The 114,707-nt window shown below is 69.0% G+C and carries 102 protein-coding genes, 1 tRNA gene and 1 pseudogene (2 of these 104 cut by a window edge); 54 read left to right on the top strand and 50 right to left on the bottom strand.

Going from position 1 to position 114,707, the window contains the following annotated elements; translation table 11 throughout:
- Positions 1–402, top strand: the 3' end of a protein-coding gene (locus AC3WSN_RS15965) for an enoyl-CoA hydratase/isomerase family protein (RefSeq protein WP_492539223.1). The gene continues 411 nt to the left of window position 1, outside the view; the window shows 402 of its 813 coding nt (coding positions 412–813); its start codon lies beyond the left edge, outside the window; the stop codon is at positions 400–402.
- Between the two features lie 9 nt (positions 403–411).
- Here AC3WSN_RS15965 and AC3WSN_RS15960 read toward each other — a convergent pair whose 3' ends face one another.
- From AC3WSN_RS15960 to dctP, 4 genes are all read right to left on the bottom strand, one after another.
- Positions 412–879 carry a YbaK/EbsC family protein gene (locus AC3WSN_RS15960; protein WP_192707580.1) on the bottom strand — a complete coding sequence of 156 codons (468 nt, stop codon included), beginning with the start codon at positions 877–879 and terminating at the stop codon, positions 412–414.
- Positions 880–1,112: 233 nt separating this feature from the next.
- Entirely contained in the window at positions 1,113–2,465 is a 1,353-nt protein-coding gene (locus AC3WSN_RS15955; protein WP_192707581.1) for a TRAP transporter large permease, read from the bottom strand.
- Complete coding sequence (locus AC3WSN_RS15950) at positions 2,462–3,154, bottom strand: TRAP transporter small permease (protein WP_492539221.1); 693 nt, start codon at positions 3,152–3,154, stop codon at positions 2,462–2,464. Before AC3WSN_RS15950 ends, AC3WSN_RS15955 begins: the two co-directional genes overlap by 4 nt.
- Entirely contained in the window at positions 3,151–4,173 is a 1,023-nt protein-coding gene (gene dctP, locus AC3WSN_RS15945; RefSeq protein WP_492539219.1) for a TRAP transporter substrate-binding protein DctP, read from the bottom strand. The genes AC3WSN_RS15950 and dctP overlap by 4 nt, the downstream gene beginning before the upstream one ends.
- A gap of 172 nt (positions 4,174–4,345) precedes the next feature.
- Here dctP and AC3WSN_RS15940 point away from each other — a divergent pair, with 172 nt between their 5' ends.
- On the top strand, positions 4,346–4,999 hold the full coding sequence (locus AC3WSN_RS15940; protein WP_492539217.1) for a GntR family transcriptional regulator: 654 nt from the start codon (positions 4,346–4,348) through the stop codon (positions 4,997–4,999).
- A gap of 16 nt (positions 5,000–5,015) precedes the next feature.
- Here AC3WSN_RS15940 and AC3WSN_RS15935 read toward each other — a convergent pair whose 3' ends face one another.
- From AC3WSN_RS15935 to AC3WSN_RS15915, 5 genes are all read right to left on the bottom strand, one after another.
- Positions 5,016–5,696 (bottom strand): GntR family transcriptional regulator, encoded by a 681-nt coding sequence (locus AC3WSN_RS15935; RefSeq protein WP_192707585.1) that lies wholly within the window; start codon positions 5,694–5,696, stop codon positions 5,016–5,018.
- A gap of 59 nt (positions 5,697–5,755) precedes the next feature.
- A complete protein-coding gene (locus AC3WSN_RS15930) occupies positions 5,756–8,707 on the bottom strand; it encodes an FAD-binding and (Fe-S)-binding domain-containing protein (protein WP_492539215.1) in 2,952 nt (983 codons plus the stop codon).
- 115 nt (positions 8,708–8,822) lie between these two features.
- The gene (locus AC3WSN_RS15925; RefSeq protein ID WP_492539213.1) at positions 8,823–10,628 is read right to left on the bottom strand and encodes an IlvD/Edd family dehydratase; all 1,806 of its coding nucleotides are present in this window, start codon (positions 10,626–10,628) and stop codon (positions 8,823–8,825) included.
- Between the two features lie 140 nt (positions 10,629–10,768).
- Positions 10,769–11,536, bottom strand: a complete 768-nt coding sequence (locus AC3WSN_RS15920; protein WP_492539211.1) for an SDR family oxidoreductase — start codon at positions 11,534–11,536, stop codon at positions 10,769–10,771.
- Positions 11,537–11,538: 2 nt separating this feature from the next.
- Positions 11,539–12,252 carry a GntR family transcriptional regulator gene (locus AC3WSN_RS15915; RefSeq protein WP_492539210.1) on the bottom strand — a complete coding sequence of 238 codons (714 nt, stop codon included), beginning with the start codon at positions 12,250–12,252 and terminating at the stop codon, positions 11,539–11,541.
- A 119-nt stretch (positions 12,253–12,371) separates the two neighbouring features.
- Between AC3WSN_RS15915 and AC3WSN_RS15910 the strand changes: the two genes are divergently transcribed.
- The 5 genes from AC3WSN_RS15910 (at position 12,372) to kce (ending at position 19,037) form a co-directional block, all read left to right on the top strand.
- Complete coding sequence (locus AC3WSN_RS15910) at positions 12,372–13,631, top strand: ABC transporter substrate-binding protein (protein ID WP_492539208.1); 1,260 nt, start codon at positions 12,372–12,374, stop codon at positions 13,629–13,631.
- A 7-nt stretch (positions 13,632–13,638) separates the two neighbouring features.
- The gene (locus AC3WSN_RS15905; protein ID WP_192707591.1) at positions 13,639–14,514 is read left to right on the top strand and encodes a branched-chain amino acid ABC transporter permease; all 876 of its coding nucleotides are present in this window, start codon (positions 13,639–13,641) and stop codon (positions 14,512–14,514) included.
- Positions 14,515–14,528: 14 nt separating this feature from the next.
- Entirely contained in the window at positions 14,529–17,087 is a 2,559-nt protein-coding gene (locus tag AC3WSN_RS15900) for a branched-chain amino acid ABC transporter ATP-binding protein/permease (protein ID WP_492539206.1), read from the top strand.
- A 94-nt stretch (positions 17,088–17,181) separates the two neighbouring features.
- Positions 17,182–18,105: a 3-hydroxyacyl-CoA dehydrogenase gene (locus AC3WSN_RS15895; RefSeq protein ID WP_492539204.1), complete on the top strand. Its 924-nt coding sequence runs from the start codon at positions 17,182–17,184 to the stop codon at positions 18,103–18,105.
- Between the two features lie 2 nt (positions 18,106–18,107).
- A complete protein-coding gene (gene kce / locus AC3WSN_RS15890; protein ID WP_492539202.1) occupies positions 18,108–19,037 on the top strand; it encodes a 3,5-dioxohexanoate:acetyl-CoA acetone transferase in 930 nt (309 codons plus the stop codon).
- Between the two features lie 16 nt (positions 19,038–19,053).
- Here kce and AC3WSN_RS15885 read toward each other — a convergent pair whose 3' ends face one another.
- From AC3WSN_RS15885 to AC3WSN_RS15875, 3 genes are read right to left on the bottom strand one after another with little or no spacing between them, the layout of a single operon-like run.
- Positions 19,054–19,335 (bottom strand): DUF167 family protein, encoded by a 282-nt coding sequence (locus tag AC3WSN_RS15885; RefSeq protein ID WP_492539200.1) that lies wholly within the window; start codon positions 19,333–19,335, stop codon positions 19,054–19,056.
- Positions 19,336–19,345: 10 nt separating this feature from the next.
- Positions 19,346–20,755, bottom strand: a complete 1,410-nt coding sequence (locus AC3WSN_RS15880; protein WP_492539198.1) for an FAD-binding oxidoreductase — start codon at positions 20,753–20,755, stop codon at positions 19,346–19,348.
- Between the two features lie 16 nt (positions 20,756–20,771).
- Positions 20,772–21,965, bottom strand: coding sequence for a fumarylacetoacetate hydrolase family protein (locus AC3WSN_RS15875; RefSeq protein ID WP_192707596.1), 1,194 nt, complete (start codon positions 21,963–21,965; stop codon positions 20,772–20,774).
- Positions 21,966–22,282: 317 nt separating this feature from the next.
- Here AC3WSN_RS15875 and AC3WSN_RS15870 point away from each other — a divergent pair, with 317 nt between their 5' ends.
- From AC3WSN_RS15870 to AC3WSN_RS15840, 7 genes are all read left to right on the top strand, one after another.
- Complete coding sequence (locus AC3WSN_RS15870) at positions 22,283–23,344, top strand: ABC transporter ATP-binding protein (RefSeq protein WP_492539196.1); 1,062 nt, start codon at positions 22,283–22,285, stop codon at positions 23,342–23,344.
- Positions 23,345–23,417: 73 nt separating this feature from the next.
- Positions 23,418–24,728, top strand: a complete 1,311-nt coding sequence (locus AC3WSN_RS15865; RefSeq protein WP_192707598.1) for an ABC transporter substrate-binding protein — start codon at positions 23,418–23,420, stop codon at positions 24,726–24,728.
- 21 nt (positions 24,729–24,749) lie between these two features.
- A complete protein-coding gene (locus tag AC3WSN_RS15860; RefSeq protein ID WP_492539194.1) occupies positions 24,750–25,706 on the top strand; it encodes a carbohydrate ABC transporter permease in 957 nt (318 codons plus the stop codon).
- A gap of 47 nt (positions 25,707–25,753) precedes the next feature.
- Positions 25,754–26,641 carry a carbohydrate ABC transporter permease gene (locus AC3WSN_RS15855; RefSeq protein ID WP_192707815.1) on the top strand — a complete coding sequence of 296 codons (888 nt, stop codon included), beginning with the start codon at positions 25,754–25,756 and terminating at the stop codon, positions 26,639–26,641.
- 201 nt (positions 26,642–26,842) lie between these two features.
- Positions 26,843–28,483 carry a dihydroxyacetone kinase subunit DhaK gene (locus AC3WSN_RS15850; protein ID WP_492539192.1) on the top strand — a complete coding sequence of 547 codons (1,641 nt, stop codon included), beginning with the start codon at positions 26,843–26,845 and terminating at the stop codon, positions 28,481–28,483.
- A gap of 25 nt (positions 28,484–28,508) precedes the next feature.
- The gene (locus tag AC3WSN_RS15845) at positions 28,509–29,444 is read left to right on the top strand and encodes an alpha/beta fold hydrolase (RefSeq protein ID WP_492539190.1); all 936 of its coding nucleotides are present in this window, start codon (positions 28,509–28,511) and stop codon (positions 29,442–29,444) included.
- Between the two features lie 81 nt (positions 29,445–29,525).
- Positions 29,526–30,488, top strand: coding sequence for a D-2-hydroxyacid dehydrogenase family protein (locus AC3WSN_RS15840; protein ID WP_492539188.1), 963 nt, complete (start codon positions 29,526–29,528; stop codon positions 30,486–30,488).
- Here AC3WSN_RS15840 and AC3WSN_RS15835 read toward each other — a convergent pair.
- The 6 genes from AC3WSN_RS15835 to AC3WSN_RS15810 form a co-directional block, all read right to left on the bottom strand.
- Positions 30,485–31,588 (bottom strand): ABC transporter permease, encoded by a 1,104-nt coding sequence (locus AC3WSN_RS15835; protein ID WP_492539186.1) that lies wholly within the window; start codon positions 31,586–31,588, stop codon positions 30,485–30,487. The genes AC3WSN_RS15840 and AC3WSN_RS15835 overlap by 4 nt on opposite strands.
- Positions 31,585–32,508: an ABC transporter permease gene (locus AC3WSN_RS15830; protein WP_492539184.1), complete on the bottom strand. Its 924-nt coding sequence runs from the start codon at positions 32,506–32,508 to the stop codon at positions 31,585–31,587. Before AC3WSN_RS15830 ends, AC3WSN_RS15835 begins: the two co-directional genes overlap by 4 nt.
- Positions 32,505–34,091, bottom strand: coding sequence for a peptide ABC transporter substrate-binding protein (locus tag AC3WSN_RS15825; RefSeq protein WP_492539182.1), 1,587 nt, complete (start codon positions 34,089–34,091; stop codon positions 32,505–32,507). Before AC3WSN_RS15825 ends, AC3WSN_RS15830 begins: the two co-directional genes overlap by 4 nt.
- Before the next feature lie 2 nt (positions 34,092–34,093).
- Complete coding sequence (locus tag AC3WSN_RS15820; protein ID WP_492539180.1) at positions 34,094–34,531, bottom strand: GlcG/HbpS family heme-binding protein; 438 nt, start codon at positions 34,529–34,531, stop codon at positions 34,094–34,096.
- A 191-nt stretch (positions 34,532–34,722) separates the two neighbouring features.
- The gene (locus AC3WSN_RS15815; protein WP_492539179.1) at positions 34,723–35,757 is read right to left on the bottom strand and encodes an alpha/beta fold hydrolase; all 1,035 of its coding nucleotides are present in this window, start codon (positions 35,755–35,757) and stop codon (positions 34,723–34,725) included.
- 94 nt (positions 35,758–35,851) lie between these two features.
- Positions 35,852–36,916, bottom strand: coding sequence for a WcbI family polysaccharide biosynthesis putative acetyltransferase (locus AC3WSN_RS15810; protein WP_492539177.1), 1,065 nt, complete (start codon positions 36,914–36,916; stop codon positions 35,852–35,854).
- 161 nt (positions 36,917–37,077) lie between these two features.
- Here AC3WSN_RS15810 and AC3WSN_RS15805 point away from each other — a divergent pair, with 161 nt between their 5' ends.
- Both AC3WSN_RS15805 and AC3WSN_RS15800 read left to right on the top strand, forming a co-directional pair.
- Complete coding sequence (locus tag AC3WSN_RS15805) at positions 37,078–38,409, top strand: MFS transporter (RefSeq protein ID WP_492539175.1); 1,332 nt, start codon at positions 37,078–37,080, stop codon at positions 38,407–38,409.
- 495 nt (positions 38,410–38,904) lie between these two features.
- Complete coding sequence (locus AC3WSN_RS15800) at positions 38,905–39,696, top strand: hypothetical protein (protein ID WP_492539174.1); 792 nt, start codon at positions 38,905–38,907, stop codon at positions 39,694–39,696.
- Positions 39,697–39,805: 109 nt separating this feature from the next.
- Here AC3WSN_RS15800 and AC3WSN_RS15795 read toward each other — a convergent pair whose 3' ends face one another.
- Complete coding sequence (locus AC3WSN_RS15795) at positions 39,806–40,660, bottom strand: LysR family transcriptional regulator (protein WP_492539172.1); 855 nt, start codon at positions 40,658–40,660, stop codon at positions 39,806–39,808.
- Between the two features lie 95 nt (positions 40,661–40,755).
- On the opposite strand from AC3WSN_RS15795, the gene AC3WSN_RS15790 reads away from it, so the two are divergent.
- Complete coding sequence (locus AC3WSN_RS15790) at positions 40,756–42,057, top strand: aspartate aminotransferase family protein (RefSeq protein ID WP_492539170.1); 1,302 nt, start codon at positions 40,756–40,758, stop codon at positions 42,055–42,057.
- A 43-nt stretch (positions 42,058–42,100) separates the two neighbouring features.
- On the opposite strand, the gene AC3WSN_RS15785 is transcribed toward AC3WSN_RS15790, so the two are convergent.
- A complete protein-coding gene (locus AC3WSN_RS15785) occupies positions 42,101–43,966 on the bottom strand; it encodes an ABC-F family ATP-binding cassette domain-containing protein (RefSeq protein WP_492539168.1) in 1,866 nt (621 codons plus the stop codon).
- A gap of 325 nt (positions 43,967–44,291) precedes the next feature.
- On the opposite strand from AC3WSN_RS15785, the gene AC3WSN_RS15780 reads away from it, so the two are divergent.
- Positions 44,292–45,353 carry an HD-GYP domain-containing protein gene (locus AC3WSN_RS15780; protein ID WP_492539166.1) on the top strand — a complete coding sequence of 354 codons (1,062 nt, stop codon included), beginning with the start codon at positions 44,292–44,294 and terminating at the stop codon, positions 45,351–45,353.
- A 24-nt stretch (positions 45,354–45,377) separates the two neighbouring features.
- Here AC3WSN_RS15780 and AC3WSN_RS15775 read toward each other — a convergent pair whose 3' ends face one another.
- Positions 45,378–46,292: a UDP-3-O-acyl-N-acetylglucosamine deacetylase gene (locus AC3WSN_RS15775; protein ID WP_492539164.1), complete on the bottom strand. Its 915-nt coding sequence runs from the start codon at positions 46,290–46,292 to the stop codon at positions 45,378–45,380.
- 244 nt (positions 46,293–46,536) lie between these two features.
- Here AC3WSN_RS15775 and AC3WSN_RS15770 point away from each other — a divergent pair, with 244 nt between their 5' ends.
- From AC3WSN_RS15770 to AC3WSN_RS15755, 4 genes are all read left to right on the top strand, one after another.
- Positions 46,537–47,223 carry a Crp/Fnr family transcriptional regulator gene (locus AC3WSN_RS15770; RefSeq protein WP_192707616.1) on the top strand — a complete coding sequence of 229 codons (687 nt, stop codon included), beginning with the start codon at positions 46,537–46,539 and terminating at the stop codon, positions 47,221–47,223.
- 4 nt (positions 47,224–47,227) lie between these two features.
- Positions 47,228–48,289, top strand: a complete 1,062-nt coding sequence (locus tag AC3WSN_RS15765) for an ABC transporter ATP-binding protein (RefSeq protein ID WP_492539162.1) — start codon at positions 47,228–47,230, stop codon at positions 48,287–48,289.
- A 67-nt stretch (positions 48,290–48,356) separates the two neighbouring features.
- Complete coding sequence (locus AC3WSN_RS15760) at positions 48,357–49,274, top strand: ABC transporter permease (RefSeq protein ID WP_492539160.1); 918 nt, start codon at positions 48,357–48,359, stop codon at positions 49,272–49,274.
- Positions 49,271–50,044, top strand: a complete 774-nt coding sequence (locus AC3WSN_RS15755) for an ABC transporter permease (protein WP_492539158.1) — start codon at positions 49,271–49,273, stop codon at positions 50,042–50,044. Before AC3WSN_RS15760 ends, AC3WSN_RS15755 begins: the two co-directional genes overlap by 4 nt.
- 190 nt (positions 50,045–50,234) lie before the next feature.
- Here AC3WSN_RS15755 and AC3WSN_RS15750 read toward each other — a convergent pair whose 3' ends face one another.
- The gene (locus AC3WSN_RS15750) at positions 50,235–51,698 is read right to left on the bottom strand and encodes a sodium:solute symporter family protein (protein WP_492539156.1); all 1,464 of its coding nucleotides are present in this window, start codon (positions 51,696–51,698) and stop codon (positions 50,235–50,237) included.
- A complete protein-coding gene (locus AC3WSN_RS15745) occupies positions 51,695–51,898 on the bottom strand; it encodes a DUF3311 domain-containing protein (RefSeq protein ID WP_192707621.1) in 204 nt (67 codons plus the stop codon). The genes AC3WSN_RS15750 and AC3WSN_RS15745 overlap by 4 nt, the downstream gene beginning before the upstream one ends.
- 194 nt (positions 51,899–52,092) lie before the next feature.
- On the opposite strand from AC3WSN_RS15745, the gene AC3WSN_RS15740 reads away from it, so the two are divergent.
- Positions 52,093–52,338, top strand: coding sequence for a hypothetical protein (locus AC3WSN_RS15740; RefSeq protein ID WP_492539154.1), 246 nt, complete (start codon positions 52,093–52,095; stop codon positions 52,336–52,338).
- Between the two features lie 28 nt (positions 52,339–52,366).
- On the opposite strand, the gene ureG is transcribed toward AC3WSN_RS15740, so the two are convergent.
- The 6 genes from ureG to AC3WSN_RS15710 form a co-directional block, all read right to left on the bottom strand.
- Complete coding sequence (ureG, locus tag AC3WSN_RS15735; protein ID WP_492539152.1) at positions 52,367–52,984, bottom strand: urease accessory protein UreG; 618 nt, start codon at positions 52,982–52,984, stop codon at positions 52,367–52,369.
- Positions 52,985–52,993: 9 nt separating this feature from the next.
- The gene (locus AC3WSN_RS15730) at positions 52,994–53,704 is read right to left on the bottom strand and encodes an urease accessory protein UreF (protein WP_492539150.1); all 711 of its coding nucleotides are present in this window, start codon (positions 53,702–53,704) and stop codon (positions 52,994–52,996) included.
- On the bottom strand, positions 53,670–54,170 hold the full coding sequence (locus tag AC3WSN_RS15725; RefSeq protein ID WP_492539147.1) for an urease accessory protein UreE: 501 nt from the start codon (positions 54,168–54,170) through the stop codon (positions 53,670–53,672). Before AC3WSN_RS15725 ends, AC3WSN_RS15730 begins: the two co-directional genes overlap by 35 nt.
- A 13-nt stretch (positions 54,171–54,183) precedes the next feature.
- Positions 54,184–55,911: an urease subunit alpha gene (ureC, locus tag AC3WSN_RS15720; RefSeq protein ID WP_492539145.1), complete on the bottom strand. Its 1,728-nt coding sequence runs from the start codon at positions 55,909–55,911 to the stop codon at positions 54,184–54,186.
- Positions 55,912–55,913: 2 nt separating this feature from the next.
- Positions 55,914–56,534: an urease subunit gamma gene (locus AC3WSN_RS15715; protein WP_192707626.1), complete on the bottom strand. Its 621-nt coding sequence runs from the start codon at positions 56,532–56,534 to the stop codon at positions 55,914–55,916.
- A gap of 74 nt (positions 56,535–56,608) precedes the next feature.
- The gene (locus AC3WSN_RS15710) at positions 56,609–57,622 is read right to left on the bottom strand and encodes a LysR family transcriptional regulator (protein ID WP_238194975.1); all 1,014 of its coding nucleotides are present in this window, start codon (positions 57,620–57,622) and stop codon (positions 56,609–56,611) included.
- Positions 57,623–57,717: 95 nt separating this feature from the next.
- On the opposite strand from AC3WSN_RS15710, the gene AC3WSN_RS15705 reads away from it, so the two are divergent.
- From AC3WSN_RS15705 to AC3WSN_RS15695, 3 genes are read left to right on the top strand one after another with little or no spacing between them, the layout of a single operon-like run.
- Entirely contained in the window at positions 57,718–58,962 is a 1,245-nt protein-coding gene (locus AC3WSN_RS15705; RefSeq protein WP_192707628.1) for a GNAT family N-acetyltransferase, read from the top strand.
- Positions 58,959–59,570, top strand: coding sequence for a cysteine hydrolase family protein (locus AC3WSN_RS15700; protein WP_238194974.1), 612 nt, complete (start codon positions 58,959–58,961; stop codon positions 59,568–59,570). Before AC3WSN_RS15705 ends, AC3WSN_RS15700 begins: the two co-directional genes overlap by 4 nt.
- Positions 59,571–59,626: 56 nt before the next feature.
- Positions 59,627–59,782, top strand: a complete 156-nt coding sequence (locus AC3WSN_RS15695; RefSeq protein WP_492539142.1) for a hypothetical protein — start codon at positions 59,627–59,629, stop codon at positions 59,780–59,782.
- On the opposite strand, the gene AC3WSN_RS15690 is transcribed toward AC3WSN_RS15695, so the two are convergent.
- Together AC3WSN_RS15690 and AC3WSN_RS15685 are read right to left on the bottom strand one after the other, a co-directional pair.
- A complete protein-coding gene (locus AC3WSN_RS15690; RefSeq protein WP_492539140.1) occupies positions 59,783–59,962 on the bottom strand; it encodes a hypothetical protein in 180 nt (59 codons plus the stop codon).
- 438 nt (positions 59,963–60,400) lie between these two features.
- Positions 60,401–60,628 carry an HOOK family protein gene (locus tag AC3WSN_RS15685; RefSeq protein ID WP_192707632.1) on the bottom strand — a complete coding sequence of 76 codons (228 nt, stop codon included), beginning with the start codon at positions 60,626–60,628 and terminating at the stop codon, positions 60,401–60,403.
- A gap of 300 nt (positions 60,629–60,928) precedes the next feature.
- On the opposite strand from AC3WSN_RS15685, the gene AC3WSN_RS15680 reads away from it, so the two are divergent.
- The 6 genes and pseudogenes from AC3WSN_RS15680 (at position 60,929) to AC3WSN_RS15655 (ending at position 69,572) form a co-directional block, all read left to right on the top strand.
- A complete protein-coding gene (locus AC3WSN_RS15680; protein ID WP_492539138.1) occupies positions 60,929–62,197 on the top strand; it encodes an efflux RND transporter periplasmic adaptor subunit in 1,269 nt (422 codons plus the stop codon).
- Between the two features lie 49 nt (positions 62,198–62,246).
- Positions 62,247–65,411 (top strand): efflux RND transporter permease subunit, encoded by a 3,165-nt coding sequence (locus AC3WSN_RS15675; RefSeq protein WP_492539136.1) that lies wholly within the window; start codon positions 62,247–62,249, stop codon positions 65,409–65,411.
- 236 nt (positions 65,412–65,647) lie between these two features.
- A complete protein-coding gene (locus tag AC3WSN_RS15670; protein ID WP_492539134.1) occupies positions 65,648–66,784 on the top strand; it encodes a CaiB/BaiF CoA transferase family protein in 1,137 nt (378 codons plus the stop codon).
- A 42-nt stretch (positions 66,785–66,826) separates the two neighbouring features.
- A complete protein-coding gene (locus AC3WSN_RS15665; protein ID WP_492539132.1) occupies positions 66,827–67,576 on the top strand; it encodes an SDR family oxidoreductase in 750 nt (249 codons plus the stop codon).
- A gap of 10 nt (positions 67,577–67,586) precedes the next feature.
- Positions 67,587–68,734: pseudogene (locus AC3WSN_RS15660) on the top strand (acyl-CoA dehydrogenase family protein).
- 1 nt (position 68,735) lies between these two features.
- Positions 68,736–69,572: an HTD2 family dehydratase gene (locus tag AC3WSN_RS15655; RefSeq protein WP_492539130.1), complete on the top strand. Its 837-nt coding sequence runs from the start codon at positions 68,736–68,738 to the stop codon at positions 69,570–69,572.
- Positions 69,573–69,899: 327 nt separating this feature from the next.
- On the opposite strand, the gene AC3WSN_RS15650 is transcribed toward AC3WSN_RS15655, so the two are convergent.
- Entirely contained in the window at positions 69,900–70,325 is a 426-nt protein-coding gene (locus AC3WSN_RS15650) for an organic hydroperoxide resistance protein (protein ID WP_192707639.1), read from the bottom strand.
- Between the two features lie 87 nt (positions 70,326–70,412).
- Complete coding sequence (gene ade / locus AC3WSN_RS15645; RefSeq protein WP_492539128.1) at positions 70,413–72,134, bottom strand: adenine deaminase; 1,722 nt, start codon at positions 72,132–72,134, stop codon at positions 70,413–70,415.
- 127 nt (positions 72,135–72,261) lie between these two features.
- Here ade and ilvD point away from each other — a divergent pair, with 127 nt between their 5' ends.
- Positions 72,262–74,091, top strand: a complete 1,830-nt coding sequence (ilvD, locus tag AC3WSN_RS15640) for a dihydroxy-acid dehydratase (RefSeq protein WP_492539126.1) — start codon at positions 72,262–72,264, stop codon at positions 74,089–74,091.
- Here the strand turns inward: ilvD and AC3WSN_RS15635 are convergent, their stop codons facing one another.
- The 3 genes from AC3WSN_RS15635 to fcl form a co-directional block, all read right to left on the bottom strand.
- Positions 74,092–74,775: a GDSL-type esterase/lipase family protein gene (locus tag AC3WSN_RS15635; protein WP_492539124.1), complete on the bottom strand. Its 684-nt coding sequence runs from the start codon at positions 74,773–74,775 to the stop codon at positions 74,092–74,094. It lies immediately after the preceding gene.
- A 3-nt stretch (positions 74,776–74,778) separates the two neighbouring features.
- Positions 74,779–75,813: an SGNH/GDSL hydrolase family protein gene (locus AC3WSN_RS15630; protein ID WP_492539122.1), complete on the bottom strand. Its 1,035-nt coding sequence runs from the start codon at positions 75,811–75,813 to the stop codon at positions 74,779–74,781.
- A gap of 96 nt (positions 75,814–75,909) precedes the next feature.
- Positions 75,910–76,881 (bottom strand): GDP-L-fucose synthase, encoded by a 972-nt coding sequence (fcl, locus tag AC3WSN_RS15625; RefSeq protein ID WP_492539120.1) that lies wholly within the window; start codon positions 76,879–76,881, stop codon positions 75,910–75,912.
- Between the two features lie 271 nt (positions 76,882–77,152).
- Between fcl and crtI the strand changes: the two genes are divergently transcribed.
- The 3 genes from crtI to AC3WSN_RS15610 are packed head-to-tail and all read left to right on the top strand — an operon-like array spanning position 77,153 to position 79,865.
- Positions 77,153–78,676, top strand: a complete 1,524-nt coding sequence (crtI, locus tag AC3WSN_RS15620) for a phytoene desaturase family protein (RefSeq protein WP_492539118.1) — start codon at positions 77,153–77,155, stop codon at positions 78,674–78,676.
- A complete protein-coding gene (locus AC3WSN_RS15615) occupies positions 78,657–79,727 on the top strand; it encodes a phytoene/squalene synthase family protein (RefSeq protein WP_492539116.1) in 1,071 nt (356 codons plus the stop codon). The genes crtI and AC3WSN_RS15615 overlap by 20 nt, the downstream gene beginning before the upstream one ends.
- Before the next feature lie 9 nt (positions 79,728–79,736).
- On the top strand, positions 79,737–79,865 hold the full coding sequence (locus AC3WSN_RS15610) for a hypothetical protein (protein WP_492539114.1): 129 nt from the start codon (positions 79,737–79,739) through the stop codon (positions 79,863–79,865).
- Between the two features lie 7 nt (positions 79,866–79,872).
- Here AC3WSN_RS15610 and AC3WSN_RS15605 read toward each other — a convergent pair whose 3' ends face one another.
- Together AC3WSN_RS15605 and hemC are read right to left on the bottom strand one after the other, a co-directional pair.
- Positions 79,873–80,742 (bottom strand): PhzF family phenazine biosynthesis protein, encoded by an 870-nt coding sequence (locus tag AC3WSN_RS15605; RefSeq protein WP_492539112.1) that lies wholly within the window; start codon positions 80,740–80,742, stop codon positions 79,873–79,875.
- Positions 80,743–80,752: 10 nt separating this feature from the next.
- Positions 80,753–81,676, bottom strand: a complete 924-nt coding sequence (hemC, locus tag AC3WSN_RS15600) for a hydroxymethylbilane synthase (protein WP_492539110.1) — start codon at positions 81,674–81,676, stop codon at positions 80,753–80,755.
- A gap of 199 nt (positions 81,677–81,875) precedes the next feature.
- Here hemC and AC3WSN_RS15595 point away from each other — a divergent pair, with 199 nt between their 5' ends.
- Together AC3WSN_RS15595 and AC3WSN_RS15590 are read left to right on the top strand one after the other, a co-directional pair.
- Positions 81,876–82,796, top strand: a complete 921-nt coding sequence (locus tag AC3WSN_RS15595; RefSeq protein WP_492539108.1) for a metallophosphoesterase — start codon at positions 81,876–81,878, stop codon at positions 82,794–82,796.
- Between the two features lie 139 nt (positions 82,797–82,935).
- Positions 82,936–83,364, top strand: a complete 429-nt coding sequence (locus AC3WSN_RS15590; RefSeq protein WP_492539106.1) for an ABC transporter ATPase — start codon at positions 82,936–82,938, stop codon at positions 83,362–83,364.
- 36 nt (positions 83,365–83,400) lie between these two features.
- On the opposite strand, the gene AC3WSN_RS15585 is transcribed toward AC3WSN_RS15590, so the two are convergent.
- Both AC3WSN_RS15585 and AC3WSN_RS15580 read right to left on the bottom strand, forming a co-directional pair.
- A complete protein-coding gene (locus tag AC3WSN_RS15585; RefSeq protein WP_192707650.1) occupies positions 83,401–84,933 on the bottom strand; it encodes an acyl-CoA carboxylase subunit beta in 1,533 nt (510 codons plus the stop codon).
- A 146-nt stretch (positions 84,934–85,079) separates the two neighbouring features.
- Positions 85,080–85,154, bottom strand: a tRNA-Val gene (locus tag AC3WSN_RS15580).
- A 296-nt stretch (positions 85,155–85,450) separates the two neighbouring features.
- Between AC3WSN_RS15580 and AC3WSN_RS15575 the strand changes: the two genes are divergently transcribed.
- Entirely contained in the window at positions 85,451–85,741 is a 291-nt protein-coding gene (locus tag AC3WSN_RS15575; protein ID WP_192707819.1) for an Rdx family protein, read from the top strand.
- A gap of 55 nt (positions 85,742–85,796) precedes the next feature.
- Complete coding sequence (locus AC3WSN_RS15570; RefSeq protein ID WP_492539104.1) at positions 85,797–88,013, top strand: sensor histidine kinase; 2,217 nt, start codon at positions 85,797–85,799, stop codon at positions 88,011–88,013.
- A 150-nt stretch (positions 88,014–88,163) separates the two neighbouring features.
- Here AC3WSN_RS15570 and AC3WSN_RS15565 read toward each other — a convergent pair whose 3' ends face one another.
- The 10 genes from AC3WSN_RS15565 to crtD all read right to left on the bottom strand — a co-directional run bounded on the left by AC3WSN_RS15565 (position 88,164) and on the right by crtD (position 102,285).
- Positions 88,164–89,312: an ABC transporter permease gene (locus tag AC3WSN_RS15565; RefSeq protein ID WP_492539102.1), complete on the bottom strand. Its 1,149-nt coding sequence runs from the start codon at positions 89,310–89,312 to the stop codon at positions 88,164–88,166.
- Positions 89,309–90,325, bottom strand: a complete 1,017-nt coding sequence (locus AC3WSN_RS15560; protein ID WP_492539101.1) for an ABC transporter permease — start codon at positions 90,323–90,325, stop codon at positions 89,309–89,311. The genes AC3WSN_RS15565 and AC3WSN_RS15560 overlap by 4 nt, the downstream gene beginning before the upstream one ends.
- Entirely contained in the window at positions 90,322–92,247 is a 1,926-nt protein-coding gene (locus AC3WSN_RS15555) for an ABC transporter substrate-binding protein (protein WP_492539099.1), read from the bottom strand. The genes AC3WSN_RS15560 and AC3WSN_RS15555 overlap by 4 nt, the downstream gene beginning before the upstream one ends.
- Positions 92,244–93,110 (bottom strand): hypothetical protein, encoded by an 867-nt coding sequence (locus tag AC3WSN_RS15550; RefSeq protein ID WP_492539097.1) that lies wholly within the window; start codon positions 93,108–93,110, stop codon positions 92,244–92,246. The genes AC3WSN_RS15555 and AC3WSN_RS15550 overlap by 4 nt, the downstream gene beginning before the upstream one ends.
- On the bottom strand, positions 93,110–94,951 hold the full coding sequence (locus tag AC3WSN_RS15545; RefSeq protein WP_492539095.1) for an ABC transporter ATP-binding protein: 1,842 nt from the start codon (positions 94,949–94,951) through the stop codon (positions 93,110–93,112). The genes AC3WSN_RS15550 and AC3WSN_RS15545 overlap by 1 nt, the downstream gene beginning before the upstream one ends.
- Positions 94,948–96,897 carry a glycosyltransferase gene (locus AC3WSN_RS15540; protein ID WP_492539094.1) on the bottom strand — a complete coding sequence of 650 codons (1,950 nt, stop codon included), beginning with the start codon at positions 96,895–96,897 and terminating at the stop codon, positions 94,948–94,950. Before AC3WSN_RS15540 ends, AC3WSN_RS15545 begins: the two co-directional genes overlap by 4 nt.
- Positions 96,885–98,165, bottom strand: a complete 1,281-nt coding sequence (locus AC3WSN_RS15535; protein ID WP_492539092.1) for a glycosyltransferase family 4 protein — start codon at positions 98,163–98,165, stop codon at positions 96,885–96,887. Before AC3WSN_RS15535 ends, AC3WSN_RS15540 begins: the two co-directional genes overlap by 13 nt.
- On the bottom strand, positions 98,162–99,400 hold the full coding sequence (locus AC3WSN_RS15530) for a glycosyltransferase family protein (protein WP_192707659.1): 1,239 nt from the start codon (positions 99,398–99,400) through the stop codon (positions 98,162–98,164). The genes AC3WSN_RS15535 and AC3WSN_RS15530 overlap by 4 nt, the downstream gene beginning before the upstream one ends.
- 468 nt (positions 99,401–99,868) lie before the next feature.
- Positions 99,869–100,729 (bottom strand): carotenoid 1,2-hydratase, encoded by an 861-nt coding sequence (locus AC3WSN_RS15525; protein ID WP_492539090.1) that lies wholly within the window; start codon positions 100,727–100,729, stop codon positions 99,869–99,871.
- Entirely contained in the window at positions 100,726–102,285 is a 1,560-nt protein-coding gene (crtD, locus tag AC3WSN_RS15520; protein WP_492539088.1) for a 1-hydroxycarotenoid 3,4-desaturase CrtD, read from the bottom strand. The genes AC3WSN_RS15525 and crtD overlap by 4 nt, the downstream gene beginning before the upstream one ends.
- An 83-nt stretch (positions 102,286–102,368) precedes the next feature.
- On the opposite strand from crtD, the gene AC3WSN_RS15515 reads away from it, so the two are divergent.
- From AC3WSN_RS15515 to ppdK, 14 genes are all read left to right on the top strand, one after another.
- Complete coding sequence (locus AC3WSN_RS15515; protein WP_492539086.1) at positions 102,369–103,238, top strand: polyprenyl synthetase family protein; 870 nt, start codon at positions 102,369–102,371, stop codon at positions 103,236–103,238.
- Between the two features lie 29 nt (positions 103,239–103,267).
- Positions 103,268–104,395 carry a methyltransferase gene (locus AC3WSN_RS15510; protein WP_492539084.1) on the top strand — a complete coding sequence of 376 codons (1,128 nt, stop codon included), beginning with the start codon at positions 103,268–103,270 and terminating at the stop codon, positions 104,393–104,395.
- Positions 104,396–104,489: 94 nt separating this feature from the next.
- Positions 104,490–105,428, top strand: a complete 939-nt coding sequence (gene bchC / locus AC3WSN_RS15505; protein ID WP_492539082.1) for a chlorophyll synthesis pathway protein BchC — start codon at positions 104,490–104,492, stop codon at positions 105,426–105,428.
- The gene (locus AC3WSN_RS15500) at positions 105,425–106,429 is read left to right on the top strand and encodes a chlorophyllide a reductase iron protein subunit X (protein WP_492539080.1); all 1,005 of its coding nucleotides are present in this window, start codon (positions 105,425–105,427) and stop codon (positions 106,427–106,429) included. Before bchC ends, AC3WSN_RS15500 begins: the two co-directional genes overlap by 4 nt.
- A gap of 5 nt (positions 106,430–106,434) precedes the next feature.
- A complete protein-coding gene (gene bchY / locus AC3WSN_RS15495) occupies positions 106,435–107,964 on the top strand; it encodes a chlorophyllide a reductase subunit Y (RefSeq protein WP_492539078.1) in 1,530 nt (509 codons plus the stop codon).
- The gene (gene bchZ, locus AC3WSN_RS15490) at positions 107,964–109,430 is read left to right on the top strand and encodes a chlorophyllide a reductase subunit Z (RefSeq protein ID WP_492539076.1); all 1,467 of its coding nucleotides are present in this window, start codon (positions 107,964–107,966) and stop codon (positions 109,428–109,430) included. Before bchY ends, bchZ begins: the two co-directional genes overlap by 1 nt.
- Positions 109,431–109,465: 35 nt before the next feature.
- The gene (locus tag AC3WSN_RS15485) at positions 109,466–109,687 is read left to right on the top strand and encodes a hypothetical protein (protein WP_492539074.1); all 222 of its coding nucleotides are present in this window, start codon (positions 109,466–109,468) and stop codon (positions 109,685–109,687) included.
- Between the two features lie 127 nt (positions 109,688–109,814).
- Positions 109,815–110,051, top strand: a complete 237-nt coding sequence (gene pufB / locus AC3WSN_RS15480; RefSeq protein ID WP_192707668.1) for a light-harvesting antenna LH1, beta subunit — start codon at positions 109,815–109,817, stop codon at positions 110,049–110,051.
- A 10-nt stretch (positions 110,052–110,061) separates the two neighbouring features.
- Complete coding sequence (gene pufA, locus AC3WSN_RS15475) at positions 110,062–110,253, top strand: light-harvesting antenna LH1, alpha subunit (protein ID WP_012319766.1); 192 nt, start codon at positions 110,062–110,064, stop codon at positions 110,251–110,253.
- An 81-nt stretch (positions 110,254–110,334) separates the two neighbouring features.
- Complete coding sequence (gene pufL, locus AC3WSN_RS15470; RefSeq protein ID WP_192707669.1) at positions 110,335–111,159, top strand: photosynthetic reaction center subunit L; 825 nt, start codon at positions 110,335–110,337, stop codon at positions 111,157–111,159.
- 77 nt (positions 111,160–111,236) lie between these two features.
- Complete coding sequence (pufM, locus tag AC3WSN_RS15465) at positions 111,237–112,217, top strand: photosynthetic reaction center subunit M (RefSeq protein WP_192707670.1); 981 nt, start codon at positions 111,237–111,239, stop codon at positions 112,215–112,217.
- 10 nt (positions 112,218–112,227) lie between these two features.
- On the top strand, positions 112,228–113,331 hold the full coding sequence (gene pufC / locus AC3WSN_RS15460) for a photosynthetic reaction center cytochrome PufC (protein ID WP_192707671.1): 1,104 nt from the start codon (positions 112,228–112,230) through the stop codon (positions 113,329–113,331).
- Positions 113,332–113,440: 109 nt separating this feature from the next.
- Complete coding sequence (locus AC3WSN_RS15455) at positions 113,441–113,584, top strand: DUF3096 domain-containing protein (RefSeq protein ID WP_012319762.1); 144 nt, start codon at positions 113,441–113,443, stop codon at positions 113,582–113,584.
- Positions 113,585–113,746: 162 nt separating this feature from the next.
- Positions 113,747–114,707, top strand: partial view of a pyruvate, phosphate dikinase gene (ppdK, locus tag AC3WSN_RS15450; protein ID WP_492539069.1) — the 5' portion only. It continues 1,730 nt past the right edge of the window; only the first 961 of its 2,691 coding nucleotides appear in the window; the start codon lies at positions 113,747–113,749; its stop codon lies off the right edge, out of view.

Genomic DNA, 114,707 nt, shown 5'->3' with positions numbered 1-114,707 from the left:
TTCCCGATCGCCCGGACCCTCGGGAACTGCCTGAGCCAGGGCAATCTGAAGCGCCTCTCCGGCCTGATCGGGCCGGCGCGGGTCAAGGACATCATCTTCACCGCCCGCCTCGTCGGGGCCGAGGAGGCTCTGTCCATCGGTCTCGTCGGCGAGGTCGTGGCGGACCGCGCGGCCCTGACCGAGCGGGTCGACACCCTGGCGCGGCTGCTCGCCGGTCACGCGCCGCTGACCATGCAGGCGACCAAGGAGGGCCTGCGGCGCCTGGCCGAGGACGAGGCGCCGGCCGAGGGCCAGCCGCATCCCGGCGATGATCTGATCCTCATGTGCTACATGAGCCAGGATTTCCGCGAGGGTATGGAAGCGTTCCTGAGCAAGCGGACGCCGGAGTGGAGCGGACGCTGAGCGCTGCGCTTAGGCCGGCACCGCGCAGACATCGATCCAGGCCGCGTCCGTCAGTTCGGCCATGCGGCTCGGCGCGATGCGCACCGAGCTGTGCGTGCTGCCGGCGGCCGGCACCACCTCGTTGAAGGCCTTCAGCGAGAGGTCGCAATAGACGGGCAGGGGTGCCCGCAGGCCGAAGGGGCAGACGCCGCCGACCGGGTGGCCGGTGAGCGCCTCGACCTCAGCGAGATCGAGCATCCGCACCTTGCCGCCGAAGAACGCCTTGGCTTTCTTGTTGTCCAACCGCGCATCGCCACGGGTCACGACGAGGGCGACCTGATCGCCGACGCGGATCGAGAGGGTCTTGGCGATCTGGCCGGGCGCGACCCCGTGTCCGTCCGCCGCCTCTGCCACGGTCGCCGTGCTGGTCGCGAGCTCGATGACCGCGATGTCGGGTGCCTTCTCGGCGAAGAAGGCGCGCACGGATTCGAGGCTCATGGATCCCTACGAAGCTTGGACGATGGCGAGTCCGGAGGCGTGCCGGTGAGGCGAGCCCACCGGCGCCGCGACCGCGACACGCCATAAGCGTCTGCCGCAGAGCCCGCCATTGCGTGGGCGCGGGCCGCCCGCGCGCCGGGCGGGATGCTCGTGTCATCGCCCCACCCGGCATGCGACAGGCCCCGCTCCCAGAGGAGAGGGGCCCGCCTAGGGTTACCGATGAACGGGTGCGCCTACCGCGTCGTCGCCAGCAGCAGATCCGGCAGCCACATCGCGATGCCCGGCACGAGGCACAGGATCAGGATCGCGACTGCCATCAGCAGGACGAAGGGCAGGGTGCCCCAGATGATGTCCGACAGCGGGATGTCGGGGGCGATGTTCTTGATGACGAAGATGTTGAGGCCCACCGGCGGATGGATCAGGCCCATCTCCATGGTGATGGTCATGACCACGCCGAACCACACGAGGTCGAACCCCGCCGCCTTGAGCGGCGGCAGGATGATCGGCGCCGTCATCAGGATGATTGAGACCGGCGGCAGGAAGAACCCGAGCACGATCACCAGGGCGAGGATCGTCACCAGCAGCACCCAGGGCGAGAGCTGCATCGCGACAATTGCGGCCGCCGCCGATTGCGAGATGTGCAGATAGCTCATCACGTAGGCGTAGAGCAGCGACATGCCGATGATCAGCATCAGCATGGTCGATTCCCGCAGCGTCGCGGTCAGGATCGGGGTGACGTCCCGGAAGCGCCAGACGCCGTAAATCGCGGCGATCAGCGCGAGCGCCAGCAGCCCGCCGAGGCCGGCGGTCTCCGACGGCGTCGCGTAGCCGCCGTAGAGCGCCACCATCACGCCGGTAAGCAGCACCACGAAGGGCAGCACCCGCGGCAGCGTCGAGAAGCGCTGCGCCATCGTGTACTGATCATCCGTCAGGATCGGCGAGGCCGGGCCGCCGCGCTCCAGCGCCGCCTTCGCGGTCGCGTATTCCGACCGAAAGCGGATCATCGACCAGGCGGCGAACAGCCCGACGAGCAGCAGCCCCGGGCCGATGCCCGCCAGGAACAGGCGCCCCAGCGACTGCTCGGCGGCGACCGCGTACAGGATCATCGTGATGGACGGCGGCAGAAGGATTCCGAGGGTCCCCCCGGCCGCGATGATCCCCGCCGCGAAACCCGGCGAGTAGCCGCGCTTGCGCATCTCCGGGATGCCGGCCGACCCGATCGCCGAGCAGGTGGCCGGGCTCGAGCCCGCCATGGCGGCGAACAGCGCGCACGCGAAGACGTTGGCGATGCCGAGCCCACCGGGGATCCGGTGCATCCAGGCGTGCATGGCCGAGTAGAGATCCTGGCCCGCCCGGGACCGTCCGATCGCCGCGCCCTTCAGGATGAAGAGCGGGATCGACAGCAGGGTAATGGAGGCCATCTCCTCGTAGACGTTCTGCGCCACCGTATCGAGCGACGCGCCCGGCATGAACGCGACCATGAAGGCCAGGGCGACGAAGCCCAGCGCGAAGGCGATGGGGATGCCGGACAGCATCGCCCCGAGGGTGGCACCCGCGTACAGGAAGCCGATCGCGGCCGTGCTCATCGCTTGCCCTTCGCGGTCATGGTCTGGCCGAGCGGATCCGGACCCCTTGGCGTGATCTCCGGGGCGCCGCGCAGATCCGTGTTCAGGTCGGCGCCGAGGCCGATCTTGGGCTTGGCCCAACCGGCCGCACGCGGGCCGTAGACGAGACCTTCGGCGATCTGCAACGCGAATTGCAGGCAGAGCAGGCTCATGCCGACGGACATCAGCGTGTAGGGGATCCAGAGCGGCGGCCCCCAGGTCGATTGCGAGATCTGGCCGTCGACCCAGGCCTCATGGTCCAGCGACCAGCTCTTCCAGGCGAAGAACAGGCAGAAGGTGAGGCTGATGACGTCCGCCAGCAGCAGCCGCGCCCGGTTGACGGCGGGCGACAACAGGCCGGTGACCGCCTCGATGGCGACATGTCCGCGCTTGGCCTGGACGCCGGCCGCCGAGAGGAACGTGGCCCCGACGATCAGGAACACCGCCATCTCGTCTTGCCACTCCGTCGGCTGCTTCAGGAGGTAGCGAACGACGACGCTGTGCGTCAGGACCAGGCAGGCCGCCACGAGGCAGAGGCCGCCCAGCGCGAGGATCACCCGGTTCAGCAGGCGCATCGCCCGGTCGAGGACGCCGAGAACGCCGGGAAGGCGCGGCTCGTCCGCCGCGCCGGCCTCCGGCCCGGCGGTGGCCGCGTCGAAGCCGTGGCTCACGCGACCTGCTCCGCGAGCTTCAGCAGCTCCGCGCAGTTGGCATTCTTGCCGGCGTAATCCTTCCAGGCGGTGTTCCGGGCCAGCTCGCGCCACTCGCCCAGCGCCTTCTCGTCAAGCTGCGAGACCTTGGCGCCGGCCTTGGAGAAGATCTCCTCGACGCGGGTGTCATCCTCCTTGGCGCCGGCCTGCCCGAAAGATTCGAGCTCCGTCCCGACGGCCATGATCAGGTCCTGCTGATCCTTCGGCAGCCCGGAGAACACGATCTTCGACATCATGATCGGCTCGAGCATGAACCAGTAGGACCGCTCCCGCCCCGAGGTCAGGGCCTTCGACAGCTCCTCAAGGCGGAACGAGATCAGGCTGGTCGAGGAGGTGATCACCGCGTCGCAGGCACCGGTCTGCATCGCCGCGTAGGATTCGTTCGACGGAATCGACAGCGTCGCGGCGCCGGCCTCCTTCATCATCATGTCCATCTCACGGGAGCCGCCGCGGACCTTCTGGCCCTTGGCGTCGGACGGAGAGACCAGCGGCCGCTCGCGGCTGGCGACGCCCCCGGCCTGCCAGACCCACGAGACCAGGATGATCCCCTTCGCGTCGAGGATCTCGGCGAGCTTCTTTCCAACCGGTGCACCCTTCCAGGCCACTGCCTGGGCGTAGGAGGTCACCAGGGCGGGCATGAGCCCGATGTTGAGCTCTGGCACCTCGCCGCCGGCATAGGGGCTCGGGTAGAGCGACATGTCGAGCGCGCCCTTCCGCATCGCGCCGAACTGGGCGTTGGTCTTCATCAGCGAGGAGCCGGGATAGACCTGCACGTCCAGGGCGCCCTTCGAGCGCTCGCCGACCATCTTGGCGAACTTCCGGCACATGCGGTCGCGGAAATCGCCCTCCTCGATGGTGCCGCCCGGAAACTGGTGCGACAGCTTCAGGGTCGTCGCGGCCTGCGCGGCACCGAGACCGAACTTCAAGACGACCGGCGCCGCGAGCGTGGCGGCGACGAGGGATCGACGAGTGGGCGTCATTATGCTCTCCCGCACCGCAAACAAGGCGGCAAACAATTGTGCGACGCAATATTGCGTCGCCTCTTTGTATGCATGAAGGACGGCCTTGTATATTTTGTCAATGCTTGCGCATAATCCTCGCGCACAAGACGTCCGCCGTCGCCAAGCGGATCCGGGAGGAGAGGATCGGAGGATGAGCCACGCTCAGCGGCTGCGGCAGCGGATCGAGGACGAGATCGTCTCCGGCGAACTCGCGCTTGGCTCACGGCTCGACGAGAACCAGCTGGCGGCCCGCTTCGGCGTCTCACGCACGCCGATCCGCGAAGCGCTGCTGCAATTGGCGGTGACCGGCCTGATTCAGACGAAGCCTCGGCGCGGGGCGATCGTCAGCGCGCCCGAGCCGCATCTTCTGCTCGCCATGTTCGAGACCATGGCGGAGATCGAGGCCGCCTGCGGCCGGCTGGCCGCCCGGCGCCTCGTCCCCGAGGATGCCGTCGCGTTGGGCGCGGCCCTGGACGGGTGCCGCGCGGCCCTGGCGACCGATGACACCGAGGCCTACTACGCCGAGAACTACGTCTTCCACACGGTGGTCTACCGGGCGAGCCATAACGCCTTCCTGGCGGATCAGGCGCTGTCCCTTCATCGCCGGCTGGCACCGTATCGCCGTCTGCAGCTGCGCGTGCGTCAGCGCCTGCCGCAATCGCTCGCGGAGCATGAAGCGATCGTGGCTGCCATCGTCGCGGGCGACGAGAGGCGCGCCTCGGAGGTGCTGCGCAGCCATGTGATCGTGCAGGGTGACCGCTTCACCGACTTGGTCGCCGGCCTGCGGGCACCGAGCGCCGCCTGAGGACGCGAGCGGCCGGTCAGGCGGTCTCGACCGCCCCGTAATTGGCTGCGATCACGGACTTCTTCCCACGGATATGCTCGCGCATCAGCGTGGCGAGGGCTGCGCCGTCGCGGGCGCGCAGCAGCTCGATCATCCGCTCGTGCTCGGCCACGGCGCGGGCCCACTGATCCGGAGTCTGGTGGGCGCTGTAGCGCGATCGCTGGATACGGCCGGACAGGCTCTCGTAGATGTTCGCCAGGATCGTGTTGTGGCTGGCCGCCATGATGGCTTCGTGGATCCGGCGGTTGTGGCTGAAATAGCCGGCCTCGTCGGCCGCTTTCCAGGCCTCCACCATTGCCGCGTGGTCATGCGCGATGGCGTCGATCTCGGACTCGCTGATTGTCCGGCAGGCCAAGTCCCCCGCCGTTGCCTCGAGACCGGCAATGACCTCCATCATCTCCTCGAGCTCGGTGTCCGAGATGCTGGCGACACGCGCTCCGCGGTTCGGAAGAAGCTCGAGCAGACCTTCGGTGGCCAGGATCTTGATCGCTTCCCGGAGTGGTGTGCGCGAGATCCCGAAGCGTTCGGTCAGCTCGCCCTCGTTGATGCGCGCCTTCGGCTCCATCTCGCCGGAGCGGATAAGCTCGCGCATCCGCTCCGCCACCTCGTCGTGAAGATAGCGACGGCTGATACCGATCCCGGGCTCGATCTTGTTCATGGTCCCCCGACACACGCAGGTCGAAACGACCTCTCGGACATGTGTAGGTGCCCGGCAATTCAGTGTCGAGGCACGAGCGCTTGATCAAGAACGCGAGCCACATGTTCCGCCTGAAGGCCCAGCCCGTCGTGGATCTGATGTCGGCAGCTCGTGCCGTCGGCCACCACAAGGTCGCCGGGCGCGGCGGCGCGCAGGGCCGGGAACAGCGACAGCTCCGCCATGGCGAAGGAGGTGTCGATCGATTCCGGCCGATAGCCGAAGGCGCCCGCCATGCCGCAGCAGCTCGATTCAATCACCCGCACGTCGAGGCCCGGCACGGCCCGAAGGACGGTCTCCACCGAACCCATCAGACCGAAGGATTTCTGGTGGCAATGCCCGTGCAGGTGGGCGACGCGGCCGCCCTGATGCGCGAGCGGAAGCTCGATCCGTCCGGCGGCGAGATCGGCGGCCAGCAGCTCCTCGAACAGGACGGATTGGCGGCCCAGCAGGGCTGCGTCCGCGCCGGGCAGCAGGGCCCCGAACTCGTCCCGGAAGGTGAGCAGGCAGGACGGTTCCAGTCCGACTACCCGCGCGCCGGCCCGGATGAACGGCAGAAGCGTGTCGAGGGTCCGGCGGGCCTCGGCGCGCGCCCGGTCCGTCTGGCCGGACGCGAGCCAGGTCCGGCCGCAGCAGAGCGGGCGGCGGCCGCGCGCCGGATACACGCGGTGGAGCCGGTAGCCGGCCGCCTGCAGCACGCGCTCTGCGGCCTCTAAGTTCTCGCGCTCGAAGGCGCGGTTGAAGGTGTCGCCGAACAGAATGACGTCGCGGAAATCGCCCGCGACGTCGCCAGGATGGGCCGGCTCACCCTGCTCGCTCCAGGGCCGGCGCCAGCGGGGCAGGGAGCGCTTGGCTGAGAGGCCGGCGAACTTCTCCGACAGGGCCGCCAGCGCCGGGTGCTTGTCCCGCAGGTTCAGGAGCGGCGCGAGCTTCGCCGCGACTCCCGCATAGACCGGCATTAGAGCGATCAGCCGCTCCCGGAGCGGCAGGCCGTGCCGAGCGTGGTAGTGGTGCAGGAACTCGATCTTCATCTTGGCCATATCGACGCCGGTGGGGCATTCCCGGCGGCAGGCCTTGCAGGAGACGCAGAGGTCGAGGGTCCGCTTCATCTCCGGGCTGGTGAACGCGTCGGCACCGAGCTGGCCCGAGATGGCGAGCCGCAGGGAATTGGCGCGGCCGCGGGTCAGGTGCTGCTCTTCGCGGGTCGCACGGTAGGACGGACACATGGCGCCGCCGGCGAGCTTCCGGCAGGTGCCGTTGTTGTTGCACATCTCGACCGCCGCGCCGAAGCCGCCCCAATCCGACCAGTCGAGGGCCGTCTTCATCGGCTGCGTCACCGCGTAGTCCGGCTTGAACCGGAACAGAGACCGGTCGTCCATCGTCAGCGGACGGACGATCTTGCCGGGATTGAGCTGGTTCTCAGGGTCGAAGTCGTCCTTCACAGTCTCGAAAGCGCGGGTCAGGATCGGGCCGAACAGCGGCGCGATGTATTCGGAGCGCGAGATGCCGTCGCCGTGCTCGCCGGAATACGAGCCCTTGTGGCGGCGCACGAGTTCGGAGGTCTCCTCGGCGATCGCCCGCATCTTCGCGACGTCGCCCCCCTGCTTCATGTCCAGGATCGGCCGGACGTGGAGGCAGCCCACCGAGGCGTGCGCGTACCACGTGCCGCGGGTGCCGTGCTTGGTGAACACCTCGGTGACCGCGTCGGTGTAGTCGGCGAGGTGCTCCAGCGGCACCGCGCAATCCTCGATGAACGAGACCGGCTTCGCGTCGCCCTTCATCGACATCATGATGTTGAGGCACGCCTCCCGGACTTCCCAGACCGATCTCTGGCGGGCGGGCTCCACGACCTCCACGACGGCGTCGGGGAAGCCGTGGTCGGCCATGCAGGCTTCGAGGCGCTTCAGGTCGCGCTTCAGAACGGCGAGGTCGTCGCCGGCGAATTCCGTGAGCAGCAGGCAGTTCGGCTTGCCGCGGGTGATGTCGGCGAGCGTGGTCCGGAACAGGGGGATGTCGGCGCCGAGCACCAGGACGTTGTTGTCCACGAGTTCGACCGCCACCGGGTTCAGCGCCACGATGTGGCGGGTGGTCTCCATGGCGTCGCGGAAGGACGGAAAATGGCAGACCCCCATGACCCGGTGCGTCGGCAGGCGCGACAGCTTCAGGGTCACCGCGGTGGTGGCGGCGAGCGTGCCTTCGGACCCGACCAGCAAATGCGCGAGGTTGGGCCGTGCCTCGATCAGCGCGTCGAGATTGTAGCCGCCCACGCGGCGCTGCACCTTCGGGTAGCGCGCCGCGATCTCGTCGCGATGGGTCTGGGCGAGGCCGAGCATGCGCTCGGCGAGCGCCTCGGCCCGACCGGAGCCGGTTACGCCCGAGACCGCGTTGCCGGTCAGCCCGAAGCCGAAGGCCTCGCCGTCGTGGAACAGCGCCTCCAGGCTCAGGACGTTGTCGCTCATCTTGCCGTAGCGCAGGGAGCGGGCGCCGCAGGAATTGTTGCCCGCCATGCCGCCGATGGTGCATCGGGTCGCCGTGGACGGCTCCACGGGGAAGAACCAGCCATCGGCCTTCACCCGGGCGTTGAGCCGCTCCAGCACCATGCCGGGTTCGACCGTGATGGTGCCGGCCTCCGGATGGTAGGCCAGCACGCCGTTGAAGTGGCGCGAGCAATCGACCACCAGCCCCGAGCCGATCGGCTGGCCATTCTGCGACGTGCCCCCGCCGCGCATGATGACCGGTGCGCCGTGCTCGGCGGCGATCCGCAGGGTGGCGGCAATGTCCGCGGCCGAGCGGGGCAGCACCACGCCGGCCGGCATGATCTGGTAGATCGACGCGTCGGTGCTGTAGCGCCCGCGCGTGAAGGCGTCGAAGCGCGCCTCCCCCTGCAGCTGCTCCGCAAGCCTGCGCGCTAGGCCGGCATCCAGGCGCGCCGCTGCCCGCGGCGCCGTGGCGATCTGCGCCCCTGATCCGTTCACGTCCCAATCCTCCCGCGATGGTCCGGGACCACCGAAGGGGGATTGTATTCAAAATTCACAGGTTCGGAAGTCGCCTCGCGTGCGCTGCGCGCTTCCGGCGCGGGACGGGGCCGGATCAGTGGTTGTCCCGCGGCACGCCGGAGGCCTGCGCGACCTTTTGAAATTTGACCGCGCTCTTGAGCACCATGCCTTGATCGAGCTGATCCACCTGATCGCGGTAGATCTCCTGCCAGGGTGTCTGGGTGGCCGGATAGGGGAAGCCGCCGCGCCCAGCCAAGTCCGCCCGCCGCCGCTCCAGTTCCTCGGGCGGGAGCAGGATGTCGGCGCTGCGCCGATTGAGATCCACCCGGATGCGGTCACCGCTCTGCAGCAACGCCAGCCCACCGCCGGCCGCGGCCTCCGGCGAGGCGTTGAGGATGGCGGGCGTGCCGGAGGTGCCGGATTGGCGCCCGTCGCCGATGCACGGCAGCGAGGTGACGCCGCGCCGGATCAGCGAGCCGGGCGGCTGCATGTTCACCACCTCGGCGGCACCCGGATAGCCGATCGGGCCGGCGCCCCGCATGATCAGGATGGTGTTCTCGTCGATGTCGAGGGCGGGATCGTCGATGCGGGTGTGGTAGTCCTCAGGCCCGTCGAACACGACCACCCGGCCTTCGAACGCCATCGGGTCGGCGGGATTGCGCAGGTAGCGGGCGGCGAATTCCTCGGAGATCACGCAGGTCTTCATGATCGCCGAGTCGAACAGGCTGCCCTTGAGGTTGAGGAAGCCGGCGCGTTCCATCAGCGGCTCGCCGTAGGCGCGGATCACGTCGCGGTTCCAGCTGTGCCGGCCGCGATAGTTCTCGCCGACGGTGCGGCCGTTGCAGGTCAGGGCGCCCTCGTGGACCTTCCCGGCCTCGATCAACTCGGCGAACACGGCGGGCAGGCCACCCGCGCGGAAGTACTCCTCGCCGAGCCAGCGACCGGCCGGCTGCATGTCGACGAGCAGCGGGATCTCGAAGCCGATCTGCTCCCAGTCGTCGCAGGTCAGCGGCACGCCGATATGCTTGGCAATGGCGTTGATGTGGATCGGCGCGTTGGTCGAGCCGCCGATCGCGGCATTGGCCACGATGGCGTTCTCGAACGCCTCCCGGGTCAGGATGTCGGAGGGCTTCAGGTCCTCCCAGACCATCTCGACGATCCTCTGGCCGGTGGCGTAGGCCGCCTGGCCGCGCTCCCGGTACGGCGCCGGGATCGCGGCGGAGCCCGGCAGGGCGAGACCGAGCGCTTCGGCCAGCGCATTCATGGTCGAAGCCGTGCCCATCGTGTTGCAATGGCCGGTGGAGGGCGCCGACGAGCCGACGATGTCCATGAACTGCTGGAAGTCGATGTCCCCGGCCGCGTGGCGCTCCCGGGCCTTCCACACGATGGTGCCCGAGCCGGTCAGCTCCTTGTGGAAGTAGCCGTTGAGCATCGGCCCGACATTGAGCGAGATCGCCGGGATGTTCACGGTAGCGGCGGCCATCAGGCAGGCCGGCATGGTCTTGTCGCAGCCGGTGAGCAGCACGACGCCGTCGAGGGGATAGCCGTACAGGACCTCGACCAGCGACAGGTAGGCTAGGTTGCGGTCGAGGGATGCGGTCGGCCGCTTCCCGGTCTCCTGGATCGGGTGGCAGGGGAACTCGAAGGCGACGCCGCCCGCCGCCGTGATGCCCTCCCGCACCCGCTTGGCGAGTTCGATGTGGTGACGGTTGCACGGGGACAGGTCCGAGCCGGTCTGGGCAATGCCGATCAGCGGCTTGCCGGAGCGGAGTTCTTCCGGCGTCAGCCCGTAGTTCAGGTAGCGCTCCAGATAGAGCGCGGTCATGCCCGGATTGTGCGGATTGTCGAACCACGCCTTCGAGCGCAGGTCGGCGGGCGTGATCCGGCGTTTGTCGCTCATGGTCAGTCCCTCGCATCGGCGGGTGTCGCCGGCAGAGAGGCTCCGGTCACCCGAACGCGCCGCAGCCTTCGCCGTCTCAGTTTCGAGGATATCTACTCTGCCGCGACGAACTTCGCAGCACCGTCTCGGCTGGGTTGATTTCAGGACAGCATCCGCGTGTCACCGTCGATCGAGATCGCCTGACCCGAGATGGTCCGGCCGCGAGGTGAGCAGAGCAGCAAGGTCTGGTCGGCGAGTTGCCGCGCGGTGACGTATTCCTTGACGGACACGAACGAGAAGGCGCGCGCCTCCATCTCGTCGAAGCTCGTGCCCTGCTGCTGCGCCTTCGATTCGAGCACCCGCCGCTGGCGGTCGCCGGCGACGAGCCCGGGCAGGATCGCGTTCACCCGGATTCCGGAGCTGCCGAGCTCGATCGCGAGCGATTTGGTGAAGCCGATGACGCCCCACTTGGCCGCCGCGTACGGGCTACGCAGGGCGAAGCCGAATTTTCCCGCGGCCGAGGACAGGTTGACGATCGAGGCGTTCGCGCTCTGCCGGAGATGCGGCACCGCGAGGCGCGCGCAGTTGAACTGGCTCGTCAGGCAGACCGTCAGGCACTGGTCCCATTCCTCGGGAGCAATCTCTTCGACCCGTCCGGTCGGCCCGGCGATGCCGGCATTGTTGACCAGCACGTCGAGGCCGCCGAGGAAGTCGACGGCTTGATCCATCATCGCGGCCACCGCGTCGCGATCGGCCACGTCGGTCCGCGTGCGGCCGACCGCGTCCGGCAGGCTGTTCAGGGCCTCCGCGTCGATGTCGCACGCGAAGACGCGTGCGCCTTCCTCCTGGAAGGCGTCCACGATCCCGCGCCCGATCCCGGCAGCGCCCGCCGTCACCAGGACGCGCAGGCCGGCAATCCCCAGATCCATGATCACTCCTCTCCCTGATGGTCTCGCAATCCGCCGCGTGACAGGATGAAGTCGGCGGCCTCGCGGATATCCGCCGCGATGGCGGCTGCGGCCGCGGCGCTGTCGCGAATCTCGATGGCCGCCAGAGCCTCGGCGTGCCGCCGGAGCGCGAAGCCCTGGAGCAGCCGTTCCGGATGGGCACGCAGATCGAGGTTGATCACCGGGCCGGCCTTCAGCCAGAGCCGGGCGATAATCTCCTGCAGCGGTGCGAGGCCGCAGGCACCGTAGATCGCGAAGTGCAGGACGCGGTTGAGCTGGACAGCGCGGGTTCGGTCCGGATGCGCGGCCTCGGCCTCCATCCGGAATGCCGCCTCGGCCTGCCGGATCGCCGCGAGATCACCGGCCGAGCGTCGCTCCGCGGCGAGCGCCACGGCGATGCCCTCGACCGCGATGCGCGTCTCGGCCAGCGCCCGGAAAGCCGCGGCGCTCATGACCGGCACCCGGATGACCCGGTTCGGCGCCACCTCCAGCACGCCGTCGGCCGCCAGACGGCTCACCGCCTCGCGCACCGGCATCACCGAGACCCCAAGCGCCGCCGCGCTCTGGCGCAGGGACAGCCGCTCGCCCGGCGCGAGTCGACCGGAGGCGAGCAGGTCCGAGAGCGCCTCGTAGACCGTGTCGGACAGGGTCCGCCGCTCGAGCTGTGGAAGTTCGGCCAGTGCCGAAATGGAACTCATGTGCCGACACTAGACGGAACCGGCACTATCGCGCTAGTGATCTGTGATCACAGTTTGGGTGAGGGCCGGCAGAGCCCATCGAAAAAGCCCGGCTGGAGGAAACGTACGGGAGCGGAACGATGACGGACCGGTTCGGGGATTCCCTTTCTCGCCGCAGCCTTCTCAGAGCTGGTGGCGCTGCTCTCCTCGCGCCGGCCCTTGCGAGCCCGGCGCTGTCCCAGGGCCAATCCGACGTCATCCGCATCGGCCACCTGACGCCGCGCACCGGCTTCCTCGGACCGCTCGGCGAGTTCGCCGTTCAGGCCGCCCAGCTGGCGGTCGAGGAGATCAACGCCGCGGGCGGCATCGCCGGCCGGAAGGTCGAGCTGCTCTCGGAGGACAGCGTCAATCCGCAGACCGCATCGGCCAAGGCCGAGCGCATGGTCCAGCGCGACCGCGTGGCGTGCCTCGTCGGCGAGATCAACTCCGCCTCGGCGCTGGCGATCAGCCAGGTGGCCCAGCGCGAGAAGATCCTGTTCATCAACACCGGCGCCAACTCGGACGCGCTGCGCGGCTCCGACTGTAAGCGCTTCATGTTCCACGTCGAATCGCAGAACACCATGATGGTGCGCGCCTGCGGCCGCGCGCTCCTCGACCGGGGGCTGATCAAGGGCCGGAAGGTCTACGCGCTCACCGCCGACTACGCCTTCGGGCACGATCTGCTGAAGCAGGCCAAGAAGTACTTCGCGGCCCACGACGCGACCGTCGTCGGCGAGGACCTGATCCCCACCGAGCTGACCGACTTCTCGCCCTTCCTGCTGAAGCTCCGTCAGGCAAAACCGGACCTCGTGATCTGCAACCTCGCGGGCGCGCAGATCACCAACTTCCTGAAGCAGTACAGCGAGTTCGGCCTCCCGTTCCCGGTCGCCGGCTTCGGTTTCGACACCGCACTCGCCTGGGGCGCCGGGCCCGGCAACTTCCTCGGCACGTGGCCGGTGATCTGGCATCACCAGATCGACTCGCCCTCGGCCAAAAAATTCGTGGCGGCCTTCAAGGCCAAGTACAAGAAGCCGCCGGAGAACCAGGGCTGGGGCGACTACACGGCGATGAAGATCGTCGCCCAGTCGATGAACGAGCTGAAATCGACCGAGTCAATCAAGGTCGTGGAGCACCTCGAATCGGGCGCCAAGTTCGACATCGCCAAGGTCCGCGAGGGTTATTTCCGCCCCTGGGACCACGAGCTGATGCAGGAGATGTTCGCGATCACCGCCCTGCCGGCGGATCAGGTCAAGAACCCCTACGACATCTTCTCCTCGACCGGTCCGCTGCCGGGGCCGGGCGAGAGCCTGGAAGTGCTCGCCACGACCCGCGACGAGAACGCCTGCACCTTCCCGGCGTGAGGCGTCCATGCAGCTCGTCTTCATTTTGGAGCAGGTGCTCAATGGCCTGCTGATCGGCGTGCAATACCTGCTGATCGCGCTCGGCCTGTCGCTGATCTTCAGCCTCGGCGGGATCGTGAACCTCGCCCATGGCGCCTTCTACGCCATCGGCGCCTACCTGACCGTACTGCTGACGCCGACGATCGGCTTCGGGGGCGCCCTCGTCGCCTCGCCGTTGGTCGTCGGCGTGCTCGGCCTCCTGATCGAACGCTTCCTGCTTCGGCGCTTCTACCGCGGCGACCCGACGCTCGGCCTGCTCCTCACCTTCGGGCTCGCCATGGTGGCCGAGCAGGCCCTGCGCATGGCCTTCGGGGCGGCGCCGGTGCCGTTCGGGATCCCGACATGGCTGCGCGGGCAGGTCTTCATCGGCGACCTGATCTACTCGCGCTACCGGCTCTCGATCCTCGTCGTGGCCCTCGCCTGCGTCGCCGGCCTGTGGCTCCTCCTCACGCGGACCAGCTTCGGGCGGGTGGTCCGGGCGGGCGTGCAGAACCCCGACATGGTCGCGGCGCTGGGCATCTCGCTCCGTCCGTACATGACCGCGGTCGTGACGATCGCGGTCGGGCTCGCGGCGCTGGCCGGGACCATGATGGCCCCGGTCACCGGCGTCCATCCCGCCATGGGCGCCGAGATCCTCACCTTCGCCTTCGTGGTGGTGGTGATCGGCGGCCTCGGGTCGTTCTGGGGGGTGGTGCTCGCCGCCCTGATCGTCGGCGTGGTCCGGGGCCTGACCGCCTACGCCTATCCGCCGGCCACTGAGGCCGCCGTCTACGGTCTCATGGTGCTGGTCCTGCTGCTGCGCCCGCGCGGTCTGTTCGGCGAGCACATCGCCCGTTTCGAGTGAGCGGAGAGCGTCCCATGTCCGGAACCGCCGAGCCGCTGCCGCTCGCCCTGCCGCAGCGCGGCCTGATCCTGCGCGAGAGCCGCCAGCTCTGGGCGGCGCTCGCCGCCCTGATCGTCCTGCCCTTCGCCCTGGACGCGATCGGCCTGACCCTGATCACCGCCACCGACGTGGTGATCTTCGCCCTGGCGGTGCTGGGCCTCAACATCCTGGTCGGCTGGACCGGGCTCACCTCCTTCGGCCACGGGGCGTGGTTCGGGATCGGCGCCTACGCGGTGGCGATCCTCCAGACGCGGCTGTTCCCCGGCGACATGGCGCTGCCGCTGCTGGGTGCGCTGGCGATCACCGGGCTGGCCGCCCTGGTAGCCGGCGGCCTGATCCTGCGGCGGCGCGGGGTCTACTTCTCGCTCCTCACGCTCGCCTTCACGGCGATGCTCTACGCCATCGCGTTCCGCTGGACGGACCTCACCGGCGGCGAGAACGGCATCGGCAACCTGCACCGCTGGGAGGCGCTGCAGGAGCCCGGAGCCTATTACGCCGCGGTGTCGGGGATCGCCTTCATGGTGCTCATCGCGCTCTGGCGCTTCCGCCGCTCGCCGATGGGGTCCGTCCTGGTGGCGATCCGCGAGAACGAGCAGCGCGCCGGCTTTCTCGGCTACGCCACCAACCGCTACAAGCTCGCGGCCTTCGTGATCTCGGCAACGATCACCGGCCTTGCCGGGGCGCTCTCGGCCTACAGCCACCGCTTCACCTCGGCCGACCCGATCTCCATCGCCTTCTCGGGCGAGCTGCTCGCCATGGTGGTGATCGGCGGGATGCGCTCCTTCCTCGGGCCGGCGCTCGGCGCCCTGTTCTACATCCTGTTTCGCGAGTTCCTGTCGATCTACACCGCCGACTGGCTGCTGTATTTCGGCCTGCTGTTCGTCGCCTTCATCGTGTTCTCGCCGGATGGGCTCGTCGGCATCGCGGCGCGGCTGCTGAAGCCGTTCCGGCGCGTGCCCGCCGAGGGCGCGGCCATGTCGGCCCGACGCGCCGGCGCCTCGGGCCGCGTCCCGGCCCGGTTCATCGCGGAGGGCCGAACCGACGGGCCGGTGCTGATCGCCGACGCCATCAAGAAGAACTTCGGCCCTGTCGCGGCGGTGCGGGGCGTGTCTTTTGCGGTTGCTGACCGGACGCTTCACGCCCTGATCGGCCCGAACGGGGCCGGCAAGACCACGGCCTTCAACCTGCTCTCCGGCATGTTCCGGCCGAGCGCGGGCAGCATCCGCCTCGACGGCCACGAGATCGCCGGGCTGGAGCCGCATGCGATCACCCGGGCCGGCCTCGGCCGCTCGTTCCAGATCACCAACCTGTTCCCCGGCCTGTCGGTGGAGGAGAATGTCCGCCTCGCCGTTCAGGCGCGGCACAACGCGCATTTCAGCCCCTGGCGTGATGCGCTGGCGATCCGCGAGATCGCCGACGACACGGCCGAGCTGCTGCGCTGGACCGGTCTCTCCGGCATCGAGCGGGCGGAAGCCGGCAGCCTCTCTTACGGCGGTCAGCGCCTGCTCGACATGGGCCTGGCACTGGCCACGCGGCCCCGCGTCCTGCTCCTCGACGAGCCGCTTGCCGGACTCGCGGCGGCCGAGCGCGAGCGGGTCGGCGATCTGATCAAGGCGCTCTCGGCCGACATCCCGGTGCTGCTGGTCGAGCACGACATCGACCGCGTGTTCCGCCTCGCCGACCGCGTCACCGTGATGGCCGACGGCGCCGTGCTGGTCGACGGATCGGTGGCGGATGCGCGCGACGACGCGCGCGTGCAGGCCGTCTATCTCGGCTCGGGCACGGCGGCGATCGCCGCAAAGCCGCGCGCCAGCGCGGCCGTGGCCGAGACGCTGTTGGCCATGGAGGGCGTCGACACCTTCTATGGCAAGTCGCACATCCTCAACGGCGTGAACCTCGCGGTGCGCCGGGGTGAGGTCGTGGCCCTGCTCGGACGCAACGGCGCCGGCAAATCGACGCTGCTCAAGACGCTGATCGGTACCGCGCCGCCGGCCGCCGGCCGCATCGTGCTCGGCGGCAAGGACATTTTGGGCCTGTCGCCCGACCGGATTGCCCGGCTCGGCATCGGCTACGTGCCGCAGGGCCGGGCGCTGTTCGCCGGGATGAGCGTCGCCGAAAACCTCGGCCTCGGCCGGCTTCGGCGGCTCACCGGCGCCGGGATCCACTGGGACGAGGACAGGGTGCTGGAGTTCTTCCCCCGACTGAAGGAGCGCTGGACCGTGGACGCCGCGCGCCTGTCCGGGGGCGAGCAGCAGATGGTGGCGGTGGCGCGGGCGCTCTCGGGCGATACGCGGCTCCTCCTCCTCGACGAGCCCTTCGAGGGCCTGTCGCCGGCCGTGACCGAGGAACTGTTCGAAGCCTTTGACCGCCTGCGCCGCGAGATCGCGATCATCCTGGTGGACCATCACCTCGACCTCGCCCTCGCGCTCTCCGACCGCACCGTCGCGCTGGAGCGCGGTAGCGTGCAGTGGACCGGCGAATCGCGCCTCCTGCGCGAGGATCAGGAGTTGCGGCGGAAGGTGCTGTGGCTGTGACCAGATATTACCGTCGCACTCGGCACCTTCGACCGACCCACCTCAGGAGGAGGACGAGAATCGGATCGTCCGGTCAGCACAGGAGGATCCAGCCATGACCGAGTCCGTCGCGATCGTCGGCGCCGGCCTGATCGGCCGGGCCTGGGCGATGATCTTCGCCCGCGCCGGTTGGGACGTGCGCCTGTTCGATGCCGCCGCGAGCGTGGCCGAGGCTGCGGTGCCGCTCTGCGCCGAGGGTCTGCGGACCCTCGCGGCGAACGGCCTCTGCCCCGATCCCGAGGGGGCCGCGCGCCGCATTCGCGCCGCCGGAAACCTTGCCGACTCCCTCGACGGGGTCGCGTTCGTGCAGGAGAACGGCCCGGAGCGGCTCGACGTGAAGCAGAGCCTGTTCGCCGAGCTCGACGCTTTGGCGCCGCCGGACGCGGTGATCGCCTCCTCGTCGTCGGCGATCCGCTGCTCGCTCTTCACCGAGGGCCTGCCCGGCCGGTCGCGCTGCCTGATCGGCCATCCGGTGAACCCGCCGCACCTGATCCCGCTGGTCGAGATTTCCGGTGCGCCGTGGACGGACGCGGCGGTGCTGGACCGGGCCCGGACCACGTACGAAGCCATCGGCCAGGTGCCGATTACGGTGCTGAAGGAGATCGAGGGCTTCATTCTCAATCGCCTCCAGGGCGCCCTCCTGGCGGAGGCGTTCCGCCTTGCCTCGGAGGGCTACGTGACCCCGCAGGATCTCGATAAGACCGTCTCGGACGGCCTGGGCCTGCGCTGGAGCTTCATGGGACCGTTCGAGACCATCGAGCTGAACGCGCCCGGCGGTATCGCCGATTACTGCGCGCGCTATACCGGCTTCTACAAGAACCTCGCCGCCGATCCGGCACCGCCGAGCGTTTACGAGGCGCCGGCCACCGAGGCGATCCTGGCGAACTGGCAGGCGCCTTCCGACCTGCCCGCACGCATGAACCGTCGCGATGCGCGGCTCGCAGCCCTGCGGGCCCACAAGGCTTCACAGAAGGACTGAGCATGGCCTCACAGCGGAAAGTCATCATCACCTGCGCGGTGACGGGCGCGATCCATACGCCCAGCATGTCGCCGCATCTGCCGGTGACGCCCGAGGAAATCGCGGATGCCGCCATCGGCGCTGCGGAAGCGGGCGCGGCCATCGTGCACCTGCATGCCCGCAACCCGGAGAACGGCCAGCCCGACCAGACGCCTGAGGCCTTCGCCAAGTTCCTGCCGGTGATCAAGCAGCGTTCGAACTGCGTGGTGAACATCACCACCGGCGGCGCGCCGACCATGTCGATCGAGGAACGCGTCCGCCCGGCCGCGACCTTCCAGCCGGAAGTCGCCTCGCTGAACCTCGGCTCGATGAATTTCGGCTTGTTCGGCATGCTCGACCGCTTCAAGGACCTGAAGCATCAGTGGGAGCGGGACTATCTCGGCAACAAGGATATCATCTTCCGCAATACGTTCGGCCAGATAGAGCACATCCTGACGACCTGCGGACCGAACGGGACGAAGTTCGAATTCGAGTGCTACGACACCGCGCATCTCTACAATCTCAAATACTTCTTCGACCGCGGCCTCGTGCAGGCGCCGCTGTTCATTCAGACGGTGTTCGGCCTCCAGGGGGGCATCGGGGCGCATCCGGACGACGTGATGCACATGAAGCGCACCGCCGACCGGCTCTTCGGTGACCAGTATCGCTGGTCGGTGCTGGGAGCGGGCCGCAACCAGATGAACATCGCCGCCATGGCAGCCGCGATGGGCGGCAACGTCCGGGTCGGCCTGGAGGACAGCCTCTGGGACGGGCCGGGCAAGCTCGCCGAGACCAACGCCGCGCAGGTCCGCCGCGTGCGCTCGATCATCGAGGGCTTGGGCCTCGCCGTCGCCTCGCCCGACGACGCGCGCGAGATCCTGTCGCTGAAAGGCGGCGACAAGGTCGCATTCTAAGGGCGGTCACGCTTTCTCACGGTCGACCGAACACCCTGTCCAGATCCGCCTGCGCGAGGCCGTCGATCTCCAGGATCTTCAGACGGCTCTGGTCGCCGGTGACGATGCGGACCGAGCCGCGGCTGACCTTCAGCGCCTTGGCGATCAGGGCCACGAGCGCCACGTTCGCGGCCCCGTCCACCGGCGGGGCCGTGACCCGGGCCTTCAGGTAGGGTTGGCCCTTCTCGTCGCGGGCCCAACCCTCCGCGGCATCGCGCCCCCCGCGCGGCGTGAGGCGCACCGCCAGCCGGATCGCCACCGCACACGTCTCAGAAGATTTTCCCGGGGTTCAGGCGGTTGTCCGGGTCGAGCGCCCGCTTCACGAGCCGCATGACGGCGATCTCCTCGTGGGAGCGCGACAGCTTCAGCTTGGCCCGCTTCTCGAGGCCGATCCCGTGCTCCGCCGAGACGGAGCCGTTCAGCGCCGCCAGGGGCTCGTAGATCGCCGCGTCGATGGCCGCGTTGCCGGCGGCGTCGAGGCGGGTCGTGTTCCAGTGCAGGTTGTTGTCGCCAATATGCCCGTAGACGACGGCCCGGCAGCCCGGGATCGTGGCGAGCCGGTCGAGCGCCCCGCGGACGTAGCCGTCCATCTTCGCCAGGGGCACGCTGACGTCGAAGGCGCGCTCGATCCCGTCGGCGTTGAGGTGCTCCACGCGGTCGCGGATGCGCCACATGCCCCGGCGCTGCTCCTCCGAAGAAGCGATCGCCGCGTCGAGGATCGTACCCTCGCCCATCAGGCCTTCGAGCAACCCGAGGAACCGGTCGGCTTCCTCGGAGACGCACTCGACCTCGATGATCGCGTAAAACGGGTAATCGTGGCCGAGGGGCGGCGTCGCGCGCCCGGGCGCCGTCATCAGCCGGTAGAAGTCGGGCCACAGTCCCTCGAAGGAGGAGACGCGTCCCTGGAAGGCGCTCTGGGCCGCCCGCAGCACCCGCGCCCCGTCGTCCACGCCCGGGCAGGCGATCAGCGCGGTTGCGTAGCCCGCCGGTTCCGGACGCAGCCGCAGCACCGCACGCGTGACGATGCCCAACGTGCCCTCGGTGCCGACGAAGAGCTGCTTCAGGTCGAGGCCGGTATTGTTCTTGATCAGCGGGCGCATGGACGACACCACCGTGCCGTCGGCGAGCACCGCTTCCAGGCCCAGAATCATCTCGCGCATCATGCCGTAGCGCAGCACCCGCAGGCCGCCGGCATTGGTGGAGATCGCGCCGCCGATTGTCGCCGAGCCGCGGGCGCCGAGGTCGAGGGGGAAGAACAGGCCGCTCGAAGCGGCGGCATCCTGCACGCTCTCGATGGTGGCGCCGGTGCCGACCACAACCGTCATGCCAAGTGTGTCGACCGGCTCGATCCCGGTCATGCGTTCGGTCGAGAGTGTGATCTCGTCGGGCGCGCAGAGCGTGCCGTCGACGAGACCGGTAGCACCACCCCGCGGCACCACGGAAACGCCCGCCGCGTGGCAGACCGCCAGGACCGCGCTGGTCTCGGCGGTGTCGCGCGGACGGACCAGCGCGAGGGCCGCGCAGGGCTCGGTCGGCCGCGTCCAGTTGGCCGAGCGTCCGCGCAGCTCGTCGCCGGTGACGAGGCCGGACGATCCGACGATCGCGGCGAGGCGGTCGAGGAGGCGGGCATCGGTCATCGGCATCATCTCGGCGGGATCGGGTTCGGTCTCGGGCGGCACGGCGGCCGACGCTCTGTCACAGTATCCCGCGCGCCGCGAGGTTGCGCATCAGCGCGCGGGCGCCGAACGTCCAGGGCTCGCAGGCGTCGCACGGGCGCATGCGGTTGACCAAGCTGCCGAGTTCCGGGCTCGCCACCACGACCCGGTCGCCCTCGGCGTGGGTGAAGCCGAGGCCCGGCCCGTGCCGGTCCTGGATCGGCGCGAACATCGTGCCCAGGAGGAGGAGGGCGCCGTCCGGGTAATTGTGCGTGCGGCCCATGAGCGCCTCCGCCAACTCCTCCGGGTCACGGCTGATCTCAGAAAGCGGCGAGGTTCCCTCCAGCCGGAACCCGTCCGTGCCGACGACCTCCAGGGTGACGGTGGTGCGGCGCACGTCGTCGAGCCCGAACGTGTCGTCGAACAGCCGCAGGAACGGCCCGAGAGCGCAGGAGGCGTTGTTGTCCTTGGCCTTGCCGAGGAGCAGCGCCGACCGGCCCTCGAAGTCGCGCAGGTTGACGTCGTTGGCGAGCGTCGCGCCGACGATACGCTGGTCGGACGTCACGGCCAGGGCCACTTCCGGCTCCGGGTTGTTCCAGTGCGAGTCCGGGTGGAGACCCGCATCCGCGCCGCAGCCCACCGCCGAGAGCGGCTGGGCCTTGGTGAAGATCTCGGCATCCGGGCCGATGCCGACTTCCAGATACTGGCTCCACGCGCCCTGCGCGACCAGCACGTCCTTGAGCGCCATGGCTTCCGGCGAGCCTGGCTTCAGCCGGCGCAGGTCGCGGCCGACCAAGCGCTCGACCTCGGCGCGGATCGCCGCGGCGGCGGCGAGGTCGCCGCGGGCGCGCTCCTCGATCACCCGCTCCAGCATGGATGTGGCGAAGGTCACGCCCGCGGCTTTCAGGGCCTGCAGGTCCACCGGCGCGAGGAGCCAGGGTCGGGCCGGGTCGCGCCCATCGGGCGGGGTGTTGGCCAGGACCGCGTCGAGACTGCCGAGATCCGCACCCTCGGTCGCCCGTAAGGCAGCGCCGGGATCGCGGGCCTCGCACAGGTCGCTGATGGTCGGGAAGGTGGCAGTAACGTCGATGACCCGCGCCTCACCCGCCGCATCGGCGCGGATTGCCACGACACTCGGGCCCGAGACGTCCGGCCGCCATACGCGGCCCACGAGGGCTCCCCGGCATCCATCGGCGGGCAGAATCGCCTGCGCGGTCAGACCCGATGACGTCATGCGCTTCATTCCCCTGAATGTTTGCCCGCGGCGCGCCCGAGTCCGGAGGCCGGGGTGCCGCTCGGGCGGCCACGCGCGACGCTCCGGAACCGTCTCTCCGGCATTGAGGCCGGCGCGGCGATCCATAGCATTTCACGTCGTCCGTCATCCCATCGCGTGTTTCACCGCGACGGCCTCGTCACCCGCTCCCAGCGCATAGCCTGACAGATCGAAGATTATCTGCAGCTTTGCCGTGGCACCCGCTTGCTTTCCTTCGAACCCTCATTTGTACTGAAGCTCTAGAGCCGCCGTCAGAGTGGCCGATATCGGGAGGAAGCATGGCCTCGGTGGGAATCCGCGAGGTTCGCAAGGCTTTCGGATCGACGAATGTCCTGCACGGTGTATCCGTGGATATCCGGGACGGCGAATTCGTGATCCTGGTCGGCCCGTCGGGCTGCGGGAAATCGACCCTGCTGCGGATGATTGCCGGCCTCGAGAATATCTCCGGAGGTGAGATCCGTATCGGGGAGCGCGTCGTGAACGATGTTCCGCCGAAGGAGCGGGACATCGCCATGGTGTTCCAGAACTACGCGCTCTATCCACATCTCACAGTGCGCGAGAACATGGCGTTCTCGATGCGCATTCGGAAGGCGGCCGCCTCGGAGATCGACCTCCGGGTCAACAAGGCCGCGCAGATCCTCGGACTCTCACGCCTGCTCGACCGCTACCCGCGGCAGCTCTCCGGTGGCCAGCGGCAGCGCGTCGCCATGGGCCGCGCCATCGTGCGCGATCCGCAGGTGTTCCTCTTCGACGAGCCACTCTCGAACCTCGATGCCAAGCTGCGCGTGGCCATGCGCACCGAGATCAAGGAGCTGCACCAGCGGCTGAAGACGACGACCATCTACGTCACCCACGACCAGATCGAGGCCATGACAATGGCCGACCGGATCGTGGTGATGCACGACGGCGTGGTCGAGCAGATTGGTCCGCCGCTGGATCTCTACGACCGACCCGACAACCTGTTCGTCGCGGGCTTCATCGGGTCGCCGGCGATGAACTTCATATCCGGGACGATTCGCCGGAACGGCCATCTGGTCTTCGTCAGCGATACGGGCTTGACGATCCCCTTGGATGCGGCGCCGGCAGGGGTGGATGGGCGGCCGCTCATCCTGGGCATCCGGCCCGAGCATTTCGACCTCGCGCCGGAAGGCATCGCCGCCGAGGTGGTGGTGGTCGAGCCGACCGGCTCGGAGACCATGCTGGCGGTGCGAGCCGCGGGCCAGGACCTCACCTGCGTCCTGCGCGAGCGCGTCAGCGAGCGACCCGGCGAGACCGTGTTCGTGCGTCCGAACCGGGTACACGTTTTCGACGCCGAGACCGGCCGCCGTCTGCCGGACTGACCTCGCCATACCGCACCAGCAGGCGGAGGCTTCGCGCCTCCGCGGTACTCAATCCTCGAGGGAGTAGCACCTGATGTCTGGTCTCGATCGCCGTTCCCTCCTCACCGGCGCCGCCGCTGCAGGTCTCGCCGTCGGCGGTGACCTGCTGGGCTTCGCCAAGGCCTGGGCGCAGACCGCCGAGTGGAAGCCGGAGCCCGGCGCCAGCCTGTCGCTCCTGCGTTGGAAGCGCTTCGTGCCGAGCGAGGAGGAGGCCTTCCTGAAGATGGTCGACGCCTTCACCCAGGCGACGGGCGTCAAGATCACGGTCAGCAACGAATCCTACGACGACATCCAGCCGAAGGCGTCCGTCGCGGCCAATACAGGGCAGGGACCCGACATGGTCTGGGGCCTGTTCTCGTTCCCGGCGCTATTTCCCGATAAGTGCGTACCGCTGGAAGATGTCGCGGCTTCGCTCGCCAAGAAATACGGACCTTGGTTCCCGTCCGCGGAAGCCTACGGCAAGGTCAAGGGCAACTGGATCGCGATCCCCGTCTCGTTCAACGGCGGCTACCCGAACTACCGCATCTCGGCGATGAAGAAGGCGGGCTTCGACAAGTTCCCGACTGACACGGCCGGCTTCCTCGAATTGTGCCGGGGCCTGAAGAAGAACAACACGCCGGCCGGCTTCGCCCTGGGCCACGCCACCGGCGACGGCAACACGTGGTGCCACTGGGCGCTCTGGTCCCATGGCGGTAACCTCGTCGACGCCAACGAGAAGATCGTCATCAACTCGCCGGAGACGGCCAAGGCGCTCGAATACGTCAAATCGTTGTACGAGACCTTCGTGCCCGGCACGGTCTCGTGGAACGATTCCTCCAACAACAAGGCGTTCCTGGCCGGCGACCTGTACCTCACGAACAACGGCATCTCGATCTACGCGGCGGCCAAGAAGGACAACCCGAAGCTCGCCGAGGACATGGACCATGCGGTCTGGCCGGTCGGCCCCGTCGGCAAGCCGACAGAGTTCCAGCTTGCCTATCCGATCCTGGCCTTCAAGTACTCGAAGGCGCCCAATGCGTGTAAGGCCTTCATCGCCTTCATGATGGAGGCGTCGAACTACAATCCGTGGCTCGAAGCCGCGCAGGGCTACCTGTGCGAGCCGTTGTCGAACTATCCGAAGAACCCGATCTGGACGAGCGACCCGAAGAATGCGGTCTTCGCCGAGGCGGGACGGCGCTCTCTCGCCGCCGGCGGACTCGCGCCGGTGAGCGAGCGCATCGCCGCGGTGCTGGCCGACTTCGTGATCGTCGACATGTTCGCGAGCCACTGCACGGGCCGCGAGGACGTGAAGGGCGCGATCAAGAACGCCGAGCGCGCGGCCACGCGCATCTTCCGGAACACCTGAGCCGGAAGCGGAGCCGAGATCATGGCGCACACGGCCTTGACACAGCCCGTCCCGGTCGCGGTTCCGACCCGCTCGGTCTGGGCGCGCCTGCGCGCGAGCCGCGGCTGGGCGGGCTTCTGGTTCATGCTGCCCACCGCGCTGATCCTCGGCCTGTTCCTGGCCTACCCGCTCCTGAAGGGCATCTGGCTGTCCTTCACGAATGCCCGGATCGGCCGCGACGGCGTGTTCATCGGCCTGGAGAACTACGAGTGGCTCTGGGATGACGACGTGTTCTGGCTCTCGGTGTTCAACACCTGCCTCTACACGGCGGTCGCCTCAGTCGTGAAGTTCGGGATCGGCCTGTATCTCGCGCTGCTGCTCAACAAGAACATGCCGTTCAAGGCGATCATCCGCTCGATCGTGCTGATCCCGTTCGTCGTGCCGACGGTGCTCTCGGCCATCGCGTTCTGGTGGATCTTCGACAGCCAGTTCTCGATCATCTCGTGGTCGCTGCGCCATCTCGGGATCATCGACGGCAACATCGACTTCCTCGGTGAGCCGGCCATGGCCCGGGCCTGCGTGATCTTCGCCAATATTTGGCGCGGCGTGCCGTTCATCGCCATCACGCTGCTGGCCGGCCTGCAGACGGTCTCGCCCTCCCTCTACGAGGCGGCGACGCTCGACGGCGCCTCGAACTGGCAGATCTTCTCGCGGATCACCCTGCCGTTGCTCACCCCGATCATCGCCGTGGTGATGACCTTCTCGGTCCTGTTCACCTTCACGGACTTCCAGCTGATCTGGGCCATGACCCGTGGCGGTCCGGTCAACGCCACGCACCTGATGGCGACGCTGTCGTACCAGCGGGGCATCCTGTCCGGGACGCTCGGCGAGGGCGCGGCCATCGCCACCGCCATGGTGCCGTTCCTGCTCGCCGCCATCGGGATCTCGTGGTTCGGCCTACAGCGCCGGGCCTGGCAGGCCGGGGAGTCCGACCGATGAGCGCGCCCGCACCGCCCGCCCACGCCGACCCGCACCTCACTCCCCTAATGGAGGCGCGGCCGGCCGGGATCACCGACAACTCGGAGGGGATGGCCTACCTCGAGCGGCTGCCTCGGCGGCTGGTGACGACCTACCTGCCGCTCCTCGTCATCCTCGTCGTGCTGCTGTTTCCGTTCTACTGGATGGCTCTGACGGCCATCAAACCGGACGAGCAGCTGATCGACATGGAGCGGTTCAACCCGTTCTGGGTCGTGGATCCGACGTTCAAGCACATCCACAAGCTGCTGTTCGAGACGCAATATCCGCGCTGGCTCTGGAACACGATGTACGTGTCGGTGGCGGCCACGGCGCTATCGCTGTTCGCGAGCGTGCTGGCCGCCTATGCCTGCGTGCGCGTCCGCTACCGGGGCGCCGGCTGGGTCGGCGCGGCGATCTTCCTCGCCTATCTCGTGCCGCCCTCGATCCTGTTCATCCCGCTGGCCACCATCGTGCAGGCCTACGGCCTGTTCGACTCGCCAATCGCCCTGATCCTGGCCTATCCGACGATCCTGATCCCATTCTCGACCTGGCTTCTGATGGGCTACTTCAAGACCATTCCCTACGAGTTGGAGGAATGCGCCCTGATGGACGGCGCCAGCCGGTGGCAGATCCTGACAAAGATCATCCTGCCGCTCGCTTTCCCGGGACTGATCTCGGCGGGTATCTTCTCGCTGACCCTGTGCTGGAACGAGTTCATTTACGCGCTGACCTTCCTGTCCTCGACGCAGAACAAGACGGTGCCGATCGCTGTCGTCAGCGAGTTCGTGGACGGCGACGTCTACAAGTGGGGCTCGCTGATGGCCGGCGCGCTGCTCGGCTCCCTGCCGCTGGTGATCCTCTACTCCTTCTTCGTTGAGTATTACGTCTCCGCGCTCACCGGCGCCGTGAAGGAGTGATGCAGACCCGTTGCGCTCTCCGTCATCGCGAGCGCAGCGAAGCGACCCAGGGCAGCGGGACATCGGTCGGCGTAGTGCGGCCTGGATTGCTTCGCTGCGCTCGCAAACACGGTCGCTGTTGCCGGCGGCATCCGGCTGCGTGGACAATGCACCGACGCCGCTGACGAAGAATCGCGGACGGGAACTCGCGAAGGTCACGCCATGGCCCATTTCATCGATGCCCGCGCCTCCCTGGTCAACGACGCCATAGACGGCCTGCTGGCCGCCAGCGGCGGCCGCCTCGCCCGGCTCGACGGCGATCCCGGCATCCGCGTCGTGCTCCGCGCCGAATCGGATCCCGGCAAGGTCGCGGTGGTCTCGGGTGGCGGCTCCGGTCACGAGCCGGCCCATGCCGGGTTCGTGGGCCCGGGCCTGCTGAGCGCGGCCGTCTGCGGCGACGTCTTCGCCTCGCCGAGCGTCGACGCGGTTCTGGCCGGCATCCTGGCGGTGACCGGCCCGGCCGGGTGTCTGCTCGTCATCAAGAACTATGCGGGCGACCGCCTGAACTTCGGGCTCGCCGCCGAGCGCGCCCGGGCCCTCGGCCACAAGGTCGAGACGGTCATCGTTTCGGACGACATCGCGCTCCCGGACGCCAAGCAGCCCCGCGGCGTCGCCGGCACCCTGTTCGTCCACAAGGTCGCGGGTCACGCGGCTGAGGCGGGCCAACCGCTGGAGGCGGTGGCGGCGCGCGCGCGCCGGGCGGCCGCCGCGGGGAAATCGCTCGGCATCGCGGTCTCGACCTGCACAATCCCCGGCTCGCCGCGCAGCGAGCGTCTGGCCGAGGGCCAGGCCGAGCTCGGCCTCGGCATTCATGGCGAGCCCGGGGTGGAGCGGATCACGCTGCCGAAGGCGAGCGACCTCGCCCGGATGATGGGCGAGCGCCTCTCCGCGGCCCTCGCGGGCGCCGACCGGTTGGCGCTGCTCGTCAACAATCTGGGCTCCGCCTCTGCGCTGGAGATGCAGGTCCTGACGCGGGCCGTGCTCGCCACCGAGCTCGGGTCGCGCGTGCGCCTGCTTCTCGGGCCCGCCCCCCTGATGACGGCGCTCGATATGCACGGCGCCTCGCTGTCCGTCCTCCCGCTCGACGACGAGCTCGAAGCGGCGCTGCTCGCGCCCGTGCCCGTCCCGGCCTGGCCCGGCGCCGTGCGGGTCGCCGCGCCGGTCCTGCGCCCGGTACCCCACGGCCTTGCCGGCGAGGCCTTCGCCCCGTCGCACGATCCCGTGACGGCCGGCCGGATCGCCGCCGTCGCGGAGGCGCTGATCGCGGCCGAGACGGCGTTGAACGCCCTCGACGCCAAGGTCGGGGATGGTGATGCCGGCACGACCTTCGCGGGTGCGGCGCGCGCGGTGCAGGCAGATCTCGACCGGTTGCCGCAGGCAGATCCTCCCGCCCTGTGCCGGGCTCTGGCGGAACGGATCGGCCGGGCCGTGGGTGGGTCGAGCGGCGTGCTCGGATCGATCTTCTTCGCGGCCGCCGCCTCCGCTTTGTCGGACGGCGCGGCGTGGCCGGACGCCCTGGCCGAAGGGGTAGCCCGGGTCCAGGGCTACGGCGGCGCCAATCGGGGCGACCGGACCCTCCTCGACGCGCTGATCCCGGCTGTCGAGGCCCTGAAGACCGGCGATCTCCAAGCCGCCGCCGAGGCGGCGCGCGAGGGCGCCGCCGCCACCGCCCGCATGAAGCGCGCCGGCGCCGGCCGGTCCAGCTACCTGGCCGCGGGCGATCTCGCGGGCGTGCAGGACCCGGGCGCCGCCGGCGTCGCCGCGGCCTTCGCGGCCCTCGCCGGCGCGGAGAAAACGCCCTGACGATCGACGAGGACGGGGAGATTTCATGATGCGGTTGACGATGGCGGCTCTTGCGCTCGGTGTCTTGTTCGGCATGTCGACCGGCGCCCGCGCGCAATGGGCGATTCCCGATGACGTGAAGACGGTGTCGGTGGGCGGATACCCCCTCGCGTACCGGGAGACCGGATCCGGCGAGCCGATCGTCCTCGTGCACGGCTCGCTGGGCGATTACCGGATCTGGTACGCCCAGGCGCCGTCCTACTCGAAGGATTACCGGGTCCTGTCGCTCAGCCTGCGCCACTATTATCCGGAGCGCTGGAACGGCGTCGGGGACGACTTCTCCATCGCCCAGCACGCCGCCGACGTTGCGGCCGTGATCCAGCAACTTAACCTCGGTCCGGTCCACCTGCTCGGCCATTCCCGCGGCGGCGCCGTGGTTCTGACGGTGGCCAAGGAGCACCCGGAACTGATCAAGACCCTCATCCTGGAGGATGCCAGCGGGATGGAAGGGCTGCTCCCCGAGACGCCTGAGACGAAGGCGATGGCCGGCGAGGTGAAGGGGCTGGTCGCGCGGTTGCGGGAGAACTTGGCCGCCGGCGACAAGGAGAAGGCCGGGCAGGAATTCACCGACGGTCTGAACGGGCCCGGCACCTGGGCGAAGCGCTCGGCTCTTCAGAAGGAGATCCTGCTCGACAACCTCGGCACCGGCGTCGACAGCGGCGAGCGCGGGCACATCACCTGCGCCGACATCGCCAAGTTCAGCTTCCCGATCCTCACGCTCACGGGCGAGCGCAGTCCCAAACGCTATCCCGAAGGCTTCGCGGCTGCCCGGACCTGCAACCCGTCGATCCCGGCCGCTATCGTGATCCCGAACGCGGCCCACGCGATGAACCGGGACAACCTGGATGCGTTCAACGCGGCGGTGCTCGCGTTCCTGGCCCAGCATCGCGGTCCGCTGCAGCCTGCGTCCGCGACCCGGTGAACGGGCCCGGTTTGACCCGCGGTTGAGCGCGGCCTACGCCACCGCGCCGCGAGGTGCGGCCCGGCGCCGGGAGTCTTCGCCATGCGAACCTGCCTGATCCTCGATGATTACCAGCAGGCGGCGCTGACGCTCGCCGATTGGGGACGCCTCTCCAAGCGGGTCGCCGTCTCGGCACTCTCCGATCACATCGCGGATCGCGAGGCCCTGATCGCGCGCATCGATCAGGCCGAGATTCTCATGATCATGCGCGAGCGGACGCCGTTTCCGGCGGCGCTGCTGGAGCGGCTGCCCCGCCTCGAACTCCTCGTCACCAGCGGTATGCGCAATCTCGCCATCGACATCGCGGCGGCGAACGCCCGCGGGGTCACGGTCTGCGGCACGGAATCGAGCCCGACGCCGCCGACCGAGCTGACCTGGGCGCTGATCCTCGGACTGGCCCGTCAGCTTCCGCTGGAACACCAGAACCTCCGCAGCGGCGGACCCTGGCAGAGCACGGTCGGGACCGATCTGGCCGGCGCGACTCTGGGCGTGCTGGGCCTCGGCAAGATCGGCAGCCGGGTCGCCGAGATCGGGCGCGCCTTCGGCATGCGGGTGATCGCCTGGAGCCCGAACCTCGATGACGGCCGCGCCGCGGCGGCCGGTGTCGAACGGGCGGGCTCCAAGGAGGCGCTGCTGGAGGTGAGCGACGTCGTCACGATCCACCTAGTCCTGGGGGATCGGACGCGCGGCCTTCTCGGCGAAGCCGAGCTGCGCCGGATGCGGCGCGATGCGATCCTGGTGAACACGTCCCGGGCGCCGATCGTCGATCAAGCGGCCTTGGTGCGCGCGCTCACGGAGCAATGGATCGCCGGTGCCGGCCTCGACGTATTCGAAACCGAGCCTCTGCCGCCGGACAGCCCGTTCCGCAGCTTGCCGAACGTGCTGGCGCTGCCGCATCTCGGCTACGTCTCGCGCAACAACTACCGAACCTTCTTTACCCAGGCGGTCGAGGACATCGAGGCGTGGCTCGCCGGATCCCCGATCCGGACGCTCGCCTGTCGCTAATCCGAACGCGGATCGAGGGCGTCGGCCAAGCCGTCGCCCAGCAGGTTGAGCGCCACCAGCGTGGCGATCAGGAAGGCCGCCGGGGCGGCGAGCAGATGGGGCGCCGCTTCGATCGATCGCGCGCCCTCGGCGATCAGCACGCCCCAGCTCGTCTGCGGCTCCTGCACGCCGAGGCCGAGGAACGACAGGAAGCTCTCGAGCAGAATTACCTGCGGGACGAGCAGCGTTGCGGTCACCGCCACCGGCCCGAGCGTGTTGGGGATGATGTGGCGCAGGATGATGCGCCGCGCATCGAGCCCGAGGGCCTGCGCCGCGCGCACGAAGTCGCGGGTGCGCAGCGACAGGGTCTGGGCGCGCACCACGCGCGCCATATCGAGCCACTCGACGGCCGCGATCGCCACCAGCATCAGCAGGACGCTCGGCCGAAAGAACACCAGCAGAAGGATCACGAAGAACACGAAGGGCAGGGCGTAGAGCACATCGACGAAGCGCATCATCACCGCATCGATCGCGCCGCCCAGAAACCCCGCGGTGGCCCCGTAGAGAACGCCGATGAGCAGCGCCGCGAGGCTCGCCATGAGGCCGATCGCCAGCGAGATCCGGCCCGCCACGAGGCAGCGGGTGAGGAGATCGCGGCCCTGGATGTCGGTGCCGAGCGGGAAGTGCAGGCGCCGGAGCGGCACGGCCACGACGAGGCTGCGGCCCGAATCTCGCTCCTCCACGACCTCGGGTGCACCGAACAGCCCCGAGCGCGGCATGTAGACGAGGCTGCGACGGTCGAAGCCCGCGTCGGAGCTCAGCGACAGGCGCACGGCATCGCGGTCCCGCGCCACCGAGTCGAGCCGGGCGCGCATCCGGAAGGTGAGGCGTTCCAGGGCCGGGCCGAGATGCGCCGCATCCGGCTGTGCCGTCAGCCCGGCCGGGAGTTGCCGAAGATCCGGATAGGCGCGCTCGGGATCGTGCCCCGTCAGTGCCGGTCCGATCAGGCAGGCCAAGGCGATCAGGACCAGCACGGCCAGAGCCGCCATCGCGGTGCGCTCCCGGGCGACGCGGCCCAGTGTTCGGCGGGCGGTCCTCGCGAGGATCGGCACGGCGCTCACGCCCCGACACGCAGGCGCGGGTCGAGCCACGCGCAGGCGAGGTCGGCCGCGAGGTTGAGGGCGATCACCAGCCCGGCGACCAGCAGCACCGTGCCCATCACCAGCGTATAGTCGCGGTTGAGCGCGCCCTCCACGAAGTAGCGGCCGATCCCCGGCAGGCCGAAGATGGTCTCGACCACCACCGATCCCGTGAGCAGGGCCGCCGCGAGCGGACCGAGATAGGCCACCACCGGCAGCAAGGCCCCCCGCAGGGCGTGCCGCGTGACCCGAGCCGGCGGCAGGCCGAGGCTGCGCATCGTGCGGACGGGCTGCGTGCGCAGCACCTCGCCCAGGGATGCGCGGGTCAGCCGCGCCAGGCCCCCGACTTGGGGAAGCGCCAGAGTGATCACCGGGAGGACGAGGTGGCTTGGGGCGCCGTCGTTCCAGCCGCCCAGGGGCAGCCAGTGCAGCGTCAGCCCGAAGGCGATCTGGAGCAGGGGCGCGACCACGAAGCTCGGCAGCGACAGGGTCAGCGCCGCGCCGATGCCGAGGAGACGGTCGATCACCCCACCGCGTCGAAGCGCGGCAACGATCCCGAGGCTGACGCCGAGCCCTGTGGCGAGCGCAAGGGCGAGGGCGCCCAGGGTCGCCGAGACCGGAAGGCCTCGGGCGATCAGGTCGAGGACGCTCATGTCGCGGAAGGAAAAGGACGGTCCGAGATCCCCCTGCGCTAGTGACGCCAGATAGCTGCCGAACTGGAGGATCAGCGGCCGGTCGAGGCCGTACACGCGGCGCAGGTTTTCCATGGCGGCCGGGGCCAGGGGCCGCTCCAGATCGAACGGGCCGCCGGGCGCGAGCCGCATCAGGAAGAAGCTGACGGTGACGACGGCGAGCAGGGTCGGCACCGCCTGCGCGAGGCGGCGCAGGATGAAGCGGATCACGCGTCGAGCCTCAGGAATCGCGTCGGCGCGGCGTTGCGCAGGTTCGGATGATAGCCGTGCAGCCGCGGCGCGATCAGCGCCTTGGACCGGTAGTGCATCAGCGGGATCCAGGGCAGTTCACGCAGGGCGATCGTCTCCGCGTCGTGGAGCAGGTCGGCGCGGCGGCCGAGGTCGCGCTCCCTGGCGGCGCGCGCCATGAGGTCGTCGTAGGCGGCATTCGACCAGCGGCCGGCATTCATGCCGTCGTTCCCGCTTTGGAGCAGGAACAGGAAATTCTGCGCGTCGGAATAGTCCGCGATCCAACTCATGCGCGCGACGTCGAAGTCGCCGCCATCACGCAGGTAGGCGAAGTGCGTCTTGGCGTCGGTGTAGACGAAGCGCGTCCTGATCCCGAGGTCACGCCACATCTCGGCGATCGCAACCGCGACGGTGCGGTTGTTGTCGCTGACGTTGAACCGGTACTCCACGGTGAGCGGGTTGTCCGGGCCGAAACCTGCCTCGGTCAAAAGCCGCCGCGCTTCAGCCTCGTGATCGATCGGCAGACCGAGACGCCCCTCGGTCTCAGGCGGCGTCCGGTAATGATCGAGGCCGGGCGGGCAGAGAGAATAGGCGGGGCTCATGGTGCCGCCGTTCAGCCCGTCGGCGAGGTACTCGCGATCGATCACGAGGGACAGGGCCTGCCGGACCCGCCGGTCCGAGAACGGCGCCTTGCGCGTGTTGACCACCAGAGCCGCCAGCCCGAGCGAGGGCCCGAGCACCACCTGCGAACCGAAGCGGCGGCGCAGGTCGGCGATCTGGTCGACCGGCAGGTCAGCCAGGGAGTCGATCTCGCCGGCCGCGTAGCGGCGCACGGCCGCCGCCATGTCGGGCGTCGGCAGGAACGCGACCTGCCGGATCGCCAGACCTGCGGCTGCGGGGTGATGCGGATTGGCCTCGAGCGTGATCGCGCCGCCCGGGACGCGGTCGCGGAGCCGGTAGGGGCCGTTCGTCACGAGGTTGCCGGGCCGGGTGAAGCTATCACCGTAGCGTTCGACCGAGGCCCGGTGGACGGGCAGGGCGGTCTGATGGGTCAGCAGCTCCAGAAAATACGGCGTCGGCTCTTCCAGAGCGATCGAGAGGCGGAGCGGCCCTTCCGCCTCGACCGCCAGCGCGTCCGCCGGCTTCTCGCCGCGATTCACCGCCGCGGCGTTCCGGATCGGGAACAGGACCTCGGCGTATTTCGCCCCCGTCCTCGGATCGAGGATGCGGCGGAGCGAGTACACGAAATCCGACGCGGTGACAGCCTCGCCGTTCGACCAGAGGCCGTCGGGCCGGAGATCGAACTGGAAGGTCAGCCCGTCTGGGGAGACGGTCCAGGCCTGGGCCGCACCCGGGATGATGGCGCCGCGATTATCGTAGGTGAGAAGGCCGTCGCAGAGATCGCGCAGGATATGCGCCTCCGCCACCGTCGACGAGCGGTGGGGGTCGAGGGTCTCCGGATCCGCGTCGTTCCCGCGCCGGTACAGCAGGCCGGCCGCGCGGGCGGGCCGCACCGCCGACAAGGCGGCCGCGCCGGCCAGCCAGTCGCGCCGGCGCAGGTGCACGGTCAGGCGCCGGTCTCGGGCACCAGACCGGCCGCTTCGATCCCCGCCACCGCGCAGATCTCGTCATTGTCCGACGTGTCGCCGGAGATGCCGATGGCGCCGAGGAGGCGCCCCTCGCCGGAGCGGATCAGGACGCCGCCCGGAACCGGTACCAGGGCGGCGGGGCCGACCAGATGGGTTACGGCCGCCACGAAATACGGCTGCGCCTCCGCGCGGGCGTGGATCGCCCGCGAGCCGAGGCCCAGCGCCAGCGCGCCGTTGGCCTTGCCGGACGCGATCTCGGCCCGGCGCAGGGAGGTTCCGTCCTCGACGGAGACGGCTTTCAGCGCGCCTCGGGCGTCGTAGACGACGACGGCCAGGGGCTTCAGGTTGCGGGCTCGCGCCTCCCGAAGGGCGGTATCCACGACGGTGCGGGCGGCCTCTAGGGTCAGATCGAGCATCGGAATCCAGTACAGGCGCCGCACGTTGCGGCGGTCACCTCCTTACGGGATTGGGGTGTCGTGGGTCCACCACGCGCCACTGGCTGCGCCGCGGTGCCGATCATCTCCGCAGACCGGGCCGTCCCGATGTCCGGACCGGATCGAACCGGCTCGATGCTCCTCCGGCGACATCATCGCACTGAGCGACAGGATCAACCCGGTCGCTTCGCCGACGGTGCGTCGAGCTGCGCCAGGAACGCGTCATAGCCGGCCGTAACCGCGTCCGGTTGCTCGAAATGCGGGAACGCGCCGGTCGGCAGGGTCTCGACGCGCCAATTCGGCCGGTCGGCGACGCGGGGTACCAGCCGGTAATCGACGAAGTCGCCGCGCACCCCGTGGACCATCCACACCGGCAGGCGCAGCTGCTCGTAGAGGCGGGTTGCGTCGGTCGGGAATAGGTGTCCGGCGATGAAGCACCACGGCGCGTGCTCCGCGCCCGGCTGATGGGCCGAAGCGTAATCGTAGTTGAGCAAGTCCTCGTCGATGTCGGGCGATCCGAAGGTCTTCTGGAGGAAGAAGCGCATGCTCGGCCGCGTGACCAGGGCATCGAAGAGCGGCCGGCCGAAGGGTGGACGGTCGAGGGCATCGCGCAGCCAGTCGCGCCCGCGATGCCCGTCCGGCGGCCCCTCGCCCGAGAGCTGCGCATCGAAACCCGTCGGGCTGATCAAGGCGAGGCTGCGGTAGGCGTCGGAATGCTCCAGGCTGGCGCGTGCCAGGAAGGCGGCGGACAGCGACAGGGCCAGGGCGTCGATCGCGCAGTCGCCGTGGCGTTGCCGGATCTCGTCCACCGCCGCGTGGATCGCCTCCACCATCAGGCGCGGCGTGTAGCGGCGCCGGGAGCGTTCGGAGAAGCCGAAACCCGGCAGGTCGAGGGCGTAGACCGGGCGGCGGCCTCGATAGTGGAGGTAGAGCGGGCGAACCTCGTAGGCGTTGGCCGCCGCATTGATCGAGTGGATCAGCAGGAGCGGCACGCCCTCGGCCTCCCCGGCGCTGTACAGGGAGAGAGCCCCGGCGCGCCGGCTGATGATCCGTTCGTGCCGACCGGGCAGGGCGGGGGGCAACGGCATGTGCCGATCGACCAGAAGCCGGCTCCAGGCGACGAGGCCGGCGGCCGAGCCGAGCAGGGTCAGGCCCGCCGCAGCCGCGTACTGGCCCGCACGATTCCGGTCCCGGGACTGCAGGCTCATGGGGCACCTCGCGTCGATCCCGCTCGCGGCAGCGGTGCGCGACAACGCCGAAGATGCGGGGAAGTGCCCGATTTAAGCCCGCGCGTTCGCGGGTCTAGGACGCGTGGCCGGCGAGGCTGCCGGCGTTCACGGCAGGGACACGAGCCGAGGCGCGGCCTGAAGCATCGTTGCGGCCCGCGGCGTCGCGCAGGAATTCCACCGTCGGCGGATCGTTGCGCCAGCCCTGGACCCGCTGAGAGATCAGCAGGCTGCGCTCGCGTCGGTCGTAATTCGCGAACGAGGCCGCCACGAACTCGGCCCGGCTCATGGTGCGGGCCGGGCCGGACCGGCGCGTCTCCGCCTTGAAGAACAGGGCGCTGCCGGGAATGCCGTAATGCTGCGCGATCTCGGGATAGACCGGCCAGCTGCCCTGGCCGCCGAGATCGTCGGGTAGGAAAGCGTCGAGATCGCATTCCTCGAACGGGACGCCGGCCTTCGTCAGCAGGCCGCGGGCGAGGTCGGCGACCACGTAGAGCTTCGTGTGGTTGATCGAGTGCATGAAGCAGCCGCGCCGCGCCCAGCGCGTGAGGTGCGTGTCGAGGTCGTACCCCGCCTGCACACCCAGGCTGCGCAGATAGGACACGGACTCGTCCCAGAGGTCATAATAGCCGAGGCGCTCGAAGACCGGCTCGGCGAAGAGCCGGAGCGCCTGTGCCTGCGAGAAGCCGGACAGGTAGGCGAACAGCGTGATGGCCGAATGCGAGTGGCCCATCGGCCCGGAGATCAGGCCGTTCAGAGTCACATGATCCTGCACGCCGACATGGACCAGATCCGGGTGATAGGCGCTGAACACGATGGTCGGGATCAGCCGTACCTTCGGATGCGTCCGCAGCGTGTCGATCGTGCCGCCACCCTTGAAGCGGGGCAGGTAGATGCTGGAGAAGACGTAGTCGTAGCCGTCCGCATGCGCCATCAGATCGGCGAGGCGCGGGAAGCGGCGAGCGGCCGAGAACGCCGAGACGAAATCCACCTGCGCGTCGGGCAGCAGGTAGCGCATCGCCTTCGCGATGGACCCGGCCTGGCACACGCCGATCACGAGGATCCGTGGGGAGCCGGTCCGCTTCTTCCCGAACTGCGCGAGCCGGTGCCGCGCGCGCCAAAGGCTATCGACGGTCAACATGCGGCTTCTCTCGCATGTCCGGCGGCGGCGGGCAAACGCGTTCGGCTGGGCCGGTGCCGGTGTTGCGATTCGATGACAGATGTCACCGGCTGTCTCTCGCGAAGTCTGGCTTGCGGGACATGTCTTCGCCAAGGCGGAGGGATTAAAACAGGAGGACGGGCATGACCCCGACGGAGATGCCGGCAGCGATCCCGGACATTGAACGGGCGACGCTCCGCAGGATCACCTGGCGCATCCTGCCGTTCCTGATGGTCGCCTACTTCGTGGCCTTCGTTGACCGGGTGAATGCCGGCTTCGCGGCGTTGCAGATGAACCACGATCTCGGCCTGTCAGCCGCGCAGTTCGGGCTCGGAGGCGGGCTGTTCTACGTGTCCTACGTCCTGTGCGAGGTCCCGAGCAACCTCGCCATGGAGCGCTTCGGCGCCCGGATCTGGATCGCTCGGATCATGATCACCTGGGGGCTGGTCTCCGCCGCGATGGCGTTCGTTGTCGGGCCCTACTCCTTCTACGCCGTGCGGCTGCTCCTGGGGGCGTCCGAGGCCGGGTTTTTTCCCGGCGTGATCCTCTATCTCACCTACTGGTTCCCGCGGGCCTACCGCGGGCGGATCGTGGCCATCTTCATGGTGGCGATCCCGATCTCGAGCTTCCTCGGCTCGCCGATCTCGGCGGCGATCCTCAACATCGACGGGATGCTGGGTCTGCGCGGCTGGCAATGGCTGTTCATCCTGGAGGCCGCGCCCGCGGTGCTGCTCGGCCTCCTGGCCTTCCTCCTGCTTCCGGACGGACCGGGATCGGCCCGGTGGCTCACACCCCAGCAGAGTGCGTGGCTTCAGGAGCGGCTCGCCACGGAGCGCGCCTCCGTGGTGTCGGGCGAGGCTGCGCCGGCGCGGCATCTGTCCGTCTGGCAGGTGATGCGCAATCGGTACGTGCTTGCCGCCTCGCTGATCTACGCCGGAGCGTCGGGCGCCAGCCAGTGCCTGTCGCTGTGGCAGCCGCAGATCATCAAGTCGTTCGGGCTGACCAACCTGCAGACCGGTCTGCTCAACTCGATCCCGTTCGGCGTCGCCTCCGTCCTGATGCTCCTGTGGGGCCGGTCCTCCGACCGGAACCGCGAGCGGGTCTGGCATACGGCGCTGCCCCTGGGGCTGCTCGCCGTGAGCTTGGCCGCCTCGATCGCGACCACCCAGCTTCTGCCGACGATCCTGATCCTGTGCCTCGCCGTGACCGCCACCTACACGGTCAAGGGCCCGTTCTGGGCGCTCTCCACGGAATGGCTTTCGGCTGGCGCGGCAGCGGCCGGCATCGCGCAGATCAACGCCATCGGCAATATCGGCGGCTTCGTGGGCACCTATCTGCTCGGCGTGATCAAGGATGCGACGGGCAGCTACCCGCTCGGGCTCCTGCCGCTGGTCGTGCTCTCGGGTATCGGCTGCCTGCTTGTCCTCGGTCTCGGGCGGGGACGAACGCCCGCCGCCCAGCCGTCCCGGATATGAATCGATTCGCTCCGGCCTCGCATGCCGAGTAGGATGGTCCACAAGACCAGCATCCGACGAGAAGCAGCTGACGACAGACCCGTAGAGACGGCGTCTTCAGGATTGACGCTGCCTCTTCACCGGCATTTGGGGTTTTGTAGGTGATTTGAAAGATGAGTTGATACATCGAGCCGCCCGGTTGACGATCTGTGCTTCGATATGCATTGTCGAGCCCATAGAGCATGAAGCTCAAACCTGGAGCAGCCGCGGGCATGATGGCCGTTGGTTGCCCTACGTTCGAGGCATCCGTAGCTCTCGTCCCTTCGCAATCAACATATTGATGTGCCCGCAGGCATAGGACCGCGCTTGCTTGTGCCGGCCAGAGCGCGCTTACGAGGCTTAGAGGCTGCGCTCGAAAGGGCGTGCACAGCTATTGGTGCACTATAGGGCATCGTATTTGCTGACCTGCCGGACCGTGCTTCTGTTCTATGACCCGGTTGAAGCCGCGTTGCATGTGTGTCTGAGCTGATCGATAAGTATATTGAAATCAATCGTTTTACGATTTCGGCTTGCGTCGTGGTGAGGGCATCGGTTTTCGCATCGGCTCCGATGGCTGGAGACTTTGATATGGACCATTTATTTCCGGCGGCTGCGCTTCCCGGAACCGCACTGAAAACGCAGCACCCTGAGACCGCTTCGCTGACCCTCACCAAGGAGGTCTCACCGAGTGTGCCCGTCGCCCTCGATCCGCGTTCGATCTACACGCTTTCGCCCGAGGCTGCCGACGCCGTGCTATCCCTGGCCGAGGTAAAGTCAGCGGCGGTCGAGGCGGCCGAGTTCGATGTCCGGTATGGCCGGGGACCGCAGGTCACGGGCGCCGTGATGGCCAGTACGGTGGCAACGACGCCCGTCGTGTCGCCGGAGACGACGAAGACGACCGCCGCTGCGAACCGGAATTGGAGCGAGGACGTGCGGCTCGACCACACGCCGTTCCGTAAGGTCGGTACGGACACGCTCGTTCGATACGACAATCCGCGCGTGATGGCCGCTTGGAGCGCCGCATTCCCGGACATCGCAGGCCGGAAATTCCGTGGCCTCCAGCTTGCGGACACCGACTTCAAGACCGCGCTCAGCAAGATTGCGGCCGATGGCGGCTTTGATGGGCTCGAGAAGGATATTTATCTGCTCTGCAACGACGTGCATTTCAGAAGATTCAGCGAAGATCATCCCGACACGCACATCAACTGGATCAACATCGACAACGATGACATTCTGCTGTTCTGGCCGCGCGATCCCGACGAGGAGTAGGCGCGGTTCCGCCATCCGGGATCGCGTGCGCGCGATGGCCTGATCCAGGACGCGCCGCGCGGTCTCGCGAGCGGGCCTCTGCCTTCCGGCGAGACTGGGGCTGGTCCGCTCAGAGCACGGGCAGGATAGCCCGTAGATGCGCGGCGAAGGCTCGCGTGAGAGGCGAGGCACGCTGCGCGTCGAGGCGGATTGTCAGGCCGATCTGCGGAAGGCTCGGCAACCCGCTCGTGCGGGACTGAATCCGCAGGTCAGACGGAACTGCGGAGCGGGTCAGCACGGCAACCGCCTGACCGGACCGGACCACCGCGAGGAGGCCGGACAGGCTGCCGCTCGCGTAGGCGAGCCGGTAGGCTTGGTGCGCGCGGTCGAGTGCGGCGAGCGCCGCTTGATGATCGAGCGTGTCGGGGTCGCCGAGCGCAAGCGGCAACGGGTCGGGCCAATGCGACGGACCGTCCCGCGCGACGACCCAGACAAGGTCCTCACGTCTGAGAATCTCCCGTTCGGCGGCGAGCGGCATCGAGATCAGCGCCAGGTCGAGACCGCCACGGTCATGACGTTCGACGAGACGCGGCGTTGCGGCGCAGACCACCTCGATCGCCGCAGCGGGGTGATGTTGCGCGAAGCCACGCAGGAGCGCCGGCAGAAAGGTCTGCGCGTAATCGTCCGGGCATCCGAAGCGCAGGCTTCCCGTGAGGCTCCGGCCCGACATTTCGGCCAGGGCGTCATCGTGGGAGACCAGGATCCGGCGCGCATGGACCAGGAGGCGCTCGCCCTGCACGGTCAGCAGCACGCCGCGCCCTGTCCGTGTCAGAAGCGGCTGATCGACCAGCGCCTCGAGGCGCTTCATCTGCATGCTCAGGGCGGCTTGGCTGCGGCCGACCCGCTCCGCGGCCCGGCTGAGGGCGCCTGTTTCCGCCACGACCGCGAAACTGCGGAGCAGGTCGATATCCAAGACAGGCGACATCAGAAAATCTGAACGCTCGGTTCAGCACTATCAGCTACACGGCGGGGCGATCCGGTTCTAGCTTGGCGCCGCTGGGCCATCGAGCAGGATCGATCATGACGCGGAACGCGGACGCGGATTTCTGGGACCGGGCGCGCCGGCATCTTGTCCGGTACGGCGGCGTCTTCGCCCCGCTCATCATCGAGCGGGCAGCCGGCAGCTTCGTCTACGATGCCGAGGGCCGGAAGATCCTCGACTTCACCTCCGGCCAGATGAGCGCGATCCTGGGCCACGGCCATCCCGAGATCGCCGCCGTCGCGGCGCATCACGTCGGACATCTCGATCACCTGTTCAGCGGGATGCTGACCCGGCCGGTCGTCGATCTCGCCTCCGAATTGGCCCGACTGGCGCCGGGTGCCCTCGAACGGTCGATGCTGCTGACCACGGGCGCGGAGGCGAACGAGGCGGCCCTGCGCATGGCAAAGCTTGCCACCGGCGGCTGGGAGGTGGTGAGCTTCGCCCAGTCCTGGCACGGCATGACGGCGGGTGCGGCTTCAGCCACCTACAGCGCGGGCCGGAAGGGTTACGGCCCGGCCCCGGTCGGTTCATTCGCGATCCCGGCGCCGAACGCGTATCGTCCGACCTTCGAGCGGGACGGCATCCCGGACTGGCAGACGGAGCTGGATTACGCCTTCGCGCTGGTCGACCGGCAGTCGACCGGCAATCTCGCCGCGTTCCTGGCCGAGCCGATCCTCAGTTCCGGGGGGATCATCGCGCTGCCGCCCGGCTACCTCGCCGCGCTGAAGCGCAAATGTACGGAACGGGGGATGCTCCTGATCCTCGACGAGGCGCAGACCGGTATCGGCCGCACCGGCCTGATGTTCGCCTGCGAGCGGGACGGCGTCGTGCCCGACATCCTCACCCTCTCGAAGACGCTCGGAGCCGGTTTGCCGCTGGCGGCGGTCGTGACCACGGCGGAGATCGAGGATCTGTGCCACGAACGCGGCTTCCTGTTCTACACGACGCACGTTTCCGACCCGCTCCCGGCGGCGGTCGGCCTCAAGGTGCTGGAGATCGTCCAGCGCGACGGTCTGGTCGCCCGCGCGGAGCAGGCCGGCGCCCGGCTCGCGGCCGGGCTTCGCGCCCTTCAGGAGCGCTTCGCCTGCATCGGCGATGTGCGGGGCCGCGGCCTGCTTCAGGGCGTGGAGATCGTCGCCGACCGGCACACGAAGCGGTCGGCCCCGGAATTGGGCGACGCGATCACCCGACGCTGCCTGGACCTCGGCCTCAGCATGAACATCGTGCAGCTGCCCGGCATGGGCGGCGTCTTCCGCATCGCGCCGCCCCTGACAGCCAGCGATGCGGAGATCGACCTCGGTGTCGACATCCTGAGCCGGGCCATCGCGAGCGCGGTCTGAGGCCGAGCCGCGTGAGCGCCGCAGGCGCAACGAACGCCGCGGTTCAGGCCGCCTCGATCTCGGCGCTGACCGTCAGCCATTCCTCCTCGGCGGCGGCCAGCGCGCTCGCGGCGTCGGACCGCATCTTGGCGATCCCCCCGGCCTTGGTGGCGTTCTCCCGGAAGGCGGAGCCATCTTCCAGCGCGGCGTCGATCTTCTGGATCGCCGCGGTGAGCTTGGCCATGCGCGCCTCGATCGCCTCCAGGCGCTTGCGCAGGGGCGCCAGGGCGGCGCGGCGCTCGACACCGGCGCGGCGCGCCTCGGCCTTCTGGCCGCCGGCCGGTTCGGGATCGCGCTCCGCTTCCCGCTCCGGCCCCGACAGGACGAACCGACGGTAATCGTCCATGTCGCCGTCGAAGGTCTTCACCGTGCCATCCGCGACCAGCCACAGCCGGTCGGCGCAGGCCTCGACCAGGAAGCGGTCGTGGGAGACGAGAATGACAGCGCCCTCGTAGTCGTTGATCGCCTCGACGAGGGCTTGACGGCTCTCGATGTCGAGGTGGTTCGTCGGCTCGTCGAGGATGAGCAGGTGCGGTCCGTGGAACGCCGCGAGCCCCATGAGCAGGCGCGCCTTCTCGCCGCCCGATAGCTTTTCCACCGGCGTATCGGACTTGTTGGCGCCGAAACCGAGGCGCGCCGTCGCGGCGCGGACCTTGGCTTCCGGCACGTCCGGCATGAGCGTTCGGACATGCGCGTAGGCGCTCTCGGCCGGGCGTAGCTCGTCGAGCTGGTGCTGGGCGAAGTAGGCGACCTCCATCTTGGACGAGCGCTTCACCTCGCCGGCAAGCGGCCCGAGCCGGCCGCCGATCAGCTTGCAGAAGGTCGACTTGCCGTTGCCGTTGGCGCCCAGCAGAGCCACCCGGTCGTCCGGGGCGAGGCTGAGATCGAGGCCCGTGAGTACGATGCGGTCGCCGTAGCCGGCCTTGACGCGCTCCATGGCCACGATCGGCGGCGAGAGCGGCTTCTCGGGACTCGGCAGATGGATCACCGGCACGTCGTCCTCGAGCAGGGCAGCGATCGGCTCCATCCTGGCGAGGCGCTTCACGCGCGACTGGGCCTGCCGAGCCTTGGTGGCCTTTGCCTTGAACCGGTCGATGAAGCTCTGGAGATGCGCCCGCTCGGCATCCTGCTTGGCCTTGGCCTTGGCCTGGAGGACCCGCTTCTCGGACAGCTGCTTGGCAAAGCTCGTGTAGCCGCCGCGGTAGATCGCCAGCTTTCCCCGGTCGAGATGCAGGATGTGATCGACGCTGGTGTCGAGCAGGTCGCGGTCGTGGCTGATGATGATCGCGGTGCGCGGATAGCGTTCGAGGTAATCGTACAGCCAGAGGGTGCCCTCGATGTCGAGGTAGTTGGTCGGCTCATCGAGCAGCAGCAAGTCCGGCTCCGAGAACAGGACTGCGGCGAGGGCCACCCGCATGCGCCAGCCGCCGGAGAAGTCCGAGCAGGGCCGCGCCTGGGCGGCCGCGTCGAACCCCAGCCCGTGCAGGATCGCGGCAGCGCGCGCCGGCGCCGAATGCGCACCGATATCCACCAAGCGGGTTTCGATCTCGGCCCGGCGCAGCCCGTCGGCGTGTTCGGCCTCGGCCATGAGCCGCGCGCGCTCCGTGTCGGCCGCGAGCACGACAGCGTGCAGGGTCTCCGGGCCAGCGGGCGCCTCCTGCGCGACGGCGCCGATTCGCATGCCCTTGGGCAGCGAGATGGATTTCGCGTCCACCGGCAGATCGCCCAAAATGGCCTTGAACAGCGTCGTCTTGCCGGCGCCGTTGCGCCCCACGAGGCCGACGCGGGCGCCCTCCGGGATCGTGAACGTCGCGGCGTCGAGAATCAGGCGGTCGCCGATGCGATAGGATAGGTCGTTGACGCGCAGCATGGCGGCCTTCTGGCCGCCCGGACGCGGCGAGGCAAGCGCTGCTTACACGGCGCGCCGACGCTTCGCGCGCCGAAAGCATTCGTCCATCGTCGCGACTGCGCACGGCACCGGAAAAGCCGATGATCTGCTGCAATCTTAACGGAATCGCATCGATCCGGAAGCAAATGTTCGCCAGCGCATCAGTGGTCGGGCGGAACTGGTCATTCCGTTCGTCCGATTGCAGACGTAAGCCTCAGTTCACCGCATCGCTGCGCGCCGTGCGCTGGCAGGCTGTGAGGTGCGAAATTCTTACGCTCGGGTCTGAGCGTATGGCGGGAGCGAAGTCTTGGGACGGACACTGATCCTGACCGACGATCTGGCCCGCGCCGAGCGTCTCGCGCGCAATCTCGGCGCGGATGGAGACGTAGCGCTCCACGATCTGTACGGCGGAGCTGCGCCTCCTGCGGGTGCGGCCCTGGTCATCAGCGACGTGAGCGCGCTGACGTCGGAATCGGTGCGGCGCCTGCGCGAAGCGCTCGCGACCGTGCGGGGTCCGGCGACACCCTTTCTGGCCCTCGTTCACGGCAATCTCGGCCGCGGCGAAATTCAGGCGACCGCCCTCGGCGCGACGCGGGTCCTGCCGGCCTCCGTGGCGGCCGCGATGCTGATGAACGCGGTCGCGACCATGACCGGCGGCCGAATCGCCGCGCCGGCGGGCACGTTGCGGGCGCAGGCCGGCGAAGCCCGGGACGCGTTCGCCCTCATGTTCCGCGCCGATAGCGCGCCGGCGCCCGCCATCGTTGATACCGGCGCCGCCCTGGTGAACCGGGCGGTCCGCGAGGCGAAGATCCGCGACTGGCTCAGGGTCGTCGCGAGCTTCGACGACGTGACCCATCGGCACTGCCTGAGCGTGGCCGGCCTCGCCGCCGCCTTCGCGGGGACGCTCGGCCTCAAGGACTCGGATTCGCGCCATCTGGTGAAGGGTGCGCTGCTGCACGATATCGGCAAGGCCAAGATTTCGCTGGCGATCCTGAACAAGCCGGCACCGCTGACGCCTGACGAGCGCCTGGAGATGGACCGCCATCCGGCGCTCGGCCACGACATGCTCCGGGGTGAGAGTTACGACCCGCTGATCCTGTCGGTCGTCCGCTCGCACCACGAATTCCTCGATGGCTCTGGCTACCCGGATGGACTTCGCGGTCGGGACATCCCCGATCTGGTGCGACTGATCACGATCTGCGACATCTTCGCGGCGCTCATCGAGGCGCGCCCCTATAAGGCGCCGAAATCCGTGCACGAGGCTTACGCGATCCTGGAGCGCATGGGCCCGAAACTCGACGCCGACCTCGTGCGCGCCTTCGGCCCTGTCGCTGTCGCCTGCGAGACGCCCGTTCGCGCCACGGCCTGACTGCACACCGATCGTTTTCGGCGGTCAGGCCAGGACCCAGGCCGTGGTGTCGCGCATCAAGGCCGCAACCAGGGCGTGGTTCAGCTCATGTCCGGTATGGAGCGCGGTGATCCGTCCCTCGACCGGGTGGCCCGCCAGGGCGAGATCGCCGATAAGGTCGAGAATGCGATGCCGGACCGGCTCCCCCGGCATGCGCATCCCGCCGAGCACCCGCCCGCGCACCAGCAGCGCCGCCGACCGGGGCGACACGCCCTGCAGGAAGTCGTTTTGCATCATGTAGCCATAGGCGCGCCCGGCCATGGCCCGAACGTACCGGCCGAAGCTGCGCGCGGGCGCGATCTCGCGCTCGAAGGAGTCCGGCGTGATGGCACCCGACCAGTCGATCGATCCGAAATGCGCGAGCGCGATGTGGCCGGTCACGTGAAGACCGGCACCGGGCCCGATCTCCAGGCGTCTTTGACCGTGCTCAACCGCCACGACCCGCTGAACCCGGATCACCCGGCACGGCCGGCCCTGCTCGCTCCGTCGCGCGGCGCGGATCGCTTCACACCAGGGCGTGGCGCTGCCGTCGAAGATCGGCAGTTCGTCCGCATCGATTTCGGCGATGACGTTATCGATGCGCAGCGCGCTCAGCGCAGCCATCAGATGCTCGATCGTCCGGACCAGAACGCCGTCACGCCGGATCGCCGAGGAGAGCGGCTGTGACTCGCGGAAATGCCATTGGGCCGGCACGTCGACGGCACGCCCATCCTTCAGGCGGCGACGGAACACGATGCCGTGGTCGGCCGGCGCCGGGCTGACGCGCACGGTCGCGTGTCGACCGGAATGCAGGCTGCGTCCGGAGCGCTCGAACGGAACGGCCAGCGTGGCCTGCAGGCGCGGGGCCGTCGTGCCGACCGGGTCGCGGTCCAGGTGCTCACATATGACGTCTTGGTGCATCGAATCCGCCCGCGGCAGCGGGTCAGGAATTTAGCCCTGCGACCTGATCCACGCTAATAAACTCCTGTTCAGCGGCGCGCGGCTTGACCGGCCTGCGCGCGACGGTCACGATCAAGATTGCCCAATCGATCGAGCATCGTCGTTGCGATGCTGGCGTCGCTGTGCGGGCTGTTCCCGTCCCCAGATCTGCTGGCCAGCACCCGTCAGGGCAGGGACGGAGGCCGGAGTTGAGGGAACACGATCGATGGCGCGGTTGGGGACGATACCCTTCTTCAAGGATCCGGGCATCGAGCTCAGCACCTACGAGGCCCGCTGCCATTGGCGGCGTTTCGACGAGAACGAGGTTCTCGTCGATTTCGACGACATCTCCACCGACGTCTATTTCATCGCCACCGGCGAGGTCCGCATCCTGAACCGGACACAGTCCGGCAAGGAGGTGATCCTCGGTGAGATGCGGGGCGGCGCGTTCTTCGGAGAGCTGGCGGCGATCGACGGGATCGGCCGCTCGGCCAACGTCACGGCGCTGACCCGCGGCGAGGTCTGTGTCGTGCCGGCCGCGGTGTTCCGGCAGATGGTCTTCGCCTCGGAAGCGATCGCCGACCGGCTGTTCCGGCTGCTGGCAAAGCGCGTGCGCGAGCTGAACACCCGGCTGATGGAGCACGCGCTGCTCGACCTGAAGCACCGCCTCTACGCCGAATTGCTGCGCCTCTCGGTCCCGCGCACCGGCGCCTCCGGCGAAAGGGTCGTGTCGCCGCCGCCCTATCACCATGTCCTCGCCGCCCGGATCGGCTGCCGCCGCGAGCAGGTCACCCGGGAGTTCACCGCGATGGCCGCGGAAGGGCTGGTCGATCGCACCCGCGGCGCGCTGGTCCTGCGCCGGCCGGACCTCCTCGAAGCGCGCGTCGCCGAGGCGCTGCGCGAGGATTCCTGATCTCTTGTCCGGTGCGCCGGCGCCGCGCCTGCGGCTTCAGGATCTGAGCAAGCGCTTCGGCCGCCATCGCGCCGTCGACGCGGTGACGCTCGACCTTGAGCCCGGGGAATTCCTCTGCCTGCTGGGCCCGTCCGGCTGCGGGAAGAGCACCCTCCTGCGCATGATCGCGGGCTTCGAGGTGCCGACGGCCGGTCGCATCTGCCTCGGCGAACAGGACCTCACCGGGCTGCCGCCGCATCGTCGCCCCGTGAACATGATGTTCCAGTCCTACGCGCTCTTCCCGCACATGAGCGTGGCGGCCAATATCGGTTACGGTCTGAAAGGCTTGGGCCGGGACGCAGCCGCGATGCGGGTTGCGGACCTGCTGCGCCTCGTCCGCCTCGACGGCTTCGGCAGCCGCCGTCCTGACACTCTCTCGGGCGGCCAGCGGCAGCGCGTCGCCCTGGCGCGGGCGCTTGCCCGCGAGCCCAAGGTGCTGCTCCTCGACGAGCCCCTCGGCGCCCTGGATCGCGGCCTGCGGGAGGAGACCCAGGGCGAGTTGCGGTCCGTGCAGCGACGCTTGGGCACCGCCTTCGTGGTCGTGACCCATGATCCCGAGGAGGCGATGATGCTGGCCGACCGGATCGGCGTCATGGAGGCGGGCCGGCTCGTCCAGGTCGGGCCGCCCGCGGAACTCTATCGCCGGCCGGCCAGCCGCTTCGTGGCAGGATTGCTCGGCGACGTGAACCTCATCGCCGGCACGCTCGGCCCCGAGGGGCCCGACGGCATCCGCGCAGTCAAGACGGCCTACGGCACGGTGCATGGGACCGCCGGAGCGCCGCTTGCGGACGACGCCGCGGTGGTGGTTGCCGTCCGGCCGGAGAACATCATTCTCGGCGGCCCGGAGGGGCTGCCGGTCGTGGTCGCGGACGCGACCTTTCTGGGCGACCGTCTGCGCCGGACGCTGCGCATGCCGGACGGCACGATCCTGCGGTCCAGCGGCCGACCCGGGGACGCTGTTCCCCCGGTCGGTTCCGACACGCGCGCCGGCTTCGCGGCCGGCGCTGCGGTGATCCTGCCCGCATGAGCGCGTCTGTGTTCAGGCGCGAGAGGCCCATCGCGTCCCGTTCGTCCGCATCCGGCGCGCAGCCGTCATGAGCGGCGGACCCCGCACCGTATTCGACCGGATCGTCCGCCTGCCGCCTCTCGTCTGGCTGTCGGCGTTCTTTCTCCTGCCGTTCGCGATCACGCTGAAGATCAGCCTGTCCGAGCCGGCCACCGCGATTCCGCCCTACCTGCCGCTGCTCGATTGGCGGGCCGGCCTCGAAGGCTGGTCGATCTTCCTCGAGGGTCTCAACCTCGACAATTACGCGACGCTTTATCTCGACCCGCTCTACCGCGACGCCGCCATCGGGTCGCTGAGCTACGCGGGCCTCGCCAGCCTGATCCTCGTGGCGCTCGGCACCCCGCTGGCCTACGCCCTCGCGCGGGCACCGTCGCGCTGGCAGCCGCTCCTCGTCGCTCTGGTGGTGGTGCCGTTCTGGACGAGCTTCCTGATCCGCATCTACGCCTGGATCGCGATCCTCAAGCCGGAGGGCCTGCTCAATCTCGTCCTCCTCCGTCTGGGTCTGATCGCCGGGCCGCTGACGATCCTCAACACGGACGCGGCGGTGATCATCGGCCTCGTCTACGCCTACCTGCCGTTCATGGTGCTGCCGCTCTACGCGGTGATGAACCGCCTCGATCCCACCTTGCGCGAAGCCGCCGCGGATCTCGGCGCGTCGCCGACGCGGGTATTCTGGAGCGTGACCCTGCCGCTCAGCCTGCCCGGCATCGCGGCCGGCGCTGGCCTGTGCTTCATCCCGATGGTCGGCGAGTTCGTGATTCCGGACCTGCTCGGCGGGTCCGAGACCCTGATGCTCGGCCGGGTGCTCTGGAGCGAGTTCTTCTCGAACCGCGACTGGCCGCTCGCCTCGGCGGTCGCCGTCCTGATCTTGGCCATCGTCATCGGACCGGTCATCCTGTTCCGCGACAGCCTGCGCGCGGGCGAAGGCGAGGACGCGGGGGCATGACCTGGGTCACGCGCACCGCCCTCGTGGCCGGGCTCTGCTTCCTCTACGCCCCGATCCTGGTGCTGATCGCCTACTCGTTCAATGCGTCGCCCCTCGTGACGGTCTGGGGCGGCTTGTCCGGCCGCTGGTACGGCGCGCTGTTCTCCGACGCGCCGCTGCTTGCCGCGGCCTGGGTCTCGTTGAAGGTCGCGATCCTGTCGAGCCTCGTCGCGACGATCCTCGGCACGCTGGCAGCGCTGGTCCTGGAGCGGCACGGCCGGTTCCGTGGGCGCGCCCTGTTCACGGGCCTCGTCTTCGGGCCGATCGTGATGCCCGAGGTGATGATCGGCCTGTCGCTGCTGCTGATGTTCATCGGCATCGGCCTGGATCGCGGCATCCTGACGATCGTCATCGCGCACGCGACCTTCTGCACCGGCTTCGTGGCCGTGGTCGTCGCGGCGCGGCTGCGCGGCCTCGACCGGTCCCTCGAGGAGGCGGCCGCCGACCTCGGCGCGACGCCGTTCCGTGTGCTGACGACCGTGACCCTGCCGTTGCTGGCACCGGCGGTCGCGGCCGGCGCGCTCCTCGCCTTCACCCTGTCCCTCGACGACCTCGTCATCGCGAGCTTCGTCTCGGGCCCGGGCTCGACGACGCTGCCGATGCGGCTCTACAGCCAGGTCCGCCTCGGCGTGAATCCCGAGATCAACGCCGCCTCGACGCTGCTGGTCGGACTCGTGAGTGTAGCCGTGCTTCTGGCCTCCTGGCTGACGGCCCGACGCGGACAAGCCTGAGATCGCGCAAGCGGGTCGAGGCCCCTCCGAGCGACGAAGGGCCAGAACCGAGGGCTCCCCGCGGGTGCCGTCTTTGCGAGCAGAGCGAAGCAATCCAGGGTCGCGCCGCGGTCATTGAGGGGTCGCGCTGGCCTGGGTCACGTCGCTGCGCGCGTGATGACGGCGAGGGATGCGTCAGCCCGGAGACGTCTCACTCGGCCGCCCGCGCCTGGGCTGTCGAACCGGCGCGGGTCGCCTGCGCCACCGCTGCGGTCACCAGCAGGTTCACCACCAGCGCCACGATGCCGACATTCACGTCCTGAAGCGGACCCAGGAAGGGCAGACTCGCGAGGCTGAATCCGCTGAGGACGGTGATCGCCACGGTCGCGACGCCGGCGATGATCCCGGCCATGGCCGCGCGCCGGTCCAGCGGATTGCGGCGCATCAGGCTCGTGATGAAGCAGGGGAACAGCTGGGTCACGAAGTTGTAGCCCATCAGCAGCAGCTGAACGATCGTGTCGCCGCCGCTGAGCGTGAAGCCGACGCAGACCAGCGCCAGTACCGGCACGAGGATCTTGCAGAGCCGCGCCGTCGCGGCGTCGTCCATGGTCGGCCGCAGTGGCCGGACGAGGTTGTTGGCGATCAGCGTCACGCCGGCGATCAGGATCATCGAGCCGGGCACGAGGGCGGTGAGCACGCCGGTGGCGCCGATCACCCCGATGAACCAGGGCGGAAAGCTCTGGAGCGAGAGCTTGAACAGGGACAGGTCGACGTCCGGCCCGGTCAGGCCGGGCACCTGCAGCACGGCGGTGAAGCCGATCATGAACACGAACAGGTTGATCAGCTGATAGATCGGCAGGATCACAGCGTTGCGCCGAAAGGCGGCGGGCTCGCGCGCCGTGTAGAGCGACGCGAAGGTGTGCGGCCACATGTAGCCGCCCAGCGCCGTGAGCAGGACCGTGCTTGAGAACCAAGTCGGGCTCTGGCCCTTCGCCGGCAACGCCAGGAAGCCGGGCTTGGCGGCTTCGATCGCTCCGAACAGGCCCTCGAAGCCGCCGTAATAATGGATAGGCAGGTAGATCCCGAGGAAGATCACCAGGGCGAGGATGCTCGTGTCCTTGATGACCGCCGTCCAGGCCGAACCATGGACGCCCGAGACGACCACGTAGGCGGTCAGGGCCGCGGCGCCGATCCAGACTGCGCTCGTCGAGGAGAGCGCACCGTAGGAGGCGGTCGAGACGATGATGCCCAGGCCTTTGAATTGAAGGACCAGGTAGGGAACGAGGGCGACGATCCCCACCAGCGCCACCAGGATGCCGAGGGCCCGGCTCCCGTATTTGCGCGCGAAGAAATCCGGCTGCGTGTAGAGGCCGTGCTGCTTGGCGTAGCGCCAGACCGGCGGCAGCATCCAGTACGACGTGATGTAGGCGAGCGTCAGGTAGCAGAGGATGTAGTAGGCCGGGCCGCCCTTGCCGTAGGCGATGCCCGAGCCGCCCAGGAACGTGAATGTGGTGTAGATCTCGCCGGCCATCAGCAGGAAGACCAGTGCGGTGCCGAAGCCGCGGCCGCCGACCGTCCACTGCTCCAGGCCCATCTCCCGGCCGAGGCGGGCATAGAGCCCGAGGCCGATCGCCAGGACGAAGCCGGCCGCGACGATGATCAGCGCGATGCTCATCGCCGATCCTCCGGGGCGCGGTTCTCCGGGTCGGTAAAATAGATCAGGGCCATGATGGCCGAGGTTCCGAGCACGCAGAACACCAGCCACGCCAGGAGCAGCGGCAGGCCGAGGACGAAGGGCTCGACCCGATTCAGGAAGAAGGGGCCGACCAGCACGCCGATAAAGGGCAGCGCCGCGAGCCACCGCAGATTTCGCATGCGCGATACCGATCAGAGGTGTCCGATACCGCGGGTTGAATCAGTCAGTGCCGGCTGTCAATCGAGCCGGCGCGTCCGGCGGCCACGACCCGCGCCGGCCCGCGCTGTGCGCTGGCGCACGCGGCTCAGCTTGAGGCGAACATAATCTCGAGAGGACGCCGAACCGCGCGGCGGCTCCATCAAGGACCCTCGCCATGACACGTACTCTATCCATCCTGGCGGCGGCCGCGCTGCTGGCCCTGCCGGCGGCGCAAGCCGAGGCGCGCTCGACACGGGCGCCGGCCAAGACTCAGCTTGCCAAGATCCGGAGCAATCCCGCGATTAAAGCGCGCCAGAACGCCATGAACGATTTCAGCGCGCGCATGAGCCGCCTGGACGCGCTGATGGGCGTGCCCACGACGACGTCGGTGCGCTCCCGGTCGGCCGAGGCCGGCCGCTAGCGCGACGTCGCGGTTTCGGTTCGCCGCGTCAGCGTCCGAGGCCACCCGCCTCTTCGACGAAGCGCGCCACGTCGTCCGCTCCGGCACCGCCCCGCAGGGACGCGAAGACGTAGGGACGCGTGCCGCGCATCCGTCGCGTATCGGCCTCCATAACCGACAGGTCCGCGCCGACCAGCGGCGCTAGGTCGGTCTTGTTGACGATCAGCAGGTCGGAGCGGGTGATGCCCGGACCGCCCTTGCGCGGGATCTTCTCGCCCCCGGCGACGTCGATCACGTAGAGCGTGATGTCGGCGAGTTCCGGCGAGAAGGTCGCCGCGAGATTGTCGCCGCCGGATTCAATCAGCACCAGATCGAGCTTCGGGAAGCGACGGTTCATCTCGGCGACGGCCGCGAGGTTGATCGAGGCGTCCTCGCGGATCGCGGTGTGGGGACAGCCGCCGGTCTCGACGCCGAGGATGCGCTCCTCCGGCAGGGCGCCCGCCACGGTGAGGATGCGCGCATCCTCCTTGGTGTAGATGTCGTTGGTGATCGCGCAGATCTCGTAGCGGTCTCGGAAGCGCTTGCAGAGCTGCTCCATCAAGGCGGTCTTGCCGGACCCGACGGGTCCGCCGATCCCGACGCGAAGAGGGCCGTTCGACGAGGTCATGCTGCGCACTCAGGATCGAAAGATGCGGGAATACTGGGTCTCGTGCCGGAAGGAGCCGAGATCGAGCCGGAAGGTGGCGGCGCCAAGAGCGTCGAGATCCGCGTCCCGGGCCTCGTCCGCGAGGGCCACGACACGCGGGGTCAGGGCGGCGATGACCCGGGTCCCGGCCGCCTGACCGACGGGCGCCGCCCGCAGGGCCGCCGACACGAGGTTCTGCACGAAGGCCAGGCCGTAGGCGGCAAGCACCGGCGGGAGCGCCATCCCGTGGGTGCCGGCCGCCGCCCCGACGGCGACCGCGTAGGCGACCGGTCCCGGCAAATGTTGCGCCAGGGCTGCCAAGTTCGGATCGGGCCATGCGCCGAGCGTCGCGTCGAGGAAGCTCCGCCCCTGCTGACTGGTCTCGAGATGCAACTCGCGGGACGGGGCGAGGGCGAGGGCGAGGTCGTTGAGGTCGACCACCGCCTGCGCCACGCCACGCTGCGCGGCCCGGTGGGTCTGAGCCGCGAGGATCAGGTCATTGCGCAGGGCACCGCGCTCGCACACGTCGCCGAGCCACGCCAGCAGACTCGCCTCGTCTCGGACGTCCCCCGCCTCGACGGCCCATTCCAGGCCGTGCGAGTACGCGTAGGCACCGACCGGATAGCCCGGCGACAGCCACGCCATCAGGCGGAGCGCGTCGAGGGTCTCAGTCGCCGGCATGGTGGTGGTGATGGCTGCCATGCGGGTGGTCGTGGCCGTGTGCGTGGCCATGTCCGCCGGAATAGGCGCCGCCTTCCGGCCGGAACGGGCGCTCCACCGCCTCGGCGCTGCCGCCGAGGCCCTGGACCATCTCGGCGAGGACGTGGTCGTACGCGATCCAGACGGCATCCGCGCCGATCTCGGCCGGGATGTGCCGATTGCCGATGTGCCAGATGAGGCGCTTGAGCGCGTGGTCGCTCGGCGCCCGGATCTCGAGCAGGCGCTCGGGTGCCGCTTCGATCCAGACCAGCCGGCCGTCCTCGAGGATGAGGGCGTCGCCATCGTCCAGGACCGTCGATTCCGGAAGATCGAGGAGGAAGCCGAGGCCGCCGAGGCCCCGCATGGCCACGCGGCGCCGGTGCCGGTCACCGTGATCGAGAACGACGCGGTCGACGATCTCACCGCCGGTTAGGGTGTCTCGGCGAAGGATGCGGGTGGCGCGGATCATCGGATGCGCGTCCTCAGAACAGGAAGTAGCGCTGCGCCATCGGCAGCACCTCGGCCGGCTCGCAGACCAGGAGCTCGCCGTCGGCGCGGACATCGTAGGTCTCGGGATCGACCTCGATGACCGGGGTCGCATCGTTCAGCACCATGCTCTTCTTCGAGATGCCGCCGCGGACGTTCTCGACCGCGACGAGCTCCTTCTGCACGCCGAGCCGCTCGCGCAGGCCATCCTCGACGGCGGCTTTCGACACGAAGGTGAGGGCCGTGGCGAACGGCACGCGGCCGTAGGCGCCGAACATGGGCCGGTAATGCACCGGCTGCGGCGTCGGGATCGAGGCGTTCGGGTCGCCCATCGGCGCGGCCGCGATGCTGCCGCCCTTGAGCACCAGGTCCGGCTTCACGCCGAAGAAGGCCGGCGTCCACAGCACGAGATCGGCGAGCTTGCCGGGCTCCACCGAGCCGATATGCCGGGAAATGCCGTGCGCGATCGCCGGATTGATCGTGTACTTGGCGACGTAGCGGCGGGCCCGCATGTTGTCGGTGCCGGAGGTGTCGCCCGAGAGCGCGCCGCGCTGGCGCTTCATCTTGTCGGCGGTCTGCCAGGTGCGGATCACGACCTCGCCGACCCGGCCCATGGCCTGGCTGTCGGACGACATCATCGAGAGCGCGCCGATATCGTGGAGGATGTCCTCGGCGGCGATCGTCTCGCGCCGGATTCGGCTCTCCGCGAAGGCGAGGTCTTCCGGGATCGACGGGTCGAGGTGATGGCAGACCATGAGCATGTCGAGATGCTCGTCGATCGTGTTGCGCGTGTAGGGCCGCGTCGGATTCGTGGAGGACGGCAGCACGTTCGGCAGCCCGGCCACCTTGATGATGTCGGGCGCGTGGCCGCCGCCGGCGCCCTCGGTGTGGAAGGCGTGAATGGTCCGGCCCTTGAAGGCCGCGATCGTGTCCTCGACGAAACCCGACTCGTTGAGCGTGTCGGTGTGGATCATGACCTGGATGTCGTGGGCATCGGCCACTGACAGGCAGGTGTCGATCGCGGCCGGCGTCGTACCCCAATCCTCGTGCAGCTTCAGCGCGCAGGCGCCGGCCCGGACCATCTCGACGAGGCTCTCCGGTCGGGACGCGTTGCCCTTCCCCGCGAAGGCCAGGTTCATCGGGAAGGAATCCGCCGCCTCGATCATCCGGGCGATGTGCCAGGGGCCGGGTGTGCAGGTGGTGGCGAAGGTGCCGTGCGCGGGCCCGGTGCCGCCGCCGAGCATCGTGGTCACGCCCGAGCACAGCGCCTCCTCGATCTGCTGCGGGCAGATGAAGTGGATGTGGCTGTCGAAGCCACCGGCGGTCAGGATCTTGCCCTCGCCGGCGATGACTTCGGTACCCGGCCCGACCACGATATCGACACCGGGCTGCACGTCCGGGTTGCCAGCCTTCCCGAGCCTGAAGATCCGTCCGCGGACGATACCGACATCGCATTTCACGATGCCCCAATGGTCGAGGACCACGGCGTTGGTGATCACCGTGTCGACCGCGCCGCCGGCATTCGTCGCCTGGCTCTGGCCCATGCCGTCGCGGATGACCTTGCCACCGCCGAACTTCACCTCCTCGCCGTAAGTGGTGAAGTCACGCTCGATCGTAATCTCCAGGCTGGTATCGGCGAGGCGGACGCGGTCGCCGACCGTGGGACCGAACATGTCGGCGTAGGCGGCGCGCGGCAGGCTCGCAGGCTTCGGCGTGTTGGCCATGATCAGAGCTTGCCCATCACGTCGCCGCGGAACCCGTAGACGGTGCGTCCGCCGGACAGCGGCACCAGCGCGACTTCCCGGGTGGACCCCGGCTCGAAGCGCACGGCGGTGCCCGGCGCGATGTCGAGGCGCTTGCCGCGGGCCTGCTCGCGCGGGAACACGAGGCCCGGATTGACCTCGAAGAAATGGTAGTGCGAGCCGACCTGAATCGGCCGGTCCCCGACATTAGCGACTTCGACCACGGTGCGCTCGGCACCGACGTTGAACTCGATCTCGCCGGGCTGGGTCGTCACCGCACCGGGCACGTCGACCGACGGCGCCCCGCGGATCGGATGATGGACGGTGACGAGCTTCGTGCCGTCCGGGAAAGTGGCCTCCACCTGGATGTCGTGGATCATCTCGGGAACGCCCGCCATGACTTGGTCGGCGGTGAGCACGCTGGCACCCGCCTGCATCAACTCCGCTACGGTCCGACCGTCCCGCGCGCCCTCGACCACATAGTCGGTGATCAGCGCCACGGCCTCCGGGTGGTTGAGCTTGACGCCGCGCGCCAAGCGATTCCGTGCCACCTGTGCCGCCATGGCGATCAGCAGCTTGTCCTTTTCGCGGGGCGTCAGCAGCACGGCAAACCTCGTCGTTGCGGCCGCGGGAGCAAGGATCATGCGCGCCGCGCGGTCAAGGTTGCCGAAACCGCGCGTTACCGTTCCATCCCGGCAAAGCCGCCGAACAGCTCGGCGGCAGCGCCACCCTTGATCGCCGCCGGGAGATCCCGCGGGTGGATAAAGGAATCGCGAAACCAGGGATAACGGACCGGATCGAAGCTCCCGCGGATCCAATCGATCGCCCGTCGCACCCGATCGATCCGCTCGGCATCCGGGTGATAGGTCAGCCAGATATCGAAGCCCAGCTGCACGAGACCATCGATCGGGACCAACCGGGCGCCGATCGCCGATGCATAGGTCGGCAGCCAGCCGATCCCGGCGCCGTTAGCCACCGACCAGTAATGGGCGCTGCTGACGTTCGTCTTGAGCGTCACGTAGCCCGATTGCGGCATGCCGGGCGTGTGCCGGTCATATTCGGCCATGCTCACCGTCTGCCCCGACACCTGAAGTACGATCCGGTGTCGCGCCGCGTCCTCGATGCTGGTCGGAACACCGTAGATGTCGAGATAGCTGCGGGCGGCGAAGGCCATGACGTGAAGCCGCCCGAGCTTGACGACCTTCAGGTCCGGATTGACCGGCCGGACCAGCTGAACCGCGATCTCGGCTTCGAGTCGCGCGACGTCCGCAGGATCCATCGTGCAGCGCAGGTCCACAACGAGCCGCGGATTCGCCCGCTGGAACTCAACGAGCCGCGGTGCGAGCCAGAATGTTCCGAGACCTTCGGTGACCGCGATGCGCACTTCGCCGGCCGGCGTGGCCGAGACCGCATCCCGGGCTCTGAGAACCGAGTAAGCCGCGGCCTCCATCGATTGCGTCGCCGCGAGGATGGATTCGCCCTCCGCGGTCAGCCGGATCCCGTCGGCGTGCCGGGTCAGCAGCGTCATGCCGAGCCGGGCCTCCAGATCGTCGATCCTCCGGCGGAGGGTGTTGATGGAGAGGCCCACGACGTTGGCCGCAGCGCGGAAGCTGCCCCGCCGGTCAAGCTCCAGAAAGAGCCGTAGGTCCTGCCAGTCCGGCATACCGGTATCGAGCACAGGGACGTGTTCCATCTGCGAGACCCCCATACTTCATTTTTTGCACAGACGCAGGTCTTCGGCCATGCGAAGCCGGTCGTCGCTCGCAATCATCTGCGGAAACCGACGCGATGACCGTCCATGTGACCCCGCCCGATACCGCACCGCATTTCGATGATGGGCGCGCCACGCGGCACGACATCATCGATTTGAGATCGGCACGACTCGCGCGCCATCTCGTGCTGTTCACCCCGATGCCGACGGATCTCGAACGCCTCCTGGACGAGACACGGGTCGCGCTTCCCGGCGTCGCGGACGTCTCGGTGGTCCGTCGCGTCATGACCGCCAACCCCGATACCGTCTTCGCGATCGCCCGGCGCGAGCGCTACGACGCGCTGTCGCCGCGGGGGGAGGGCCTCACGGCAATCCTTCCCCTGAACGAAGCCGGCATGGCCGCGCTCCTCTCGGGCACGTTCGACGCGAGCGATCCGGATATCCGGTTCATCGCCCGGCAGCACGAGCGGCCGGCCGGCATCTATCTCTGGGTGATCCATGCCCGCGGGCGGCTTGCCGCGGCGGTTGCCCTGATGCTCCAGCGAATCTCCACGCCCCTGTGCGGCGAGGTCGACCTCTACGCGCGCGCCGCGACGGCTGAGGGTGCCGATTATCTCTCCGGGATGGGTTTCACCAAGGGCGCTGCCTGGAACGGCCAGCGCGCACCCGGGCTCTACATGTTCCGCCGGTCGAAACCCGCCGAGCGGCTGCCGCCCTACGACAGTCACCGCCCCGGCGGGACGGGCCCGAGCGTCGCGGTCGCGCGCAGCATGGAGGATCTCTCCCGCGTCATCGCGCTGCGCGCCGCGGTGTACATGGCGGAACAGGCCTGCCCGTACGAGGAGGAGTTCGACGGCAACGACCTCTCCGCCACGCACCTGATCGGCTACATCGGTGACGAGCCCGCGGGCTGTCTGCGAATCCGCTTCTTCGCCGATTTCGCCAAGATCGAGCGTCTCGCCGTCCGCGCGGAGCACCGCAACACGCGCATGGCCTTCGCGCTCGTCCGGGCCGGCATCGAACTCGCGCGGGTCAAGGGCTATCGGCGCCTCTACGGACATGCGCAGAAGCGCCTCGTCGGCTTCTGGAGCCGCTTCGGCTTCCGGGTGTTCGAGGGCGCTCAGGAACTGGTCTTCTCCGATTTCGACTATGTCGAGATGCTGATGGAGGCCGAGCCGCATCCGCAGGCGATCGGGATCGGCGTCGATCCCTACGTGATCATCCGCCCCGAGGGCCGCTGGCATCGGGCCGGTGCGCTCGATCGCTCCCGGACCCGGGCAGTCACCCGGCCCTCAATTGATCAGAAGGCGGCGGCGCGATGATCCGTCCGATGAACCCGGCGCTCTATCGCCGTCCGCGCAGCGTGCCCGTGCTGGTGCTGGTCGACATGCAGCAGGAGTATGAAGTCGCGGGGCGACCGCTCGCCTTGCCGGAGATCGCTCCAGCCCTGGAGAATTGCCGCCTCGCCCTCAACCACGCGCGCGAGAGCGGGATTCAGGTCGCCTATGTCCGCTGGATCGGCGCCCCGCTGTTTCAGGCCGGTACGCGCTTCGCCCGATGGATTGAGGGGTTCGAGCCGCACGGCTGCGACATGATCTTCGACCGAGACCGGCCCTCCTGCTTTGCCAGCCCGGCCTTCGCCGACGTGATGGAGCGCGGCTGCCCGCCGCTCGTCGTCGCGGGCTTTGCCGGCGAGGCAGCCTGCCTCGCCACCGCCATCGACGGCTACCATCGGGGGCAGGAGGTCACTTTCCTCGCCGATGCATCCGCGAGCCATGACATGGACGGCATCGCGGCGGCCGACATCCATCGGTCGATCAGCGCGGTGATGCGCTCATTCGCGGACGTGACCGACACGCATTCCTGGATTGCCGCTTCCTCACCCTTCAGGCCAATCGCGGCCCTCTCGATGCCGAACGCACGCCAATGACTGATCGACGTCCACGCGACCGGGGCACAGGCTACCGCTGGCCCGAGACGGATGAGGTGGAGCAGCGGCTCGGCCGGCACGCGATAGCGCTGCTCCAGGCGGCGCGCGACGCAGGCGATCCGATGCTGATCGCGCAGGCGGAAGCGATGGCGATCGCGGTGGGCTTTGCTCTGGCCGCGCGCTCACCCGACCTCGGCGCGCGCGAAGACTGATCAGGCCGCGTCGTCTTCGCCGCCGATCAGCCGCATGGCCCGAAGGCGCGCCAAGCGCTCGTCCTGCGCACGCCGGTCCGCGTCCAGGGCGAGCCACAGGGCCTCGACGTCGGCTCGGTGCTGCGGATCGGCGCTATGCTCCCCGTCGCCGATCGAGACGGTGTGATCGAAGGCGTCCATCTTGAAAGTCCCGCGCCTTGAGTTGCGGCCCGGTAACAGAGCCTCGATCACGTGGTCCAGGCGACGATCAGTTTATCCTGAACAACCGGCTCTGATCGTCACCCGTGACAGCAATGCTTGCTCAGGGGCAAGCTGGGCAGTCACCGCCACATCGCGAGCGCCAGCCAGCTGCAGCGGAACAGCCAAAGCGGCACATCAAACAAATAAATCTGTTATGATGCAGTGAATTCGCCAGAACTGATTGGCGTTTCGGTCGATCAAGACGCCAATCATCTCACAAGACGGCGCGATCTCAATCAACGATCACGTCGATCTGCCGGCGCCGTTTGCACGTCCTGCTGCAGAAACATCTCGGACACTGATCTGTGCCACACCGCGTCCGCACGACACCGGGCTTGATGCGCCGCCTGAGCTGAGCATGGTGCCCGATCGAGCAGGTCAGGACTGGGCGTTCGTCAGTGTGGCGATAATGGCATCCACCACATCAATTTGCCCTTGCACGGCGACGAGGCGTGCGCCCGCCTCTGCGCCATCGCCCAAGACGAAGGTGCCTTTCTGCCTGCGCGTCTCGCGCAATCGGCGCACCGAGGCCACGATGATCTGCCGCTCTTCGATCAGGGCCGAACGCAACTCGTCCAGCCCTTCCAGTTCCAGTGTCGAGGCCATGCGAAATCCTGGTCTCTCCAGCGCGTCGCTCAAACAGCAGCCGCTCGGCGCCGCATCGGCGATAATCGCCGCAGATCGGCGGCTGCCTCCCTCTGTGGCGGCACGCGCGCGCGCCGGCAAGCGGACCGGTCACGGCACGCCGCAGAGACCGTCCGACTTTGGCGGTTGGACACCCGCCATTGACCATTTGTCACCCGGATCGGTGGATCGCATCGGTGTCGGCCCCCTGCATTGTATGCTAATGAATGCAAAATTATTCCGACCCATCGATTGGTCGGACCTCGGGGCGGAACTGCACGCATGCTGAGCGGGGACGAGCACGATCGCGCTGCATCTCGGCCGGAGACGGGTTCGGCAAACCACGGTCGGGATGGTCTGACGCAGACTGCGCGCGCGCCGCGGCGGGGGCGCGGGCTGGTGCTGGTTCTTCTGCTGCTGGCCGCTGCGGGCGGGGGTGCCTACGGTTACACGCGGCTGAACGAGCCGGTTGTGAAGCCGAAGGCCGCCGCGCCGCTGCCCGTTCCCGTGACCCTCGGCACGGTCGAGCAAGGCCCGTTCGCCCTGGTCTCGAACGGCCTCGGCACTGTTCAGGCCTACAACACCGTCCAGGTGCGCACGCGAGTCGACGGCGAGATCCAGCAGGTCGCCTTCCGGGAGGGCCAGGCCGTCCGCAAGGGCGACGTCCTCGTGCAGGTCGATCCGCGCCCCTATCAGGCCAGCTACGATCAGGCGAAGGCGAAGAAGGAGCAGGACACCGCGAACCTCAACAACGCCAAGGCCGATCTCGTCCGGTACACGGGCCTGGGAGCCTACGCGTCGCGCCAGCAGACCGAGACGCAGACCGCTCTGGTCGCCCAGCTCACCGCGCAGGTCGCCTCCGATCAGGCCGCGATCGACAACGCCGCGACGCAGCTCGGCTACGCCACGATCCGGGCGCCGATCGACGGCGTCACGGGTTTCCGTCAGGTCGATATCGGCAACATCGTCAACGCGTCGGGCCAGACGCCGATCGTGACGATCACCCAGGTCGAGCCGATCTTCGTGGTGTTCACCGCACCGGAGGATCAGCTTCCTGCGATCACCGCGGCCTTGCGGAAGGGCGACGTGCCGGTCGAGGCCTGGAGTTCGGACGGGCTCACGAAGCTCGCGGAGGGCAAGCTTGCCCTGTTCAACAACCAAGTGGACACGGCGACCGGGACGATCCGCATGAAGGCCGTCTACGAGAACAAGAACCACGCGCTGTGGCCGGGCCTGTCGGTCTCGACCAAGATGCGGGTCGGCACCGTGGCGCTCGCTACCACAGTGCCGGACAACGCGATCCAGCACGGCCCGGACGGCCTGTTCGCCTTCGCGGTGGACGACTCAGACCGCGCGCATCAGCGCGCGCTCAAGGCCGGCCGGTCGGATTCGGGGCGCACGCAGGTGCTGAGCGGAGATCTTAAACCTGGGGACCGCGTGATCGTCACCGGGCAGTACAAGGTCCAGGACGGCAGCCTCGTCGCCGAGCCGCACACCGCGCAGGCGGAGCGACCCGGGGCGAGCGGCCGCCAGATCGAGGCCCAGCGCTGATGGGACGCCCTTCCGACACGGCGATGGCAGGACAGCGCGAGGGCCGGCGATGAAAGGCGGCATCTCCGCACCGTTCATCCGGTTCCCGGTGGCGACCACGCTCATCATGGTCGGCATCCTGTTCCTCGGGATCGTCGCCTATCCGCTGCTGGGCGTCGCGCCCCTGCCGCAGGTCGATTTCCCGACGATCCAGGTCACGGCGCAGCTGCCCGGAGGCAGCCCGGAGACCATGGCGTCCTCGGTGGCGCAGCCGCTGGAACGGCAATTCTCGCAGATTCCCGGCGTGTCGCAGATGACCTCGACCAGTTCGCTGGGCATCTCCACCGTCACGGTCCAGTTCGATCTCAACCGCAACATCGACGGGGCGGCCAGCGACATCCAGGCGGCGATCAACGCCGCAAGCGGCCAGTTGCCGAAGAACCTGCCGACCCCGCCGACATACCGGAAGGTGAACCCGGCGGACTCGCCGATCCTCCTGCTCTCGGCCACGTCGGACAGCATGCCGCTGATCGAGGTGGATGACGCGGTCGACGTGCAGCTCGCCCAGCGGATCAGCCAGATCTCGGGCGTCGCGCAGGTGTTCATCGGCGGCCAGCAGAAGCCCGCGATCCGGATCCAGCTCGATCCGGCCAAGCTCGTCGCCAAGAACCTGTCGATGGAGGACGTGCGCACGCAGTTAACCCTGACGACGGTCAACAACCCGAAGGGCAGCATCGACGGCGGCAGCCACAGCTACACGATCTACGCCAACGACCAGCTCACGGTCGCGAAGAACTGGAACGACGTGATCGTCGCCTACCAGAACGGCGCGCCCCTGCGGGTGCGCGACATCGGTCAGGCGGTTGCCGGCCCGGAAGACACCAAGCAGGCGGGCTGGACCAACGGCAAGCGGGGCGTGTTCCTCGTGGTCTTCAAGCAGCCCGGCGCCAACGTGATCGACACGGTGGACAGCATCAAGGCGCAGCTGCCGCGCCTGACCGCCACGCTCCCGGCCGCCATCAAGATCGGGATCCTGAGCGACCGCACCCAGACGATCCGCGCCTCGGTGGAGGATGTTCAGTTCACCCTGATGCTCACCATCGTGCTGGTGGTCGGGGTGATCTTCGTCTTCCTGCGCAGCTTCTGGGCGACCGTCATTCCCAGCGTGACGGTGCCGCTCGCGCTGCTCGGCGCCTGCGCGCTGATGTGGATGGCGGGCTACACCCTCGACAACCTCTCGCTGATGGCCCTGACCATCTCGGTGGGGTTCGTGGTCGACGACGCCATCGTCGTGCTGGAAAACATCAGCCGCTACGTCGAGGAGGGGATGCGGCCCATGGAGGCCGCGTTCAAGGGTGCGGGCGAGATCGGCTTCACCATCGTGTCGATCTCGGTGTCGCTGATCGCCGTGCTGATCCCGCTCCTGCTGATGGGCGGCATCATAGGCCGGCTGTTCCGCGAATTCGCCGTCGTATTATCGATGACCATTGCGGTCTCGGCCTTTGTGTCCCTGACGCTGACCCCCATGATGGCCTCGCGCCTGCTCAAGCCGCACGATGCCGAGCGCCACGGCCGCCTCTACCGGATGAGCGAGGCCGGGTTCGACTGGCTGCTGGCGGTCTACGAGAGCGCCCTCGACGTCGCCTTGCGCTTCCGCCGCGTGACGCTGCTGGTGTTCTTCGCCACGCTGGCGCTGACCGGCTACCTGTTCGTCGCGATCCCGAAGGGCTTCTTCCCGCAGCAGGACACCGGCTTCATGATCGGCGTCACCGAGGCGGGCCAGGACATCTCCTTCTCGGCGATGAAGGCCCTGCAGGAGAAGATCGGCGCGATCGTGCAGGCCGATCCGGCGGTCGCCACGGTCGGCATGTCGCTCGGCGGCAACGGCCAGGCGTTGAATTCCGGGCGCATGTACATCACGCTCAAGCCTCGCGACGAGCGCGACGTCAACGCCTTCCAGGTAATCGGCCGGTTGCGCCCGAAGCTCGAGCGCGTGGAGGGCATCCGGACCTTCATCCAGGCGACCCAGGACGTGCGCACCGGCGGCCGCACCTCGCGGACGCAGTTCGAGTACACCCTGCAGGATCCGGATCTTGCCGAGCTGAACGCCTGGGCGCCGCGCATCCTCGACAAGATGAAGACCCTGCCGGAATTGCGGGACGTCGCCACCGACCAGCAGACCCGGGGCACGACCCTGACGCTGTCGATCGACCGTGACGCGGCCTCGCGTTACGGCATCACGCCCCAGCTCATCGACGACACGCTCTACGACGCGTTCGGCCAACGTCAGATTGCGCAGTACTTCACGCAGCTGAACAGCTACCACGTCGTGCTGGAGGTGCTTCCGGCGCTGCAGGGGAGCGTCGAGAGCCTCGACAAGATCTACATCAAGGCGCCGAACGGCGGCGGACAGGTGCCGCTCGCAGCATTCGCCCGCTGGACGACCGATCCGGTGGCGCCGCTGGCCGTCAACCATCAGGGCCAGTTCCCCGCTGTGACGATCAGCTTCAACCTCGCCCCCGATGTGGCTCTCGGACAGGCGACGGAGGCGATTGGGCGGGCGATGCGGGACTTGCAGGTGCCGCCGACGGTCGTCAGCGGCTTCCAGGGCACCGCGCAGGCCTTCCAGCAATCGCTGTCGACCGTGCCGCTCCTGATCCTGGCCGCCCTGTTCGTGGTCTACCTGATCCTCGGCATCCTCTACGAGAGCTTCATCCACCCGATCACGATCCTGTCGACCCTGCCGTCGGCCGGCGTCGGGGCGCTGGCGGTGCTGATGTGGGCGGGGTTCGATTTCAGCCTGATCGCGCTGATCGGCATCATCCTGCTGATCGGCATCGTGAAGAAGAACGGCATCATGCTGGTCGACTTCGCCATCGCGGCCGAGCGCGACGAGGGTCTCAGCCCCGAGGTCGCGATCCGGCAGGCCGCCCTCCTGCGGTTCCGCCCGATCCTGATGACCACGATGGCGGCCCTGCTCGGCGGCATTCCACTGATGTTCGCGCACGGGACCGGATCCGAGATCCGGCAGCCCCTGGGCTACGCCATGGTCGGCGGCCTCGCGGTGAGCCAGGTGCTCACGCTCTTCACCACGCCGGTCATCTACCTCTACCTCGATCGGCTGGCCCACCGGCTGTCGTTCCGGGACAAGCCGCAGGAGGTGGACACCGCGCTCGATGATCCGGAGCCGGTGGAGGAGGTTCGCGGCCCGCCGGCGCTGCGAGCAGCGGAGTAATCGCGACCGCCGTCTTTGCGAGCGGAGCGAAGCAACCCAGGGCCGCGGGACGTCGGCGACCGTGGCGCATGTCGATCGCTTCGCTTCCCTCGAAGTAATGCTGAGCCCCCCGGGACAGCCGCTCCGAAGCCGACGGCCGGGCGGCCCTGTCACTCTGGCCCGCTTGGCGGGGCCATTCGCCGTTCCAGTTCATCCGGCGTCGGTCCTGCGAGGCCGCACAACGTCGAAGGATCCGGATGCGCCAGAACCTGCCGCTGCGAGGGCTGACCGTGCTCGCACTGGAGCAGGCGGTCGCCGCCCCTTACTGCACCTCGCGGCTGGCCGATGCCGGCGCGCGCGTTATCAAAATCGAGCGCCCCGAGGGTGATTTCGCCCGCGGCTACGACGCGTCGGTCAACGGGCTGGCGAGCTACTTCGTCTGGCTCAATCGCGGCAAGGAGAGCCTCGTCGCCGACATCAAGAATCCCGCGGACGCCCGCCTCCTGCACGCGATCCTCGCGCAAACCGACGTGTTCGTGCAGAACCTCGCGCCGGGAGCGGCTGCCCGCGCGGGCTTCGGCGCCGCGGAGCTGCGCGCGCGCCACCCGCGGCTGATCACCGTCGACATTTCCGGCTACGGCGCCGACAACGCCTACAGCGACATGAAGGCCTACGACCTGCTGGTCCAGGCCGAGAGCGGGCTCGCCGGGATCACTGGCCATCCGGCAGGACCCGGACGCGTCGGCGTCTCCGTCTGCGACGTGGCCTGCGGGATGGATGCTCATGCCGCAATCCTGGAGGCGCTGATCGCCCGTGGGATCTCCGGGCAGGGCTGCGCCCTCGAGGTCAGCCTGTTCAGTGCCGCCGCCGACTGGATGAACGTGCCGCTGCTCTACTTCGAGGGCACCGGGGAAGCGCCCAAGCGGGTCGGCCTCGCCCACCCGTCGATCTGCCCCTACGGCGCCTTTCCGACCGCGGATGGCAGCCTGGTGCTGATCTCGATCCAGAACGAGCGCGAATGGGCGAGCTTCTGCGCGGGCGTGCTCGGCGAGCCGGATCTCGCCCGGGCGGAGGGGTTCGCGTCCAACAACGCCCGCGTGGTCAACCGCGCCGCCGTCGATCTGCGCATCGGTGCTGCCCTGGTGCGGCTGAGCCGCGACGCCGCTGCGGCCCGGCTGAAAGCGGCCGGCACCGCCTACGGCTTCGTCAACGCCCTGTCGGATCTCGCCAGCCATCCGGCCCTGATCCGCGCGGAGGTCGAGACCCCGGCCGGTCCGGCCCGCATCGTCGCGCCGCCTGTGCTGATCGACGGCCGGGTCCGCGCCCTCGGTCCGGTGCCGACGATCGGCGAACACAGTGCGCGGATCCGGGCGGAGTTCGCCGGCTTGGATTGAGGGCCGCCCCACGACGGTGGGTCGCACCTTTAGGAGGAGACCATGAGGCTCGACGGCAAGATCGCGCTCGTGACAGGCGCCGGAAGCGGCTTCGGGGCGGGCATCGCCCAGCGTTTCGCCGCCGAGGGCGCCAGGGTGGCGTGCGTGGACATCGACGGCGCTGCGGCCGAGCGGGTCGCCGCGGAGATCGGCGACAGGGCCCTGGCGATCGCCGCCGATGTCGGCGTGGCGGCCAACGTTGCGGCCAGCGTCGCCGAAACCCGGCGGCGCTTCGGGGTGCCGCACGTCCTCGTCAACAACGCCGGGACGACGCATCGCAACAAGCCGCTGATGGAGGTGACCGAGGAGGATTTCGACCGGGTCTTCCGGGTCAACGTGAAGTCGATCTTCCACTACGTCCGGGAAGTCGCCCCGCTGATGCGCGACGCGGGCGGCGGCGCAATCCTCAACGTCAGCTCGACGGCGGCGCTGCGGCCGCGACCGGGGCTCACGTGGTACAACGCCTCCAAGGGTGCGGCGAGCCTCGCCTCGAAGTCGCTGGCCCTGGAGCTGGCGCCCTGGAAGATCCGGGTGAACGCCCTTTGCCCGGTCATGGGCGCCACCGGCCTGCTGGAGCATTTCATGGGCGTCCTCGACACGCCCGAGAATCGCGACCGCTTCATCGCCACGATCCCGCTCGGCCGCCTGTCGCAGGCGAGCGACATCGCCGCCGCGGCTTTGTTCCTCGCCTCCGACGAGGCGGCGTTCATCACCGGCGTTGATCTGCCCGTCGACGGCGGCCGCACGGCCTGAGGAGCTCCCGATGGAAGCCTACACCGAGATCCGCGAGGCGGTCGCCAAGCTCTGCGCCGGGTTCCCGGGGCCGTACTGGCGGGAGCTCGACCGGGAGATGGCTTATCCGACCGCGTTCGTGAACGCGCTGACCGAGAGCGGCTACCTCTCGGTGCTGATCCCCGAAGAATTTGGCGGCTCCGGCCTGCCGCTCTCCGCGGCCGCCGCGATCCTCGAAGAGGTGCAGCGCGCGGGCTGCAACGGCGGCGCCTGTCACGCGCAGATGTACACGATGGGCACGCTGCTGCGGCACGGCTCGGAGGCGCAGAAGGCCGCGTACCTGCCGGCCATTGCCGAGGGTCGATTACGGCTCCAGGCCTTCGGCGTGACCGAACCGACATCCGGCACCGATACCGGCAGCCTGAAGACGACGGCGCGCCTGGAGGGCGACCACTACGTCGTCAACGGCCAGAAGATCTGGACCAGCCGCGCCGAGCACTCGGACCTGATGCTGCTGCTCGCCCGCACGACGCCGCGGACGGAGGGCATGAAGCGCACGGACGGTTTGTCGGTGCTCCTGGTGACATGCGCGAGGCCACGGGCAACGGCCTCACCATCCGGCCGATCCGGACGATGATGAACCATGCCACCACGGAGGTGTTCTTCGACAATCTCCGCGTGCCGGCGCAGAACCTCATCGGCGAGGAGGGCAGGGGCTTCCGCTACATCCTGTCCGGCATGAACGCCGAGCGCATCCTGATCGCCGCCGAGTGCGTCGGCGACGCCAAGTGGTTCATCGACAAGGCGAGGGCCTATGCCAGGGAGCGCGCGGTGTTCGGCCGGCCGATCGGCGCCAACCAGGGCGTGCAGTTCCCGATCGCCCGGGCCTACGCCAACATGCGCGCGGCCGAGTTGATGGTCCGCGAGGCGCTGACCCTCTACGAGGGCGGCGCCAATCCCGGGGCCGAGGCCAACATGGCCAAGATGCTCGCCGCCGACGCCTCCTTCGAGGCGGCGAACGCCTGCATCCAGACCCATGGCGGCTTCGGCTTCGCCGAGGAGTACGACATCGAGCGCAAGTTCCGCGAGACGCGCCTCTACCAAGTCGCGCCGATCTCCACGAACCTGATCCTCGCCTACCTGTCCGAGCACGTGCTCTGCCTGCCGCGATCCTACTGACATGACCGATTTCGCCGCCTGGATCGGGCGGACCCGCGAGGCGTCCGACCTTGTCACCCCGCGCCTGATGGCCGAGTTCAACGCGACCTTCGCGCCGCATCTCGCCCCGGTCGCGGCCGGGATCGCGCCGCCCGCCCTGCACTGGTGCCTCGCCCCGGAGACCCCACCAGCCGATTCCCTCGGACCTGACGGCCACGCCGCCAAGGGCGGGTTCCTGCCGCCCGTGCCGCTGCCGCGGCGGATGTGGGCGGGCGGGCAGATCGAGACGCTGGCCGATCTCCGCGTGGGCGATCGCGTCACGCGCACCGAGACCGTGCGGGACGTGGCGTTCAAGGCGGGGCGCAGCGGTAGACTCGCCTTCGTCACCGTGGACCACGCGGTCGCGACGGAACGCGGCGTCGCGATCCGCGAGCGGCAGGACATCGTCTATCGCGAGGCGGCCAACGCGCAGACCGGCACGGCCGCCGCGCCCGAGCGCGACGATCCCGACGCCTATGAGGCGGTCTGGGAGGTGCTGGCGTCGCCGACCCTGCTGTTCCGCTACTCGGCGATGACCTTCAACGGCCACCGCTTCCACTACGATCGGCCCTACGCGACGCAGGTCGAAGGTTACGCCGATTTGGTCGTCCACGGACCGATGCAGGCGAGCCTGCTCCTGAACCTCGCCGCGACCCTGCTGGGCTCCGTGCCGCCGACGTTCAGCTATCGCGGCGTGTCACCAATGACGGCGAACCAGATTTTTCGCGTGTGCGGCCGGCTGACAGAGGCAGGTTTCGAGGGCGTGACGCTCGATGCGGCCGACCGCGTCTGCATGCGGGCGCGAACGACGATCGGGTAGCCTGGTAATCTGCCGTCATTCCGGGGCGCCGCAGGCGAGCCCGGAAACCAGACGCGCTGTCGGTGCAAGCTGTCCCGCGTCGGCGGGTCTGGATCCCGGGCTCCGCTCCGCGGCCCCGGGATGATGGAGCGATCGTACGAGACTGCTCGGGATCCTTGCGACCCGCTTCTTGGATCCGGGCTTCGGATCAGGCAACCCGGTGACACGTCGTCATTCCGGGCGCCCAAAGGCGAGCCCGGAATCCAGAGCCTCTGTCGGTGCTGACCTGCGCGCCTCGGCGTGTCTGAATCCCGGGCCGCTCGGTGCTGCCCCGGGATGACGAAGCGATCAGGCGAGCTTCAGCCCGACGTTGACGTTGCCGCGCGTCGCGTTCGAGTACGGGCAAACCTGATGCGCCGCATCGACGAGCTTCTGCGCCTCGGCGCGGTCGAGGCCCGGCAGGCTGATCGTCAGGTCGGCGGTGATGCCGAAGCCGCCCTCGGAGCGCGGGCCGATGCCGACATCGGCGGTCACGGTGGTCTCAGCCGGCACCTTCAGATGCAGCGACGGGGCGACGGCCTTCATGGCGCCGAGGAAGCAGGCCGAGTAGCCGGACGCGAAGAGCTGCTCCGGATTCGCACCGGGGCCGCCCGCGCCGCCGAGTTCCTTCGGCGTGGAGAGCTTCACCTCGAAGCTGCCGTCGGCCGTCCGGGCGGCGCCGTCGCGGCCTCCGGTTGCGGTGGCGGTGGTGCGGTACTTCACGTCTACGGACATGACGGTCTCCGGTTTGTGGACGAGAGTCGGCATGTAGGTGCCGGCTCGGATCTGCATAGGCTCAATTTAAATTGCGCGCAATCTAATTCACGGGTCAATCAGCGCGAAGCGGTCGACATCGACAAGCCCGCGGTCGGTGATCTTCAGGTGCGGAATCACCGGCAGCGGCAGGAATGCCACCTGCAGGAACGGCTCCTGCAGGACCACGCCGAGGCTTCGCGCCGCGGCCCGCAAGGTTACGAGAGCGCTGCGGATGTCATCGAACGGCATCAGGCTCATCAGGCCGGCGATCGGCAGGGCGATCTCGGCCAGAACGCGACCGCCCTCGACCACCACGAAGCCGCCCTCGATCTCGCCCAGGCGGTTGACCGCCACGGCCATGTCGCCGTCATCCGCGCCGACCACCGTGATGTTGTGGCTGTCATGCCCGACCGAAGAGGCGATGGCGCCGCGCTTCAGGCCGAACCCTTTCACGAACGCGACCCCGATTCCGCTTGCGCCCGGCGGCGTCCGGCCGTGTCGCTCGACAACGGCGACCTTGATGACGTCCTGATCGAGATCGATCCGCCGCTCGCCGCTGGAATAGGGCAGGGTCAGGTCGTGGCGCAGGGTGATGATCTTGCCCGGCACGACGCCGATCACCGGCGTCGACGGTCCGGAGCCCGGCGCGGCGAAATCCGCTTCGGTGACGCGCCGCGCCCGCACGCTGCCGCGGCCGATGGGGTCGATGGCGGTCCGCGCGTCGAACAGCGCCGCATCCACTGGGCGCCCGGCGCTGAACACCTGCGAGACCGCGCAGGCGGCGAGGTCGTCGAGCACGACCAGATCGGCGCGCTGCCCGGGCGCCACCAAGCCACGATCGTGCAGCCCGAAGGCCCGCGCCGCCGACCAGGACGCCGCCCGGTAGGCGGCCAGCGGCGGGACGCCGAGCGCGATCGCCGTGCGGATGACGAAGTCGAGATGCCCCTCCTCGGCGATGTCGAGGGGATTCCGGTCGTCGGTGCAGAAGGCCAGGAACGGCGCCGTTTGATCGGTCAGGATCGGCGCCAGCGCGTGCAGATCCTTGCAGACCGAGCCTTCACGGATCAGCACCGTGAGGCCCTTGGACAGCTTTTCCAGGGCCTCTTCCGGCGTGGTCGCCTCGTGCTCGGTGCGGATGCCGGCCGCGATATAGCCGTTGAGGCCCTTGCCGCGCAGCAGCGGCGCGTGGCCGTCGATGTGCCGGCCCTGGAAGGTCGCGAGCTTGTCCAGCACCCCGGGATCGCCCGCCAGCACGCCGGGAAAGTTCATGAACTCGGCGAGCCCGATCACCTTGGGATGGCCGGCGAAGGCCAGGAGGTCCTGCGCGTCGATCCGCGCGCCCGAGGTCTCCAGATGGTCGGTGGCCGGGACGCAGGAGGAGAGCTGCACCCGCAGGTCCATCGCCAGGGTCTCCGACGCGGCGAGGAACCACGCAAAGGCCTCGGTGCCGAGGACGTTGGCCATCTCGTGGGGGTCGCAGATGCCCGTGGTGACGCCGTGCGGCAGGACGCAGCGCTCGAATTCCTGCGGCGGCATCAGCGACGACTCGACGTGGAAATGCGTGTCGATGAATCCCGGCACGACGATCCTGCCGGCCACGTCGATCTCCCGCGCGCCGCGATACGCGCCGAAAGTCCCGACGATACGATCGCCGCAGATCGCGATGTCGGACGCGACGAGGTCGCCGGTGACGAGGTCGAGGAATCGGCCGCCCTTCAGGACGAGGTCGGCCTCGGCTAAGCCCTGACCCTGCGCGATGGCCTGCCGGAGGAACTCCACCTCTGTCATCGATCTAATCCCCTCCGCACTGCCATCCGCCAGGAGCATGCCACGGGTGCAGGGCCTTCGGCGACGCTTGCGATGGCGCGGGTGCGGGCGCAGAAGCCCCTCACCTTTGAACCAGTCGAAGCTCTCGATGCCCGTCTATCGCTCCCGCACCACCACCCACGGCCGCAACATGGCCGGCGCCCGCGGCCTGTGGCGCGCCACCGGCATGAAGGATGCCGATTTCGGCAAGCCGATCATCGCGGTGGTGAACTCCTTCACCCAGTTCGTGCCGGGCCACGTTCATCTCAAGGATCTCGGCCAGCTGGTCGCCCGGGAAATCGAGGCCGCGGGCGGCGTCGCCAAGGAGTTCAACACCATCGCGGTCGATGACGGCATCGCGATGGGCCATGACGGGATGCTGTACTCGCTCCCCTCCCGCGAGCTGATCGCCGATTCCGTCGAGTACATGGTCAACGCGCACTGCGCCGACGCGATGGTGTGCATCTCGAATTGCGACAAGATCACCCCCGGCATGCTGATGGCGACTTTGCGCCTCAACATCCCGACCGTGTTCGTCTCCGGCGGCCCGATGGAGGCCGGCAAGGTTCAGCTTCCGGGCATCGCCAAGAAGGTCGACCTCGTCGACGCGATGATCGCGGCGGCCGACGACCGGATCTCCGACGAAGACGTCGCGGTGATCGAGCGCTCGGCCTGCCCGACCTGCGGGTCGTGCTCGGGCATGTTCACGGCGAACTCGATGAACTGCCTCACCGAGGCGCTCGGGCTGGCGCTGCCGGGCAACGGCTCGGTGCTCGCCACGCATGCCGACCGCAAGCGCCTGTTCGTCGAGGCCGGCCACCTGATCGTCGATCTCGCCCGCCGCCACTACGAGCAGGACGATGCCAGCGTGCTGCCGCGGGCGGTGGCGAGCTTCCAGGCGTTCGAGAACGCGATGACCCTCGACATCGCCATGGGCGGCTCGACCAACACGGTGCTGCACCTGCTGGCCGCCGCCCATGAGGGCGAGGTTCCGTTCACCATGGCCGATATCGACCGGCTGTCCCGGCGGGTGCCGGTGCTGTGCAAGGTCGCTCCGGCGGTCGCCAACGTCCATATGGAGGACGTGCACCGCGCCGGCGGGATCATGGGTATCCTGGGCGAACTCGACCGGGCGGGCCTGATCGACACCAGCGTCGGCAACGTCTCGGCCGGTACGCTGGGCGGGGCGCTCGCCCGCTGGGACGTGGGCGGTCAACCGTCTGCCTTGGTCCAGACCTTCTACCGGGCGGCGCCGGGCGGCGTGCCGACCCAGGTGGCGTTCAGCCAGGAATCCCGGTTCGACGAGCTCGATCTCGACCGCGAGGCCGGCGTCATCCGCGACGCGGCGCACGCCTATTCGCAGGATGGCGGGCTTGCCGTTCTGTTCGGCAACCTCGCCGAGCAGGGCTGCATCGTGAAGACCGCGGGCGTCGACGCCTCGATCCTGACCTTCACCGGAACGGCCCGGGTGTTCGAGAGCCAGGACGCTGCCGTCGACGGCATCCTCAACGGCAAGGTCAAGGCCGGCGAGGTGGTGCTGATCCGCTACGAGGGTCCGCGCGGCGGCCCCGGCATGCAGGAGATGCTGTACCCGACGAGCTACCTGAAATCGAAGGGTCTCGGGAAGGCCTGCGCCCTGGTCACCGACGGGCGGTTCTCCGGCGGCTCCTCGGGCCTGTCGATCGGCCACGTCTCGCCGGAGGCGGCCGAGGGCGGGCTGATCGGCCTGGTGCGCGACGGCGATCCCATCGCCATCGACATCCCGGCCCGCAGCATCCGTCTGGAGGTGGAGCCGGCCGAGCTCGAGCGGCGGCGCGTCGCTCAGGAGGCAGCGGGCTGGCAGCCGGCAAGCCTGCGGAAGCGAAAGGTCAGCGCGGCTCTGCGCGCCTACGCCATGCTGACGACGAGCGCGGCGCACGGCGCGGTGCGCCGGGTCTGATCAGCGGACGCTGAGAACGAGGGCGGCGACGGCAGCCAATACGGCCGCAGCCGCCACCACGATGCCGGCGAGGCGCCCCAGGCGGCGCTTCGCCGACGGCGCGACAGCCTCGATGGCCGGGACCGGCCGCGGGATGCGTCCGAGGGAAGCGAGCATCAGCGGCTCGATCGCCTCATAGCCGGCGGGGCTGAGATGCAGCCCGTCCGTGCCGTATTCCGGGCGCAGCGCGCCCGTCTCCGTCGCCAGCACGGCATGGTAATCGATGAAGGTCGCGCCGTGCTCGTGGGCGTGGTCGCGCAACCACGTGTTGACCGCCGCGATCATGGCCGGCGCATCCTGCACCTCCGGATTCCAGGGGATCCGCGCCGCCGGCATGATCGAGCCGATCCAGGTCTTCACGCCTAAGGCCCGCGCCTCATCGAGCATGCCGGCCAAAGTCCGGGCGATCTCCTCGGCGGGGACGAAGAAACCCTCGTTGCGGCCGATGTCGTTGACGCCGCAGAGGAGATGGACGCCCTTGGCCCCCGTCTCCTCAAGGTCCCGGCGGAAGCGCATGGTGATCCAGCGCGCCGTCTGGCCGGATCCGCCGCGCGGGATAAGGTCGTAGGCCTCGAAGGTGCCGGCCCGGTGAAAGCCCCACAGCTCGGTGATCGAGTCACCGATGAAGACGACGGGCTCGGCCAAAGTCTACGCGCCCAACTCCACCGCGCCGCCGAGCGCAGCGGAGACCTCCTCCTGGAGCCGTTCGGCCATCATCTGCCGGCCATCGAAGGTCATATGCACGACGTCGGTGAAGATGGGACGGCTGTCGGTCTCGAAGATCCGGCTCAGATCTCGCGTTCCGAAAGCCGCACTCGGGATCGGCGCCGCGTCGAGGCGGGACAGCACGCTCTCGCACCGCGTGTATTGCCGGTCGAGATAGGCCAGGAATTCGCCGGAAGCGGCGCGCGCCTCGTCGCCGACCCGTTCGGCTCTACGGACGACAGCCGGCTGGAGCAGGAAGCGGATTGTGGCGCCGATGCCCGGGGCGAGCCGTTGGAGCCGCTTCAGCGACAGCTCGAACTGCCGCACCACTTCCCATTCCCACAGGTCCGACTGCCAGTTCGTCAGCGCCCGGAGGTTCTCGAGACGCTGGAAGATCTGCGCCTGCAGGCCGTCGAACGTGAGATCCTGCGCCTCCCCATCCTGCTTTCTGGGATCGAAGACGTAGTCGTAGAGGCATTCGTTGGCGAAGTGGTTGTAGGGATAGCCGGCGCGCGGATCGAAGCTCCACGGCTGGAGCATATCGGTGCCGCCGCCAACGATCAGGATCACGTCCGGCTGAAGGTCCATCAGCCGTGTCGTGATCAGAGCGATCATTTGATTCAGGCAGGCCGAGATGGCGCCGAAATTGTAGACGCGTGCGCCTTCGCCGTGGACGCGCTTCAGACCGGTTTCAAGCCGGCCGGGCACGGTATCGGCGAAGGATTCCCCGTCGACCAGGGTGCTGTCACCGACGACGAACACCCGCAGGGTCTCGGAAGCCGGCCGCGCATCTGCATGGATGTCGTTGCGATAGCCCAGGGCGTCATAACGCCAGCCCTTGTCCGCCGCCGTGAGCGGCTTCCCGGCAAAGTGAGTATAGGGCGCCGGAAAGCGGATATTCGCGTCGAAGTTCCGGAAGCTCTTCAGGAATTCGCGCCGCCTCGCATTCTCGGTCTCGTCAGACGGCCGCTGGGCCATGATCCGGCTCCTTCCCGAGCGGATGATCGTGTGTGCAATGATCGTGGGCTGCCCAGCCCCGCGCCAAGGCGCGGGCGAGGCCGAAAGGTCAGCCGCTCAGCCGCGCAGGCTGGCGTGGTTCTCCAGGAACCAGCCGTAGGTCTGGCGCAATCCATCCTCCAGGCCGATCTGCGGCCGCCAGCCCATGGCGGTGAGCCGCGACACGTCCATCAGCTTGCGCGGCGTGCCGTCGGGTTTCGTCGCGTCGAACGCGAGATCGCCTTCGTAGCCGATCACCCGCGCCAGCGCCTCGGCCAACTGGCGGATGGTACAATCCTCCCCCGTACCGACATTGATGTGCGACAGGTCCGGACGCGTATTCGCCGCGTAGAGCGCGTCGTCCATCTCCATCACGAACACGCTGGCGCGGGCCATGTCGTCGACATGGAGAAATTCCCGCATCGCCCGGCCGGTCCCCCATACGGTGACCGTCGCGCGGCCCTCAGCCTTCGCCTCGTGCAGGCGCCGCATCAGCGCCGGCAGGACATGGGCGTTCTCTGGGTGGAAGTTGTCGTTCGGCCCGTACAGATTGGTCGGCATCACGCTGCGATAGCGCCGCCCGTACTGGCGGTTGTAGCTCTCGCACATCTTGATGCCGGCGATCTTGGCGATGGCGTAGGGCTCGTTGGTCGGCTCCAGTACCCCGGTGAGCAGCGAATCCTCGCGCATCGGCTGCTCGGCGAGCTTCGGGTAGATGCACGACGATCCGAGGAACAGCAGCCGGTCGACGCCGCTCATGTGGGCGGCATGGATGACGTTGGTCTGGATCAGCAGGTTGTCGTGAATGAATTCGGCCGGATAGGTGTTGTTGGCGTGGATGCCGCCGACCTTGGCGGCCGCGAGGTAGACCTGATCGATCCGGTGCTCGGCGAAGAACTGCCGGACCGCCGCCTGGTCGAGCAGATCGAGCGCCTGCCGGTCGGCGGTCAGGACGCGCGCGTGGCCGAGTTCCCGCAGCCGGCGCACGATCGCCGAGCCGACCATCCCACGATGGCCCGCAACGAAGATGGTCTCTCCACGACCGTCCATCACGCTTCCGCTTCCCTGCCAAAAACTTGGCCTGCCGAGGCTCTATAGCCGTCCTGCGGCCGGATATCTCCGCGCAAACACGTGTTTTGTGAGGCGATCCGCCTGTGCACGACGGGCCTTGCGCGAAGGCGGAAGGGCCGCAGCCGATCTTTGTTCGCCCCGGCATGATCCCGCTCCGGCCTGCCAATGGGGCGCAAGACGAACGTGTACCGCAGCAGGTTGACACCTTTCCCGCTTGCATGGCCGGAAACTGCCGCGCTAGTGTCAACTCATGCTGACACTCGCACCTGACCAGAAGGTGAGGCAGGAGATCGACCGACGGCCCCATGCCGCGGTCATCGGAGCCGGCTTCGGCGGCCTGGCCGCGGCCGTTCGATTGGGCGCGCGCGGCTATCGAGTCACGGTGCTGGAGCGTCTCACGCAGGCCGGCGGCCGCGCACGGGTGCATCGGCAGGACGGCTTCACCTTCGATGCCGGACCAACCATCGTCACCGCGCCGCAGCTGTTCGAGGAACTCTGGCACCTCGCCGGGCGCCGGCTGTCGGACGACGTCACCCTCGTGCCGATGGATCCGTTCTACCGGATCCGGTTCGCCGACGGCTCCTCCTTCGCCTACAACGGCGACCCGGAGCAGATGCGCGCCGAGGTGGCGCGCGTCGCGCCAGACGATGTCGCTGGCTACGAGCGGTTCATGGCCCATAGCAGGGCGGTCTGCCAGATCGGCTTCGAGCAGCTCGGTCACGTGCCCTTCGACAAGGTCGGAGCGATGCTGCGGATCGCCCCGGATCTGCTTCGCCTGTCCGGACACCGCTCGGTCCACGACGTGGTCGCCCGCTTCATCCGTGACGAGCGGCTGCGCACGGTCTTCAGCTTCCATCCGCTGCTGATCGGCGGCAACCCGTTCCGGGCCAGCGCGATCTACTGCCTAATCGCCGATCTGGAACGGCGCTGGGGCGTCCATTTCGCCATGGGCGGGACCGGCCAGCTCGTCGACGGTCTGGTGCGGCTGATCCGCAGCCAACGCAGCCGCGTCCGCCTCGGTGTCGATGTGGCCCGCATCCGCGTGGAGCGGGGCGAGGCGACGGGCGTCGAGCTTCAGAGCGGTGAGACGATCGCAGCCGATGTGGTGGTCTCAAACGCCGATTCGGCGGTGACGCACGCGCAGCTCCTTCCGCAGCCGCAGCGCTGGAGCGCGGGTCGGTTCCGCCGCGCTCGCTCCTCAATGGGGCTGTTCGTCTGGTACTTCGGCACGAGCCGCCGTTATCCGGAGGTTGATCACCACACGATCCTGCTGGGACCGCGGTACCGTGGGCTGCTCGCCGACATCTTCGATCGGAAGCGGCTGGCGGACGATGCGAGCCTCTACTTGCATCGGCCCACGGCGACGGATTCGAGTCTGGCGCCCGCCGGGTGCGACGCGTTCTACGTGCTCGCACCGGTGCCGAATCTCGCGGGCGGACAGGATTGGGACGCGCTGGCCGAACCGTACCGACGGCGGATCGCCAGGATTCTGGAAACCAGCGTCCTTCCTGGCCTGTCCGATGCCCTCGTGACCTCGAAGGTGACGACACCCAAGGATTTCCAGGACGATTTCCTGAGCTACCGCGGCTCCGGCTTCGGACTGGAGCCGGTGCTCACACAATCCGCGTGGTTCCGACCGCACAACCGGTCGGGCGCCGTTCGAAATCTCTACCTCGTCGGCGCCGGCACGCATCCCGGCGCCGGTCTGCCCGGTGTGCTCTCCTCCGCCCGTATCCTCGACAGCGTGGTGCCCGATGCCCGCGTTACCGCCTGAATTCGCCGCCGCGGCCGACCGGACCGCCTGCCGGGCCGCGATCCGCACAGGCTCGAAGAGCTTCTTCGCGGCCGGGCGGCTGCTTCCCGGAGATGTGCGCGAGGCGGCCTACGGGCTCTACGCCTTCTGCAGGCTCTCCGACGACCTCGTCGACGAGGCGCCGAGCCCGGCCGACCGGCGCGACGCGGTCACCCGCCTCGATGGCCGGATCAGCCGCGCCTATGCCGGCCAGCCGGCCGATTCGGCGGCCGATCGCGCGTTCTCGGACATCGTCAGCGCCTACGCGATCCCCGAGACCCTGCCGCGCGCCCTCATCGAGGGCTTCGCGTGGGATGCGGACGGACGGCGCTACGCCGATCTGGCCGCCGTTCACGGCTACGCCGCCCGGGTCGCCGGTTCGGTCGGGGCCATGATGGCGCTGATCATGGGTGCCCGCGAGCCGGACGCGCTCGCCCGCGCCTGCGATCTTGGTGCCGCGATGCAGCTCACCAACATCGCGCGGGATGTCGGCGAGGACGCCCGGATGGGTCGGCTCTACCTTCCACTCGACTGGATGCGGGCGGCCGGTCTCAACCCGGACGCGTTTATGGCCGACCCGCAACCAAGCCCCGCGCTGTCCGGAGTCGTGGCCCGCCTCCTCTTTGAGGCGGAGGGCCTCTATGCGCGGGCCGAAGCCGGGATCACCGTGCTCCCGGCACAGTGCCGTCCGGCGATCCGGGCCGCGGGCCTGATATATGCCGAGATCGGGCGCCGGATTGCGGCGAACGGATACGATTCGGTCACGCGTCGCGCCCGGGTCGGTGGCGCCCGCAAGGCGGTGCTGATCGCTCGCGCGATGCGCGAGCCCGCCGTCTCCGCATCCCTTACGGCTGCGGCGCTTCCGGAAGCTGCGTTTCTGATCGAGGCGGTCGGCCGCCATCCGTTGACGCCTGCCCGCCAGCGCCCGGCGCTCAGGCCGTGGTGGGATGTCGGCGGCCGTGTCGTACACGTGCTCGACCTGATCGAGCGCATGCGTGAGCGCGAGGCGTTCAGCCGCTCCGCCTCGCTCTGAGGCTCCGATATGGGCGACCGGCTCTTCGCCGCCCTCGATCTCGGCCTCGTCTTCCTGGTCGTGTTCGGCATCGGCGTCTGGCAGCTCGTCGCCGTCCGGCGGAGCATCCGACGCGACCGCGATGGACGATCAGAGTGATCCGCCTTTACGGCGTCGCGTTGAGCGCGACATCGCCCTCCAGCAGGCAGCCGATCGCGCGTCCGTCCGCGAAGCCGAGCCGGACGCGAATCTCCGACAGCCGGCCCATCGCCCGGCCCTGAAGGATGCGGATCGGCCGGTCATCCGGCGCCACGAGGCCGTCCTCCAGCAACCCGAAAGCGAGCGCGGCAGCGGCGATCCCGGTGGCCGCGTCCTCGGGATAGCCCGAGGCCCGCGGGAACTGCCGCGCCTCGAACAGCCGCGCCGGTCCGTCCAGCACCGCGTAAGGGTAGAGCCCGGTCGAGCCGATCCGCGTGCAGGCGGCCTCGACGGCGTCGGATTCCGGCGCCAGGGCATTGAGCGTGGCGGCATCACGCATCGGGACGAGGGTCTTCACGCGGGACGTCACGGCGTTGTGGACCGGACGGTCCGCCAGGGTGCCGCGATCGATCCCCAGGGATGTCAGGATCGCGTCCTCCGCCTCGCCGGCGAGAGGACGGACGCTGCCGGCCGGCTGCGTGATCGCGATCGTCCAGTCCCCGTCGCCGCGCGGCGCCACGAAGCCCGTCACCGCGCCACTGCCGGTGGCGATCCGCACAGTCGAATCCGGCAGCCGCCCCTCCCGAGCCAGAACCCAGAGCGTGCCGATCGTCGCGTGGGCGCACATCTCCATTTCGTGGTTCGGCACGAAGAAGCGGAAACGCAGGTCGTGAGCCCCGTCGTCCGATGGCAGCGCGAAGCCCGATTCATGGCCGTAGCGCCGCGCGACATCCCGCATGGATTCGGCGTCGAGGCCGCGCGCGTCCGCGACGACGGGGCAGGGGTTACCGCCCCGTCCGCCATGGGTGAACACGTCGACCAGGGTCACGTCCGGCATGGGCTGGCCTTTACTGCAGGTGGCGGGTGTAGGTCTCGCCGGCTTCGGCCTTCAGGACGGCGCCGGCCTCGCGGCCGATGCGCTCCGCGTCGACGGCCGGGCCCTGGCGGGTGACCGCCCAGTGACGGCTGCCGTCCGGCAGGAACAGCAGACCGTCCAGGGTCAGCGTCTCGCCGTCGATCCGCGCCAGAGCGGCGATCGGCGTCCGGCACGACCCGTCCAGCTCCGCCAGAAGCGCCCGTTCCGCCGCGATCGCGGTGGTCGTGCGGGCGCAGGCGATCGGCGCGACGACCTCGTGGATCGCGCTGTCGCCGGATCGGCACTCGATCCCCAAAGCGCCCTGCGCCACGGCCGGCAGCATCTCGTCGACCGGGAGGATGCTGCGCGCCATCCCTTCCAGTCCGAGGCGCTGCAGGCCGGCCAGGGCCAGCAGGGTCGCATCGCACTCGCCGGCTTCGAGCTTGCGCATCCGGGTGTTCGCGTTGCCGCGCAGCGGAACGACACGAAGATCCGGCCGGTGCATCAGCACCTGCGCCCCGCGGCGCAGCGACGAGGTCCCAACCCGCGCGCCCTCCGGCAAGCCCGCCAATCCGTCCGCGTGCGGAGACAGGAACGCGTCGCGCGGGTCATCGCGCTCCAGGATGCAGGCGATGGTCAGTCCGTCGGGAAGCCACGTCTCCACGTCCTTCATGGAGTGCACCGCGACGTCCACCTCGTCGGCGAACAGCGCCTGCTCAAGCTCCTTGGTGAACAGGCCCTTGCCGCCGATCTCGGAGAGCGGCCGGTCGAGGATCTTGTCGGCCACCGTGGTGACGACGACGAGCTCGGTCTCCAGGCCCGGATTGGCGGCCACGATCCGGTCGCGCACCATGCCTGTCTGGGCAAGGGCCATCGGCGAGCCGCGGGTACCGATGCGCAGGGGACGGTTCAACATCTGGTTCCGGGTCTATTCGCGGGACGGGACAGTGCCTTATAGACCGACCTCGGCGACAGGCCACGCTCCGCGGCCTCATTTCACCGTGCTGAACAAGTCGCCGTCAGGCCCACCGGACCCGGCGCAGCGGCGCCCCGCTTTCGCCGGACTGCGCAGCTAGGGGATCGCGGCGACCTCCAGAGCGAACAGGTATGGTGCGATGCTGATTCTGCCGAGCCGACGGCAGTTCCTGACCGGGCTCGGCGCGGGCGCGGGCCTGGCGGCCGCAACGGGGGTCTACGCCTTCGACGTCGAGCCGATGCACCGGCTGGTCGTCACGTCCTACGCGCCCGCGCTGCCGAACTGGGATCCGGGCTTGCGCCTGCGGGTCGCGGTGCTCGCGGATTTCCATGTCTGCGAGCCGTTCATGCCGTTCGACCGCGTCGCGGAGATCGTCGACGCGACCAACGCGCTCAAGCCCGATCTCGTGCTGCTGCTCGGCGATTACCCGGCAGGCAAGATCGCGTGGCGCAAGTTGCCCCTCGCTCAGTTCGCCCGGATGATGGAAGATCTGAAGGCGCCGCTCGGAACGCACGCGATCCTGGGCAATCACGATTGGTGGGACGACAAGGCCGTCCAGAAGACGCGTCGCGGGCCGCCCGCGGTCAAAGGATTACTGGAGGCGCGCGGCATCCCCGTCATGGAAAACCAGGCGCTGCGCCTGACCAAGGATGGACGCCCGTTCTGGATTGCCGGCCTCGCCGACCAGCAGCCGTTCGAGGACGTCTGGACATCCGTCAGCTACGCGGACGTGCCGCGCACCCTCGCAGCTGTCACCGATTCGGCGCCGGTGATCCTGATGGCGCACGAGCCCGACATCTTCATGGACCTCCCCGACCGCGTTTCCCTCACGCTGGCCGGCCATACCCATGGCGGGCAGGTCCGGATCTTCGGTCGCTCGCCTGCGATCCGGAAAATCTATGGCCACGATTATTCGTACGGCCACGTCGTCCAGGACGGCCGGCACATGATCGTGTCGGGCGGATTCGGGATGAGTCGCATCCCGATGCGGTTCGGCGTGCCGCCGGAGATCGTCCTCCTCGAACTCGGCCATCCGAATCTGGCCATCGCCGGCGCCTGACCGAGGACGGTACCCTCCGCGACCGTGACGCGCGCAAATCGGAGCAGCCCCGCGCCCGAACGCCGCGGCGCTCGTTTTCCAGGGCTCGCCGCGCTACCTCGCCCCGATGCGCGCAATCGTTCCCTGTCTGGCTCTCGTGATGCTGGCGACCAGCCACGCTTCCGTTCACGCACAATCCTGCGACGCGCTTGTCGACAAGGTCACGGCGGAGACCTCAGCCAAGGCCGCGGAGCGTCGCAGCGACTACGCGAGCTTCACGGCCGGGCCGGACATGACCCTGACGCTGGCCTGCGGCGGCGTGGACCTGTCCTCGGTCGGCGCTCAATTCCGCGGCGCGAACCCGCCGGACAGCTATTACGATCTGTTCGGTCAGGCCGGGCATGCGGTCACGGGCATCGATGCCGCGGTCATCACGGACGCCGCCCACCGCGCCCAGGCCACGGCCACGAAGCTGCGGCACAGCAACATCGATCTCGGCGGAGCGCGCGTCACCTGCTCGGCGATGGTCTCGCCGGACAAGGGCCCCCTGACGCTCTGCGCGGTGATCGAGAACAGCAACCGGAGCTGAGGCCGGCGGCCAGCGCCGCCGGCACACGATCCCGCCTCAGAGCGGGATGTTGTCGTGCTTCTTCCAGGGCTGCTCCATCTCCTTGGTCCGGAGCATGCCGAGCGCCCGGGCGATCCGGCGCCGGGTCGAGTGCGGCATGATCACCTCGTCGATGTAGCCGCGCTCGGCCGCCACGAACGGCGACAGGAACCGGTCCTCGTACTCGCCGGTGCGCGCCGCGATCTTCTCCGGGTCGCCGAGCTCGCTGCGGAAGATGATCTCCACCGCGCCCTTGGCGCCCATCACGGCGATCTGCGCCGTCGGCCAAGCATAGTTCACGTCGGCGCCGACATGCTTCGACGCCATGACGTCGTAGGCGCCGCCGAAGGCCTTGCGGGTGATGATCGTCACCAGCGGCACGGTCGCCTGCGAATAGGCGAAGAGCAGCTTGGCGCCGTGCTTGATCAGGCCGCCATATTCCTGCGCCGTGCCCGGCAGGAAGCCCGGCACGTCCACGAAGGTGACGATCGGGATTCCGAACGCATCGCAGTAGCGCACGAAGCGGGCGGCCTTCCGCGACGCATCCGAATCGAGCACGCCGGCCAGAACCAGGGGCTGGTTGGCGACGAAGCCGACGGTCCGGCCCTCGATGCGTCCGAAGCCGGTGATGATGTTGCGCGCGTAGGCGGCCTGGATCTCGAAGAAGTCGCCCTCGTCCGCCACGCGGCGGATTACCTCGCCCATATCGTAGGGCTTGTTGGGATTGTCGGGAATCAGCGTGTCGAGCGACATGTCGAGGCGATCGACATCGTCGAAGCTCTCGAGTTCTGGAACGCCGTCGATGTTGTTGGCGGGGAGGAAGTCGAGCAGGCGGCGGATCTGGAGGATCGCCTCGACGTCGTTCTCGAAAGAGCCGTCGGCGATGGACGACTTGGTCGTGTGCACCTTGGCACCGCCGAGTTCCTCGGCGGTGACGACCTCGTTGGTCACGGTCTTCACCACGTCGGGACCGGTGACGAACATGTAGCTCGTGTCGCGGACCATGAAGATGAAGTCAGTCATGGCGGGCGAGTAGACGTCGCCGCCCGCGCAGGGGCCCATGATCACCGAGATCTGCGGGATCACGCCCGAGGCCATGACGTTGCGGCGGAACACCTCGCCGTAGCCGCCGAGCGCCGCCACGCCCTCCTGGATGCGCGCGCCGCCGGCATCGAAGATGCCGATGATCGGGGCCCGCATCTTCAGCGCCATGTCCTGGACCTTCACGATCTTCTGGGCATGCGCCTCCGAGAGGGATCCACCGAACACCGTGAAGTCCTTCGAGAACAGGAAGACCGTCCGGCCGTTGATCGTGCCCCAGCCGGTGACCACGCCGTCGCCGGGGATCTTCTGCTTCTCCATGCCGAAATCGGTGGAGCGATGCTGCACGAACATGTCGAATTCCTCGAACGACCCATGGTCGAGGAGGAGCTCGATGCGTTCCCGCGCCGTCAGCTTGCCGCGCTTGTGCTGAGCCTCGACGCGCTTCTCGCCACCGCCGAGCCGGGCCTGTGCCCGCCGCTCTTCGAGCTTGTCGAGGATATCCTTCATGGCCGTTTCCGCCCCTTTCCCTGCCCGTGACTCGCAACCCGGAACGGGCCGGGTCCAAGCTTATGCGTTCGCCGATCGTGCGCCCTTAGCACGCGCGTTTCGGGTGGCAAACCGACGCGATTGTCAGATTTTCGGGGGAGGGGGGATGGTGGACGGTGCAGGGATCGAACCTGCGACCTTTCCCGTGTGAAGGGAACGCACTACCGCTGTGCTAACCGTCCGTACCGGCGCACCGCCGTCAGCGGACGCCCTATGGTTGCCAGCGCTTGTAGGCGCGGCGACCCGGTGGCCGGCCTTCTAGGGCGCGGCGGCCCGGGACGTCAAGCACGGCGCGCGACGTTCCTGCGCTCTGAAGCGGCGCAGCCGTCCGAAATCCGACACTGCGATGTATGAGCCCGCACCGGAAGTGCGGCCGCCCAGATGCCGTGCAGTTGACAAGGCGGGGCCCGCAATGCGCTGTTCCGCCATGCACGAGAGGCCAGCGGGCGCGGAGCCCGACAGCGACGTGACCACCGAGATGCAGGCACCGGTGACCCGGCCGCGCGTCGCGATCACCTACTGCACGCAGTGCAACTGGCTGCTGCGCTCGGCCTGGATGGCGCAGGAGCTGCTCTCGACCTTCCGCGACGATCTGGGCGAGGTCGCCCTGATCCCCGCGACAGGCGGCGCGTTCCGCATCGAGCTCGGCGGTGCGCTGCTGTGGGAGCGCGTGCGCGATGGCGGCTTCCCCGACGTGAAGGCGCTGAAGCAACGGGTCCGGGACCACCTCGACCCGGAGCGCGATCTCGGCCATATCGACCGGTCATGAGGCGAGGGAACGGCGAGGAGCCCGCGGGGCACCGCGGGCCGGGGGCGGGCCCCGCTTGAGTCCGGATCACCAGTCCGAGGGCGGCGGCGTTCCGGCGGTGATTCCCGCGCGCCGATCCTGGCTGTCGCGGCGGATCCACCGCTTCTCCGGCAACGGCTTCTCGACGCAGGTCTACCTGGTCGCCCTGGTGATCGCCCTGATCGGCCCGGGCCTGCTGTTCACCAGCATCCTGCTGATGCGCTACGCCTCCGCGGAGCGGGCCCGGTTCGAGCAGGACGCCCGCGAGAACGTGCGCGGGATCGGGCTATCCCTCGACCGCGACACGGCCGGTCTGGTCTCCGTCCTGCAGACGCTGGCGACTTCGCCGCGGATCCGCCAGGGCGACTTCGAGGCCTTCGACGCGCAGGCCCGCCTCGTGCGTGAGTCGATCGACCTGGATGTGCTGCTCCGGCGCCCCAACGGCCAGGAAGTGGTCAATACCGGCGTCCCGCGCACCGCGCCGCTGCCGGTGGTTCCGCTGCCGTTCGATCAGGAACTGTCCCGGGGCACCCAGCGGGCGACGGTGAGCGGCTACGTGCCGGGCCCGACCCCCGCAGAGGCGTCCTACGCGGTCGGCGTGCCCGTAATGATGGACGGGGAGGTCGCCTACATCTTGAGCTTCACCGTGCCGCTCGCGCGGCTCCAGGGCATCCTGTCGCGCGAAGTCGTCCCGGGCTGGACGACGGGGATCAGCGACCGCTCCGGCATCGTCATGGCGCGCCTGCCGGATCCCGATGCCGTGATCGGCCGTCAGCGGCTCGCAAGCCTGCGACAGGTTCAGACGGCGACGCCGGGCGTGTGGGAGGGCCAGGATCGCCAGCACAAGCCCGTGGTCGTGATCGAGGCGCGCTCGCGGCTGACCGGCTGGATGGTCGCCACCAGCATCCCGCAAAGCATCGTCGACGCGCGGGTCCGGCGCTGGATCTGGGCCTTCGCGGGCTTCGGCCTGCTGGTGCTCGCCACCTCGTCGCTGCTCGCGGTCAATCTCTGGTCGCGGGTGTCGCGCCCGCTCCGCCTGCTTGCCGCCTCCGGACCGGCCCTGGCCCGCGGCGAGGCCATCCCGCGCGTGCCCTCGCCGGTCCATGAGATCCAGCGGCTCGGCGCGGTGCTGTCGGATGCCTCGCTGCGGTTGCGGACGCGGGAGGAGGAGCGCGACCGCGCGCTCGCCGACACGCGGCGCGGCCTGACTGCCCTCAGCGAGAGCGAGGCCCGGTTCCGCCACATGGCCGATTCGGCGCCCGCGCTGATCTGGATGACCGATGAGACCGGCGCGGTCAGCTTCGCGAACCTGCATTTCGAGCACGTGTTCGGCTTGCCCGCGGCGGAGTTTGCAGACGACGGCTGGCATCGGATCGTGCATCCGGACGATCTTCAGACCTTCCGGACAGCCTTCGGCGAGGCCTTCGCGGAACGCCTGCCGTTCCGCATCGAGGTCCGGGTCATCGACAAGGACGGGGTTGTGCGCTGGCTTCAATGCGAGGGCGTCGCGCGCCTCGACGATGACCAAAATTTCCTCGGCTATACGGGCTGCAACATCGACATCTCGGACGCGAAGAACGCCGAGGAACACCTGCTGCTTTTGATCCACGAGCTGAATCACCGGGTCAAGAATACGCTGGCAACCGTCCAGTCGATCGCAGCCCAGTCCCTGCGCGGCCTCGAAGGCGCCGAGGCCGACGCCGCCCGGGCCGCGTTCGAGGCGCGTCTCCTGGCCCTTGCCCGCGTGCACGACGTCCTGACCCGCGAGAGCTGGGAGGGCGCCGAACTCTCCGCGGTGGTGGCGGACGCGATCCGGCCTCTGGAGGCGAGCGATGGCCACGCCTCCCGGTTCCGCGTGATCGGGCCGGCGCTGCGCCTGCCGCCGCGGCTCGCGCTCTCGATCGCCATGGCGCTGCACGAACTCGGCACCAACGCCGTGAAGTACGGGGCGCTCTCAACCGAGGGCGGCTGCGTCGAGATCGCCTGGACGGTGCGCCGCGAGGCGGAGTCGCACCTGTTCCTGCGCTGGGCGGAGAGCGGCGGGCCGCTCGTGAAGAAGCCGACCCGCACCGGGTTCGGCTCACGTCTGATCGAGCGCAGTCTCGCCCGGGAGCTGGCCGGCGAGGTGACCTTGTCCTACGAGCCGAGCGGCGTGGTCTGCACCATCAACGCGCCGGTGCCGCCGCCGGGCCTGATCGAGCGGAAGAGCGTCGCCGCCCCGACTCGGATCGCGCCGCTTCCCCTGGCAGGGTAGGTGGCAGAGGCGGCGTCATCGCGAGCGCAGCGAGGCGACCCGGGTAGCGCGTTCGGTGATTGGAGCGCCGCTGACCTGCTTCGCTTCGCTCGCAATCATGGCGTTGCTGTCGACCGAAGCCGAGTCCGGTGAGCCCGCCAACCGCGTGCCTCAGTGATACGGATCGGCGGCGTCGCGCAGACCGTCTCCCAGGAAGTTGAAGGCCAGCACCGTCACGAGGACCGGAAGAACCGGCAGCAGCAGCCACGGGTAGAGCTGCACTGCAGCCAAATTCTGCGACTCGTTGAGGAGGACGCCCCAGCTCGTCACCGGCGGCCGGAGGCCAAGACCCAGGAAGGAGAGGGCGGTCTCGCCGAGGATCATGGTCGGGATCGACAGGGTTGCCGACGCGATCAGGTGGCTCATGAAGTTCGGGATCAGATGGCGGCCGATCACGCGGGTGGGCGAGGCACCCATCAGCTCGGCGGCCTGGACGAAATCCTCCTCGCGCAGCGCGAGGAGCTTGCCGCGCACGGCCCGGGCGAGGCCCGGCCAGTCGAGCAGGCCGAGGATCACCGTGATGCCGAAGAAGACGAGGAGCGGGCTCCAGTTCGGCGGCAGCGCGGCCGAGAGCGCGAGCCACAGCGGCAGCTCGGGCAGGGACCGCACCACCTCGATGAGCCGCTGCACCCCGGCATCGACCAATCCGCCGAAATAGCCCGCGATCCCGCCGAACAGCAGGCCGAGGGAGAAGGATATCGCGACGCCGACGAGGCCGATGGTGAGGGAGATCCGGGCCCCGTAGATCAGGCGCGAGAACAGGTCACGCCCGAGCTTGTCGGTGCCGAGCAGGAACAGCGTTCCGGTCTCGGGCGGACAGACGAGGTGGAGATCGGTGCGCACGAGGCCGAGCCAGTCGTAGCCGTCACCCCGGCAGAGGAAGCGCAGGGCCTGAGGCGTCCGCGTGTCGACGACGTAGTCCCGGCGGAACGTGTCGAGGTCGAGATGGGCCCGATACGGGTACACGAACGGGCCGACGAACCGCCCTTCGTGGAAGAGGTGAACACCCTGAGGCGGCGCGTAGAGGAAGTCGCCGTTGCGCCGCGCTTGGCCGTAGGGGGCCAGCACCTCTACGAACGGCACTGTGGCGTACAGGGCGAGCAGGATCAGCGCCGACGCAACCGCCAGGCGGTGGCGCAGGAACTTGCGCAGGATCAGCCGCCACGCGGATGCGCTGCCGGTCGAACTCTCGGCCCGCGCCTCCGACTCGAACGGCGCGGGATCGACGAAGTGGCCGGCTACGGGGGCCGCGTCGGTCATCGTAAGCCCATGCGGATGCGGGGATCGAGCCAGACGAGGGTCACGTCCGAGATCAACATGCCGATTAGCGTCAGCGCGGCGACGAACATCAGGATGAACCCGGCCATGAACTGATCCTGGCTGCGCAGGGCGTCGAGGAGCAGCGGCCCCACGGTCGGCAGGCTCAGCACCAGGGACACCAGCACGGATCCGGAGACGAGGTGCGGCAACAGGTTGCCGATATCGGCCACGAACGGGTTCAGCGACATCCGGAACGGGTATTTCAACAGCGCCCGCAGCGGCGGAAGACCCTTGGCGCGGGCGGTGACCGTATAGGGCTTCGCCAATTCGTCGAGGAGGTTGGCGCGCATACGCCGGATCATCGCCGCGGTGCCGCCCAGCCCGATCACCAGCGTCGGCACGATCAGGTGCGCGAGCAGCGAGCGGACCTTGGTCCAGGTCCAGGGCTGGTTTGTCAGGGCCGAATCGTAGAGGCCCCCGATCGAGAGTCCGAAGTATCGGTTGGTGTAGAACAGCAGGATCAGCGCGAGGAGGAAGCCCGGCAAGGCCAGGCCGACATAGCCCAGGAGCGTCACGACCGCGTCGCCGAACGTGTGCCGATGCGTCGCCGAGTAGATCGCGGCCGGAATCGCCACGACGTGCACGAAGATCACGGCGGTGATGTTGATCAGCAGCGTCAGCCAGAGCGCATCGCCGACGACCTCCGCCACCGGCTTGTCGTACTCGAACGACCAGCCCCAGTCGCCTTGCAGCAGGCCGGAGAACCCGGCCGGGCCCGGCATGGCGCCGATCCACATCAGGTATTGCTGCCAGACCGGCCGATCGAGGCCGTACTGGCTGATGAGTAGTTCGGCCTTGGCCACCGAGCCCGCATCCCCTGTGGCGCGCAGCTCCATGATCCGGTTGGTGAGGTAATCCCCCGGCGGCAGCTTGATGATGACGAAGACGAGCGCCGAGATGACGAGGAGCGTCAGCGCCATCGTCACCAGGCGCCGGAGGATCTGGACGATCACCGGACCTCCGCGCGCTTGTCGGCGCCCTTATCCCAGAACAGCTCGTCGAGGCGCTGAACACCAATCATCGCGGTGGGCTCCCAGGAATAGAGGGCGCGTTTCGGCAGGTTGATCAGGCGGTCGGCCCCGACCACCGGCTGAAGCGCGCCCGCCACCGTGCCGATCACCCAGGTGTTGCGCGCGTGGTTCATCAGCATCTCGCGCCAGATGTCGGCCTGCTTCCCGGAATCGTCGGTCTCGCGCCACGCGCGGTCGAGTTGGATCAGCCGCTGCACGTCCGGGACGTCGCAGGGTTGCCCGCTCTTGCCGCGACTCTCGACGTTCAGGCTCCAGAGCGGCCAGGCGTAGTGCTCCGGCTGGGCCGGGCTCAGCTCCGTGGGCGGCATGATCGCGGTCGGGACCGCGAGGTCGAGGCCCTGCGCGGCGACCATGATCGTCATGCCGGCGATGGAGCGTCGGCGCAGGTTCGTGCGCTCCTGGGGCTTGGTGATCAGGCGGATGCCGACCTCGCGCCAGAACTCCGTGATCAGCAGCAGCGCGTCGAGCACCATCTCGGCCTCGCCGTCGCTCTCCACGACGAGCTCGAGGGCGCGGCCGTCCGGCAACAGGCGCGTGCCGGAGCCGTCGCGGCCGGTCAGTCCGATTGCATCGAGCAGCGCCGAGGCCTGCGCGGGATCGTAGCCGGCGTTCAGGGTCCGCAGCTCCGGCGAGAACAAAGGGCTCTCCGGCACGATCGTATCGTTGCCCTCCGTGCCGATGCCGAACAGCAGCGTGTTGTTCAGCGTCCGCCGGTCGATGGCGAGCGACAGGGCGTGGCGGTAGCGGACGTCGCGATTGAGGGCGCGCCAGACCGGGTCTGCCGTGGTGAGGTTCGGGTAGAGCGCGATCTCCGATCCGCGGGCCACGGGCCACAGGTTGGTCCGGTACTGGTGCGCCTTCTCGCCCTCCTTCAGGCTCGGGATGTCGGGCATCGCCAGGCCGCGGAACATCAGGTCGGCCTCGCCGGCATTGGTCTTGGCGACCAGCAGCCCTTGCGAGGCGACATCCATCACGAGGGTGTCGACATAGGGCAGCTGCGTGCCGGCCGTGTCGACCCGGTGGTAGCTGCGGTTCCGATCGAAGCGGAATCGAGTCGCCGGCGACCGGGTGCGCGGCACCCATCCCTGGAGGGTCGGACAGTCCGGGTTGTTCAGCTCGTAATTGTCGTCGAGGCGGTTATGCAGCGCCGCCCAGCTGCGCAGCTTCTGCGCCTTGGCCTTCGCCTCGGCCGCGTCCTTGCCGATGTAGCGGGCATGGTACGGCTTCAGGTAATGGGCCGGGCGGTAGATCAGCGGGTCGCGCGGCGCGGCGAGCGCCGGGAGGAAGGTCGGATTCGGCCGGTCCCAGCTGTAGCGGACTGTGAGCGGATCGAGGAACTCGACCTGCGGCGGCTTGCCGTCGACCAGGAAGAAGGCGGGCGGTCCTTCCGGGCTCATCGCCTTCTCGTTGGCGACGTCCTCCCAATAATAGCGGAAATCCTCCGTGGTGAACGGGTGCCCGTCCGACCAGCGGTGGCCCTTACGGAGGGTGAAGGTGAAGCGTCCGCCCTCGACATCGACCCGCTCCAGCAGGTCGGGCCGGAGATTGAGGTCGGCATCGTAGCCGACGAGCCGCGTGTAACCGTAGACCGACAGGTAGCGGACGTCCCTCGCCTTTGCGATCAGCGTCCGGATCGTCCCGCCGGTGGTGCCGAGCTGCCGCCCATGGGCGGTGAGATCGACAACCAGCGGGGAGGTCGGAGGGGCAGGTGCCTCCGCATCAGACCAGCCCGCCCGGGGCCACAGAACGGAGGCGCCGAGACCGGACAGGAGGGCGCGGCGGGACACGCCGCCGGCGCTCCGTCCGCGAGGCGGGGCACCTTTGCGCGCGTCCGGACCGCTCACGGGCCACTCCGCAGCGTTACCGAGGTGAGCCGCGCCGGCGAGTAGCCGGTGGCGCGGTGAAGGTCGTCGAAGGCGTGGGACCGTAAGATCAGCCCGGCCGCCTGCCGGACGAGCGCGTCGTCGGCCGGCTGCTCGAACGCGCGGCCGTTCCGGGTCCAGCGGATCGGCTCCGGGCTGCGCTCGGGTCCGGTGATCATCGCGATGGTCGGATGCGCCGGGCCGCCATGGGCGTGGATCCGGTGCCCGGCGGCGTCGTCGTCGAACAGGAGGCGCGTCAGTCCGCGCGCCTGCGCCTCGACCACCCGCCGCCCCTGGGCGACATGGTCGTCGAAGAACGCCACGGTGGCGGCCGGATCGAGCATGGACCAGTCGGCAGTGGACCAGTCGGCGGTGCTGTAGCGGGCCTGCGGGTCGCGGTACTGGAGGCCCGAGAGGTCCGGGTCGTGGCAGAAGATCCTGGCGTGCGGGCAGGCCTGTCGGATCACCCAGGTGGTGAGCCCGCGGAAGACGCCGGATTCGATGACGTAATCCGGCTCCAGCGCCCGCATCGCGACATAGAGCTGGAGGGCGCCGTTGAAGCCGCTGCCGCCGCGGCGCTGGCGGACCGGGGCGGACGGGATCAGGTCCCAGAACGTCTGCACCTGCTCGAGAAGGTCGCCGCCCGCGGGGATCCCGGCGGCCGCGAGGTCGCGCTCCAAGATCGCCGCCGCGGATTCTAGCAGCGTCGTCACCTCGCGCGGCGAGGTCGGACGATGGCTCCAGTCCGGCGCGGCCGGAACGAGATCGTAGCCCAGGCGGTCGAACAGGGGCGACAGCACCTTGCGACGTAGGCGCTCCAGATAGACGGGCGGCCGCGGCTGCATCACGCCGCCTCCGCCGCGCGGGCCGTACCGAAGCGGACGCGGTGGCCGGCTTCGATCGCCTGCATGGTGCCGGCCTCGTCGGCCCCAAGCCGGTAGGGCTCGGCCCAACGCGAGGGATCGTTCTGCTCGCCCGTGATCGCAGCAAAATCGAGCGGGTGGTCGAGGCTCGGATCGGGCACCGCCGCCAGCAGCGCCCGCGTGTAGGGATGGACCGGGTGGCGGAACAGGGCGGCGCGAGGGGCCTCCTCGACGATCCGGCCGCGGCACATCACGCTGATCGTATCCGCCATGTAGTCGATCACTGCCAGGTTGTGGGAGACGATGAGGTAGGACAGGCCCAGTGCTGCCTGAAGATCCTTGAGCAGATTCAGGATCTGCGCCTGCACAGAGACGTCAAGGGCCGAGACAGGCTCGTCGAGGACGAGCAGCCGCGGCTTCGCGGCCAGCGCCCGCGCGATGCCGATGCGCTGGCGCTGGCCGCCCGAAAAGGCGTGCGGGTAGCGGCCGAGGCCGGCTGCGTCGAGGCCGACCATCGCCATCAGCGCCCGGCAGCGCTCCCGCCGCTCGGCGGCGGGGACGCCGTGGATCTCCATCGGCTCGGACAGGATCTGCCGGACCGTCATGCGCGGGTCGAGCGAGGCGTAGGGGTCCTGGAAGACGAACTGCACCGTGCGCCGGTAGGCGAACAGAGCATCGCCGCTCAGGGTGTGGACGTCCCTTGGGCCGGTGCCGTCGTCGAACAGGATGCGCCCCGAATCCGGCTGGAGCGCTCGCATGATCATCTTGGAGACCGTGGTCTTGCCGGAACCGGATTCGCCCACGAGCCCGAGGGTCTGGCCCGCCGCGAGGCTCAGCGAGACGTCGGAGACCGCATGGACCAGACGGGGCTTCTGCCACAAGCGGCCGGCACGCAGCGTGAAGGTCTTGCTGACGCCCTCGACCTGCAGGAGCGGACCTGCGAGCGGCGGTCGCGCCTGCACCGGCGGGATCTCGGCCCGGGCCGGACGGATCGGCGTGAGCCGCTCGCCCGGCGCCATGTCGAACCGGGGAACCGCGTGGAGCAGCGCGCGCAGATAAGCGTGGCCCGGCGTGCGCATGACCGTGTCGCGCGGGCCGGCCTCCACCAGGCGGCCGCGATACAGGACCGCCACGTCGTGGGCGATGTTGGCGACGACGCCGAGATCGTGGGTGATCAGCAGGATCGCCATCCCAGTCTCCTCCTGGAGACGGGCGAGTAGGGCGAGGATCTGGGCCTGGGTGGTAACGTCGAGCGCCGTGGTCGGCTCGTCGGCGACCAGGAGGGCCGGCTTCAGGATCAGCGCCATGGCGATCATGGCGCGCTGGCGCAGGCCGCCGGACAGCTCGAACGGGTAGGTCTTCAGGGCCCGGCGCGGATCCGGGAAGCCGACCCGGGCTAGTGCTTCCTGGGTCCGCGCGTCGGCCTCCCGCCGGTCGACGCCGGTATGGATGCGCAAAGCCTCGCCGATCTGGTCGCCGATCGTGTGCAGCGGCGACAGGCAGGTCATCGGCTCCTGGAAGATCATCGCGATGCGCTGCCCACGGATCGCCCGCATCGCCGCCCCCTCGGCGGGGAGCCGGGCGATGTCTGTCTCCGCGGTACCATCGCGGAACAGGATCTGGCCGCGGGTGATGGACGCAGAAGGCGGCAGGATCCGAAGAATCGCCTGCGCGGTCACGGACTTTCCCGATCCGGACTCGCCGACAAGCGCCAGGGTGCGCCCGCGCATGACATCGAGGGACAGACCGTGCAGGGCCTCGAACGGTGCGGATTCGGTTCGAAAGGCGACGGCGAGGTCGCGAATGGACAGCAGCGGGCTCAACCAGTCCTCGCGATCTGTGGGACTGAAGAATGCGGCGCCGGACTTGTGGTGTCCATTGCGGCATCGTCGAAAAGCTCGCGCGGATCGAGCGCGCGGATTGCGGGATGCTTGAGGAGACGTAACAGCAGCGCCTCCACGAAGTCCCAGATCGCCGGGTCATGAGCGAGATGGTGGGTCAACAGGCCGACTGGCCGGCCAGGTTCGCGAGCGATGTCGGCGGCCAGATCGCGCAGCAACGCCTCTGGATCCCGCAGCGACCGGGACCCACGCCAGTCGATCGGATCCAGCGTCGCGTCGATGCGGCGGAGGCCCGGGACGGACGCCCCGGGCACCGCGGAGAGGCCGCGATAGCCGAGATCCGGCAGGGCGGCCGCCAGCGTCGGCGCTAGCCGGTTCCAAGGGGGCACGAAAACCGGCAGCAGGATCGGACCGGGCACGCGCTCCCGCGCGAGGCGAAGGCCGGCCACGGCATCGGCCAGGAGTTCGACGTGTGGCCGGTGCGCGCCGAACTCTGCGGGTTTCTCACCGCTGGGCGCGTGATTGCGATGCGCGAGGCCGTGAACCGCAACGCTCACGTTCTGAGCCGCGGCGAGCCGGCGGCCGAGGGCGGGCTCGATTCCGGCCGGTATGGCGGCGAGCAGGAGCGGCGCGGCGTGGGCCGCAGCGAGCGCGAGCAGCCGGTCGAGGGCCGGCGTCGCGGTGACCGCGTCGTCGTCGCGCCAGAAGAAATGGATCTGCCTGCCGCGCGACGCGGCCTCGTTCAAGGCGCGGTCCAACGGATCCGATCCGGCGCCCGCCGCGGGCCCCCGCGACATGCGCTGGAGGTTGGCGAGCAGCGCCGCCGTGATCTCGACCGAGCGACGAGCGCCTCCGAGATCGAAGCCATGGGCGTCTGGCGCCGGCGCGACGCTCCGAGCCTCGACCGCGCGGAGCAGGGTGTCCGCGGTGAGATCCGCCTCCGGCAGGACCTCGGCGATGCCGTGGGCGGCCAAGCGCTCGGCGCGCAGTCGCTGCTCGGTCTCATCCCCGGCCTCGAACGGAACCAGCACAGCCGGCGTCCTGGTGGCGAGCAGATCCGTGGCGGTGTTGTAGCCGCACTGACTCACCGAGAGTGCCGCCGCCGCCAGCAGGCTGCGGTAATCGGGCCGGGCGCGGCCGAGCACGCCCTTCGGCAGTGCGCGTCCGATCGCGCGTAGATCCGGCTCCGGGACGCCGTGCCCGGCCAGGATCTGCCAGCCGAGGTCGGGCCGCCGCCGGGCGGCCTCCGCGGCCGCGCGCAGCAGGAGCAGCCCGGCCGGCCCCGACCCCGCGGCCACCAGCACACCCGCGCGCGCGGCGGCCGGGGCCGGGCGGCTGCCCTCGTCGACGTACCCGGTGTAGCGTATCATCGCGCGTGTCCGGCCGTCGAGCGGCCAGGACGCGTCGAGCGGCACCAGCGCCGGATCGCCGTGGACCAGGACGGCATCGTAGAGCGCCGCCACGCGGTCATGCGCCTCGGCGATCCGCTCCGGCTTGGACGAGGCGACCAGGATGTCCCGCACGGAGGCGAGGACGAGCGGGCGCGGGCTTGAGGCGCGGGCGGCCTCCACCAGGGCGATGAACTCGCTGGCGAGCGCCCGGCGGCCGAACGGGAACAGCTCGGTGATGACCGCGTCCGGCCGAAACGACGCCAGGGCCTCGGTCATCAGGGCGCAGCGGGAATCCAGCAGCGCCGCATCCGCCGGCTCGCCATCCGGGCCGAGCGGCATCGCGAAAGCCGTCCCGGCGACGTGCAGCGGCGGCAATTGTACGAGGCGCACGCCGTCGAGCCGCACCATCGGGGCTGGAACACCGCCGGACACCAGCATCGCGTCGTGCCCGGCCTCGACGAAGGCGCGGGCGAGGGCGGCGGCGCGGGTGAGATGGCCGGCGCCGAGGAGATGCGTCACCGCGATCAGGACGCGCACGCGGACAATTCCCGTTCGCTCGCCGAGGCGGCGGCTCCGAGCCCCGCAGAGGCACGAAGCCGGCCGGCGATCAGGTCGATCGCGGCTTCCTCCGAGAAGTCCTGCACGAGCCGTGCCCGCGCGGCCTCACCCAGGCGCCGGCGCAGGGCCGGCTCACGGGCCAGGCGTTCGATGGCGGCTGCCAGAGCCGCCGGCGCGCCGGGCTCGACCAGCACGCCGTGCACCCCGTCGGTGAGGAATTCCGGCGTCCCCGCGAAGCCGGTCGCGAGGATCGGCAGATCCTGGCTCGCGGCCTCCATGAGCACGTTCGGCAGCCCGTCCCGATCTCCGCCGGGCGCGGGCTTGGTTGGCAGCACGAATAGGTCCGCCTCGCGCATGGCGGCGATCACGTCGGGCTGCGCCAGGGACCCGAGGAACGACACCCGTCCCGACAGGCCGCGCGCCTCGACCTGCGCCTCCAGGGCGCGCCGAGTCTCTCCGTTGCCGATCAGGTCGAGGCACCAGTGGAGGCTCGCGGGCAGGGCGGCCACGGCGTCGATCAGGTCGTCATGCCCCTTCTTGGCGACGAGTCGGCCGACGCAGAGGAGCCGGAGCGGCGCCGCGGGATCCGAACCGTCACGGGGTGCGCGCGTCGCGGGCGGGACGGGGAAACGGCCGAGGTCGAGGCCGTGATAGGCGAGCAGCGTCCGACCCGGCGCCAGGTGATCGAGGCGTGCGAGCCCGTCGCGGGTGCAGGTCACGCCCCAGGCGGCGTCGGTGAGCTTCTCGCGCAAGTCCCAGTCCGGGGTCGTCCAGATGTCTTTGGCGTGGGCGGAGAAGCTCCAGCCGCGGCCGGTCAGAAGCGCGACATAGCGGGCGACGCTGGCGGGCGTGTGAAGGAAATGTACGTGGAGATGCGCCACGTCGGCGGGCAGTTCCCGCGCGAGGACCAGGGCCTGCCCGAGCCGCCGGATTCGCGAGGCGGTCGGGTCGCGCCGGAAGTCACGGGCGAACAGCGTGAGAAGCGCCGGGAAGCGCGGTCGCCGAAGCGCGGCGCCCAAGCCGGCGAGCACGCGCAGCGGCGCGTCGCGAAGATATTCGGGAAGGTAGGCGACCGGCGCCTGGATCTGCGTGTGCATCGGGTGCCGCGCCCGATCGGTCGGGCGGCGCAACGACCAGATCTCCAGGGGCAGGCCGCGCTGTTCGAGGGCGAGCAGTTCCTGCGCGATGAAGGTTTCGGACAGCCGCGGGTAGCCCTTGAGCACCACGGCGACTCGCACGGGCTTCACGAGAACGCCCGCACGCAGGAGGACTCCGAAGTGGCGCCCGCCAGGGCCCGAACCCTGCGGGCGACCGCGTCGAGACCGTCGAGCAGGCCCGGAACCAAGACCCGCGACGGCTCGGACTGATCCGGCAGGGCGCGCAAGGCCGCAGCCATGCGCTCCGGCGCCCGGCCGTCAGCTTCCATCAGAACCCGGACGAGCCCCAGCCGCTCAGCCGCCTGCGCGCGGATCGCCTGTTCCCGCCGCGGTTCGGTGCGCGGGACAAGGATGGCGCGCCGGTCGAAGGACAGGATCTCGCAGAAGGTGTTGTAGCCGCCCATCGCCACCACGCCGGACGCCTTGCGCATCAAAAACTCGATCTCGCTGTCGAAGGTGATCGCGGAGATCCGTCCGGCGAGCCGGCGGATCCGCGCACTGAAGCGCTCGCGGGTCTCCGCATCGAGGAAGGGGCCGAATGCGATGAGGGCGGGGAGGGGGATCCCGGGATCGATCTCGTAGGCGCCGATCACCCAGTCGATGAGCGCCGCGCCGTCGCCGCCACCCCCCGGTGTCACGAGGATGAACGGGCCGGCCGCGATGGCCGGCTCATCCCGGTCGGCACGCCGCTCGGGCAGCGCCCGGCGGAGATAGCCGGTGTAGATCAGGCGCTCGCCGATCCGCGCGGCCATCTCCGCCTCCATCGGCAATGCCGCCAGCGGCTCGTGGATGCGGCTGAGGCCGTAGACCCAGATCTCGTCGTAGAAGCGCGCCATCGTCTCGGCCGCACCCTTGCGCTCCCATTCGGGAACGAGGCGGTCGGCATCGTCGAGCACGTCGCGCAGGCCGAGGACGAGCCGGATCCCGCGGCTCGCGGCCGCTTCGAGCACCGGCATCAATTCGCCGTGGAAGCCCGCGGGCTCCTTGTCGACGATGACGAGGTCGGGCCTGAAGTCTTCGCAGGCCCGCACGATGGTCGTCGATCGCTGTGCGACCGTCCGAGCGAGGGGGATGTCGGCGTCGAGGCTCGCATAGCCGCCGTCGCGGAACTTCGTCACCGGCGGCAGCCGGACCGTGCGCACACCCGGCGCGAATCCGAAACGGTCGATCACCGGCGAGCCCGACACGATCGTCGCCCGCGCCCCCCGGTTGCGCGCGACGATCGCGTTGGCGATCGCCCGCGAGCGCCGCAGATGGCCGAGCCCGAAGGTGTCGTGGCTGTAGATCAGGACGCGTGGGGCGGGAGACGCCTCGTCCACTCGCATCAAGGAGACCGCCCCGTTTGACGGCGCAAGGATCGCAGCCGCCGCCCTCTCGCACAAGCCGGGCCGCACGGCAAACAGCGCGGTCGCTGGCTGGCGCGCCGCGGGTCACGCGCGTGGCGAAATGCAACTCACTCGCCAGCGAGGATGAGAATCCGCTCCGAAATCCACGTGACGTAGACGTTTGACGAGCGGCGAGACACGCCGTCTTTCCGGGGCGCCGAAGTCGAGCCCGGATCCGGAGGGGCACGCCGGAGGCGGGCAATCCAGAACCGCTGTCCGTGTAAAGCTTTGGCGCGTCGGGGGGTCTGGATTCCGGGCTCCGCTGCGCGGACCCGGAATGACGGGGTGAGCGAATGAACTCTCCGATAGGGAGAAGGGCATTGAGCAATCTGCCCGAGCGCGACCGGCGTCGCCGGGACTGCCGGAGCACAGCGACAGGAAGCGAAAGTTCGGTCGGAGCGCGTTTGCCTAACGCGGCAGCGGCCGTGGCATCCGGAACGGCAGCATCAGCCGGACCAGCGGGTTGCGGAACCGGTCCAGCGACAGGCTCTCGTGCATCGCCCGCACCGGCTCGCCGCCAAGCGTCGAGGCCAGCAGCGAGCGCGCGTAGAACGGTGTGTCCTCGAAGGTCGTGAGCACCCGCGAGCGGCCGTCGTCGCTGCGGGTCTCCCGCGCCATCCGCCAGAACTTGGTGGCCGGCAGGGCCGCGGGCGCGGGCGGGCGGATCTCGCGGCGGCTGCCGTCAGTGGCGAAGCGCAGCGACAGGTTCTGACCGCCGCCCTGACGGTGCTGGACATCGTACAGGATGGTGGCGCCGTCCGGCAGCTCGGCCCGGCACCACGTCCACCGCGAGAAGGCCGCCTCCAGGGGCTCGTCGCCATCGTTGGTGTCGAAGTAGCCGCTCCCGCGCCAGCGAAGGTCCGGCTGCTCGAAAGCGACTTCGACGCGGGAGGACGGTGCCATCGGCCACCACCGGTGGCGCCCGGCCCGGTCGAGGTGGAACGGTCCCTCTGTGAAGCCCCGCGGCTCCAGCCGGATTGAGCCGCGCAGCCTGTAGGGCAGCGGTGCGCCGCGTTCGTCGATCCGGACCGTCAGCGCCGTGCCGTCCCAGGTCATCGCGCTCGGCCCGATCGCGATGTGGTCCGGGCCGCGATCGAGGCTGGCGGCGCGGCGCTCGGTCATGGAAAAGCGGCTCCGGTCGCCGTACAGGACCACGTTCATCGCGCAATGCGCGAAGGGGTCCTTCTCGGCGCTCCACGCGTAGTAGGGCGAGAACACGCTGCCGATGAACGCGATGATCGTCAGGCCCTGCCGGCCGTCGTCGCTCACCGCATCGACATACCACCACGCGTAGCCGCCCCGCGCGACCGCGCCGTCGAAGCGAGGTCGTCCAGGATCGCGGTGGCCGCCAGCCGGCCCGACTGCGCCGCCATCGGAACGCCCGGGCCGGGATGGATCGAGCCTCCCGCCAAGTAGAGGCCCGGAACGCCCGTCCGTGCGCCGGCCCGCTTGAACGTCGCCGCCCAGCCCTGGGCCGCCCGCCCATAGAGGGCGCCCCCCGTACCCGGGAACAGCGTCTCGAACTCCCGCGGCGTCGTCGTGACCGGACCGGATGTCGATTCCAGCGTCAGCCCGCAGGCTTCGAGCCGGCGCAACAGATTCGTCTCGCATGTCCGGATCTCCACGGGCGTGAGCGGGCGGTCCCGGCCATCCGCCGGGGCGTTGACGAGCATCAGCAGGCGTTCGGGCCCGGGCGGCGGCGGCCCGGCATCGGTTCGGTCCTGGGCGCAGATGTAGACCGTCGGGTCGTCGGGCAGCCGGCGCGCGCGCAGGATCGCGTCGAACTCGGCGCGGTAGTCCCGCGAGAAGAACACGGAGTGGTGAGCGAGGGGGAAACCCGTCGGGATTGCGGTTGCGCACAGCGTCACGGCCGAGAGCGAGCGCTCGGCCGGTGCGAGGCGCTCGCCGGCGGATACGGCATCGCCTCCGAGAAGCCCGGCGCCCAGGGCCGCGCAGTCGGCGTTGGAGACGATCCGGTCGGCCGGGATCCGCTCGCCGTCGGCCAGGACCACACCCGCGGCCCGGCCCCGCTCCACGACGATCTGGTCGACATGGGCGCCGTACCGGAATGCGGCGCCCCGTTCCACGGCGAGATCCGCCACAGCCCGGGCCAGCGCGCTCAGGCCGCCGTCCACGGTCCAGATGCCGGCTTGCTCGACATGGGCGACGAGCATCAGGGTCGCGGGAGCAGTGAACGGCGAGGCGCCGCAATAGGTTGCGTAACGGCCGAACAGCTGCCGCAACCGGGGATCGCGGAAGAACGTGCCGAGCGCGGACCATAGAGTGGCAAAGGGCTGGATCCGCCAGAGGTCGCCGAGACCCGAGAACCCGACCCGCTGGGCGAGGCCGGCCGGACTGGTCCGGCCATCCCGGATGAACGGACCTTCCAGCGTCCGGTAAACCTCGGCCGAGCGGGCGCAGAACCGCCGGTACCCTTCGGCCTCCCGCGGGCCCGCGAAGGCCGTGATCGCGTCGGCCGAAGCCTCGATGTCGGCGAAGAGATCCAGCCGCTCGTCGCGGCTCCAGGCATGACGCGCGAGAAGATCGGCCCGTGTCAGCGCGATCCTGTCAGCAAGGTCCGCGCCGCACTCGTGGAACAGGGCCTCAAAAACCCAACGCATCGTCAGGACGGTCGGTCCCGCCTCGACGGCGCAGGTCCCGACCGGAACCGCGCGCATCTTGCCTCCGGGCGCCGCACCGCGCTCGAGCACAAGGATGTCGAGCCCGGCATGGGCGAGCCGCAGCGCAGCGGCGAGGCCGCCGATGCCCGCTCCAATAACGATGACGCGCTCCTGCGCCACGGTCGCCTCGCTTCCGGCCCTCATCGGGATTGATCTGTGACGCTGCAAGTGTCAATAAGAAATGACACTTGTTGCTGACAACCGCATACAACACGGGAGGCAACGCGATGGAATCGGGTCGGCGAATCGAGATCGCCCTGGATCGCGCCGTGGCGCACGCGGAGGCGCCGGGTGCGCCGCCGCTCCTCGCGGAAGCTCTCCGCTACGCGGTCTTTCCCGGCGGGCACCGCATCCGCCCGCGCCTCTGCCTCTCGGTGGCCCAGGCTTGCGGCGACGACGATCCGGGCGGCTCCGAGGCGGCCGCAGCGGCAATCGAGCTTCTCCACTGCGCCTCCCTGGTCCACGACGACCTTCCCTGCTTCGACGACGCGCCGATGCGTCGGCAGAAGCCCTCGATCCACGTCGCCTTCGGAGAGCCCATCGCGGTGCTGACGGGCGACGCCCTCATCGTGTTGGCCTTCGAGACCTTGGCGCGCGCCGCCGGTCCTCACCCAGGGCGGCTCGTACGGCTCGTGGGCTTGCTCGGACGTGCGGCAGGCTCGCCGTCCGGCATCGCGGCGGGGCAGGCCTGGGAGTCGGAGGCGCATGTCAGCCTCAGCGACTATCAGCAGGCGAAGACCGGTGCCCTGTTCGCGGCCGCGACGGTGGCGGGCGCCGCAGCCGCCGGAGCCGAGCCGGAGCCGTGGCGCAGGCTCGGTGAATGCCTCGGCGAGGCCTACCAAGTCGCCGACGACCTGCGCGACGTCGCCTGCCGCCAGGAGGAGATCGGCAAGCCGGCCGGGCGCGACGCGACCCTCGGCCGACCGAATGCCGCGGCGCTGCTCGGTACCGGCGGAGCGCTGGATTGCCTGTCGCGGCTGACCCGCGAGGCTGTGGCGGCAATTCCGGCCTGTCCCGGCGCGGCCGCACTCACCTCCGAGATCGAGGCGCAGGCGCGGCTTTTCCTGCCGGCGAGCCTGCGGGCGGTGGTGGCCTGAGCGCCGGCCCGCTCCCAAGGGTCACGGCCTTGGCGCCACGTCCGACTGCCCTCGGAGACCGATGGCTGGCGTGGCGCAACCGCCTTGTGTCGAGCCCGCGCTTCCAGCGCTGGGCGGCGGGCTTTCCTCTGACCCGTCGGATTGCCCGGCGAAACACCCGGGCCCTGTTCGATCTCTGCGCCGGCTTCGTCTACGCGCAGGTGCTCACGGCCTGCATCCGGCTCGATCTGTTCGGGATCCTCGCCGAAGGGCCGCTCTCGGTCGCAACGCTGGCCCTCCGCATCGACCTGTCACCGGACGCCGCGCGCCGCCTGCTACGGGCCGCCGAATCACTCGGGCTGGTGCGCGCGGTGTCGGATGATCGGTTCGCACTCGCGGATCTCGGCGCCGCGCTCGTCGGAAATCCGGGCGTCGCCGCGATGATCGAGCACCACGCGCTCCTCTACGCCGATCTCGCGGATCCGGTGGCGCTGCTGCGCGGACAGTCGCCGCCGACCCGGCTCTCCGGCTACTGGCCCTACGCCAACGGCGGCGCGGGCGATGCGCAGAGCGTCGCGCCCTACAGCGGCCTCATGGGCGCCTCCCAGGCCATGATCGCCGAGGACGTGCTCGACGTCTGCGACCTCTCGCGGGTCGGACACCTGATGGATGTCGGCGGCGGCGAGGGCGCGTTCCTCCAGGCGATTGCCCGCCGGCACGCCACCCAAAGGCTGACGCTCTTCGACCTTCCCGCCGTGGCGGACCGCGCTCAGAACCGCCTCGCGCGCCTCAGTCTCGGCGAGCGGATCACCTGTTGCGGCGGCGATTTTCACGGCGGATTGCCGACCGGAGCTGACGCGATCTCGTTGGTCCGGATCGTCCACGATCACGACGACGCCCCTGCCCAGGCTCTGCTCGCGGCGGCGCACACCGCTCTGGCGCCCGGCGGGATCCTGATCCTTGCGGAGCCCATGGCCGGCACTCCGGGCGCCGAACCCGTCGGCGACGCGTATTTCGGCTTCTACCTGCTTGCCATGGGTTCAGGACGGCCCCGTCGCGTCGAAGAGCTTCGCGCCATGTTGCGCGAGGCGGGATTTACCGCTGTCCGCGAGCCCAAAACCCGGCGCCCGCTGCTCACCCGCGTGCTGATCGCCCAAAAATCGAGCGCTGATTTGTAGGTATGTCTTGACGCTTACATATGTCTATCTAGGATGACACTCAGCGGCTTCGCATCGGCGAGAGTCGCGCAACGTCGGGCGGAAGATCCCAGCCATGGATGCTTTGGCCGTCATTCTCGAAAGTCCGGAGCATCTCGCGATCAAGCACGTCGCACTGACGCCGCCGGCTGAGACCGACGCGGTCGTTGCGGTCACATGGAGCGGGATCAGCACCGGCACCGAGCGGCTCCTCTGGTCGGGCCGGATGCCGCCGTTTCCCGGCATGGGATATCCCCTGGTTCCCGGCTACGAATCCGTGGGCACGGTAATCGAGTCTGATGCGGGCGGATTGGTTCGGGTCGGCCAGACCGTCTACGTCCCGGGCGCACGCTGCTTCGGCTCCGTCCGGGGCCTGTTTGGCGGCGCCGCCTCGCATCTCGTCGCACCGGCTGGACGGCTCATACCGGTGGACGCCGCCCTCGGCGACCGAGCCTGCCTGCTCGCCCTGGCGGCGACTGCCTACCGGGCCCTCGGCGGGATCCGGCCCGGCTCGACGCCTCTCATCGTCGGCCACGGTGTGCTCGGCCGGCTGCTGGCCCGGCTGACCCTAGCTGCGGGCGCCGAGCCGACCGTCTGGGAGACGAATCCGGCGCGCAGCACCGGGGCGCTCGGCTACACGGTCCTGGTGCCGGCGGACGATCCGCGACGCGACTACGCGGTCATCACCGACGTGAGCGGCAACGCCGACGGTCTCGATACCCTGATCGCCCGGCTCGCTCCCGGAGGCGAGATCGTGCTCGCCGGGTTCTACGAGGCGCCCCTCAGCTTCGCCTTTCCGCCCGCCTTCATGCGCGAGGCGCGGATTAGGATCTCCGCAGAGTTCCGGCCCGAGGATCTCGCCGCCGTGACGATGCTGATCGACGGCGGCCAGCTCTCGCTCGACGGGCTGATCACCCATCGCGCGCCGGCGGCGGAGGCCGAAGGTGCCTACCGCACCGCCTTCGCCGATCCCGCCTGCCTGAAGATGATCCTCGACTGGAGGGACGCCGCGTGAACGTTCAGCTCAACAAGGCCGCCCTGTCCCAAGCGACCCAGCTCCGCGCCGAGGCCGCGATCGAGCCCGATGCAGTCGCTACCGCACCAGCGAAGAAAGAAACGCAGATCATCGCGATCTACGGCAAGGGCGGCATCGGCAAGTCGTTCACGCTGGCCAATCTCAGCTACATGATGGCCCAGCAGGGCAAGAAGGTCCTGCTGATCGGCTGCGATCCGAAGAGCGACACCACCTCGCTGCTGTTCGGCGGCAAGGCCTGCCCGACCATCATCGAGACCTCGACTACGAAGAAGCTCGCTGGTGAGGCGGTCGCGATCGGCGACGTCTGCTTCAAGCGCGACGGCGTCTACGCGATGGAACTCGGCGGTCCCGAGGTCGGGCGCGGCTGCGGCGGGCGCGGCATCATCCACGGCTTCGAGCTGCTGGAAAAGCTCGGCTTCCACGAGTGGGGCTTCGACTTCGTCCTGCTCGACTTCCTCGGCGACGTGGTCTGCGGCGGCTTCGGCCTGCCGATCGCCCGGGACATGTGCCAGAAGGTCATCGTCGTCGGCTCGAACGACCTGCAATCGCTCTACGTCGCCAACAACGTCTGCTCGGCGGTGGAGTATTTCCGCAAGCTCGGCGGCAATGTCGGCGTCGGCGGTCTGGTGATCAACAAGGATGACGGCACCGGCGAGGCGCAGGCCTTCGCGGACGCCGCCGGCATCCCGGTCCTGGCCTCGATCCCGGCCGACGAGGATATCCGGCGCAAGAGCGCCAATTACGAGATCATCGGCAAGCCGGACGGGCGTTGGGGGGCGTTGTTCGCGGAACTCGCCGCCAACGTCGCGGACGCCGCGCCGCACCGCCCGACGCCGCTCTCGCAGGACGGCTTGCTCGGCCTGTTCTCCAGCGAGACCACCGGCCGCGACGTCGTGCTGGTCCCGGCGACCCACGAGGACATGTGCGGCGTCGCCCACGTGGCCAAGCCGTCCCTCGAAGTCGTCTACGACGAGGTCTGACGCGCATGGCCGTCTCCCTCGACATCGCCGATCTGCGGGCCCGGAAGGCGCCGGCCACCATCGACCTCGCCGCCACGAAAGGCGACGGCCTCGGCTGCCATGCCGGGAAGGACGCGATGGTGGCGGCCGCGGAAGCCGCGGGGATGTCGGAGACGCTGGCGCAGCTGCGGGCTGACTATCCGCAGGGCCCGCACGACCAGCCGCAGAGCATGTGCCCGGCCTTCGGCTCGCTACGCGTCGGCCTGCGCATGCGCCGCACCGCCACGATCCTCTCCGGCTCTGCGTGCTGCGTCTACGGCCTGACCTTCACGTCCCATTTCTACGGGGCGAAGCGGAGCGTCGGCTACGTGCCGTTCAACTCGGAGACGCTCGTCACCGGCAAGCTGTTCGAGGACATCCGCGAGGCAGTCCACGCCACCGCGAAGCCGGAAGATTACGACGCCGTCGTCGTCATCAACCTCTGCGTCCCGACCGCCTCCGGCGTGCCCCTCCGGCTGCTGCCGAAGGAGATCGACGGCGTCCGGGTGATCGGCATCGATGTGCCGGGATTCGGCGTACCGACCCATGCCGAGGCCAAGGACGTGCTGGCCGGCGCCATGCTGAAGGTCGCCCGCGCGGAGGCCGAGCAGGGCCCGGTGGCAGCACCTCGCGGCGGCCGCTCCGAGCGGCCGAGCGTGGCGCTCCTCGGCGAGGTGTTTCCCGCCGACCCGGTGGTGATCGGATCGCTCCTGGAGCCGCTCGGCCTCGCCGCCGGACCGGTCGTTCCGACACGGGAATGGCGCGAGCTGTACGCCGCCCTCGACTGCGCGGCAGTGGCGGCAATCCATCCGTTCTACACGGCCTCGATCCGTGAGTTCGAGGCGGCGGGCCGCCCGGTCGTCGGCTCCGCTCCGGTCGGCATCGATGGCACCGCCGACTGGCTCGACCGGATCGGCGAAGCCTGCGGGGTTGCCCGCGCCACCGTCGAGGCGGCCAAGAACCGGATCCTGCCCGGCATCCGCGGGGCGCTCGGCGCGATGCCGATCAAAGGCCGGATCACGCTGTCCGGGTACGAAGGCTCGGAATTGCTCGTGGCCCGCCTCCTCGTCGAGAGCGGCGCCGAAGTTCCATATGTCGGCACCGCCTGCCCGCGCACGCCCTGGTCGGAGGCCGACCGCGACTGGCTCGAATCCCGCGGCACGCAGGTGCGTTACCGGGCCTCGCTCGAGGATGACCTGTTCGCCCTCGAATCGCTGAAGCCCGACCTCGCCATCGGCACGACGCCGGTGGTGCAGCGGGCGAAGGAGCGCGGCACGCCGGCCCTCTATTTCACGAACCTGATCTCGGCGCGCCCACTGATGGGTGCGGCCGGCGCCGGCTCGCTTGCCACGGTGATCAACGCCGCCCTGGGCAACCGGGCGCGGTTCGACGCCATGCGCGACTTCTTCGAGGGCGTCGGCACCGGCCACGCCGCGGGCGTCTGGCAGGACGTGCCGCAGAAGCGCCAGGGACCGAAGATCGAAGGCCCCAAGAAGCCGATCGGGGAGATGGCCTGATGCTCATCCTCGATCACGACAGGGCCGGCGGCTACTGGGGCGCGGTCTACGTCTTCACGGCGATCAAGGGCCTGCAGGTCGTCATCGATGGTCCCGTCGGCTGCGAGAACCTGCCGGTCACCTCGGTGCTACACTACACCGACGCGCTGCCGCCGCACGAGCTGCCGATCGTCGTGACCGGCCTCGCCGAGGAGGAACTCGGCCGCCACGGCACCGAGGGTGCCATGAAGCGCGCCCACGCCACCCTCGATCCGGGCCAGCCGAGCGTGGTGGTCACCGGCTCCATCGCCGAGATGATCGGCGGCGGCGTGACCCCGGAGGGCACCGGCCTCCAGCGCTTCCTGCCGCGCACCATCGACGAGGATCAGTGGCAGGCCGCCGACCGGGCCATGCGCTGGCTCTGGCAGGAATACGGGGCGAAGAAGTTCGCCAAGAAGGGCATCCCGGCCCGGCCGGAGAAGAAGCCCGGCGAGAAGCCGCGGGTGAACCTGATCGGCCCGGCCTACGGCACCTTCAACATGCCCTCCGACCTCGCCGAGATCCGGCGGCTGGTCGAGGGGATCGGCGCCGAGGTGAACCTCACCTTCCCGCTCGGCGCGCACCTCGCCGACGTGCCCAAGCTCGTCAACGCAGACGCCAATGTCTGCCTGTACCGGGAGTTCGGCCGCCTGCTCTGTGAGGATCTCGAGCGGCCCTACCTGCAGGCGCCGATCGGCATCCTGTCGACGACGAAGTTCCTGCGCTCGCTCGGCGAAATCCTCGGCCTCGACCCGGAGCCGTTCATCGAGCGTGAGCGCCACACCACGATCAAGCCGGTCTGGGACCTGTGGCGGTCGGTGACGCAGGATTTCTTCGGCACCGCGAGCTTCGGCATCGTCGCAGCTGAGACCTACGCGCGGGGCGTGCGCCACTTCCTCGAAGACGAGATGGGCCTGCCCTGCCACTTCGCCTTCGGCCGTTCGGCCGGGCTGAAGCCCGACAATGCCGCCGTCCGCGCCGCCATCGCCGCCAAGCCGCCGCTGGTCCTGTTCGGCTCGTTCAACGAGCGGATGTACCTCGCGGAGTGCGGCGCCCGGGCGACCTACGTCCCGGCCTCGTTCCCCGGGGCGATTATCCGGCGGCACACCGGCACGCCGTTCATGGGCTACGCCGGCGCGACCTACCTGGTCCAGGAGGTCTGCAACGCCCTGTTCGACACCCTCTTCCACATCCTGCCGCTCGCCCGCGACATGGACAAAGTCGAGGCGACCCCGGCGCGGCGCCACGCCGAGCTGCCCTGGGACGAGGCGGCGCGACAGGCCCTCGACGCTCTGGTCGAGGCGCAGCCGGTGCTGGCCCGCATCTCCGCCGCCAAGCGCCTGCGCGACGCCGCCGAGCGCGCCGCCCGCGACACCGAATCCGACGCCGTTGCGCCCGCCCATGTGGCGCGGGCCCGGGCCGATCTCGCCGCGGGGATCCCCGCATGAGCGCCCCTTTCGTTTCACCCAGAGGAGACCTGACGATGCGAACGATGGTCCCGACCGGCCGCCAGCACCAGGAAGCGATTCAGTTCCGGCTGATCCTGACGGCCACCTACCCGTTCTTCCTCGCCGCGGCGACGCTGAACCGCTTCAGGCCCGCCCGAGAGACGGCCCGGCCGGGCCTCGCACCGGCGCACCGCTCGGTGTTCGGCGAGGCCCGCGCAATGGCGGTTCAGGCGATTCCCTTCGCCTTCATGGGCTGATGCGCCCCTGAGCGAGACACTTCCGTCCGGTGACGCGGGGGAAGTCGGGCCGTGACCGCCGCCAGGCATCACGGCTGAACCCGTCGCGCCTCGCCAGAGGTGCGGCCAACACACGGAGGTCTGAACGATGGCGAGTGGACCCATCACGACAGAAAGACCGAGCAGCCTGTCCGGGCTGACGGAACCGGAAGCCAAGGAGTTCCACGCGATCTTCCTGACGAGCTTCCTCATCTTCACGGCGATTGCCGTGGTCGCCCACATCCTCGTCTGGCTGTGGCGTCCATGGCTCCCTGGACCGCAGGGCTACGCCTCCCTCGAGGGCGTTCGCGACGCGGCCCACGCCCTCGTCACGATGATCGGCTGAGGAGGATCGGATGCACAAGGTTTGGTTGCTGTTCGATCCGCGGCGCACGCTGGTGGCTCTGTTCACCTTCCTCTTCATCCTGGCGCTGCTGATCCACTTCATCCTGCTCTCGACCGACCGGTTCAACTGGCTGGACGGTCCGCGCAACAACAAGGCCGCCGAGAACACCATCACGCTCGCGCTGCCGCAGATGCCGGCCTGACGGCCGGTCCGGACCGCGGCGCGCGAGGGCCGCGGTCACCCCATCCTTCCTCTTCTCCGGCCTGACTGAGGAGCAGCCGCCATGGCGATGCTGAGCTTCGAGCGCAAATACAGGGTCCGCGGCGGCACCTTGCTCGGCGGCGACCTGTTCGACTTCTGGGTCGGGCCGTTCTTCGTCGGCTTCTTCGGCGTGGTCGGAATGTTCTTCACGGTGCTCGGCACCGCGCTCGTCATCTACGGCGCGGCGATCGGGCCGACCTGGAACATCTGGCAGATCAACATCGCGCCGCCCGACATCAGCTACGGGCTGAAGCTCGCACCGCTGAAAGACGGCGGCCTCTGGCAGATCATAACCTTCTGCGCGCTCGGCTCGTTCGTGTCCTGGGCTCTGCGCGAGGTCGAGATCTGCCGCAAGCTCGGCATCGGCTACCACGTGCCGGTCGCCTTCGGGATGGCGATCTTCGCGTATTTCACCCTCGTGGTGATCCGCCCGTTCCTGATGGGGGCCTGGGGCTACGGCTTCCCCTACGGCATCCTCAGCCATCTCGATTGGGTATCGAACACCGGATACCAGTATCTACACTTCCACTATAACCCGGCGCACATGCTGGCCGTGACGTTCTTCTTCACGACCACGCTGGCGCTGGCGATGCACGGCGGCCTGATCCTCTCGGCGACCAACCCGAAGAAGGGCGAGACCGTGAAAACGCCCGAGCACGAGGACACGTTCTTCCGCGACACGATCGGCTACTCAATCGGCACCCTCGGCATCCACCGCCTCGGGCTGTTCCTTGCCCTCTCGGCGGGGTTCTGGAGCGCGGTCTGCATCGTGATCAGCGGGCCGTTCTGGACGCAGGGCTGGCCGCAATGGTGGGGCTGGTGGCTCAACCTGCCGGTCTGGCGATGACCGGCCGACGCTTGGCGAGACGACACGGGTGATGCGAGCCGCCGCCGAGCGCGCGGCACTCCGGGGGAGGGCAGGCCATGGCCTATTACCAGAACATCTTCACGCAGGTTCAGGTGCGCCCGCTCGTGCCGGAGCACGGCGTCCCCGTCGCGGCCGACGACCGCGTGGGCAGGCCGTTCAACAGCTACCTGTTCGGGCTCATCGGCAACAGTCAGGTCGGGCCGATCTACATCGGCTACATCGCGGCCTTGTCGATCACTTGTGGTGTTATCGCCTTCGAGATCATCGGTCTCAACATGTGGGCGTCGGTGAACTGGGACCCAATACAGTTCGTCCGGCAATTGCCGTGGCTCGCCCTTGAGCCGCCCCTGCCGAAATACGGCTTGAAGGTCCTGCCGCCGCTCAACGAGGGCGGCTGGTGGCTGATCGCCGGCTTCTTCCTGACCGCGTCGATCCTGCTCTGGTGGGTCCACCTCTACAAGCGTGCGAAGGCGCTGGGCCTCGGTCTCCACGTGCCGTGGGCCTTTGCGTCGGCGATCTGGCTCTACCTGGTCCTCGGCTTCATCCGTCCGCTGCTGATGGGCTCATGGTCGGAAGCCGTGCCGTTCGGAATTTTCCCGCATCTCGATTGGACCGCGGCGTTCTCGCTCCGCTACGGAAACCTCTTCTACAACCCGTTCCACATGCTCTCGATCACGTTCCTCTACGGATCGACGCTGCTGTTCGCGATGCACGGGGGCACGATCCTGGCCTGCTCGCGCTACGGTGCCGAGCGCGAGATCGACCAGATCGTCGACCGCGGCACGGCCACCGAGCGCGCCGCCCTGTTCTGGCGCTGGACCATGGGCTTCAACGCCACGATGGAATCGGTCCATCGCTGGGCCTGGTGGTTCGCGGTCCTGACCACGCTGACCGGCGGCATCGGCATCCTGCTCACCGGCACCGTGGTGGACAATTGGTACCTTTGGGCGGTCAAGCACCATGTCGCGCCCTCGTATCCGCAGGTCTACGGCCCGATCGTGGATCCCGCCCATCTCGCACCCGGCCCGAGGCCGTGAGGAGGCCGTCATGAAGACGATTCTGGCGGTTGTCGGCGGGGCGCTGGCCCTGTTCCTCACCATCGCGATGTTCGGCGGCGCGGGCTGGACCCATCCGCCCATGGCGGTCAAGCAGACCGGCTTCCGCGGCACCGGCATGGACCTGATCCGGACCCGGGCCGGTAACGAGGCGCTGTCGGAAGCCAACCGGGCGCCGGCGCCGGCCGATCCAGCCGATGCCGGGGGCGAGAAGGCCTCGGCCGTCTACGAGAACGTGCAGGTGCTCGGCGATCTCTCGGCCGAGCAGTTCAACCGCCTGATGGTGTCGATCACCGAGTGGGTCGCGCCGCAGCAGGGCTGCACGTACTGCCACAGCACCGAGAACATGGCCTCCGACGAGCTCTACCAGAAGCGCGTCGCCCGGCGCATGCTGCAGATGACGCAATACATCAACTCATCCTGGAAAGAGAACCACGTCCATCAGGCCGGCGTGACCTGCTACACCTGCCACCGGGGCAACCCGGTGCCGGCCAATATCTGGTTCGATCATCCGGTCCAGGGCGCGGGACGCTTCAGACCGCGCAACAACAGCCAGAACCTGGCCTCGCCGGAAGTCGGCAACACCTCGCTGCCCTACGACGTCTATCAGGCCTTCTACCAGCACAAGGAGACGTCGGAGGACGCCGTCCGGGTCAACGCCACCACGGCGCTACCGGAGACCAAGGGCAAGCCGATCCAGGACGCCGAGAAGACGTTCGCGATCATGATCAGCATGTCGCAATCGTTGGGCGTGAACTGTACCTTCTGCCACAACACCCGGTCGGTTGCGCAATGGGACACCAGCACGCCCAACCGGGTCCATGCCTGGTACGGCATCCGCATGGTGCGCGACCTGAACCAGGATTACATGACGCCGCTGACCTCGACCTTCCCGCGGAACCGCCTAGGGGTTCTCGGTGACGCGCCGAAGATCAACTGCGCCACCTGCCACAACGGCGCCAACAAGCCGCTGAACGGCGCCAACGTGATCGAGCCCTATCCGGAGCTGTCTCACCCGACGATCTCGGTGAGCCTGCCGACCGGCGAGGCCAAGGACCCGATCCCCGGCACTGACAAGCCGACGCCGAAGCCCTGATCGGCTCTGGAGCGGCCGGGCCATCCGGCCGCTCCACGCAAGCTACAGGGAACCTGCAACACGTAGAGGCGTCGATACCGACGGCCAAGCTCGGCCAGGAGAGACGCCCGTGACGATCACCATCTCCAACCTGCAGCCGCTGATCGCGATCCTGGCCGGGATCCTGATCCTGGTGATGCCGCGGCTGCTCAACTACATCGTGGCGATCTACCTGATCGTGGTCGGCGTGATCGGTCTGGGGATCCTGCACTGAGCGGCGCCCGCAGCACGACGGGGCGGACCTGACAGACCGCTGGACCCGTCAGCGACCCAGGCACACTGCCATCGCGCGTTCATCTTGCGTTGCGTTGCGGGATGGTCCAACCCCGCCCATCAGCTCGGCCGTCGCCGGGCACCAGATACGGACGGGTTCGACATGGCGACCGGCAGCGCGAAGTGGGTCTATGCCTTCGGCGACGGCAAGGCGGAGGGCAAGTCGCAGATGCGCGACCTGCTCGGCGGTAAGGGTGCCAATCTGGCCGAGATGTCGAACCTCGGTCTGCCTGTCCCGCCCGGCTTCACCATCACCACCGAGGTTTGCACCTACTTCTACGACCACGGCAAGTCCTACCCGCCGGAGCTGAAGGATCAGGTCGCGGCCGCGCTTGCGCAGGTCGGCACGCTCACCGGCCGCAAATTCGGCGATGCAGCGAACCCGCTCCTCGTCTCGGTCCGCTCCGGCGCCCGGGCCTCCATGCCGGGCATGATGGACACGGTCCTCAACCTCGGCCTGAACGACGAGACGGTGCTGGCGCTGGCCAAGGAGGCCGATGACGAGCGCTTCGCCTACGATTCCTACCGCCGCTTCATCACCATGTACTCGAACGTGGTGCTGAACGTGGAGCACCACGCCTTCGAGGAAGCGCTGGAGCACTACAAGGAGAGTAAGGGCTTCGAGCTCGACACTGAGCTCGGCGCCGAGGACTGGAAAATTCTGATCCAGACCTACAAGAAGATCGTGCGCGACGAGCACGGCTCGGACTTCCCGCAGGGCGCCGACGACCAGCTCTGGGGCGCGATCGGCGCCGTATTCAATTCCTGGATGATTCCCCGGGCCAAGAAGTATCGGGAGCTGAACAACATCCCGGAGAGCTGGGGCACGGCCGTGAACGTGCAGGCCATGGTGTTCGGCAACATGGGCGACACGTCCGCTACCGGCGTCGCCTTCACCCGCAATCCGTCGACCGGTGAGAAAGCGCTCTACGGCGAGTTCCTGATCAACGCCCAGGGCGAGGACGTGGTGGCGGGCATCCGCACGCCGCAGAATATCACCGAGAAGGCCCGCATCGAGGCCGAGAGCGACAAGCCTTCCATGGAGAAGGCCATGCCCGAAAGCT

The sequence above is a fragment of the Methylobacterium sp. FW102-HT35C08 genome, assembly GCF_058790235.1.
This window is presented reverse-complemented; position numbering and strand designations above follow the sequence as displayed.

Bases quoted from the DNA above. Each gene is read 5' to 3' on its own strand.
- AC3WSN_RS15785 (WP_492539168.1), bottom strand. From the start codon at position 43,966: ATGCTGCGCGTCAACGACCTATCCTATCGCATCGGCGACCGCCTGATT.
- AC3WSN_RS15650 (WP_192707639.1), bottom strand. From the start codon at position 70,325: ATGTCCGTAGACGTGAAGTACCGCACCACCGCCACCGCAACCGGAGGC.
- AC3WSN_RS15550 (WP_492539097.1), bottom strand. From the start codon at position 93,110: ATGCAGCCGCGGCCGCCCGTCTATCTGGAGCGCCTACGTCGCAAGGTG.
- AC3WSN_RS15585 (WP_192707650.1), bottom strand. From the start codon at position 84,933: ATGAAGGATATCCTCGACAAGCTCGAAGAGCGGCGGGCACAGGCCCGG.
- ureC (WP_492539145.1), bottom strand. From the start codon at position 55,911: ATGGCCAACACGCCGAAGCCTGCGAGCCTGCCGCGCGCCGCCTACGCC.
- AC3WSN_RS15615 (WP_492539116.1), top strand. From the start codon at position 78,657: ATGCCCGCGTTACCGCCTGAATTCGCCGCCGCGGCCGACCGGACCGCC.
- AC3WSN_RS15730 (WP_492539150.1), bottom strand. From the start codon at position 53,704: ATGGCAGCCATCACCACCACCATGCCGGCGACTGAGACCCTCGACGCG.
- AC3WSN_RS15770 (WP_192707616.1), top strand. From the start codon at position 46,537: ATGGCGCGGTTGGGGACGATACCCTTCTTCAAGGATCCGGGCATCGAG.
- AC3WSN_RS15915 (WP_492539210.1), bottom strand. From the start codon at position 12,252: ATGAGTTCCATTTCGGCACTGGCCGAACTTCCACAGCTCGAGCGGCGG.
- AC3WSN_RS15805 (WP_492539175.1), top strand. From the start codon at position 37,078: ATGACCCCGACGGAGATGCCGGCAGCGATCCCGGACATTGAACGGGCG.
- AC3WSN_RS15680 (WP_492539138.1), top strand. From the start codon at position 60,929: ATGCTGAGCGGGGACGAGCACGATCGCGCTGCATCTCGGCCGGAGACG.
- AC3WSN_RS15870 (WP_492539196.1), top strand. From the start codon at position 22,283: ATGGCCTCGGTGGGAATCCGCGAGGTTCGCAAGGCTTTCGGATCGACG.
- AC3WSN_RS15675 (WP_492539136.1), top strand. From the start codon at position 62,247: ATGAAAGGCGGCATCTCCGCACCGTTCATCCGGTTCCCGGTGGCGACC.
- AC3WSN_RS15900 (WP_492539206.1), top strand. From the start codon at position 14,529: ATGTCCGGAACCGCCGAGCCGCTGCCGCTCGCCCTGCCGCAGCGCGGC.
- AC3WSN_RS15820 (WP_492539180.1), bottom strand. From the start codon at position 34,531: ATGCTCGATCTGACCCTAGAGGCCGCCCGCACCGTCGTGGATACCGCC.
- AC3WSN_RS15935 (WP_192707585.1), bottom strand. From the start codon at position 5,696: ATGAACAAGATCGAGCCCGGGATCGGTATCAGCCGTCGCTATCTTCAC.
- fcl (WP_492539120.1), bottom strand. From the start codon at position 76,881: ATGGACGGTCGTGGAGAGACCATCTTCGTTGCGGGCCATCGTGGGATG.
- AC3WSN_RS15815 (WP_492539179.1), bottom strand. From the start codon at position 35,757: ATGAGCCTGCAGTCCCGGGACCGGAATCGTGCGGGCCAGTACGCGGCT.
- AC3WSN_RS15920 (WP_492539211.1), bottom strand. From the start codon at position 11,536: ATGGATCTGGGGATTGCCGGCCTGCGCGTCCTGGTGACGGCGGGCGCT.
- AC3WSN_RS15895 (WP_492539204.1), top strand. From the start codon at position 17,182: ATGACCGAGTCCGTCGCGATCGTCGGCGCCGGCCTGATCGGCCGGGCC.
- pufM (WP_192707670.1), top strand. From the start codon at position 111,237: ATGGCCTATTACCAGAACATCTTCACGCAGGTTCAGGTGCGCCCGCTC.
- ureG (WP_492539152.1), bottom strand. From the start codon at position 52,984: ATGACCTCGTCGAACGGCCCTCTTCGCGTCGGGATCGGCGGACCCGTC.
- ilvD (WP_492539126.1), top strand. From the start codon at position 72,262: ATGCCCGTCTATCGCTCCCGCACCACCACCCACGGCCGCAACATGGCC.
- ade (WP_492539128.1), bottom strand. From the start codon at position 72,134: ATGACAGAGGTGGAGTTCCTCCGGCAGGCCATCGCGCAGGGTCAGGGC.
- AC3WSN_RS15940 (WP_492539217.1), top strand. From the start codon at position 4,346: ATGAGCCACGCTCAGCGGCTGCGGCAGCGGATCGAGGACGAGATCGTC.
- AC3WSN_RS15690 (WP_492539140.1), bottom strand. From the start codon at position 59,962: ATGGACGCCTTCGATCACACCGTCTCGATCGGCGACGGGGAGCATAGC.
- AC3WSN_RS15775 (WP_492539164.1), bottom strand. From the start codon at position 46,292: ATGCACCAAGACGTCATATGTGAGCACCTGGACCGCGACCCGGTCGGC.
- pufA (WP_012319766.1), top strand. From the start codon at position 110,062: ATGCACAAGGTTTGGTTGCTGTTCGATCCGCGGCGCACGCTGGTGGCT.
- AC3WSN_RS15515 (WP_492539086.1), top strand. From the start codon at position 102,369: ATGGAATCGGGTCGGCGAATCGAGATCGCCCTGGATCGCGCCGTGGCG.
- pufB (WP_192707668.1), top strand. From the start codon at position 109,815: ATGGCGAGTGGACCCATCACGACAGAAAGACCGAGCAGCCTGTCCGGG.
- hemC (WP_492539110.1), bottom strand. From the start codon at position 81,676: ATGTTGAACCGTCCCCTGCGCATCGGTACCCGCGGCTCGCCGATGGCC.
- AC3WSN_RS15655 (WP_492539130.1), top strand. From the start codon at position 68,736: ATGACCGATTTCGCCGCCTGGATCGGGCGGACCCGCGAGGCGTCCGAC.
- AC3WSN_RS15855 (WP_192707815.1), top strand. From the start codon at position 25,754: ATGGAGGCGCGGCCGGCCGGGATCACCGACAACTCGGAGGGGATGGCC.
- AC3WSN_RS15700 (WP_238194974.1), top strand. From the start codon at position 58,959: ATGATCCGTCCGATGAACCCGGCGCTCTATCGCCGTCCGCGCAGCGTG.
- kce (WP_492539202.1), top strand. From the start codon at position 18,108: ATGGCCTCACAGCGGAAAGTCATCATCACCTGCGCGGTGACGGGCGCG.
- AC3WSN_RS15795 (WP_492539172.1), bottom strand. From the start codon at position 40,660: ATGTCGCCTGTCTTGGATATCGACCTGCTCCGCAGTTTCGCGGTCGTG.
- bchY (WP_492539078.1), top strand. From the start codon at position 106,435: ATGGCCGTCTCCCTCGACATCGCCGATCTGCGGGCCCGGAAGGCGCCG.
- AC3WSN_RS15685 (WP_192707632.1), bottom strand. From the start codon at position 60,628: ATGGCCTCGACACTGGAACTGGAAGGGCTGGACGAGTTGCGTTCGGCC.
- AC3WSN_RS15905 (WP_192707591.1), top strand. From the start codon at position 13,639: ATGCAGCTCGTCTTCATTTTGGAGCAGGTGCTCAATGGCCTGCTGATC.
- AC3WSN_RS15860 (WP_492539194.1), top strand. From the start codon at position 24,750: ATGGCGCACACGGCCTTGACACAGCCCGTCCCGGTCGCGGTTCCGACC.
- AC3WSN_RS15575 (WP_192707819.1), top strand. From the start codon at position 85,451: ATGCAGGCACCGGTGACCCGGCCGCGCGTCGCGATCACCTACTGCACG.
- AC3WSN_RS15745 (WP_192707621.1), bottom strand. From the start codon at position 51,898: ATGCGAAATCTGCGGTGGCTCGCGGCGCTGCCCTTTATCGGCGTGCTG.
- AC3WSN_RS15485 (WP_492539074.1), top strand. From the start codon at position 109,466: ATGCGAACGATGGTCCCGACCGGCCGCCAGCACCAGGAAGCGATTCAG.
- AC3WSN_RS15630 (WP_492539122.1), bottom strand. From the start codon at position 75,813: ATGGCCCAGCGGCCGTCTGACGAGACCGAGAATGCGAGGCGGCGCGAA.
- AC3WSN_RS15955 (WP_192707581.1), bottom strand. From the start codon at position 2,465: ATGAGCACGGCCGCGATCGGCTTCCTGTACGCGGGTGCCACCCTCGGG.
- bchC (WP_492539082.1), top strand. From the start codon at position 104,490: ATGGATGCTTTGGCCGTCATTCTCGAAAGTCCGGAGCATCTCGCGATC.
- pufC (WP_192707671.1), top strand. From the start codon at position 112,228: ATGAAGACGATTCTGGCGGTTGTCGGCGGGGCGCTGGCCCTGTTCCTC.
- crtI (WP_492539118.1), top strand. From the start codon at position 77,153: ATGCTGACACTCGCACCTGACCAGAAGGTGAGGCAGGAGATCGACCGA.
- bchZ (WP_492539076.1), top strand. From the start codon at position 107,964: ATGCTCATCCTCGATCACGACAGGGCCGGCGGCTACTGGGGCGCGGTC.
- AC3WSN_RS15840 (WP_492539188.1), top strand. From the start codon at position 29,526: ATGCGAACCTGCCTGATCCTCGATGATTACCAGCAGGCGGCGCTGACG.
- AC3WSN_RS15925 (WP_492539213.1), bottom strand. From the start codon at position 10,628: ATGAGCGACAAACGCCGGATCACGCCCGCCGACCTGCGCTCGAAGGCG.
- AC3WSN_RS15590 (WP_492539106.1), top strand. From the start codon at position 82,936: ATGCTGGCGACCAGCCACGCTTCCGTTCACGCACAATCCTGCGACGCG.
- AC3WSN_RS15710 (WP_238194975.1), bottom strand. From the start codon at position 57,622: ATGGAACACGTCCCTGTGCTCGATACCGGTATGCCGGACTGGCAGGAC.
- crtD (WP_492539088.1), bottom strand. From the start codon at position 102,285: ATGAGGGCCGGAAGCGAGGCGACCGTGGCGCAGGAGCGCGTCATCGTT.
- AC3WSN_RS15755 (WP_492539158.1), top strand. From the start codon at position 49,271: ATGACCTGGGTCACGCGCACCGCCCTCGTGGCCGGGCTCTGCTTCCTC.
- AC3WSN_RS15740 (WP_492539154.1), top strand. From the start codon at position 52,093: ATGACACGTACTCTATCCATCCTGGCGGCGGCCGCGCTGCTGGCCCTG.
- AC3WSN_RS15750 (WP_492539156.1), bottom strand. From the start codon at position 51,698: ATGAGCATCGCGCTGATCATCGTCGCGGCCGGCTTCGTCCTGGCGATC.
- AC3WSN_RS15845 (WP_492539190.1), top strand. From the start codon at position 28,509: ATGATGCGGTTGACGATGGCGGCTCTTGCGCTCGGTGTCTTGTTCGGC.
- AC3WSN_RS15665 (WP_492539132.1), top strand. From the start codon at position 66,827: ATGAGGCTCGACGGCAAGATCGCGCTCGTGACAGGCGCCGGAAGCGGC.
- AC3WSN_RS15565 (WP_492539102.1), bottom strand. From the start codon at position 89,312: ATGACCGACGCGGCCCCCGTAGCCGGCCACTTCGTCGATCCCGCGCCG.
- AC3WSN_RS15810 (WP_492539177.1), bottom strand. From the start codon at position 36,916: ATGTTGACCGTCGATAGCCTTTGGCGCGCGCGGCACCGGCTCGCGCAG.
- AC3WSN_RS15670 (WP_492539134.1), top strand. From the start codon at position 65,648: ATGCGCCAGAACCTGCCGCTGCGAGGGCTGACCGTGCTCGCACTGGAG.
- AC3WSN_RS15910 (WP_492539208.1), top strand. From the start codon at position 12,372: ATGACGGACCGGTTCGGGGATTCCCTTTCTCGCCGCAGCCTTCTCAGA.
- AC3WSN_RS15865 (WP_192707598.1), top strand. From the start codon at position 23,418: ATGTCTGGTCTCGATCGCCGTTCCCTCCTCACCGGCGCCGCCGCTGCA.
- AC3WSN_RS15875 (WP_192707596.1), bottom strand. From the start codon at position 21,965: ATGACGTCATCGGGTCTGACCGCGCAGGCGATTCTGCCCGCCGATGGA.
- AC3WSN_RS15705 (WP_192707628.1), top strand. From the start codon at position 57,718: ATGACCGTCCATGTGACCCCGCCCGATACCGCACCGCATTTCGATGAT.
- AC3WSN_RS15610 (WP_492539114.1), top strand. From the start codon at position 79,737: ATGGGCGACCGGCTCTTCGCCGCCCTCGATCTCGGCCTCGTCTTCCTG.
- AC3WSN_RS15960 (WP_192707580.1), bottom strand. From the start codon at position 879: ATGAGCCTCGAATCCGTGCGCGCCTTCTTCGCCGAGAAGGCACCCGAC.
- AC3WSN_RS15760 (WP_492539160.1), top strand. From the start codon at position 48,357: ATGAGCGGCGGACCCCGCACCGTATTCGACCGGATCGTCCGCCTGCCG.
- AC3WSN_RS15790 (WP_492539170.1), top strand. From the start codon at position 40,756: ATGACGCGGAACGCGGACGCGGATTTCTGGGACCGGGCGCGCCGGCAT.
- AC3WSN_RS15530 (WP_192707659.1), bottom strand. From the start codon at position 99,400: ATGCGAGTGGACGAGGCGTCTCCCGCCCCACGCGTCCTGATCTACAGC.
- AC3WSN_RS15595 (WP_492539108.1), top strand. From the start codon at position 81,876: ATGCTGATTCTGCCGAGCCGACGGCAGTTCCTGACCGGGCTCGGCGCG.
- pufL (WP_192707669.1), top strand. From the start codon at position 110,335: ATGGCGATGCTGAGCTTCGAGCGCAAATACAGGGTCCGCGGCGGCACC.
- AC3WSN_RS15850 (WP_492539192.1), top strand. From the start codon at position 26,843: ATGGCCCATTTCATCGATGCCCGCGCCTCCCTGGTCAACGACGCCATA.
- AC3WSN_RS15725 (WP_492539147.1), bottom strand. From the start codon at position 54,170: ATGATCCGCGCCACCCGCATCCTTCGCCGAGACACCCTAACCGGCGGT.
- AC3WSN_RS15605 (WP_492539112.1), bottom strand. From the start codon at position 80,742: ATGCCGGACGTGACCCTGGTCGACGTGTTCACCCATGGCGGACGGGGC.
- dctP (WP_492539219.1), bottom strand. From the start codon at position 4,173: ATGACGCCCACTCGTCGATCCCTCGTCGCCGCCACGCTCGCGGCGCCG.